The following is a 115343-nucleotide window of genomic DNA, read 5'->3' as shown; positions in this document are numbered from 1 at the left end:
GTTGGGCATTGTGATTTTAAACTTTCCATCAATGCATTCACTCAACGAGCTAGCTCTGTAATTTAACTCGTGCAAACTCTCTAACGTCTTGATAGCAAGTTCTCTAATGCTTTCGCCATGATCAGTTAAAACGAGTTTCCTTGTTGTTCTGTGGACGAGTGTTACGCCAAGTTGTTTTTCTAATGCTGCTAGCTGCCTGCTGACTTGAGCTTTAGACTTTCCAAGTTCTTTTGATGCCGATGTAAGAGAGAGGTGTTTACAAATGGCTGCAAAGCAGATCAGCTCATTGTTCATCAATTCCATGATTGTTACCTTTTTGCAACTCTGAGTCACGTTGTCTTTTAACTGGTGGGAAAGTATAACTTGCATCATCGGAGGGGGACAATGATATTTAAAAGCCGCCATGAAATAATGGTAGACTACTATCTTAATAAAACCATATTGGATATTAAGTTAAACCGATATCCTGAAGGAATTAACTCAATCGGATTAAATATAGAAAATAAAGATTTAAAAATAAAAAATTTGAGTTGAAATTGATTTTTTAAATTATAAAGTTAAACGTGTAAGGATATTGAAACATGAAGACTGCAATACAAAATTCGAAAAGATGTGTTTATCAGAAAGATACATTGTATAGAATAATAAATAATATTAGTACTTTGTATACCAAATCACTAGTAAAATTATTTGGTGAAGAGTTGAGAATCCATCATTGCAAACATAAGATTAATGTAAGAACCACTAACGAGTTGAGTGAACATATGAAGAAAGATCTAGGTATAGATTGAAAAGTAGAGAGTTTACATCTGTTAGATTCTTTGTTCCTATAAAGGTAATCTAGTACTTATACGTTTGGGTTAAGCAAATGCGTGTCCATGTTGACTCATATTGAATGAGCAAGACGCAGAACCAACGTGTACTGTGTTGAACGTAACTCAAGATACAATGAAGGAACTTAATCAGCCACACGGTTTTAAAGCAGCAACAGCCAAATACGGTGTAACTAAACTGACCTCACCAATGCTAATCTTCTAACCCTTAGGTTCGCATTATGTATATTATGTTAAATTTCGTATTGCTGTACGCTAAATGTTGTCTGAGTATGCTCCTATTCCCCTGCAGATTTTAAATTTAAGGGCCTTACTGTGAGCATTAAACATAATGGTTATTTACCATAAAATAGCTAATATCGATCTATCAATCTACGATTGCTTGCTCTTCAATTAGCAACTTATAAAAAATGGCGTCTATTTCTTTAGACGCCATTTTTGTTTACTGGAAATATTAAATTAGCCACCGGCTAACTTGACTGTCATGCCTTTCTTTTCAAGATGTGCCTTGATCTTGTCTCTAGCATCACCTTGAATCTCGATATTGCCATCTTTTACAGAGCCACCACAGCCACAGACTTTTTTGAGTTCTGCCGCTAATAACTTTAAAGGTGCATCATCCAAGTCTAAACCTGTAACAATGCATACGCCTTTACCTTTACGGCCTTTCGTTTGGCGCTGAATCCGAACAACACCATCGCCTTTAGGGCGAGATACTTTTTCTTCTTCCGGTTTAATTCGACCGGTTTCTGTTGAATATACCAGAGTCATTCTATTGTTTCTTTTGTTGTTGAGCTTGCATCGCTTTTTGCTTTGCAACCAAATAAGCTTCGATATAGCGTTGAATAGCGGCTTTACTGCCCTTAATCAGTTTACCATTAAACATACAGTACCAAGAGTTAGGTTGGCCTGTATCGTTTTGAATAGTATAGCCGTTAAAGACCTCTGATTTTGCAACACCAGTTTGCTGCACTCTTTGTCCGAGTGAAGCAAACTCTTTGGGATCAATAATCGATGCGGTGTCACACCACCAATCAATGCTTTTCTTTACCGCCGTCAAACTGCCCTGTAAAACGTGGTTCTTGATTTTAACCTTCCAAACACTGCCATCTGATCCGACTGACTGCAGGTTAAAACCTCTATAATTTGAAATCGCCATACCACTGAGTCATCTGTTTAATGCGTTGATATAATCATAATTGCTACTGAGCAATATTCAAATACGGCTTGAATAATCCTTGCTCTAGAAAACAACTTGTATCATAAAACGCGTCTCGATAACGTTAATCACTTTGCACTGTTTATACAATCTTCCAAGAACTCATGAAATTTGTGCCCGTTGTTTTGAAGCATTTTAGGGAACATTGAGATCGGAGTCATTCCTGGAAATGTGTTTACTTCGTTTAAGTAAATCTCATCATCTTCCGTTAGGAAAAAGTCGATACGAGATAAATGACGAAGATTCATTTGTTTAAATACCGTCTCTGACGCGTGTTGGATGGAATCTAATTGTATTTGAGTTAGATTCTTCGCCTCAACTTCTGTGAGCGAGTGACTTGAACTGCTGTACTTTTCATCGTACGAGTAAAAAGCACCATCAGGCGCGATGACCTCGCCTGGCTTAGTGATATGTAGTTGGCCATTCATCTCATATGCAGCAACTTCAAGTTCTCGAGGTTTTACTGCTTTCTCAACCAACACTTGGTCAGAAAACCCAAAAGCATCATTTACTGCATTAGAAAGCTTGTCTTTTCCTGTGACACTGTAACAGCCAACGGAAGAGCCTTGGCGAGCGGCTTTAACAAAAACTTTTCCCCACTTTTCAAAGGCTTTATGAGCTTGAACGTGAGCTTCTTCATCGTTTCGTGTTAAGAATAAGTATGGCGTATTGGGTATGCCAATAGCGTCGTACCAAAGCTTAGATGTGATTTTATTGAAACTATTGCTACTCGCTTCTGGCCCGCAGCCAAGATAAGGAATACCTGCGATTTCAAACAGAGATTGAATGTCGCCTGTTTCGCCAGGAAAACCATGTATACAAGGCACGATGAAATCAATGGTTTGATTAGATTCACTTGAGCACAACTGCTTGGTATTGAGATCCAAGTAAACCAACTCACCTTGGTTGGTCATCCAACCTTCGTTTTTTATTTCTACGCGTGTAACGTGAACGTCTTCAATAAGATTTAGTTGTTGTTCGACAAAGTTTGCAGACAATAATGAAATCTCGTGCTCAGAAGAGCCACCGCCGCATAGTAAAAGAATATTTTTAATCATGAATCCATCTTTCCGTGACCTACAAAAGATACTATTTATTATGATAAACCTTTGAAGTGTGACGTACAGTAATTTTAATGTGAGGAATGTTGTTCGAATAGGATTTGAGCAAATAAATAAGGGAGCTATTCGCTCCCTTATTTGATGTGTTAATTTAATTTGTTAAGCGTTGGGTAAGCTGAGTTTTTGATTGCATCAATGCTTTTAACAAATGGTCTTAACTGCTGAAATTGAGCTGGCAAAGTCGAAATCGCTTGCTTGGCTTCTGCGCTTGTTGCGTAGTCTCCGTATAAAACTGAGAACCACTTAGTACCGTTTACAACTTTGTAGTTTTCCCAAATTGGCTGACCGTTCTGTGGCAGCTTATTTGCAAACTGATCGACTTTAGCTTGGCTACCCACAGCTGCGACTTGAATGGTATAGCCGAATCGTTGAATGCCAGCTTGCTTTTTACTTGGTGGTACGATCTTAACTGGCTTCGCCTGCTCTTTTGGCGTTAGCTTGACTACTTTCTTCTCTTCAGGCTTTGCCGTCATTTTCACAACAGTTGGTTGTACGTCTTTTTCTACTACAGCGTTTTCAGACGCCATAATTGGTTTAGAGATACGATCTGATTTGTAGTCCTCTCGGTAACTTTCTGAGGTCACATCCGTGATGTAAGTTTCAGATGCACAAGCAGAAAGCAGAACTGACAAGCCGATGATTGCGATTTTTTTCATGAAGTAACAAATGCTCTGGATAAATATTACGATAAATCATGCCGATAGCAGGGCCGTTTATCAAGCATCAAATACAATAATCTGTGATTTTGATGTGATGAATAACACAAACTCCATAAGCATCGTACACATTTTCTGCAATGTCTGGCCTGAAGATGTTTTATCAGAAAATTATTCGTTTATGATTGATATGAAACCGAGAAGCCAACGTGACTTACAAACGGCCAGGAGTCAGCATGAATAAACTACATAAACTCTTTAAACCCAACTCTGTGGCCGTTATTGGGGCATCTCAAAAAGCATTGCGAGCAGGACATGTTGTGATGCGCAACCTTCTACAAAGTGGATTTGGTGGCGCGATTATGCCAGTAACGCCGCGATATAAAGCCGTATCTGGCGTGATCGCTTACCCTGATGTAGCTTCCCTGCCCTATACGCCAGATATTGCAATTTTGTGTACGAACGTTTCACGTAACGAGCAGTTGCTTAAAGAGCTAGATGAGAGAGGCACACCGTTTGCGATTGTTATCTCTGATGACCCTAAGCCTTTAGATATTTCATCATTGAACATTCGAGTTTTAGGCCCAAACAGCTTAGGTATCATCCTTCCTTGGCACAATTTTAACTGCACGTTTTCCCCTGTCGCAGCTAAACCCGGAAAAATTGCTTTCATCTCACAATCCGCGGCGGTTTGTACCACTGTTTTAGACTGGGCAAATGATAAGAACATTGGTTTTTCTTCGTTCATTTCGATTGGGCGCGGACAGGATATCGATTTTGCAGATTTGCTCGACTATTTGAGTATGGATGGAAACACAGAAGCTATTCTGCTTTATGTTGATAATATCCAAGACGCTCGCCGATTTATGTCTGCTGCGCGCGCCGCTTCACGTAACCGACGTATATTGGTGCTAAAAGCGGGCCGCTCTAAAGAGATGAATACTTTTGAGCAGCAAGACGGAGATACACTTGACGTAATTTACGATTCTGCTATTCGCAGAACTGGTATGTTACGAGTCAGCAATACGCATGAGCTTTTTGCCGCGGTTGAAACACTCACGCATTCTGTGCCACTTCGTGGAGAGCGTTTAGCGATCATCACCAATGGCGGCGGCCCTGCTGTTATGTCCGTTGATACTTTGATTGAACGTGGTGGCCAACTCGCAACGCTTGATGACGCTTCCATTGAGCAATTACAAGCAGTACTTCCATCCAACTGGCGTGCTCGAAATCCAATTGATCTGTCTGGTGACGCAACCCAAAAACGCTATATTGATACCATTAACGCACTGATGAATAACGACTGTGCAGATGCGATATTGATTATGCATAGTCCTTCTGCTGTTTCTGATCCTCTTGAAACTGCTCAAGCCGTTATTAATGCCATCAAATCTCACCCTCGGCATAAGCATTTTAATATCTTGACCAACTGGTCAGGAGAACAAACGTCGAGAGAAGCGCGACTGGCCTTTACTCAAGCAGGCATTCCAACCTATAGAACACCTGAAAGTGCGGTTGTAGCATACATGCACTTGGTCGAATACAGACGAAACCAGAAACAACTAATGGAAACGCCAACGACGGCAGAGCCATTACATTCAGGAAGTGTGAGTTCAGCAAAAGAATGGGTAAACGAACGACTACTGGATAAAAACACAGTCTCCTTAGATACGCATCAAACTAGCCCATTATTTAAGCTGTTCGGGTTTAACGTTTTGCCGACGTGGATTGCATCTGACGACATTGAAGCCGTTCATATGGCAGAAAATATTGGATATCCTGTTGCGGTTAAATTGCGTTCTCCAGACATTCCTCATAAATCTGATGTTCACGGTGTCGCTCTAAATTTAAGAAACAGTCGAGAAGTTTCCAACGCAGCGCTATCCATTTTAGATACCGTAAAGCTCAGCTACCCTTCCGCCAATGTACATGGGCTGTTGGTACAAGGGATGGCAAAGCTCGGCAGCGCTGAAGAGCTACGGATTAGTATTGCAGTAGATAAAGTCTTTGGACCAGTGATCTTGCTTGGTCAAGGCGGCTCTGAGTGGAATATCGCCCAAGATGCCGTCGCTGCACTTCCTCCTTTGAACATGACACTTGCGCGCTACCTTGTCGTTGTTGCCCTAAAGTCTGGAAAGATTCGCCTGCAGAAACACAAAGATGCGCTCGATATTACTGAGTTGTCGAAGTTCTTGGTTCGTATCTCCCAAATGGCAGTTGAGTTACCAGAAATACAAAAACTGGATATCCATCCAGTGCTAGTGTCCGGAAGCGATTTAACTATCCTTGATGCAGATGTCACACTGTGTAAGTACGAAGGAGACGCCCAAAAACGGCTAGCGATTCGCCCTTTCCCGGCAGAGTTTGTCGAAACGGTGACGCTTCGAGATGGCCAACCTATCCTGCTTCGCCCTATCTTGCCTGAGGATGAGCCGCTGCATGCTCAATTCATTAATAGCGTATCGAAAGAAGATCTCTATAAGCGTTTCTTTTCTGAAGTTGGAGAGTTCAACCATGAGGCTTTGGCAAACTTTACTCAAATAGACTACGACCGCGAAATGGCGTTTGTTGCGGTAGCGTTTAATACTGACGGACCGTCTATCATAGGGGTAGCCCGCGCATTGATTACACCAGACAATAGTGACGCTGAGTTTGCTATTTTGGTTCGTTCAGATTTGAAAGGAAAAGGTTTAGGCAAAGTGCTGATGCAGAAAATAATCAGCTATTGCAAAATTAAAGGCACAAAGCAAATGTCTGGAATGACCATGCCAACAAACAGAGGAATGTTGATGTTGGCTCAGAACTTGGGGTTTGAGATCGATGTCCAGTTTGCAGACGGTACGGCAGATATGGTGCTCCCTTTAAATTGAAAAGCGCAGCATTAGCGATGACTTTTACTTCTTACATTCGATAATCAATGGGAATCTAAGAAGTAAAAGTTACGTTGTTACTTTAGTTTCCAATTCTTTTTTAAGTACTGAATACACCAGGATTTTGCCTCACCCATAGTGTTCCGGCGCCATGCCAAAATAATATCCATCGGCTGTTCTTCAGTGCCTTCGATTCGTTTCAATACACCACTATCAATAAGAGGTTGTGCAATTTGGCTTGGTAATGTACCAATGCCTAAACCTGCAGTTAGCGCTTCTACTTTTGCCGTAAAGTTGGTGACGGTCAAGCGAGGCTGTTTTTGAATGATATTAATTGAGAGCGCTGGTTGCTCACGTGCGGTATCTGCAATAGCAATAATCCGATACTTTTCTCGCGCTGCTTCATCAAACTTACCACTACGCTTGTGAACATAGTGATCAGCGGAAGCTACCCAATACATACTCATTTTACCAATTTTTTCTGACTTAACTTCTTGAGGAAGCGTATCCAGTGATGGGCAAATCAGTAAATCAGCTCTCCCCGTATTCAACGACTCCCAGCTACCAGCCAGAATCTCCTCTTGCAGCCTGACTCGAGTTGAGCTGACCTCGGCCAGCGCATCAACCATCGGGAAAAAGTTGGATATAGGAATAATGCCATCGAAGGCAATGGTAATATCCAGTTCCCAGCCATTCGCCAATAACGTTGCATCGTTCACTAACTTTTCACTGGCTTGTAAAATGGCTCTTCCTCTTTCAAGAATAAGCTTACCTGCTTCAGTAAAATGGGCTTTGTGACCAGAGCGATCGAAGATAATAATGTCTAAGTCTTGCTCGAGTTTCTGGATTTGATAGCTCAGCGATGACGGGGCTCTGTCTAACTCATTCGCAGCAGCAGCAAAACTCCCTCTTCGATCAATAGCATCTAGAATATGGAGTGCTTCTAACGTAATTGGACTCTGCACATGGCCTCTCTTAATGTGACATTCATCACATTCGTTGTATTTGGATGAACTTATCAAGAACTAACGACAAATAATATAACATATTGATAACTAAAGACTAGGAATGCTCATAGCCTAAGAAGAAGATTCAATACAAATCAATAAATGACAATGGTAATGATAGTAATTACCATTTAGATCCATTAATATCCGCGTGTTGTTACCTATTATGGATCTAAGGTATTGAAGCCAATGTATAAAAAATCAATTTTGTCAGCCTCCATTTTAGTTGCCCTTTCCCATACTGCTTATGCGGAAGAAGCTTCTAAGTTTGAAGAAGTCGTTGTGTCGGCCACCCGTACCAACCAAACCATAAACACTGTTGCTGCTTCTGTTGCTGTTGTATCAGAGAAAGACATCGAAGAAAACATGGTAAAGGACTTGAATGATCTATTCGAGTATACGCCAGGGGTTACTGTTAATGGCACTCAACGCCAAGGCGTCCAAAGTATTAACATTCGCGGGATGGAAGGTAAACGAGTTAAAATCTTAGTAGACGGTGCATCTCAACCAGGTGTATTCAGCGGTGGACCATATTCGTTTATCAATTCTAGTGCCGTTACTGTCGACCCCGATATGCTAAAGAGTGTCGAAATTGTTAAAGGAGCAGCTTCTAGCCTACATGGTAGTGATGCAATTGGCGGTGTTGTCGCATTCGAAACAAAAGATCCGAAGGATTTCCTCAAAGATGGTAAAGACTTTGGTGGTCAAGCTAAACTCTCTTATTCATCGGAAGATAACTCTTTTAGTGAGCATGTAGCTTTAGCAAAGCGTTTCGGTAATACAGAAGCACTTATAGCCTTTACACGCCGTGATGGTGCAGAGCTACAAAATTTCTCTAAGGCGCCTTACGATAACTATTCTGTGGACAACCAAGATTATTACAAAAACGATCTATTGGTAAAACTTCAATCTCAACTGAATGACGCTCATCGCTTGGAGTTCTTGGGAGAAGTTATTTACAACGAGACTGACTCAGAGATCGCACATAAAAGTTACAAAAACTTCAACGCTGAAGACACAACCAAGCAAAATCGCATTGGGCTCAAGCACATTTGGTTTGCAGATGCAGCTATCTCGGATACGATCACGTCCAAGCTTACATGGATTGGTAAAGAAGAAAACGGCGTGTCTAATCGCTTTATCGAAGCCAGCCCAGGTTACCCACCTTACGTACCGCCTAGTGGTGACAACCAACAGAAAAAAGATTACGAATATACTGAAGACAAATTTGAATTCGAAACTCAGTTAGATAAAGAGATTCAAAATCACTATATTGTTTACGGAATATCGTACAAACATAGTGACATCAGTAATACCAATCGCGAGTTTAATTCCGATCCTGGCACGCCAGATACTGTTTACGTTTACACACCGGATGCAAAAGAAGAAAGCTTTGGTTTATTCTTGCAAGATGAAATTTCGCTTCTTAATGACAAGCTAATTCTGACTCCAGGTGTGCGTTACGATTACTTCTCTACTAATCCTTCAAATACTTCTGAAGAGTCATTCGAGAAGTTTAGCGACTCTGCATTAACTGGTCGTTTAGGAGCAACTTACTCTGTATCGCAACCTGGCACGATCTTCGCGCAAGTGAGCCAAGGGTTCCGAGCGCCATCGTTCGACGAGCTTTACTACACCTACGATAATCCGGCTCATGGCTATACCAACCGCCCTAACCCAAATTTGGGATCTGAAAAGAGTTTGTCTTATGAACTTGGTTACCGTCATAACACTGCAGCGTCTGCAACTGAAGTAGCGTTCTACTACAGTGATTACAGTGACTTTATTGAGCAAACGTCATCAAACAATGGTGGTTTAACTGAATTCACAAATATCAATATTAGTGAAGCAAACATTAAAGGGGTTGAGCTCTCTAACCGTCTTGATTGGCATGCCATTGCTGGTCTTCCATCAGGCGTGACAACTCGCTTTGTTGCAGCATACACAGAAGGTGAAGATGGTGATGGTAATCCTTTGAACAGTGTAAACCCATGGAATGCCGTAGCTGCTGTAAATTACGATTCACCAAATGCACTTTGGGGGACAAGCCTAAAAGTAAACTACACGGCTAAGAAATCGAACAGTGATATCAACTCTGATGGTGATAAAGGCGGAATCAAAGACCAAGTTGCTTTGCCGTCTGCGACAGTCGTTGACTTAACGGCGTACTACAAACCAATGAAAGATATAACCATTCGTGCTGGTGTTATGAATCTAACGAATGAAGAATACCATCTTTGGAACGATGTTCGCGGTAAGACTGAGTTAAGTCGAGACAAAACGCAAGCTGAGCGTAATTACAACATTAGTGTTAAATACGAGTTCTAAACCTTAAAAACACAAAAGCCAGCGTAATGCTGGCTTTTTTATGGCTTTCATTTCAAAAATGTAAAGAAAAGTATGAAAAATGAAAGTTTACTGTTTTGCCATCTCTTTTTTCACCATTACTGCTGCTGCAATGATGAAAGTGATGATCAGACCGAGTTCCATGAACTACCCCAATAGCTACGAGAAAATTTATAACCCAAATTAAGAGTCGGGCATAGTTTAACAGCTCTATATATACTTGCTACCTTTTAACCAGTAATTTACGATTTTTTCCGATTTGGATCAAAAAAGACGCAATTATGCGCCTTTTTGTTACTATTATGTAAATTAAAGATTAGGCATCTGGATAACCTTGAGGGTTAGTAGACTGCCAGCGCCATGTATCGCCAGTCATTTCTTCTAGAGTACGAGTTGCTTTCCAACCTAACTCATTCATCGCTTTTGATGGATCCGCCCAACACTCTGCAATATCACCTGGACGACGCTCAACAAGTTGGTATGGGACATCTTTACCACTTGCGGCTTCAAATGCTTTCACCATGTCCAGTACACTGTAGCCGTTACCAGTACCGAGGTTATAGATATGAAGGCCAGCTTTGCTACCTACTTTTTCTAATGCAGCAACGTGACCATCGGATAAGTCCATTACATGAATATAATCACGTACGCCTGTGCCATCTTTGGTCGGATAATCACTACCAAACACAGAAAGGAACTCTCTGCGCCCTACCGCAACTTGAGAAACAAACGGCATTAAGTTGTTGGGAATACCTTGAGGATCTTCACCTAGCTCGCCTGTTGGATGTGAACCTACCGGGTTAAAGTAACGAAGAAGTGTAATGCTCCAGTCAGGGTTCGCATTTTGGAAGTCGGTTAAACACTCTTCTACCATTAATTTGCTGCGCCCATATGGGTTAGTTGCGCTAGTTGGAAAGTCCTCAGTGATGGGTACAGATGCAGGATCACCGTATACAGTCGCTGATGAACTAAATACCAACGATTTAACTCCGGCTTCACGCATTGCATCAACCAATACTAACGTGCCATTAACGTTGTTGTCGTAATACTCTAGAGGTTTTGCTACAGACTCACCGACGGCCTTTAAACCTGCAAAATGGATAACAGCTTCAATATTGTGCGACTTTAGTGCTTCTACCATCGCCAATTTGTCTCTGATATCGGCTTGAATGAAGGTTGGCTTTACACCACATACCTTTTCAATTCGATCTAATACCGTAGATTTACTGTTGTACAGGTTGTCTAGAATTACTGGCGTCATGCCAGCTTCGATCATTTGAATACACGTATGACTACCGATATAACCCATACCACCCGTAACGAGTACTTTCATTTTATTATTCCTTCTGACGCGAATCGGGTTAGTTTAAAGCTTTGACGTTACGATTTAAACTGTCTCTTGTAATTCGCATCCCATTAATATTGCTTGGCCTTTCCCGGCTTTCTTTGCTTGATACATTGCCGTATCCGCACTTTTTAAAACTCGAGTAGCATCGCGCTCATTTACGCCGACTAATTTTACGCCGATACTAACGCCAACTTTGAGTAAGTGACCTTTGTACTCAATTGGAGCACATATGCTCTCGAGCAACTGTTCTGCTATTCGGGTGACCACTTTTTGATTGGCGGGATTAACCAACATGACAAATTCATCACCAGAAAGTCTTGCGATTAAATCACTATGTCTCGTCGCAGATGTTAGACGCTCGGAAACTTTTTTCAAAACTTCATCACCTGCATCATGACCGTAGGTATCGTTAACTTCTTTAAATCCATCCAGATCGAGGTACAAAACTGCAAATTCGTCACGCAAGTATCCAGAGCGTTGTACTAGTTGTTCCAACTCTAAATGGAACTTAGATCGATTGGCTAACCCCGTTAAAGCATCGTGATGAGCTAAATGCTCCAATCGTTCCATCTCTTTTGCGCCGGAAAGGTCGGTAAGAACAATAACCAGATCATAGAAACCATAGTCTTCACACTTAACGATACGATTGACTCGAGCAAACATCGGTACAAACTGACCAATATGGTTCTCCTCGATAACTTCACCTTGCCAAACGCCATAATTTTCTATCGACTCGATGATACTAGGCATCATTTCCTGTAACTTGCGCCACTTTAGCGTTTGGATGAATGACTTCCCAATAAGCTGATCCACCTCTAAGCCGACTAATTTAGTGACGGCAGGGTTTGCCATCGTAATGACACCGCGATGATTAAGAACAATGAGACCATCTTGGCTGCTTTCAAAAACGCGTCCCGCAACACGTTGCCGGTTTATGGCTTCTTCAATTTCGGTGATATCTTGAATCGAAAACAGTAAGTATTCATGTGTCGAGAGGCGACGACTGGTTAGGCTCAACTGCTGTTCGTTATCTGCATTTTTGAGGTGAATATCATCGCACTCTAGGCCTCGACTCAGGATCTGACTCAGCTCATTCGGTGTTTTAGTTTTAATTAAATCACGAATATTGGCATATTTAAGTTCATCTATTTTTTTTTGAAATATTTGCTGAGTCGCCGTATTACAATGAATAACACGTCCGGAATTGTCTGTAATAACTAATGCATGCTGAACAGATTCGATAACCTCTTCTGAAAATGCGCGCTTTTGTTCTAGTGTGTCTAGCGAATGTTGCCGCTGCTTCTCACGTACTGTTAACCTATTCATCATTTGATTGAAAGAGCTCGCGAGGTCTCCAATTTCATCCTTGGCGTAATAGCGAGCTTGATTTTCCGTGTTTCGTCCGTGTGTCACATTCTCTATTACGCGGTTGACTTCCATCACGGGCTTGAGAACAAGCCTCTCGATACTTATGTAAAAAACAGTGCCACCAGCGATCAGAAACAGAAGAAGTAAAGCGCCATCTTGAAGTAAAGATTGTATGGCTTCTACGATTGGGCGATGAGAAAGCGTGACTCTCATGCTACCAATGACATAGCCATCATGGATAATCGGCTCTAGAACATAAAGAAATTTGGTTGATAAGGCATAGCCTAGAGCGTGCAACCTACTTCTTTCGGTTTGACTTGGAACGGGTGCTAGTGCCCCACTTATCTCCATAACAGCGAATGGTTGATGATCTTGGTCATAAAGTTTGACCCGCGTTACATTTGGCTGGTTTAAAAAGTTGGCGAGAATAGTTTGAGCTTTTTGCTTGTCCTTTGTCGTGAGCGCATCTTTAATTGAGAAAGAAACGTTGTTAATCAACTTTCTTGTCTGCTCGACCAGTTCATGCTTAGACGATTGGTATACAGTATACGAGGTGTAACCTTTTGAGATAACAAAGATAGCCGTTAAAAAGACCAGAAGAGGCCAAATAAGCTTCGCTCGTAATGACATATATATTCCTGTCGCAGACAACCACAAAAATGACAGAAGAACCATTATGCAATCTATCACCCATGAAGGGCGACAAGATTAACACGATGCTAATGCAAAATAACCTTAAATTCTCAAAAATTGGATGGAAAAGAAACGAAATACCTTAAAATTCGGATCAACTCAAATAACGGCAACATCTTTATGGACTAACGTGATCTTTTTCGTCAGCTATCTGCTCAAAAAGCTTCGTTTTCATGATAGAAGAATGAAGTGAGTCACTGAACCTAGATGCATTTTCCTGCATCGTAAAACCATTGCTTGTGTAGAAATAAAACGTATGACATTGAATAAACAGCAACTTACATTGAACTGTGATATGGGCGAGAGCTTTGGCTCTTGGAGTATGGGCGCAGATGAAGACGTGATGCCCCATGTTGATATGGCGAACATCGCGTGTGGTTTTCATGCCTCCGACCCTAATGTCATGCACGACACCATCACCCTAGCGAATGACAACGATGTTGATATTGGCGCACACCCAGGTTACGCCGACCTACAAGGCTTTGGCAGACGAAGCATAAGCATGACGGGTGATGAAATTACGAACATGGTTATATATCAGGTTGGTGCTTTACAAGCATTATGCCGGGCGCAATACACAGACATCAGTTACATAAAACCTCATGGCGCTCTATACAACGACATGATGAAAAGTGATGCGATATTTAGAGCGGTAGTAAAGGCGGCAGCACTGTTCAAAGTACCGTTAATGATCCTAGCTTCACAGGAAAACGAAAAATACTTAGAAATCGCAGACGATTATGATGTTCCCTTGCTATTTGAAGCATTTGCAGATCGTTTATACCAAAATGACGGCTTACTGACTCCTAGAACACAGCCCAATGCCGTGTTAAAAAGCGAGCACGCGATACTTGAGCAAGTCCGGACCTTAGCTGACTCTGGGCGTGTCAAAACCGCTTCAGGCGGTTACATATTATTGGAAGCCGACACAATTTGTGTTCATGGTGACAATGAAGAGTCGATCGCGCTGATCCAAAAGATCCGCCAAAGCCTATACGCTGGAGGAAATTAATGCATAAAGAGAAATTTAATATCTCTTTGATCTCCGAGTGCAGTATTTTCATTAAGTTTGATGAGAGTATTTCTGAAAATGCAGTCGGAGAGCTTGCTCGCAGCATAAGAGAAACTTTCGCTTCAATTGTTATGAACGTTGTCCCCTCCTATCAAACTATTCTCATTGATTACTTACCTTTTCGAATCAACGAAAAAAACTTAGTTAATGAGCTGCAACAAATCGTGAGCCAGTTTGATACTCAATCACTTAAGCTTTCCCAGCCGAATCACATTACTATCCCTGTATATTACTCTGAAGAAACCGCGTTAGATCTATCTCGTTTTCAAAAGCGAGGTCTGTCATTAGACGATCTTATTACCCTGCATACGAAAACCGAGTACGCGGTTTCTGCAATTGGCTTTGCTCCAGGCTTTGCATTTCTCTCTGACGTTGATACTCAATTGCACATGGCAAGGCTTGCCACACCAAGAACTCAAGTGCCGGCCGGAAGTGTAGGAATCGCAGACTCTAAAACGGCCGTCTATCCATCAGATAGTCCTGGCGGATGGAACATTATTGGTAAAAGCCCGCTTGCGCTCTTCTCCGACTCTCCTCCTTTTATACCGTTTGAAGTGGGTGACAAGGTCACCTTTAATGCTATTTCAAAACAAGAGTTTATCGATTTAGGAGGCGTACTATGAGTTACGGTGGATTACTGGTGGAAAAGCCAGGACCGCTCTCTTTAGTTCAAGACTTTGGTCGTTTTGGCTTAGCGCATGTCGGTGTGACTCAAGGTGGGCCGGTCGACGACTATGCTTACAGCTGGGCCAACCATTTGCTTGGTAACGTAGTCAATTGCGTTGCGATTGAAATTACTTTGGGTAACGCTTGTTTTATTGCCTTGCATAACTGCCACCTTGCTATATGTGGCGGTGATTTAAATGCAAAAATAGATGGTGAACCTATTTCAAATTGGTCTGACTTTACGTTGAAAAAAGGACAGAAGCTTCAGTTCGGAGTCGCAAGGAATGGACTTCGCTCCTACCTAGCGGTTAAAGGTGGATTCAATGTTGCTCAGCACTTAGGAAGCGCATCGACCGTCTCGCGAGAATCTCTAGGTGGTTATGATTCAAATGGTGGCGCTTTGAAAGCTGGCGATATTCTTCCCTTTGTCCCTCATAACTTACCGAAACGTAAACCAAGGCAAATGACGTTTCGTTTTAAGCCAGATTACAACTTACCTATTAAGTTGAGAGTGATTGAAGGCTATCAGAACGAGGACTTTGATGAAGAGGCTCGCCAAGCATTTTATAACAAAGCATTCATCATCTCCCCCAATTCGAATCGCATGGGCTACCGTCTTGAGGGCAATAACATTCGTCCACCTTACGAAGGCGTCCTATCAGAGGGAATTGCATTAGGTTCAATTCAAGTACCTAGCGATGGTAACCCTATTGTGCTGCTCAACGATCACCAGACTATTGGCGGGTATCCTAAATTTGGCTGCGTAGCTCGTATTGACTTACCTAGACTGGCACAGGCGAAGCCCGGACAAAAAGTCAATTTTGTGAAAGGAGATAGGCTAGGCTTGCAAGAAGTATGGTGCCAATGGGCTCAGTTTTTTGGGTACTAATACAACCACTGAGCCCAAACACAGCCGATTATGTAGGCATACCATAACGCACTGCTAAAGCTTGTGGATAGCCTCGCTCTTGAGTGAGTTTAATCGCGTACTGCTCGACCTCTTGTTCAGACCACTTTACAGCGACCGGATGCTGTGTTTCCACATTTTGGTTAGGATCGATGTCAAACCAGAATTGAAGCATTTTTTGCGCTGCGAGTAGTGTCGATGACGCTTTTACCACCTCTATTCTCGCATAGTGGTTATCTTCAAAAGTCACATCTGCCGCTCTGAGTACTGGGTCTGTTCCGGGAATTTGCTGAGCGCCAAACAATGCTTTTCCTCCTTTTACAGCAGAGTGATAGTCGGGAATAAACTGCGCCATGTGTTTGATGGCATTGTTCGTTCGCTCTTCTAACAATTCTTCTCTCCAGCCGTTACGGATCTTCGAGAGTAAAGGCATAGGCAGTTCAGGTTGAGCAGATGAGTTCGTGCTCTCCACTAAACCATCTTCAAACAGCGTGATTCCTTTTGTCATACCATGAAGTTGAAAGTAACCATCGCCATAAGGCGTCAATTGAGCCATTCCTTTATCGGTTCCACGCGGGCCATGAAAAATAACTTCTGGCCATTGTTGTTGACAGTCTGCCCACCTCGTAACGTAAGCGGCTTTAAACTCCACCAACCTGTCACGCTTGGCACCAACTGTGTTGTCAATTGAGCCTGTTTCAAAGCCACACGCGTTAACCAAGTAGTCGCATGTCATCAGGTAATCGATACCTTCACGTTCATAGCCAAGTTGCCAGTGTTCCCCCATCCAATCGGCTTGCTTAAACGTTGCTTGTGTGAAGACCGAAGCATTAGGAAGCGTATCTAGTGTTAAGTTGGCAATTGCGGCGAGGCGAAAAACACTCCAACCATATTCTTGAACTGCGACAACAGGATACTTTAGCGCTTCAAGATCAGCATGTTGAGCAAAAGGAATGCACCACTCATCGAAGTTTGTAGGATGACTTGGTTGAGTACGTTGCGCGAGAGCTTCTAGCTCCGCTTTTGAATACAGTTTGTAGTATTCGCTTGGCTCGCCGAGCACTTTATTACTCTCATCTTTATCAACGAGCGTCTGATAAGCACTTTTCACAACCTCTAATCGCGGAACTAGTGTGGATGGGTCTCCACCATCGGAATGAGGAACCGCGATGATTGTCGGACGAATATTCAGTGAAAGCGGATACAGGCGAACAGTATCGATAGATTGTGCTAACAAGTCTAAGCATTGTTGCTCGGAAATCTCTCGATATAAATTACCACCAGCATGCAAATGACAAATGGGTGGACCATTTACTAGTGATACGCCCTTCTCTATTACGGAAACTTTAAAACCCAGCTCCGCAAAATGAATTGCTGCTGTTGCACCTGCTACACCGCCACCAACAACAGCGATATGCTTATCTTTATAACTTGGAAACTCAGACTTCATTGCTTCACTAAAAATTTTATAAGGAAAATTCTTTACTAACGGTGGATTCTACTCGTGTTTGGACTTGATTAAAATCACAAAAAGTTCATGGGTTTGCGAAATATCCAACAGCGCCTGTAAAGTGCATTAAAGTAGAAAAAATTTGCGAAAAAGTACTTGACGACATGGTTAAGAAGACACTTTTTTGTGTCTATGTGAATAAGAATTTCACTGTAAGACCCATGGCGTAAAGCCTGCAGAAACACCCCACTTTTTACCCCATTTAGTTATCCCAAAAGTTATCCACTGTTTTTGTGGATAACTAAAATAAAAGTGTCATGGAGTGTTCCAAACTTGATAACACTCGCTGCGATTAAGTGTTTACTGGCGTTAACAATCTTTTCAACAAACTCATCACTACAAGTGCCAACGTAACAAATGTTGCAAGCGGTAAAGCTATCCACAATTCGGGGTGAATTTGTGCATTGAGATCGAATCCATATGTCATGACTGCGGCCACACAAACTTCCGCAGCGAATACCGCAACACCACTAGCAATCAACGCCATAATTCCGTACTCGGCCCACAGGGTTGTGTTGATCCGTTTCTTACTTGAACCTAATGTGCGATACAAACGAATCTCTTGTTGACGTTGGGACAAGCTTAACCTCAGTAGAGTAAAGATGAGCAGCAGACCAGCAACAACGCCTAAAAGAGCAAGGATGGTGATTGCTGATACGATTTGCTGAATCAAAGCCTGAATTTTCTCGCCCATAGTTCGGATATCTAAAACAGAAACCGTTGGGTGAGCACGTGACATTGACGTCAACAACGCTTCATTTCCTTCTTCAATCCTATAACTGATGAGGTAAGAACCAGGTAAATTAGCCATCACGTCAGATGAGAAAATAAAATAAAAGTTAGGCTTCATGTCACGCCATTCGACATAACGGATGGTATCTACTACTGCATCGTAATTCTGGCTGTTTATTACAAAGCGCAGCGTATCACCGAGTTTTATGCCTAAGTCATTTGCTACATCCGCTTCTACAGATACACTCCCTTTGTTTGTCCATTCACCCGAAAGCACATCATTATATTCTGGTAGGGTATCTCCCCATGTCAGGTTTAGCTCTCGACGTATCGCGTCAGAACCTTCTCCTTCGTAATCAATCTCTTTGACGTTTTGACCGTTAATCTCTGTTAGTCGTCCACGAATTATTGGATAAGCTTGTGACCGCGTAACTCCATTTTTATCTAGGGTTTCTAGGTAGTTATCGAGCTCATAATCACCAATGTTCAAAGCGAACACATTTGGCGCGTCTGCAGGTAAGGTTCTCTCCCAATCCGCGAGAATATCGCTGCGCACAAGCCAAATGATAGACAGCAACATCAAAGATAATGCCAAAGCACCAAACTGTAGGCCGCTGGTTACTGGCGTCCGGTTGATACGACTCAACGCAAGCTTCATTGCAGGATGGGTTGACACACGTGCAAACAGCTTTGTGAGTGTGACGCTAACTGCTGCGAGTACCACAAACTGTACCGCTATACCAGTGAGCACGATCCAAACTAAGGTGTTATCTGCATACAGTAAAAGCAGTGGAACAACGGGAACTAGAACAAGTAACATTCGCTTCCAAGAACGTTGCGCTTTACCCTGCTGTAGCACTTCTAACGCGGGAGTTTTAATCAAGCCTAACAATGGTATACCGAGAGCAGGCACCGTAATCAAGACTGCTGAGATAAATGCCACCAAAAATGGTGTGACGCCGTAACTAGGGAGTGGCTCGGGTAATAAGTCTTTGAGTGGAATGCGTAATAAATATTCCAGCCCGCTCCCTAACAATAGACCGACGACACTGGCACTAATGAGAAGGATTGTGACTTGAATAAATAACCACTTTTCAATCCATCGGCGGCTCGCACCAAGACTTTTCAACATCGCGATAGTTTGTGTCCGGCTGTTCACGTAATTTTGACAAGTAAGAACCAATGTTGTCGCCGCCATAATGATGACAATTGCTACTGTCAACGACAGATACTGCGTCGTGCGTTCAAAAACCTCATTACTACGACTGGCAGTATCTTGCGTGCGCCAGCGATCGCTCGGAGAAAGCTGCGTATCATCTTGTAAGCTCTTTAGTGTTTTATCATCGGCTTGTAAAAATAGACGGTATTGAACTCGACTCCCAACTTGAATTGCTCCTGTTTTATCTACGTCACTTTGATGAATGTATGCAGAAGGCATTTGCTGAAATGGATTAAAGCTCAAGCCTGGTTCCATCAATACTGCGCCTGATACAGTAAACTCGGCATCGCCTATCGTGACACTGTCACCTGGCTTTACGCTTAGTTGAGTCATAATCCGCTCATCAAGCCAGAGTTGGTTCTCTTTAACGCGACCGGCTGGATTATTTTCAAGAACGAGCTCTCCCATTAAAGGGTAATTATCATCCACCGCCCTTACAGAAATAAGCTGCATACCATTATCGCTAAATGCCATAGTGGCAAAGCGTGTCATCGTCGAACGTTCAAGGCTTTCAGTCGAGGCTAACAACGTGTCCGGAATGGGATTAGCAGACACAAACACCGCATCTGCCGTTAATGCGTCCTTCCCCTGCTTGACGATCACCTGCTCCATTCGTTCTGCTAATGCAGAAAGCGCAAAGATACTCGCAATCACGAGAATAAGAGCAACGCTAATAGGCCAAAGATTCCCCTGCCTTATTTCGCCGAAACTCCAGCGTATCAAGCTTTTATTCGACGAGTGCTGTGTTGTACTGTTTTGCTCTGTGGATGTTGCTTCACTTGATGATACTGCAGACATTACATCTCCTCCTTAAGCTCACCCGCCTCCATACGATAAATACGGTCACATCGGCTTGCTAGATGACCATCGTGTGTTACTAAAATCAGAGTTGTCCCGTGCTGTTCATTAAGATCGAATAGCAGCTCAATCACTTTGTCTGCGGTTTGATGGTCAAGATTACCGGTAGGTTCGTCTGCGAACAACAGTTCAGGTTGTGTCATAAATGCGCGCGCTAGTGCAACTCGCTGTTGTTCACCACCAGATAACTGGCTTGGTAGATGGTCGACACGTTTTTCCAATCCAACAGAAGCTAATAATTCCGCTGCTCTTGCTTCATCTTCGGCTTCACCACGTAAAAGACAAGGAAGCGTGACATTACGTAATGCACTCAAACTCGGGATTAACAAGAAACTTTGGAAAACGAAACCTAAAGAGTCAGCCCGAACTTTCGCACGTGCTTCATCATCCAGTTTTGATAATTCATGACCTAATAAAGTAATTTCGCCTGATGTCGGAGTATCAAGACCAGCTAGCAACGTCATCAATGTTGACTTACCTGCACCGGAAGTTCCGACGATGGCGATTTTTTCTCCTTTTCGGATGTCAACATTTACGTCTTTGAGGATTGTTAATTGTTCTTGATTAGTAGAGACTTGTTTAGAAACCAAATTGGCTTGAACAATAGGTGCATTAAGTACAGGTGTTTGCATGATTCGTATACTTTCCTTAGTTCTATTTTTTTGTTTTTCCGCTACTGCACATGCGAGCGAAAAGCTACTTGTCTTGGGTGATAGCTTGAGTGCAGGCTATCAGATGCCGATCGAAGAGAGTTGGCCTAGCTTACTCCCTGATGCGTTGTCAGAACATGGTCAAGATGTAACAGTTATTAATGCCAGTATTTCTGGCGATACCACTGGCAATGGCTTAGCACGGTTACCTCAGTTGCTAACTCAGCATAGCCCTGACATGGTACTTATTGAGTTAGGTGCCAACGATGGCCTAAGAGGTTTCCCTCCTAAACTTATTACGTCGAATCTTTCAAAAATGATTACCATGATAAAAGATTCTGGTGCGGACGTTGTCATGATGCAAATTCGGGTTCCACCTAATTATGGTAAGCGCTATAGCGATATGTTTTACGATATCTACCCTAAGCTTGCACAGCATCAACAAGTTGCCTTGATGCCATTCTTCTTAGAGCATGTTGTCACCAAACCAGAATGGATGATGGATGATGGCCTTCACCCAAAACCAGATGCACAACCTTGGATCGCAGGTTTCGTTGCTCAAGAATTAATTAAACATCTCTAATTTTAATGGTCTAGCTCAATAAGTTTTACGTAACTTTACGTTAATCTATTTTCAATTCCACTCATCGAGGATAGATAACAACATGCGAATAGAACCGTTAATTCAAGGTGTTGTTGCTCGCTCTGCGCACCCCAAAGGGTGTCATGCATCTATTAAAGAGCAAATTGAATACGTAAAACGCGCCCCACAGATCAAAAAAGGCCCAAAACGGGTTTTGATTATTGGTGCCTCCTCTGGTTTCGGCCTAGCGGCCCGAATCGCCCTAACGTTCGGTGGCGCTAACGCCGATACCATTGGCGTCTCATTTGAGCGTGGCCCTTCAGAGAAAGGGGTTGGGAGTGCGGGTTGGTATAACAACGTCTTTTTTAAGCAAGAAGCAAATCAAGCCGGGCATACCGCAATAAATATTGTTGGTGATGCATTCTCTGGTTCGGTGCGCAATCAAGTGATTGAAGCCATTGAAACGTACTTTGAGGGTGAAGTTGACTTAGTCATCTATAGCTTGGCAACCGGTGTTCGACCTAAACCTAAATCTGATGAGTTTTGGCGCAGTGTCATTAAACCGATTGGTGAGCCTGTCACTGGCGCTTCTATCATGCTGGAGAACGATAAGTGGATAGAAACCACCTTAACGCCAGCAACAGAAGAGGAAGCCAATGCCACCATTAAAGTAATGGGCGGCGAAGACTGGGAAAGCTGGATTGACACACTCATCAATAACGACTCTATTGCAAACGGCTGCAAAACCATCGCCTTTTCTTACATGGGCCCTGACATTACGCACCCAATTTATCTCGATGGTACGTTAGGTCGAGCGAAAATCGATTTACACCAAACCAGTCATTCATTAAACCTCAAACTCGCCAACTTTGACGGCGGTGCTTACGCAACCGTGTGTAAGGCGTTGGTGACGAAAGCCAGTGTATTCATCCCTGCGCTAAGTCCCTACCTGTTAGCGCTTTATCGAGTGATGAAGGAAAAAGGTACTCACGAACGCTGTATTGAACAAATGCAGCGGCTGTTTACTACGAAGTTATACGATCAAGAGAAAGTGCCAGTTGACGGTGAACGCTTGATTCGAATAGATGACTTGGAACTTGAACCGCAAGTTCAACAAGAAGTCCACGCTCTTTTAGAACAAATGAATGCTGATAACTTTAAAGAGATTGGTGATTACCAAGGTTTTAAAGATGAGTTTATGAAGCTCAATGGCTTTAACTTTGAGGATGTCGACTATTCGCAAGACATTTCTATTGAATCGTTAATGTCGCTTAAGCCTTGATGCTTGTTATCTGTTTCAAGGATGAGATATGTGACAACTATTCCTAGTCCTGAACACTTTTCAGGACTTTTTTTTGTTTCGAGCCCTAGCCACCCTATACTTAATTAAAAAGCGAGAACAAAATAGAGCAGTCTGCATTTTTAATTCACAGGAAGTGAAACCACGTAAAGGATGACCTATATGGGGAGATTGCAAACATTAGACTACGAAATCCCTGAGTCTATGCGAAGAAGTTGGCAAGAAATCGTCAACTTACTGGCTCAAATAACACACGTACCCACCACATTAATTATGCGTATCCATCCGGATCGCATAGAAGTAAATACATCTAGCGAAACTCTAGGTAATCCTTATCGTACTGGCGATGCAGAGCAGCTTGGTAACGGTTTGTATTGCGAGCAAGTTATAGAACAGAAAGGCGAGCTTGTAATCCCCAATGCGCTTGAAGATGAAGAATGGCAAAATAACCCAGACATCAAACTAGGCATGATTTCTTATTGCGGCTTACCGCTATTCTGGCCAAATGGGGAGACATTTGGAACAATCTGTATGCTTGACTCTGAGAGAAACGAGTACAACGATAGTTACCGTCAGTTGCTTGAAACTTTCAAAGATTCAATCGAAGCACAGCTTTCAGTTGTGTACCAACAACATAAACTTCAGCGACTTAACACCGAGCTAAAGAGTCGAATTGAAAATCGTACCACGGATTTAGCCCAGTTAAGTTACTCCTTAACACAAGAGATTGATCGCCGTAAAGCCGCGGAAAAACAAGTGAGCTACCAAAAAACACATGATCAGGGAACTGGATTTCTAAATCGTTCTGCACTTGAGAACATTGTCCAATACACCTTACAGTCCCTTGATAGTGATCAGCAATCGCTTGTGGTCATCAACATTGGTTTTAGTAACGCTCGCAGTATTCAGACCAGGCACGGGTTCGAGGTCTTTGACAACATTTTAAAAGAATTTCACTCCAGATTAACCAGACACGGTGCTAGCGGATTTATCACTGGTAGACCAAGTTCGAATGACATGGTTTTATTGATTTGGGGAGAGGATATTGAAGCTCGGTTAAATCAACTATTAGATGATATCACTAAAATTAGCGTAGATGGATTTGTCTTCAACAAAACAGAAATACATTTGCACACGTATATCGGTATAGTTCAAGCTTACAAAGATTGCAGCAATGCTAAGCGTATCCTTCAACATGCATGTTACGCGATGCTTCTATGTAAAGAATCCGGCGAACCTTTTAGTTATTTTAGAGAAAATCATTCGGCTGATCTCAATAGTCACAATGAACTGGAAAGTTACCTTTTACAAGCAGTGCGTAACGACGATTTAGTGTTGTACTTTCAACCTCAAGTAGACTCCAAAACACGTAAATGGATTGGCGCAGAAGCCTTGCTTCGCTGGAGACATCCAATACTTGGCGACGTTTCCAACGAAGCATTGATACATATGGCCGAACAAAACGGGCTTATCTTTGAAGTTGGCTCTTTTGTTCTGCGTACCGCGATAGACAAAGCGAAACAATGGTCTGAGTTAATCGATAACTTCAAAATTGCCGTCAACGTTTCTCCCATTCAATTACAAAACGTAAATTTTGCAGAACAAGTGCAACACCTACTCGACACTTTCCATTTGCCAGCACACTTTCTCGAACTCGAAGTAACCGAGAGCGCTCTAATTGCTGATGAAATAGTAGCACGCACAACGTTAAATAAGTTGCATAAACTAGGTGTGACATTGTCACTTGATGACTTTGGTACAGGATATGCTTCGTTCAGCTATTTAAAGAAATATCCGTTTGATGCCATCAAAATTGATAAAAGCTTCGTCCAGCAAATGGAAAAGTCAGATGATGATCGCGAGATCATTTGTTCAATCATACACATTGCAAAAAAACTGGAACTCCAAGTAGTGATCGAGGGCATTGAATCCCACCAACAAGAGCAGTTTCTTATTGGTGAGGGTTGTGATATCGGACAAGGTTTTCTTTATGGTAAACCTATGCCTTGTAATGAATTTGAGCAAAGTTTGTTTAATCAGCGCCTTTCTGGCGGGCAATACGCCTACTCTTCCTAAGCATTCTCTTTACTATGAGGGCGGTGGTTTCTATAATCGCCGCCCGCTTCTATTAAAAGGCCAATATCTTCATGGATCAGTTGACTGCCACGCTTAAGAAAATTGAAAAGCAGAACTACCGAGCTTATCAGCAAATCAAAGGTCAATACGACTTCACTGATTTCACTTTGTTTGTCGATCATGTACAGGGTGACCCTTATGCATCGGCGTCACGTTTTCGTGCGACTCGCGCATGGTCTTTGACTGGTCTTGAGTGGCTAAGAGACGAGTCTCCTGCATTTCAAAGAGGTGCACGTGATTTTATTGCGCGTAGTTTTGAACAGTTTGCTAAACAAGAAAACTCAGTATCAATTTCACTGACAGGCCAAACTGTACTGGATAGCACCGCGGTGTTGTTTACTGAAGAAGGTATTGAACTGCGTTTTCGAGTTAACTTACCGGCTGAAGGTCGTTCAGTATTGGGGAAAAAAGCCAACAACATACTGACTTTCCACCTGCCTAAGTTTATCCGTCGAGCAACTTTAGAGCGTGAACTCGACAAAGCCGCTTTAATTAAGCACTGCCAAGTTGTTGAAGACCAAGATGCCCTGCGAGAACAGTTAGAGGCCAATAACTTAGTCGCGTTTGTCGCAAACGGCAGTATTCTTCCTCGAATTGCAGGTAATTGCGACCTTCCAATGAAAGAAGCCGTTGAGTTTAAAGCCCCTGAATCTCTACAAGCCACTTTACATGCGCCAAACAAGGGCCATGTCACAGGATTAGGAATTCCAAAAGGTATCACACTGATTGTAGGTGGTGGCTTCCACGGTAAATCTACCTTATTAAATGCAATAGAGCGTTCAATTTACGATCATATTCCAGGAGATGGTCGCGAATACATTGTTGCCGATAACAAGGCTATGAAGATTCGTGCCGAAGATGGCCGATGCGTACACCACTTGAACCTGTCGAACTACATCAACCATTTACCAATGGGTAAAGATACGGCGGACTTTTCTACTCAAGACGCATCAGGCTCAACGTCGCAAGCCGCTTGGCTTCAAGAGTCTATTGAAGCGGGTTCAAGCACATTATTGATTGATGAAGATACTTCTGCTACCAACTTCATGATTAGAGATGAGCGTATGCAGGCATTGGTGGCAAAAGGTGATGAGCCAATTACTCCTCTCGTCGACCGCATTGGTCAATTACGAGATGATCTTGATATCTCTACCATTATCGTTATGGGTGGGTCGGGCGACTACTTAGACGTTGCCGATACCGTCATTCAAATGCACGACTACCAAGCCGTTGATGTGACTGAAAAAGCGAAAGAAGTTATCGCTCAGCACCCTACTCAACGCCATAACGAGTCAGAAGAACGTTTACAGACCTTCCCACCTCGAGCACTGAACCGCGTTGCGTTGATGAATATTCTGACTGACGGCAAGTTCCGTGTGAATGCGAAAGGCAAAGAGTCACTTCGATTTGGTAAAGAGTTTACTGATCTTAGCGCTTTGGAACAGATAGAGTCAGCCGATGAAGTCAACACAATTGGCTGGTTATGGTTCCAAATTGCTCAACTTCCAGGTTGGTGTAATCATCCGGCGAAGGAGATTGAAGAAATGCTGTCTGGTGAGTGGCATGCCGCTCTTCCTAAACAAGGCGACTTAGCCAAACCACGCACACTAGACGTTATGGCTGCCCTCAACCGCATGCGAAAATCTCAGTTTAAGTCATCATGCTAGTTTTGATACGCTGACAGAGACAGTTCAATCAAAAGGCAGCTATAGTTAGCTGCCTTCCTTTATCTTTATTCTTAGCGAATCATTCGTTTCTCAGTACATTCCACGCTTCACAAAGAACTCTAAATCTTTCTGCATCGCCATTTTCTCGATCAGGATGCCAACGAAGCGCGAGTTTTCGCCATTGTTTTCTAATTTCCGCAGGCGTAGCGTCAGTGTTAAGTTCAAATAGTGACAGTGCCTTTGTCTTATCTACGCTGGCTACTGACGAACCACCGATGAACTTTTGATAAGTTGTCCAAAATTCATTCAACAGTCGACGCACTTCATCTTCGTCCGCTTCGTAATTGCGCCAATCTAAGTAATACTCACGCAAAGGATCATGAATATCGATCTTATGCCTCAAAGCTTCCATCGAAGACATGAGCTGAATATCCATGGCTTCGACTTGAAGCCAACTATCCGGATACAGAGTGTCTTGCAGTTGATATAATGCATTCATGATCAGGAAATTTCTTTTGAATAAATCCTTATCGGGAGAGTCGTCCAGCTTTGAAATATAACCTTGTTCACCCAACGAGCTTGCCAAGGTGTGCACTTTCCAATTAGAGGGCTGTTTTCTCAGAATTTCTAGCATTGGCCAAAGCAGCGGATTTTCTATTGCATGAGGCTCAATACTATTGACAGTACGTTGTCCTTCCATTCATCCTCTCTGACACGAGTTTAGGGCCCCATTCACGGCACAAAAAACATAGTTTCCACTTTGTAGCATAAATGCAAAAAGGCCGATAGTCATTCACCATCGGCCTTTGTAAGGAGATCACGTAAAGGTTAAATAACCCCTAGCTCACGTAAACGTTCCATAAGGTAGCTATGTGCAGTGTAGCGCTCAGATAACACCACTTCCGGCTTTGGATGCAGGAACAACGGTAATGAGATACGTGACTTTTCTTGACGGCCACCCGTAGGGTTGATTACACGGTGAGTCGTTGAAGGGAAATAACCACCTGACGCTTCTTGAAGCATATCACCAATGTTGATGATTAAGTTTCCGAAGTCACATGGTACATCGATCCAATCACCCTCTTTACTCTTTACTTGCAGTCCAGGCTCATTGGCAGCAGGCAAAACCGTTAACAGGTTAATGTCTTCATGCGCAGCAGCACGAATAGCGCCTGGCTCTTCTTCGCCTGTCATCGGTGGGTAGTGAAGCACGCGTAGTAATGTTTTGTCACTGTTATTGATCATTTCTGACAACGCGATAGAGAACTTCTCTTGAACGTCCTTAGGTGCGTACGCTTCAACCCAACCTAATAGCTCTTGAGCAAATGCATTGGCACGCTCGTAGTACTCTAAGATTTCAGCTTTAAGCTGCTCTGGGATCTGGCCCCAAGGGTAAACATGAAAGTACTCTTTGATGTCTTTCACTTTGTGCCCTTTCGCCACTTCAGACACAGAAGGTGGGAAGTAGCCATCTTGGGTGTCTACGTTAAAGTGAAAATCATTCTTTTGTTCTGAACAGAAAAACTCATGCCAGTTTTTGTAAATTGACTCTACAAGCTCTTGTGGAATCGGGTGGTTTTTCAACACACCGAACCCCGTTTCGCGTAGAGAGGTAACGAACTGTTGAGCAGCATCGTCAGCAAGATAATCGACAGTTTCCAGTTTCATGGCTTTACTTCTTTTTTATTAGACTGAATCATGGATTCTATGGATGGGCATGTTGTAAATCAAACTTTAATGAAAAGTGTACGCGCAAACGTTTTAATGTTGAGCAGTTTGCCAATAAATCAACATTTTCAGTGATCAAAAAACCCATTAAAATATCAATTGCACACCGTTCAATTAAGTGCAATCATTAACACAATCTATGGAGTCCCACTGTAAGATAAATTGAAGGATCAAGTAACTCTATGAAAAGCACCTCAATACTCTTAGGATTAACGATTTTTTATGCCATCGTGTTTTTATTTTCTGCGTTGGAACCTAACTCACGTGCAGTTTGGTTTGCGGAGATTATCCCGGCGATTGGTATTCTTGTTGCTATTTGGGCGATTTCGATTCGCTATCAGTTCAGTAATACGGCTTACTTTTTAATGTTCATCTGGCTCTGTTTGCACACTATCGGTGCGAAATATACGTTCTCCGAAGTGCCGTTTGACTGGTTTAACGACATGATTGGTTCAGAGCGAAATAATTTTGATCGCGTTGCGCACTTTTCAATTGGCCTTTACGCATATCCGATCGCTGAATACTTGATAAACAAAAAACGGTTCAACAAAGCGTTCTCTTGCTGGTTTGCTTTGTTTGCTATCATGTCACTTGCTGCTGGCTATGAGATTATCGAATGGTGGTATGCGGAGTTGGCTGGTGGCGATGAGGGAATTGCCTTTCTGGGCTCGCAAGGTGACATATGGGACGCCCAGAAAGATATGTTGTGCGATACCGTTGGTGCAGTGTTGTCGTTATTCTTAATGTCGGCTCAACGTCGATTCTCTCAACCATTCTAAATAAGGGTTAAACCCATCAACAATTGGAACCTGTACGATTTGAGCGACCTCGTATTCGTGCAGGTTTTCTATTTTCTCTTCCACCAATTCATAAAGTTCTCGACGAGTTTTGATGACTAGCAACCATTCGTTGTCAGTACAAACCTCCCCTTTCCAAACGTAGTGGCTTTCAATAGGCATTGTTTGAATACACGCGGCTAATTGGGCATCTAGCAAACCTTCAATGATCTGATCTCGATTTTTTTCATTACTGGTTGTACTTAAAACCATGCAATAGTCATGTTTCATACTCATTTTCTAGCCCTTCATTATTTCATTGTCACTTTGCCGCCAATCATTTTGTAAGCAGGCGTTCCTCTCACTAGGGTATCTCTTGCAAATTCTTGCCCGCAAGCGGGGCAAATACATGGGGTTTGTGTGAAATCGTCAACAATGCGCTCTTTGAAGCACTTGACCAGTGCGCCTTTTCCGCCTTTACGGTACTTAAATAGTTGAGTTTTACATTTTGAGCAATAGATATCGACGGTTTTCGTCGGTTGTTTTTTATTCGGTTTCGCCATGGTTACTTTCTATATCCGGTTTGACCCATACATTATTAAAATCAAACCAACCTAAGGCATTACACTTTGCATTTTGTAACGCACCGCTGTGGTCTTTATTCACACCCAGCCAGCAGTGAAACATAGGAATCACCTGACAGCTTTTTACTAACTGTCGTCCTAACTCACGCGCAGGAAAGTCTGTGTGCATGCCGGCACGCCATTGATCGACAAGTTTAGCCCATTCACTAAAATCGTAACCTGAACTGAACTTCTCAATATCACTGTAATCCAGGAGCCAGCCCGCCAACGCGTCATTTCGGTTCGTTGCAATGCCCATAGCTTTCACCCAAACATCCACTTCCTTAGGCGCGGGCGGTTGAGAATCATAACGAATAAACTCAACCTCTATACCGTGCGGTTTTAAGAGTGTCTTGATGGCCTTGGCAACTACTGGAAACATCGGATGCTTTTTCTGATACGCTACGGAAATTACCTTATTAGCCTGTGGTACGCTGCCCGCTTCCGCTGGCCTAAGATCAATCCAACCGGGCTTAAGGCCAAACGCTTGCAATACTCCCAGTTCCATCACTTTATCTTGTGGAACATGCGCGTAAATCTGGTGACTGTTGAGGGTTTGCGAGAGGAACTCTGCCCAACGTGGATCTTTTGCAATCCCAGTGTTTTTGTTTAGTAATAGGAATGTACAGCCAGGGTCCAGCTCGACTTCATCGGATGAACCTTGTTTATCCATCTTCGGCTTTGACAGGCTTGGATAAACCATTGAAGAATAGGCTTCATCGATTACCCACACCTCCACTTGGTCAAGTAAAGGGCGAAAACCAAAGTAGCCATCAAAAGCAGTCAAAATAAGACGCTTATCATCATTCATTTTAACTTGGAACGGCCCTGTCCCTATCGGTTGTCTATCGAAGCTTTCAGAACGCAAAGCACTCGGTAGCAAAATTTTTGCTTGCGACTCACTCAGAGCCAGAGGCAGGTAGCGATCAGGACGGATGAGCTCAATATCAACGGTCCACTCTTGTGGCGAAGACACCCGCTTTATGTGAGAAAACAAGTTCAAGCTATTTAACGCAAGCACACTTTCAAGAACACAACTGGTTGTTAACGGTTCACCGTTATGAAAGCGTACTCCACGACGAAGATAAAAACGCCAATGTGTATCAGAAATTGCTTCCCACGTGTGGGCTAAATCTGGTTGAAGTTGTTCATTTTCATCAAGGCGAGTGAGTCCGCTAAAAATTTGTCTGGCGATGTGCTGTTCAGAGCGCCGCATCGGTTTCTGCGGGTTTAACATCGACAATGGTCGATAATAAGGCAAACGCACGACCTGCTCGCCCTGTCGATGCTGAAGCCCTAAATAACCTTGGATAACCTGCGTCAATCGCGCCGCATCGTTATCAAGCGCATCTAGAGCCTGACCGATTTTCCCTTCATCGAGATAACGCCTGGCGAGGTTTTCGCTGACGTCGCTTCGATTACGTTTAAAAACGAGTTTCGAAAGTTTTCCTCGACCCGCTGCCGGATGCCACTCAATCCAGCCCTCTTCTTCAAGTTTATTTAGAACAATACGAGCATTACGACGTGTACAAAACAACGCTTCGGTGATGTCTTCGAGCTGAACGTCCGTATCGTGACCGGAAAATTTTTCAAACAGTGTTTCGAACTGAACACGTAAACGAGGGCTACTCATAAAGAGGAAATTCTTATCTTGTTGTCGATAAGCTAAGTTTCCTCATTTTTTCCAAAAAGTGCAAACATCACACTATAAATTATTGAATATCGATACCAATTTCTCGCGAAAGTTCAGCCAGTTGCTCCTCGTTGTCCAGCTTGATAGACCATTTGCACTCTGCTCCATGAGATAAAACAACGTTCGCTCCTCTACCCAGCAACTGAATTGCATCGGTTTGCGCTTGCAAGGTTACCATTGCACTACCGGAGAGCTTAATCACTATTTCACGCTGGGTTGCAATGATTTTTCCTAATGAAAACTCAATCACCATCTTAGTTTATACCGACTTTGTTTTGTGTTGTTTCACAGCGATGGTCAAGCGACTGGTACACACTAAACGGCCTCGCTCATCAGTGATATCGATTTGCCACACTTGCGTTGAAATACCCAGATGAAGCGGTTTTGCCGTACCAATCACATGACCACTTCGCATGGCTCGCACATGGTTCGCGTTAATATCTAAACCGACGCAGTAGCTGCCCTCATCGACAGAGAAGTTTGCAGCCAATGAGCCTAATGTTTCTGCGAGCACGACTGATGCACCACCGTGAAGCATTCCTAAAGGTTGATGAGTAAAGCTGCATACGGGCATGGTTGCTGTAAGGGAGTCGTCAGTGAAATCTGTATATTTAATTTGTAGGTGCTCGATCAGGGTATTTTTTGACGTGGCATTCAGAATCTCTATGCTTACGGGCTTTTTCCATATACTCATTGTTTTACTCTTAGTTTTACAAACTGGTTTGTTAGGTTGTAACGATGTGCTAGGAAGCTAGCATAGACGCTACTTGGGCATAACTTCAAGACGTAACATCTCACCTTCTTTATCAATCAGATGAATAACTTGATCCATGCATCATGTTACTATTTGGGTATATACTATTGCTTCAAAACAAAAAATTAAATGGAGCCTGTTATGAAGGTATGGATGAAAGCCTCTGCTCTTTTAACTATCGCGGGTTTAACAGCGTGTAGCGCATCACCGACGGGTCGCAACCAGATCCTGATGTTTTCAGATCAGGAAATGTCATCGCTTGGCGCTAAATCTTTCGAACAAATGAAGAAAGATATCCCAATCAGCAAAGACCGCAAAACGAATGCCTACGTTCAATGCGTTGCCAAACACATCACTGACAGCATTCCCGCTCAATCTGGATTTAAAGACTGGGAAGTCGTTGTTTTTGATAGTGAACAAGTCAATGCGTTTGCTCTACCAGGTGGGAAGATCGGCGTGTATACCGGGCTTTTAGATGTCGCGAAAAACCAAGATCAGTTGGCAACAGTCATTGGTCACGAAGTCGCTCACGTCCTCGCTGACCACAGTAATGAACGTCTCTCACAAAGTCAGTTAGCAAATGCAGGGTTGTCTCTAGCAAACGTTGCCATTGGCGCTTCCGAGTACAAACAGTATCAACAAATGACGATGGCGGCACTTGGTGTCGGTGTTCAATACGGTGTTATTTTGCCATACGGTCGTACTCAGGAATCTGAGGCTGATATTGTCGGGCTGGAATTCATGGCAAAAGCAGGTTTCGACCCACGTCAAAGTGTCGATTTATGGAAAAATATGAGTGCTGCATCAGGTGGTTCTCAACCACCTGAATTCTTCTCAACCCACCCATCGCACAGTACACGTATTAAAGATTTACAAGCAACCATAAATAAGCTGCCTGCGTATAACGCGAAAGCACCAAGATGCGGCTAATTGATTGCTACTATCGTCTACCTACTTACTTGCCAAATAACAAAAAGCTCCCTAGGGAGCTTTTTAATGATTCTAATCAAGTGCCCAATATCTGTAGCGGCAAACTTAACAAACTATCTCCGAGAGTGGCAAAATACCAGATGATAGAAACAAAACCTCCGACAGAGACCAAGTACCAAGCCAGTGAGAATAGCTGCCCATAACGGGTTAATGGCAATAAATGGCTTTGATGTCGAGCTCTCCATTCCATCACCACTTCCAACATTCCCATTAACAATAAAAACCCTAGCAATGTCAGACCGAAATAGTAACTGATAAAAATGCCGAATAAAGCGGTCGCAATACTGCCAACTAACCCGACCCAAGTATTCATTGAGAAGGTAATACTTTTGAGCACATGGCCACCATCTAATGGTAAAATAGGCAGCAGATTAAATAGGTTTAGCAAGGCGTTAAACACAGCAAGCCCAGCGAAGATCACCTCACCAGTCATCCAATAAAGCAAAGTAAAAACAACACTAAGTACTAAACCGAAAAATGGTCCCATGATTGAGATAACCACATCCTGCCAGCGCGTGTTTATCTTTTCGTCACTTAGCGCCAAACCACCTAGGAATGGAATCAAATAGATTCCTTTGGTCTTCATTCCAAAATACTTCATCGCTCTAATGTGACCATATTCATGAAAAACCAAACAAGCGATCAACGCTAGCGCGAACTCGATGGAAAATAGCCAAGAATATGCAGCGAGACTTGCAGACGCTAACGCCACTTTAATAACTTTCGCACTTTTAAGTGCTTTCATCCCAAGAGATACGAGGCCTATTACACTTAAACGCTTTTCGGATGGTGGCGTAACTTCTGGCACTTGGCGCTCGATGTCTTTTTCATTTCGACAACCTTCATTGATGAGCTCACCGTTAATTGTGACCTTGTAACTCAATTCAAACGGTTGCCATGTTAAAGAACACTCTAAATGACAGTTCAGGATTTCCTCACCCGCAGAGAGCCTAAACTGGTGTAGACAAGTCTCTGCGGTATTGTCACTGGCATCGATTTGAGACACCAACGTATTATCCCAATATAACTGCTGCCACCCAGCCATCGATCCTTCGAGCCTTAGCGAACGACCTAAAAATTCAACATTCAGTAATTCCAATGCGGTTCCTATTGCGTCTATTGAATAACTACATAGCGAGCGCGAATTATGCCTGTGAAGTGAAGAAACAGCAAAGCGAGCTATCTCTTGATTTGATCGTTATTTAACTATAAAGCTCGCAAAACAATTCTGGTCGTACCATTCTCTTCAAAAATATAACGATAATACATGCCCTTACAAGCCATCGTTTGACCTATGCATCATATTTAAAACGCAAAATACGCTCAAACTTTGACAAGTTATTAAACATACAATTAACATTACATTTACATCACCGTTGTATTTCGCGTATTAACAATTGGTGTAAGTACCACACAACAATTACAAGGACTTCGGTCCAGCATTATGACACCCTAGGAGGGTCAAGGATGAACAAGAAGCACTGCTCTCTGCTTACAATTTCAATATTGTTTGCGTGTAATGCCCACTCAGCGGGCTTCCAGGTAGCTGAACATTCGGCATCTGGTCTTGGTCGAGCATTTTCAGGTGAAGGGGCTGTCGCAGATAATGCCAGCGTCCTTGCTCGTAACCCTGCAGCAATGACACTTTTCAAAGAAGCTCAATTTTCGGGCGCGTTATCTATCATCGACCCTGAAGTCGATGTGTACGACACTGTAAACAATGAACACGCGAAAGATGTCGCCCCTTTACAGATCGTGCCAGCAGGTTATTACATCAGCCCTATCAATGATAACTGGGCTTGGGGTATCGGTATGTTCACAACATACGGTGTTGCTACTGACTATCCAAATGATATTTCCGCTGGTGATATGGCGGGTGACACTTCCCTACTTTCAGTAAACATCAACCCTAATGTCGCTTACCGTATCAACGAGTCTTTCAGTGTCGGTGGTGGTATCAACCTAGTATACGCTGAAGCAGAGCTGACTCGCCACAAAGGCGCACTTGCCGGAATTTTAGGTGGTAATAAGTCCGATAACCTTGTCGGCATGGAAGGCGAAACTTTTGCTTGGGGTTGGAATATTGGCGCTTTGTACGAGCTAAATGAAAACAACCGTTTTGGCTTTGGTTACCGTTCTAAAGTTGATCTAGATTTTGACGACGGTGAGTTTAGTAGTTACGACTCAGGCCGAGCTCCATCACCAAAAGTGGATGGCCGTTTAAAAATCTCTCTCCCTTCAATTATCGAATTATCGGCTTTCCATCAACTGAATGAACAATGGGCAGTACATTACGGCTGGCAACAGACCGATTGGAGCACATTTAAAGAACTGAAAGCGACGAGTCCTCAATGTAATGATGGAACTGCTGGTCAATGTTTCTACAAACCAGAGAAATACGAAGACAACAACCGTTATTCTATTGGTGCAACTTACACCCTCAATGCGGATTGGACATTCCGTGCAGGTTTTGCGTACGACGAACAAGCAGGTGAAGCGACATTGAGTATCCCTGACAGTGACCGTTTTTGGTACAGCGCGGGCCTAACTTACGCAATGAATGAGAATTTAACTTTCGATGCAGGCTTTGCACTTGTTAAGAGTAAATCAGGCTCTTTCACTGAGACGAATGCTCTGGGTGAAGAGATTAAGTTTGACTCAGAAGGTACTGCTTACATCAGCGCGGTACAGATGAACTACACCTTCAAATAATGGGATTACGGAGTAAACCAATGAAACACACGTTTAAGTTATCAATGCTTTGTTCTGCAATCCTTCTTGCTGGTTGTGGTGATGATACCTCCAGTTCTGGTACTTCCGACAAAGTTCAATTTGAAGATGAAGTCCAAGCATTGCTTGATCGCGAAACATCCATCAGTTTTACGCTTCAAGGAGCGAACGCAGATGTACCGGCACCGTCTTACTTATTAATGGACACAAGCGATGGTACGCTTGGTCTGCCAACTGATGGCGATGATGCTTTAACCAACCCTAGAGCCTCGATGAATACGATGGATGGATGGTCAACGTCTATGCCAATCGTTCTTAACTTCAACGGCGATGGTTTTGCAACGGGCATGTTGCCGTCTGGTGTTAAAGTCATCAAGATTAACCAACGCTTAACCGAGTGGGACGGTAAATCTAACCCAATCGAAGAGGTACTCGTTCAGAATCAGGACTACGTAGTTCAAGCAAAAGGTAACTCTCTATACATCCAGTTCTTGGCTTCACTTGATGAGTCAAGCGAGTACATTTTTGCGGTTACACAAGATGTTACTGACGTGAATGGTGAGCCAATCGGTACATCAGCCAGTTACGCGACAGGTAAATCGAAAGAAATCGTTTATGAAACTGGTGCTCTTGCTTCTGTTCAAGCGGTGACACAAGCGGTTGAAGGCATTTTTGGTTTAGCTCAAGTTGACCCTAACGACATCGTTTACTCCTCATGGTTCAGTACCCAGTCTGTAGGTGATACGTTAGCGGCAGTCAAAGGAGTAACCGCTACTGGTTTTTCTACCGGCGCAAACACACTAAATACCGTTTACAAAAATGACTCAAACGAAGGTTCAGTAGACTTATCAACGGCCTACACAATAACGCTCGGTGAAACCCAAGACTTTAGCACTGCGCTAGACTCTGACGATGACTTTAGTAAATACATTAGCGATCTAGACGCAGCTAAAACGGCAATTAAAGGCCTTTACATGCAATCAGGTGCCGATGTAAGCGTGACACAAGGTGTGGTAAGACTGCCTCATTACTTGGAAAAAGGCGCAAGCTGGAACATGCAACCAATGGTATCTGCGATGCCAAGCCTAGCGAAGCTAAGCGCAGCATTAGCGGATCCGAACGAGCAAGCAAACATGGTTCAGCAGCTATCAACAGGCGTTTTTGCAAATGATCCTGTTGATGTGACAAAGCTTGCTACAGATCCTACAGAGCAGCTAAAACTTGTTGGAGCTAAGCTTACTCTTACCGATGGTACCCAGCTTGATAGTGAGCGTATTATTACTCGCTACTCGCCTGTTCCCGTAGTGAAATCGGTTGAAGATGTCGAAGTACTGGTCTTCACACCTAAATCTGGCGTCGCGACAGACGTTGTGATTTATCAACACGGCATCACCTCTGCGAAAGAGAATGCGTACGCGTTCGCGTTCAATATGGTAAAAGCAGGTGTGGCAGTTATCGCTATTGACTTACCTATTCATGGTACGCGCAGCTTAGATGAACAACGTTCCGCAAATGCGAATGTACTGGCTTATCTAAATCTTTCCAACTTAGCCGTTGCGCGTGACAACCTACGTCAAAGTGTTCTGGATGTGTTAGGTTTGCGCGCTAGCTTGGTAGTATCTGCTCAAGGCGGTCTTTTAGCTGGAGGTCCTCTGCAAGGCTTCAACCCAATGACGGGTTCAAAAGTCAAAATGCTAGGTCATTCACTTGGCGGTATTGTCGCTACATCTGCCGTCGCAGCAGCAAACAATACATTGGGCAGCCCTACTGCGGATGCACTGTACACCTTTAGTTCTGCATCAGTACAGAACTCTGGTGGACAAATTGGTAATTTGTTACTGGGTTCAGACAATTACGGCCCTCAGATCAAACATAACCTCGCTTATGCAGCATCAAAAGACTATGCGAATTACGCTGATGCATCATGTGCGGATCTAGAAGATAAAACATGTTACGAAGCATTTGAGGCTGCGGCAACGGAAGCTCAAGTAGCAGCGCTAGAAGCAGGTTTTTCACAATTTATCTATGCAGCACAGACTACACTAGACACTGTCGATCCGTTCACAAACGCTTCAGATTTAGTGGCATCTGGTTCGCTAACGACACCATTCTTTATGACAGAAGTGGATGGCGATAGCACAGTACCAAACAGCGTTCCAAATGCACCATTCGCGGGTACTGAACCGCTCGCTAATAAGCTAGGGTTGAAGACTGTGAACAGTACGGACACTACTGTGAATGCAACTGCGAGCTTTGTACAGTTTAATGCTACTGCATCGCACAGTACTTTTGCTTCGCCAAATGGCACTCTGTCTGATATTGATCATCATGTAGAGATGCAGATGGAAAACACTGACTTCTTGATGGATGAAACACTAACAGGTGTCACTAACACTTCTGTTTTGAAGTAATCGTAACGCCCTTCCTACCAAAGCCCAGTTTCTACTGGGCTTTTTCATTTCAATTGTATTCAAACCCACTCATATTTCCTCTGCTATAGTTAAAACGATGTCTTTGCCTAACTCACTTGTTTAAAAGGAAAACTCTATGCGCGTATTGACTGTTATTGCCACTGTATTACTTCTTGCTGCATGCGGAAGTAGCCAATATCTGATGTCGACAAATGAAGGGAAAATTATTACCTCTTACGGTAAACCAGACCTGAACGAGGAAACGGGTATGTACGAGTATGAAGACATGGATGGTAAAGAAATGAGTATTTCAAAAGAGCAAATTGTCCAGATTGTCGAACGTTAACGACAGGCCCTCTGTAAATTAGAGGGCTATGTTCTAGCCACCCTCTCTCTACATTTACCTCTTTTAGGTTTGTAATCGTTGTAGAAATTGACACAACCAATTCATAAACCAAAACAATTAATAGTGTCTTTTATACTTCCGTATTATTTATTTAGCGAATATTTTACATCTTCACCTTAATCAGGTTGGAGTATTGTAAAATCTAATCTTTAATTCGCTAACACCCTTTTATTTCTCAGGATAAAGTGGATAATACCGCCACAAAATAACATTACTAAGGTGAGTCCTTATGTCTATTGAAGCTACTCTGCTTGCGCGCTGCGAGTCAAAATGTGAACTGTGTTCTTCTGAATCTCAACTAACTGCATACGCTGTCCCACCTCACGGTAATGTGACGGTTGATACTGCCATTATGGTTTGTGATAAGTGTCTGGGTGAGATCGATGAGCCAAAAGACATTAACCACTGGCGTTGTCTAAACGAAAGCATGTGGAGCCAGGTTCCTGCTGTACAAGTGACTGCATGGCGCCAACTCACTCGCCTAAACACAGAAAGCTGGGCTCAAGATGCTCTTGACATGATGTACATGGAAGAAGAGCAAATGAACTGGGCAATGAAAGGGATGTCTGCTGACGATAAAACGGTTGACTGTAACGGCACTGAACTTAAGAAAGGTGACGATGTAACAGTAATTAAAGACCTACCAGTAAAAGGCACTAACCAAGTAATCAAACAAGGTACAGTGATTCGTGGTATTAGCCTTGGCGATGATCCAAAGCTAGTTTCGGGTAAGGCAAATGGTGGTCAGTCGATGTACGTGATCGCAGAATACTGCCGCAAGAAGTAATATCGCACTTCAGTCATGTCAAAACGGGGCACCAATGGTGCCCCGTTTTTCTATACAACACTTAATCTACTATCATGTCTACCTCCTCTAGAGTGTTTCTTTTCTAGGGCGTAGGTTGAGTAGGCATGTTTTACAAATAAAAAAATACCGGCTCATAGGCCGGTATTTCTTACACTATTTCAATATTAACGGTACATACCGATGTCTTTTTGAATATGTGCTGACAAGTCTTCTGCGTAGTAACTGCGTGGCGCAGTGTTATCTACAAATAGAATGTCCAGTAAGTGAGCAATCAGTCCTTTGAAGTTAACCGCGTAGGTTTTCTTATCCATAGAGGTTGGTAAAGCTACATTTGTCATTTGCATTGCTTGTGCCATGATTGCCTCTCTTTAAAAGCAGTAGTCTGTTTAGTTGGTTGTATATTAGTCAGTTTCTTATTGTTTAAGAAATGACAAATTTTACCCATTCAAATTAGAATTTCTAATAAAACAAACTCATTACAAAACTCAAAAATACAAATGAATAATAACGGCATAAATAATCACAATTGCTGTAATTACATTGAATAACTGAACATTACCTGCATAATCGCCCCTTAAGCAACAACATATATTTAACAATATTTTTCGTTATTTCTTTTGATTTTAGTGCTTACTTTATATTTTTTGATTAGTAATATTAACGCTAGTTTGACGCTTCGCTTTATTTTTTAGGAGTGATGCCACCACTGCCGATGTCATCACAACAACTAAAAATGTGAGAGACCATGTTGTCGGAATCTCATATTCTGTTCCAACCAATAGCATTTTTACCCCGATAAACATCATGATTACTGATAATGCTGGTTTTAAGTATACAAACTTGTCTAACATTGCTTGAAGAACAAAGTACAGCGATCGCAAACCCAGTAATGCAAATACGTTCGCGGCTAAGACTAAAAATGGCTCTCGCGTTACCGCGAATATAGCTGGTATAGAATCCAACGCAAACATAACGTCCATTACTGCAATGACACCAACAACGATCAGCATCGGTGTTGCCACCCACTTACCAGCTTGCTTTAAGATTAAGCGATTTCCTTGGTAGTCATCTGTAACTGGCAATACCTTTCGAATCAACTGCTCCGGATATGGATTAACCTCTTCTGCTTCGCCTTTGTCGCGAGCTAGCTTAACACCCGTCCAAATAAGAAAAGCAGCAAATAAGTACAATACCCAGTGATACTGTGAAAGTAACTGAGCACCAACCGCAATCATGACAGCGCGTAAAACTAGCGCACCTATCACCCCCCAAAGCAATGCTCTCGGACGCAAGTGCTCCGGCACACTGTATTGTGCAAAGATGATGGCAAACACAAACAAGTTATCCACGCTTAGCGACTTCTCTAGTAAGTAACCAGTTAAGAATGAAATCGTTGCTTTGTCGTTCGTATAAGCGCTATGTGGCGCGTAAAAGTCCCAGAATAAATAAATAGAACCTGCAAAAACAAAGGCAAGCAAGAACCAAAAAACACTCCAAACGATGGCTTTTTTCATCGTGATAGCGCCACCACGTGTTTGATAGATATCAAGCGTAACAAGAACAAGGGTAAATAAACCAAAAGCACCATACATCGCTAATGATTCTTGAAGAGGCACCGATTGGCTCAATTGGGTGGTATTTTCGATAAGAGACATATTTCCTCCCATGGCGGAAGGACTTCGTTTGGTGACCTTCCGCAGACAATAACAACCAACAGCCACATAACGATTATGTGCTGCTAGTCAATGAATGCGTTGGTCTCGTTGAAGTGTTGACGTGAATGAACCACGTAACACCTTTACTTACCGGATAAGCTGATGCTTAACGAGATGACGATAAGTAAACTTGCGCTAACTACTCCCCAAACGCCGACATAATAACGCCGAGCGTCAGGCTTTCCAACAAAAAAACCTTGTCTTATCGAAATAAAATTCTTATCAAAAATCAGGAAGCACTATAAAAAGAAAGAAATGGATTCAACCACCTGAACTATAGTAAACAGACAAAAAGCAGCAAATGGCTCAAGACAAACTCTTCATTAGTTAGGGCCCTAACGGGGAAGATAGATACAAAAAAGGAGCATTACTGCTCCCTTTTGTAACATCCACATTCTTAGCAATTCAAAAGCCGCTTAGAGGCACAAAGTAGACCAGTGTTGACCAAATTGCGATCCAGGCAACCACGACTGCCGTATCTGCCCAATCTTTATTCCACATACTGCCATCCTCATCAACCCATGTAGTAAGTGGAGAGCAGCAAAATCAATACCAGTATCTATTATCGACGTCGCTTTGTGTAAAGTTTGTGACTTTGATTCAAACAGTTTGGCTCATCGGTCAGGAGTTCAATAAAACAATCAGCCATGGACAAACTGGTCACACGCCCTTCTCCTTTCATCTCCTGCAATGCGTCGTACCCCTCTTTCCCTTTCATCGTATAGGCAGAAGAAGTCCCTCGATACCAAACATCATCTTGAACACCTACCCATTGTTTACCATCAAAAATCACTAATGATTGAACTCTTTCACCTTTTGGGGCATCTGCGTGGTACTCGAAGTTTAAATTGTAAGTGTACGGATAACTGCCAGATCCAGTGCCTTCTACGCCATTGTTGAGTGCATTATTTATCGCGCCTTCAAGTGCACGGCGAATAGCGCTGCCTTTTACATCGTAAAAGCCGATAGGAACGGCAAAAGGCAACAGCCGTCCGGCAATGTCTGCCACTGTAATGTTGCCAGGGTTCAAAGAGGTTCGCACGCCACCCGCATTATGAATTGCAAATTGAACGTCATATCCACGTTTGTTTAAACAGTGCAGAAATGATCGGGCAACGGAGGAAGCCAACTCACTCTCACCAAATTCATCGGGAATTCTCACATGACGCTTTTTGGTGTCAACACTAGCAATGACTTGTGACTGTAACTGCCTGACCTGAGGAATATATTTATCGCTCAGGATCGCTTGAGTTTCCGGGTGTTTCTTACAAACCACGACATTCGGTTGACCATGGATGAAGTCGCACGCGGTTTCGAATACACCTTGGTCGAGCTGTTGGTTTAGCGTCGAGTCCCAAAAAATACGTCGGCCAAGCAACAGTTCATTTTGTCCACTCAACATCATTGCTTTGCCGTGTTCATCAAACTCAATGACGCAGTGCCCCATTGTCAAAGCATGGAAACCCGCTTGCACCACATAGGTATCATTAATTTTGATACCGTAGGGATCGTCTTGTCCTAACCCTATTGATGAAAAATCACCTTGCAACCGGTGGCTGTGTCCACCAACAATTATACCAATACCTGCGACTTGCTCAGCTAACTCTAAATCACCTTCATAACCTAAGTGGCTCAGAAGAATAATATTTTTTATACCTGATGAATGAATTTGTTTTACGGTCGCCTTGGCGGTTTCAATTGCTGAGTGAAAAGGCGTGTCTGCATCAGGGTTTGCGATGTCGCTCATTTTATCTATGGATAATCCGAAAATCGCGACCCGCTCACCATGGAATTCTTTAACAATGTATTGAGCGCTCTGTGTATCCGGTTGGTAACTATATACATCCTTGCAATCACTGATACGGTGAGGTTTTTTAAGTGATTCATTGGATAAATCCCAGTTGCCAGCAAGCAATGGGAACTGAGTACGTTGGCAAAACAATGCAACTGGCTCATTCCCCATATCTAATTCATGATTGCCTAACGCCATTGCATCTATCTTTAATGCGTTCAATAAGTCGGCATTGGCTTTGCCTTTAAATAGTGAGAAATACAGCGTGCCTTGGAAGCAATCTCCGGCGTGGAGGAACAACATCCCATGACCTTGGCGCTGAGCATCATCTCTTAACTGCTCGACTCTGGTTGCGATACGAGAAAAGCCGCCGGCGCTGACATAGGGCTCTAGCGTGAGTTCATTGTTTATCTTAAGCTTTAACTGTAATGACGTTGGTTCAAAGTAGGAATGTGTGTCATTGATGTGTGCCAGTTTGATTCTCACTGGCTTATGATTGTTATTCATCTTCATCTTCTCTTTTTTCATTCCTTATAATAATAAGAAGTGAATCATGACAGAATCATGAATTTTATGAAACTGCGATTTAGGATTTCATGTTTAAGTGATCACGATGCTGTCCCCCGGCTTTGAAAGCAAGCCTCGCTTGTAACGGTCTCTATTCAGTAAGAGGCTCTCGTAATTTTGTGAACTGAGCTTAACTCAAAAATTCCGAATTCATATATGCTTAGGAGTAGCAAAATAACTCTCGATAATTCAAATAATTGCAAGGAGGATTGAGATGAGACTAGAACGCATCGAAATCTCCGGGTTTAGAGGCATCAAACGCCTTTCACTCTCTTTTGACGAACTCACCACGCTCATCGGTGAAAACACGTGGGGCAAATCATCATTGCTCGATGCCCTTTCCATCGCATTACCTGCCAATGGCTCATTGTATCAATTCAAACTGAAAGATTTTCACGTTGACTACTCAATTTCTCATCCACAAACACAACACTTACAGATCATTGTTTGTTTTAAAGCACAGGATAAAAACGAAGTAAAAGCGGGACGCTACAGACGCATAAAGCCTACATGGTGCACCAACGAAGATGGTGAGCAAGTCATTTACTATCGTATTAGTGCGTCTCGCGATGAGCACGGCATTAATACAGAGTACGCGTTTTTGGATCATAACGGCAAACCCAAAAAACTTCACCACTCAGAGAAACTCGCTATTGAGTTAATGACACTTCATCCTGTAATCCGACTACGTGACTCCCGACGCTTCCCTGATTTAAACCATGTCAACGGCGATGGTAAAAATGCTCGGATTGAAAAACGAATCAACAACACCTGTCGACGCTTATTGGCCATGCCTGGCCATGTGAATAAAGGTGAGATTCGTAGTAGCCTCGACTCAATGCAAACGCTTGTTGAACACTATTTCGCGTTCAGAAGTGTCAGTAAAGGTAACCCACGCAAACCTCGTGATGGTCTTTTCTATACAAGCCCTTCCTCTGATAAAGGTTTGAGTCAGTTCTTGAAAGAAACCAATGACAAACAAAGCCGCTTGCTCTTAATGGGGTTACTCAATGCCTATCTTCAAGCTAAGGGCCCCACTGATTTAAGGCGCTGTGCGAGACCAATACTGATCATTGAAGATCCAGAAGGTCGACTGCATCCAACTCATCTAGCGAGAGCGTGGTCCTTATTGCAATTATTGCCAATGCAAAAGATATTAACCACCAACAGTGGCACGTTACTCGGTTCTGTTCCACTGTATTCAATTCGACGTTTAATTCGGCTATCAGACAGAACCATCGCTAAGAGTTTAAACTCAACAAAGTTTGGTCGAGATGAGTTGCGCCGAATTGGTTTCCATATTCGTTTTCATCGTTCAGGAGCATTATTTGCGCGGTGCTGGTTACTTGTTGAGGGCGAAACCGAAGTTTGGCTTTTTCATGAACTGGCTCGTCAATGCGGGTATGACTTGGCTGCCGAAGGGGTTCAAATCGTTGAGTTTGCTCAATCAGGTCTAAAATCACTCATCAAAGTAGCAAAAGAGTTTGGTATTGATTGGCATGTCGTTACCGATGGCGACCCAGCAGGGAAAAAGTACGCGCATGCAGTGCGAGCACAGCTCGACCATGATCAGGAAAGGCATCGACTTACGGAGTTACCCGACCGAGACATCGAGCACTTTCTGTACAACAATGGTTTTGAACTTTTCTTTAAGGACATCATCAAAGTTCCTCATGACCACCCTATCCCTGCTAAAAAAGTCGTAAATCGTGTTTTGAAAAAACATGCAAAACCGGACTTAGCTTTGGCTATTGTTTCTCATTGTGAAGAGAAAGGCATGGAGTGTATTCCTGTTCTTCTGCGCTGGACACTTAAACGCGTTGTTACCATGGCCAACGGCAATACATGAGTTAGACGTATTTTACACTCAGCGTATTGTCTTGTAATACAAAAAAAAGCACACCAATTTGGTGTGCTTGTATCAAACATCATTAATTTTGATTAAGGGTATTGAGAGGGATAAAACTCAATACACAGTGGATACCAATAAGATCGGGGGTTCACTACTGTGCTTGCTCAGCAAGCGAAGAAGAAGTAGCGGTTGATTTCGTATGCAACCATAGCCCTGTCGCTTTCATTAGATAGCCAAACACACCACCTAGCAACAACGATGGAATGACAAGTTGCCAGTTTCCGTCAGCCGCAAATGTTGCGCATGAACCAATAAAAGTACCAGGGATGTACGCGAGCCAAGCCTGTTTAGCTTGAATACACATGAAGAATGCCACAATAGCGGTAATCACATAGCCAATAATTTCCAACCCCACGTAAGTGGAACCGTGAATAATTACCATTGCCCAGAATACGCCTGTCATATTGGTGATTAAGCTGATGCCTAGTCCTTTCAATCCGCTCGTTGGCGCTGCAAAGTAGCTCGTGCAACCTAAAAAACCAGCCCAAGAAAGCAAACCTAAAGAGATGGCGATCCAACCCCATACGCCAGATAAAATTCCAGTAGTAATAGAAATAGCTAAAAGTGTCGTCATGGTAGTCATACCTACTCGGCTATTATCGTACCTATATGGTTCAATAACTGCCTTCATACATTGAAATCAAGGACACATGTTAGATACATCAGCTCAGCTTATCGGTGATATTGATCACAATAAGATATTATTATTTTCACAATTTACATTAAAAGTTTGACGCAACCGATAAATCAACAGATTTAGGGAATAAACCAACTCATCTCGTAGGCATATTTAATCAACCTTTAAAGAACTGAAGGCTTCCCTTTCATCATTCGCAGCCCCTCTCTTTTAATGCAGTCGACTAATGGGTTTTCTGCCATATCTGAACGCCATATAAATGAAAGCGTCCTTTCCATTTTTAACTCAGGTACATTTAATGCCACAAGGTGACCTGCTTCTATATATCGCTCTACATCTAAATACGGTAAGCAAGTAAGGTACTGACCATTAGCAACTAAACTACGTAACACCGGAACGTGTTCGTACTCGCGCCACACATCCAAATCTTCAATAAGGTGGTGAATGGAACTATCAAATGTTTTTCGTGTGCCAGAGCCATGCTCTCTTAGTACCCACTTCGCTTGCTCTAACTGCGCAAGGCTAACAGACTGATTACGCGCAAAAGGATGATGAGAAGCTGCGACAACAGTAAGATGATCACGACACCATACTTCTTGGTGTAAACGGTTATCATCACAGCGCCCTTCAATAATCCCTAAGTCATACTTGTAATCTAATACCCCATCAATCACCCCTTTTGTACTTTGTACACCGAGGGAAATACGCATTTCTGGAAAGTCATTATCAATGATACTGATAAGGTCGGGAACTAAGTGCTCTGCTGGGGTTTGACTCGCTCCCATGCGAATCTCACCACTCAATAAATGTTGCTCATAGAAGCCCATTTCAATCTGCAATGCATCTTGTAGCAAGCGTTTTGCTTTTGGTCGTAACCACATCCCCCAATGGGTTAACGCCATTTGCTTGCCTTGCCTCTCAAACAACGGCCTGCCAAGCATCTTCTCTAATTGCGCAAGCGACATACTCGTCGCTGATTGTGTTAAAGCCAATTTTTCTGCGGCTTGGCTTACACTGCCGGTATCTGCAACTGCGTCGAAAACCGCTAATTGCTTAAGTGAGTAGCGCAAAGTGTCCTCCATTATTAGTGGGTATTTCCCAATTCCCACAATTGTTAAAGCATGCCCCAATAAGCAATAGAGTTCATTTTACCTAGCCCCGTAAAGTTATCAATTAATTTGATGAGGTTTCTAAATATTATCAATTTTACCTTACTAACCGTTCTCCCTATTCTGAGTACGCGGTTCGGGAACACCGCAAGCCTCAATGGTTTTGAAACCGAAGTCATTGAGGCTCTTAATAAAAACAACAATTTCATTTTTGAGTTAATAACCAAGGATTTTTTATGCGATTACAAATTAAGGAGTCAATATGGCGGTGACCAGTTCTCAAAATCACCAGTATTTTTCTCCAAAAGAGATGATGGTTGAAGCGGAAAAATTTGCGTTAAGTAAGGCAAACAAAACCAGCAGTATGACATTAAGCCTCGCCATTATGGCCGGCGCGTTCATCGGGTTAGCATTCTTGTTTTACATCACGGTGACCACCGGCAGTACGGGCGCTGGTTGGGGCTTGAGCCGCCTAGCTGGTGGACTCGCATTTAGCATGGGATTGATCCTCATCGTGATCTGCGGTGGTGAATTATTTACCAGCTCCGTCCTATCCAGTATTTCTTGGGCCAATAAGCAAATCTCGTTCGGTAAGATGCTTTCGATCTGGGGCAAAGTTTACGTTGGTAACTTTATTGGTGCGATGTTCCTACTTGCGCTGGTTACTGCTGCTGGTCTTTATCAGATGGATGGCGGTCAATGGGGATTAAATGCGCTTAACATCGCACAACACAAACTTCACCACACTCTCATTCAAGCGTTTGCACTCGGTATTCTCTGTAACCTGTTGGTCTGCCTAGCGATTTGGCTGACATTTAGTTCTGCAAATGCAATGACAAAAGCAGCAATGACAATTTTGCCTGTGGCAATGTTTGTCAGCAGCGGTTTTGAGCACTGTGTTGCGAACATGTTTATGGTTCCACTTGGTATTGTTATCGCGAATTTTGCACCTGAATCTTTTTGGGCATCTGTCGGTGTGCCCGCGTCACAATACACAGACCTAAACATTAGCCACTTTATTACCGCTAACTTAATTCCTGTCACGCTTGGCAACATCGTCGGCGGAGCGGTATTAGTTGGCCTTTCAAACTGGTGTATTTTTCGCCGACCAGAACTAAAAGCAGCGAATGTTTCTTCTATCACTACAACTACAACACTGTCGTCAGTTAAGGATTTCACCATGAAAAATGCCTCTTTTGTTAAAGACATTATGAACCCAAAACCAGTCACCGTTCGTGCAGAAACGCCAATTGCAGCCGCGCTGGATGTGTTACTTGATAACAACGTAACTAGCGCACCTGTTGTAGACGTACAAAATCGATTAGTTGGCTTCTTCTCTGCTCACGATGTGATGGTAGAACTATGGTGTGAGGACTACATTCCGGTGAAAGACCAAAAAGTCGTCGACATCATGAGCCGAGATGTGGTCGCAATTGACGCTGATGATCGCCTCGTTGATGTTGTGGAGTTCCTATGTATCGATAAAGCGCAGTTGTACCCAGCGAGCAGTATGGGTATTGCCACTCGCTTGACGTCTTTGTCTCTCGAAGAACGCGCTAAAAGTATCAAAGTAAGTAAGCCACAAGTGCTTCCTGTGCTTGAAAATGGGCAGATGGTCGGGGTCGTTACTCGTACTGAAGTATTAAAAGCACTACGCCCGATTTTTGGTGAGCGTTTAAACCTAGTGGAAAAAAGCGAGTTAGAAACAGCGTAATTCGCTAAACATTTACAACGTCTATTGGCTTTCAATCGCTATCACTGACTGGTTTATCGATGTTAGTGATGTGATTAAGATAATAAAAAAGCGCTCTTCAAGTGAAGAGCGCTTTTAGTGTATCTAAAAGGAACTAATTACTTCTTAATACCTTCGATATGAAGTTCCATATCGACGTAGCTTGAAGCACCCATTACTGGGATGTCAAAGTCAGCAAGCTCTAGGCGAGTGTTGCCAACAAAGCCAGCGCGCTCGCCGCCCCATGGGTCACTGCCAGCACCAACGAATTCAGCCTCAATAGTAATAGGCTTAGTAACACCGTGTAGCGTTAAATCACCAGTTACATCTAGTTTGCCATTGCCTTTATCAACCACTTTTGTGCTCGTAAAGGTTGCTTCACTGTATTTACCAGCATCGATGAAGTCACCACTACGAATGTGTTTGTCACGTTCAGCATGGTTTGAATCTAGGCTGGTTGTATCAACAACAACATTTACTTTTGAGTCAGCAATGTTGTTTTCATCAAAAGAAAAGTCACCAGAAAATGTATTGAAACGACCTTTGATGAAACTGTAACCCAAGTGGCTAACTTTAAAGTTGATTGAAGCGTGAGCACCTTTGGTATCGATGACATAATCTGCAGCTTGCGCACCAAATGGCAGTGCCATAGCGATAGCTAATCCTGTAGCGAAAAGTGACTTTTTCATTTTGAAGCTCCTAACATTTTTCTTAATGTGTTGTCTTTATCGATAAAGTGGTGTTTTAGTGCAGCAATAGCATGTAAACCTGCAATCAGGATGACTGCCCAAGCTGCATAGAAGTGAATCTCACCTGCAATATCTGATTGGCCTGGGAATAACTCTCCCGCTCCTGGCACGGTGAACCAATTAAACACTTCGATGCCGCGTCCATCAGACGTTGAAATGAGGTAACCTGAAACAAAGATGGTGACCAATAGTAGGTACATGACACCATGCGCTGCTTTAGCAGCAAGCACTTCGTAACGTTTGCCTTCTACCTTTGGTGACGCCGTCACATGTTTCCATACGATGCGTGCCAAAGTTAAAATAGCGAGTAAAATACCGACAGAGCGATGGTAATGCGGCGCAGTTCGATACCATTCGCTGTAATAGCTAAGGTCGACCATCCACAAACCCACTGCAAATAGACCAATAATGCACAGCGCTGATAACCAATGCATCACGCGTGCAGTAAGGTTGTAATTCTTTACCAGTGTATCCATCTCAAGTTCCTAGATATATTCCTAAGTTAATGCTGAGCAAGAAACACTACATTAACCTATTTACGTCATATGAAACAGATTATTTACCATCATTTACATCCAGCCAATGGTACCGTATCTATCAAGTTGTTCGAATTTTTTGAAGGAACTTTAAATCGTTTGTAAAACTGAAACTTACAGCTTAACTTCTTGTTCTATCTCATACAGCTCTTCGGAAACTTCTAACATTCTGCGTTCAACCAGTAACTTAGCATCTTCAACACCCTTGTTATAGTAAATTGGCCCTAGTTTTTCTGTAATAAAATCAATTAGAAACTCACTATCGAACTGGCCAATTTCAACATCTAGCTCGTCTTGCATGTAATCTTGAATAGCGGTGGCCAGCGCCTCTTTTTGTGCGCGTTCTAGCTTTATCATTTTTTCCCTTTCAAATTTTTGTTCAACTTCTGCTTCTTTCGTGTTGTTCTATTAAAGATTAGACACGGTCATTTGTGAGAAATTTGGTGTTTAGATCAAGAAGTTGCCGAAGTAAATTAGTCTATTCTCAAAAGACTATGCTAACCTTTTGCAGTTCGTTTTGTAATTATTAAGGGATATTCTTTGCTACTCGACCTAGTTATTCAAAGTGTTAATGATTTTCAAGACGACTGTCTTAAGCTGTGTGAAAAGCATTACCCTGCGGTGCATAACCAAGGCATGAGTGAGCATCATCTTGGTCTCGCGTTTTCAAGAAGGATGGAACATACTTTTCGTCACTTTGGATACAACTGCGTGATAAAGCCAATCGAAGTGTTGGATTCTCCAGACCTTCCCCATCACTATCGAATTTCATCCGACATTGGCACTGTCTGGGTTCTGAGTCACCATATGGTCAGTGCCGGAAAATCTTGCCGGGAAAACTTACTCTCATCAATTACGGAATGGCAGAGTGAATATGGCTATGCCTTACAGCCTAATGACCTACTCTTTTTGGTTTGCGATCATTGGATAAGTCGCAGCAAAACGAGCCGAGAATTACTTCATTGGTGGATGGGTGAACTACCCGATCAGATCAACGAATACACAGAACAAGGAATCACACTGTACACCAGCGAGTCGCAACTCACGCAATCTTTGGACACTCGATTCGGTATTAGCCCTTGTTACATTAAGTTTGGGCATCCTTTACGGCGTTCGAACAAACAGCAGTTAGTCAGAAAATATTTGCAGTTGTATGCCGTACTGCAATGGTAGCATCAAATTGAAGTGCTGAGATTATCAATTATTTCATCAATTTGTTTGATATCACTCGACAAAACTACCCATCCATTACCATCGTTCTTGCTTGAGTTAATGAGCACACTTAGATTCATTGCCAATGAAATAGAAAAATTAGCGCGATAACGCTGATGTTGAGACATTGATTTAGGTTGTGGTAACAATGATGAGCATCTCGCAACTACTTAGTTGCATCCGGAAACAAGCCGACGGGCAGTATATTGCGAAATACGCGAACTTCACTCTCCGCAGTGTCTTTCAACCCATATATAAGAACGATATTTCTATCGTTGGCCTTGAAGCACTGGTAAGAATTAGCAATGCCAATGGCACCATGGTTAGGCCAGATCAGTTTTTCCAATCCAAAGCGACTCCCACTCAAGATTTGCTCAATGTTGAACGCTTAAGTCGCCTAATCCATATCAAAAATTTCTCTCAGTCTCGCTTTCACACAAAACAATTGTTTCTCAATGTATTACCGGTAGCGGCAGAGATACTAGTCAAAGACATCACGTATAACCGACTGCTAAAACAAACCATTTATGAATCGCATTTGATGAATGAACAAATCGTCATGGAGTTACTTGAATTGAAGGTGGAGGATGAACTCTCTTTGTCGCAAGCAGCTCGTGAATTAAGCCAAGGCGGGTTTAAATTGGCGATCGACGATTATGGCGTCAATGCATCGACAACTGAGCGAGTGAGAAGCGTTTGCCCAGATATAATCAAGATGGATCGCTCTTTATTGCTAAGGTATGAAAACGGTGATTTTAAAGCGCTTAACGATGCATTATCACTCGCAAAAGCGTTATGCTCTAAAACCGTTATCGAAGGAATTGAAACCGAGCATCAACTTCGCTTAATGAAAAAGCTCGGTTTCGATATGTATCAAGGGTACCTACTTGCTATCCCCCAAACGTTAGACGTCTATGAAGAGGCAAAAACAGCCTGACTATGTAAGAACAAAAGTTTGCGCGGTTTAGCGAGAGCTACGTGATTTACCACGATTCTTATGAATCGCCAATTTTGCTTTTAGCTTACGCTTCTCAGATGAACGACTACGACGACGCCCACCCCCATTTTGTTCAGGCTCAACTTCTTCTACAAGACTTGGTTCGAAACCTGCCAGCCATTCTTGGGGTAAGCGTTGATCAAGCAGGTTCTCGATAGCTTGCAACAAGTACTCCTCATCTCTACTCATCAGAGAAACCGCCAAACCTGACTTTCCTGCTCTTCCAGTGCGGCCAATTCGATGGACATAATCTTCTGCTTTGAATGGCATATCAAAGTTCACGACTTGTTCTAGCTCTTGAATATCTAACCCTCGTGCTGCCACATCGGTTGCAATCAAAGCACGTACCTTACCTTGTTTAAATTCATCCAAAGCTCTTTGGCGGGCACCCTGTGATTTATCACCGTTGATAGAAACCGCTTTGATGCCATCTAACTTGAGCTCTTTCGCTAACTCATCACTGCCTTGCTTCGTTTTTGTAAATACAAGCACTTGCTGCCAATTCCGCGAGCCAATTAAGTACGCTAGCAATTCACGTTTCCGTTTTTTATCCACTGGATAAACCATTTGTGTTACCGTTTCAGCAGTCGTATTTGCTGGTGAAACTTCGACTTCAACTGGCGATTCCATGAGTTTATACGCAATAGTTTTGATTCGCTTCTCAAATGTCGCAGAGAACAATAGGATCTGTTTCTCAGCAGGCAAACGTCGGAAGATGCGCTGCAAGTCAGGCCAAAATCCCATATCTAACATACGGTCGGCTTCGTCTAACACGAGCATACCGGTTTTAGAGATGTTTACGTTACCATTAAACAGGTGATCCAAAAGGCGGCCTGGCGTGGCAATCAAAATATCAGCGCCCTCTTCTAACTTTCTCTTTTGTACGCCAATGCTTGTACCACCATAAACACACACGATGCGAAGTTCTGTTTCTGCCGAGTACTGATTCAAATTATCAAATACCTGCTGTGCAAGCTCGCGTGTTGGAACCAAAATCAATGCTCGAGGTGTGCCATTAAGTTTCTTTTGCTGAACGGTTTGTATGATAGGTAAACCAAACGCAGCCGTTTTTCCCGTACCAGTTTGTGCAGCAGCAAGTAAGTTTTTTCCTGCAAGGACGTGTGGAATTGACTTTTCTTGCACTGGTGTTGGCGTCACGATATTTAGATTGCCTAGCGTCTCGATTAGCTTTTGTTCGATGCCTAAATCAGCAAAATTAACAGACATGTGTAACCTCATTATTTTTGGAGCGCAGAGTTTACCAGAGCCCCTAAAGCCATACTACTTTTCTATCTCATTGAGTTGAGTCATTAAGCTGTTGCTGAAAATCATACGACTGGCGCAAAACATCTCGATAAAGTGACGAGAACTTCTCTTCTAATTCGGTGTAATCACTTTCAATCACTTTAAATGTTGTGGTTAAGTCTGCCATTCTAGGACTTCTTTGCGACATCCGATGTAGTGCAAATTCTATATTGTCTAGATCTTGATAGGATTGAAGCCATCGGCCATGCCACATTCTGCTGTGGAGCACCAAAAAACGTGGCGGCAAATGTTCATGAACCTCTCGGTTTACTCTCTCGTATGCCGTTTTTACAAAGTGTTCGAGAGACACGGAATGAAAGTCGTTCCAGTGTTTTGCGAGGCAATGATCCCAAAACATATCTAAAGCGATAGGTGCAAAACGTCTCGCAACACCAGTGAAATGAGGCTTACATTCGTTGACGATTGGATGATGGTCAGTAATACGGTCAACAAATCTATGTAATCTGATGCCATTTGAGATATCGCGATCATACAGCTTGCTTGGATCTCCTTTTACGAAGTCTCCAAGCAAGTTTCCCAATAAATGGCTGTTACTGTGTTCTGCGATATGCAGGTGGGCTAGAAAGTTCATTCGACGCCAGTTTTGGCCTCTAGGGCTTGGTGTGACATGAACCTAGTATAACGTCAATTACGACGAGATGAGAGTGTTCCGCTATTCGGCTTCGTTGTCTGAGCCAACGTATTCCGACAAGATAATGCCAATTTCAAGCGCATCTAGCAGCTCTAGGCTCTCATCGTTTTGGTATTGGTCGCTCATTGTGACCTCCTTTATTTTAAGCTCTCTTGCTTTTACTTGCTGACGGCCTGACTCTTGCCATATCCACATCAGCAACTCCTTTTTATAGTCTTTATATGACACATTCATGACAGCGAGAAGTAAAGATTTAAAAACCTATGAGCATAATCAAAAGTAAACGATTGCAATTAAGTTTCATATCCGCTTAACACTTTAGAGAAATGACTCTTTTATCAACATTCATGTCAATTTAAAGATATAACATACTGTTATAGGCGTCCTTAGATCTCATTTCTTAAACTAAATTTAGTATTCGTTACATATTTTGCTGATTAACTTCGCATATTTTGTTTCGATATAGCAATAGATTTGGTCAATATCTTTTATCTCTAATGGAGCTTTAAATGAGAGAAGTTGAGTTTAGAACGATAGACAGGCTGTTTATCAAGATGTCTATCAACGACAAAATGTGGGTGATATTCCTACTGTTTTTAGTAGCCCTCACTTCAGTGGCTGGAAGCCGCTACTTCAATGAAATACAACAATTTGAGCAGCAAGCCATCTCGGCGAGCGAAGCGAAGCTTTCTGGTATCGTTGATGCTCAATCAAACCGCGCTACAGAAATTGACGGCGTATCGAAATCGAACCGCGTAAGCGAGAGTTCTTTTGTCGATGGGTCTGTGACCGCTTATGCCAAGTTGCATTCTGGAGAAGTGATTAAGCTGACTCAAAATGTGTCCACACAATACGAATCGTTAAAATCATCAGCTCTATCGTCACTATTACTCAGCTTCTTATGGGGTATTCCTTTTGCCCTATTCTCTTACTGGGTGGCAACGTTTATCGGAGGAGCTCTGTGGGTTTTATATACAACAACCGAAAAAATTGGTGACGGTGACTTAACCTCTCGCCTTGGTTTCCATCCAGGTCGAGATGAATTCGGTACCATCGGCTGTGCGCTAGACAAGTCTATGGATACCTTAAGTGAACTGGTTAATAGTGTTAAAAATAATGCAACGATGTTGAGCGAGACATCTTCTGCATTCGAAAAAGATATGCAGTTGAGTGAAACCCAGATATCTCATCAATATCAAACGCTTGATTCAGTCGCGACGGCAATGGAAGAAATGACAGCCTCTGCAAAGGAGGTATCAAGTATTTCTCAACAAGCAACGACGCAGTCAGACCAAGATGCCCAGAAGATCGAACTAAGCAGAAGCCGTGTACAAAACGTGATTGGCGAGATAGAGACGTTATCTAGCTATATTGAACAAGCCTCTACGTCAGTAACCAATTTAAACGAGAATACGACGCAGATTAATGACGTGATCACAACGATTAACGCCATTTCAGAACAAACTAACCTGTTGGCACTAAACGCAGCAATCGAAGCAGCCCGTGCTGGTGAACAAGGTCGTGGATTTGCAGTGGTTGCCGATGAAGTACGTACATTAGCAAGCAGAACTCAACAGGCAACAGTAGAGATCCAAGCCATGATTGAGAAGCTTCAAATAGAGAGTCAGAACATTGCTTCAATCACCAACCGAACCGTTCAGCAAGCTCAAACCAGCAGCCAGCTTATTGATGAAATCGGCCATGATGTTACCTCTATTGCCGAGTCAGCACGCTCATTAATGGACATGAGCATTCAGATTTCCACATCTGCTGAAGAACAAAGCGCAGTTGCTAACGATATTGCATCGGAACTTTCAGAAATTCGTAGTCAATCAAGCACAATCAGAGAAGTGGCGGAGCAATCTACCGCTGGCGTCGCTAATCTCACGCAAGCCTCCGTTTCTCTTGGTGAGATATTACAACGCTACCGCACCGCATAACGTTGTGGAACTTATGATCAACAAGGGCTCCTTAGGGAGCCCTTTTCTTTAAACCGTGTTCAACTATTACCTTCGATATTTTCTACGACATCCAAGTGGATATTTGAAGTGAATCTCAAGTTCTCGCTGTACCCGATGAAATAATGTTCTTAAACAGAGCGTTCCGCTATGCTTGATCTTGCCAATTCCAATTTGCTGCTGGAAAACAATATGAATAATTACAAAGACACAAAAGACACAAAAGACATAGAGAACCTGAATTGCCCACTCTGCCAAGGAGATGAATATCTCATTTCATCGGATGGCGAGAAATTCACATGCGCTGCTTGCGGATTTCATACAAAAAACTTCTCATCTATCCAATGTCTACATCAAACGCCTTACCTACAGTCTAAACTTAAGCACATCCACAGCTTAAGTCCGGTTTGCCATTAATAGGTCAAACAGAGCAGCCACACAGCTGCTCTTTTAATTCATCTAAATGATGGATGCGAATTACACGCTCGTCATCAACACGATTGATAGCTTCACCATTAAATAACTGCACCGTTTTGATACCGGCGTTTAGTCCCGCCTCGACTCCTTTAGGCGTGTCATCAATATAAAGACAGTCACTTGGTAAAAAGCCCATGCTCATAGCACTGTACATGATTAAATCGGGCTCAGGCTTCCAACTATTCGCATCGAATGCCGAGAACACTTTGCCTCGGAAAGCATCGAGTAAACCGGTTAACTCCAAAGCGTATTCAATTTTATCTTTAGGTCCATTAGACGCCACACAATATTCGATATTATGCGAATCCAAAAACTGAATTAATCGTTTTGCGCCATCCATTGGCTGTAAGTGACGCACAAAAAGAGACTGGACTTCTTCTCGGTATTGCGGCTCTAAAACATCAATTGGAACTTTGATATCTTTCAATTCTTTAGTATCTAAAAGGATGTCAGCGAGCTTTCCTCCTTTAAAGTGAGAAACGCACTCTTCCATCGTTAACTCAGCCCCATGCTGGTTAAATACATTGACGAGCGCTTGGCAACACAGTCTTTCGCTGTCGACCAACGTACCATCACAGTCAAATATCACGCACTTAATATTGGTAATTGCCATAGCCATCTCCAGACGTCTTAAAGGCTCAAGCCCAAGCTGATTTTAAGAATGTTTGGATTAATCTTATTTGAGTTTGGGATTGTTGAAACGACGAGCTTGGCATTTCATGGAAATAGAAGGGAGCAATTACAGTTTTTCTAAGCAAGATCACCCAACGTCATCTTGCTTTACTTTTTATGCACATTGATGTGTAAGTTAGTTTTCGATAACCACTGAGTCTAACAGTTTTTGCTCGGTGCTTAGTCTTTTAGCCAGATCAGCCACAAACGAGCTTTTGTATTTTGATTCAGAAACAGCAACATCAGAGATGAGTGTATTTCCTTCGAGATGGCTAACAATAGCAGCACCAATTGGGACTCCAGATTTAAAACCAACATATAATTCAAAATCTGGCGTGAGGATAATCTGTGTCAGATATTCAATGATCATATCTTTATCATACTGCTGTTCCCAGCGCTGAGATTGCAAGATAGAGAACATAATGGTCAGTCGATGAAAATCGACCAGAAAAATATCGTCGAGGTTAAATTCAGAGTCACTTTCCAGTAGTGTGTCTTTGTCGACTACTTGATACGTTGCTTTTTCTAGCGTTTTGAAATAGACATCGCGCCCTTTCAAACTCTCTGGTGTCGGAAATTCAACTTCGACCAGATCATACAGCCATGTATTTTTACGCTCGATACTGGCTAACTGTTGTTCATTCATCTTGATACCTTCGTTTAGAGCAGTACATTAGCATGAAGCCCGCAACAAACCTAGCGCACATAGACCTTTCCGTGGCTAAATTTTGTTTTAGGTGCAAACCTCTGATAGATTTCATCAATATCTTTCCTAGTTAAGGACAAAAATAATGAAAAAGATGCTGTTAAGTGCATTGCTTGCTACTACTCTAGTTGGTTGTTCAGATAACGATGTTGCTGACGTGGGGCTCGGTTGGTTTACTTTGAAAGACATCAAAGTCGGTGAGTTGAAAGACGAGGTGGTAACAGGTGTCACATGTCACATCGCCTCTATCGAAGCGGATTTCAGCTTAGCAGATCCAAGTGATAGCTCAATATCATGTCGTCAGACTGGCGAAATCACACCGGAAATGATTGCAAAAATAGATAAGAGTAAGTCCGGTGAAATTGTATTTAAGAAGTCAAAAAGCATTTTCTTCAAAACAATGAAGGTTCGCCGTATTTATGATGCCGATAACCAAACCTTACTCTACTTGTCTTATACAACAAAAGAGACCGATGGTAGTTTTAAGCATAGCCTTTCGACAGTCCCACTTTGGGGTACCAAGGCTTACGTTGAGCCAACTGAAGTGAAAAAGTAACGCGGGTAAATTTAGTTAGCGCGGAGCAGGCTCTTTCCGGGCGCTGCTGAGCAACAAGTTTAAAAACAACCCATTGCAATACGACAAGCGTCATAAATTGCAGCTGCTTTGGTTGCTATTTACTCAGCTCGCTGATTTTTTCAGCGAGCTGACTTCTTTGTAATAAATCGCCACGATTTTCATTTTTTTGTGATACAATCCCGCCTCTTTTTTTTTCTCACTCAAGAACAAGCATGAAGTTTCCTGGTCAGCGTAAATCTAAACACTACTTCCCAACTCACGCTCGAGATCCATTAGTAAACCAAATCCGACAGGCACCTAAGCTATATCGCCCAACTATTGTTGGTGTCGGTCAAACCATTGTAGATATCGAAGCACGTGTAGATGACGCGTTTTTAGAGAAATACAACCTGAGTAAAGGACATTCGCTCGTTCTTGAAGAAAGCAAAGCAGATGCACTTTACGAAGAACTGGTTGAGCAAGGCCTGATCACACACCAATACCCAGGTGACACTATTGGCAATACTCTTCACAACTACTCAGTTTTAGCCGACAGCAAATCCGTTTTGCTCGGTGTGATGTCTAAGAACATTCAAGTCGGTTCTTTTGCTTATCGCTACCTTTGTCGTACGTCTTCACGCATGAACCTTAACCATTTACAAACGGTAGATGGCCCTATTGGTCGCTGCTACACCCTAATTTCTCAAGACGGTGAGCGTACATTTGCTATCAACGAAGGTCATATGAATCAACTACTTCCGGAAAGCATTCCTGAAGAGATCTTTGAGAAAGCATCAGCCCTGGTTGTTTCTTCTTACCTAATGCGTGGTAAAGAAGAAGATCCAATGCCTAAAGCGGTACAAAGAGCGATCGACTTTGCTAAGAAGCACGATGTCCCTGTTGTACTTACGTTAGGGACGAAGTACGTTATCGAAGGTAACGCACAGTGGTGGCAAGAATACATTCGCGAAAACATTTCTGTTGTCGCTATGAATGAAGAAGAAGGTGCGGCGCTAACAGGTGAAACAGAGCCGCTAGCAGCTGCTGATAAAGCACTTGAATGGGTTGATCTCGTACTTTGTACGGCAGGACCAAATGGTCTGTACATGGCTGGTTACACCGACGAGAAAGTAAAACGAGAAACCACACACGACATCCTTGAAAGCTCCCTCGAAGCCTTTAACCAGTACGAGTTTAGTCGTGCGATGCGTAAAGAAGACTGTCAAAACCCAATGAAGGTCTACTCTCACATCGGCCCTTACCTTGGTGGACCATTAGAGATTAAGAACACTAATGGTGCAGGTGATGCAGCCCTTTCAGCCTTACTGCATGACATGGCAGCAAACTCTTTCCACCAAAAAGAAGTGCCTAACTCAGAAAAGCACGAAGTACGATGCTTAACCTACTCCTCTCTTTCTCAGATTTGTAAATACGCAAACCGAGTAAGCTATGAAGTGTTGACGCAGCACTCTCCTCGCCTATCGCGAGCGCTTCCTGAACGAGAAGATAGCTTAGAAGAGACTTATTGGGATCGTTAAAACGACAGCTTTAAAGCTGAAAATATATCAAGGTCACCATTTGGTGGCCTTTTTGTTTTTGTCTAGCACTGTAACGAGTAGATTTTGTTAGTATGTCGCACAATACGAAGCAGTAAACTCTTTACAAGCCTAACCGAAACAGTACCATCACCAAGCAGACCTTTGCCTCACAATAATACTCGTTATAACTCAGGTAGTTTTTCAACGCTACCTGAGTACCACTTTGGGGATTCTCCATGCAGTCAGATATCGAAATTTGCCGAAAAACACCACTTTCTTCTATTGATGTTATCGCGGAAAAAGTAGGACTATCACCCGAAGAGTATGACACTCACGGGAAGCACAAAGCCAAAGTCCACCCAAAATGTTTGGAACGACTCAAAGCAAATGATGACGGTAAACTTGTACTCGTCACTGCGATCACGCCGACTCCTCTTGGCGAAGGAAAAACCGTTACGACGATAGGCCTGGCGCAAGGTTTAGCAAAGCTTAATCAATCTGTTATTGCATGTATAAGGCAACCTTCGATGGGACCCGTCTTCGGTATTAAAGGTGGCGCAGCGGGCGGCGGTTATTCTCAAGTAGCTCCAATGGAAGAGTTAAACTTACACCTTACTGGTGACATTCACGCAGTGACAGCGGCGCACAACCTTGCTTCAGCCGCTCTTGACGCTCGCTTGTTCCATGAGCAACGCGAGGGTTATGATGCCTTTGAATCACGCACCGGGTTAAGAGCACTTAAAATCGACACGGCAAGTATTACTTGGAAACGAGTGATGGACCATAATGATCGTGCACTACGTAAAGTCAAAATTGGCCTCAATGATGCAGGAAAAACCATCAATGGTTTCGAGCGTGACGAAGGGTTCGATATTTCAGCTGCTTCCGAGTTAATGGCTATAATTGCACTAGCCAAAGATTTAAAAGATTTACGTCAACGTATTGGGAAAATTGTCGTAGCGTACGATTTGAACGGAAACCCCGTCACTACGGAAGATCTACAAGTTGCAGGAGCAATGGCAGTAACACTAAAAGAGGCGATTGCACCAACACTGATGCAAACTCTAGAAGGTGTTCCTACGTTGATCCATGCAGGTCCATTTGCAAACATCGCCCATGGAAATTCATCCATTATCGCGGACGATATTGCGCTAAAACTGTCAGGTTACACGGTAACTGAAGCCGGTTTTGGTTCGGATATGGGATTTGAGAAAGCGTGTAACATTAAAGCTGCTGCCGCCAACAAAGCCCCGGACTGTGTAGTGATCGTAGCAACATTACGCGGCCTCAAAGCGAATTCTGGACACTACGATTTACGCCCAGGTATGGCTATTCCAGATTCCATTTTTAATCCGGACCAAGCAGCATTGGAGGCTGGGTTTGAAAATTTAAAATGGCACATAAATAACGTTCATAAATACGGTTTACCTGCTGTCGTTGCCATTAACCAGTTTCCACAAGATTGTGTGAAAGAGCTTAAAGCTCTTGAAGAGCTGATTCACCAATTTAATCCCGAAGTTAAAGTAGCCATCAGCACCGCTTTTTCGCAAGGCGGACAAGGCGCAACGGAACTAGCTCAACATGTTATTGATGCGTGTACCACGCCTGTAGAGTTTTGTCCGTTATACAACAAAGAGCAATCATTACTCGAAAAGCTCATGGCAGTATGTGAAGCGGGCTATGGAGCAACCAATATAGAAATGACTCCTATCGCGACTGAACAGCTCAAACATTTTGAGCAATTAGGCTTTAACAACTTAGCGGTTTGCATCGCGAAGACACCACTATCGATAACCACAGACTCCGCAGTCAAAGGCGCACCAACTGGTTTTACCGTCCCAATCCGCGAGCTGCGCTTGTGTGCGGGCGCAGGATTCGTTTATGCATTATCTGGTACCGTGATGACGATGCCAGGCTTACCTGATAAACCCGCATTTATGAACTTAGATCTTGATGATGAAGGAAATATCGTCGGTCTCTCTTAGTGCAGTGATAACGTATCGCTATCAGTGAAGTGAGCATATTCATTGAGTGAGTGGTCTACTTACCTATCCACTCACTCACTCTCAACAACTGTGAAAAGAGTTGTCTCAGGCCTTCTACTCTTGAATTGTTGATACAAAGCTCTCCTGCCTTACATCAACGCGCCTGTTTTAGACCTTTAGAGTTAAGACGCTAACCCTAAGCCTTGTTTAGCCATAGTTATTAAGCTAGAAAAACCTATTTATCTTCTTGTTTTGTCGCCACTTTACATTGTAAATCCATACTTGTTGACTTCTCCTTTCTACAATTTTGCGCCAATTTGATGCACGGGCTATTTAGCGCTTCACTAATATGGTGCAGTTGTCTTACAGTGAAATTTTAACCTCCTTGATTTTTAAGGAGATATTCTATGGCTCGATTCTTGTAGTAGACTTTTCACTAATAAGCACATTAGCACATGCTTTTCAAAACCTCTGCGTTGCATACCACCTCCTTCAGGTTAGCACCGTTTTGATGCATGTCAGAAAAGGGAAAGGGAATACTATGGAAGACGCACTCGCCGTAATTTTAGCAGGAGGGATGGGGTCTAGACTCAGCCCACTCACCGATGACAGAACCAAGCCAGCCGTACCTTTTGGCGGAAAATATAGAATTATAGATTTCACACTAACCAATTGTTTACATTCGGGTTTACGCAAGATCCTTGTTTTAACCCAATATAAATCTCATTCACTTCAAAAACACTTACGAGACGGCTGGTCGATATTCAATCCAGAGCTAGGCGAGTACATTACTGCTGTTCCACCACAAATGCGCAAAGGTGGTGCATGGTATGAAGGAACCGCCGATGCGATTTATCACAACATGTGGTTGCTATCGCGAAATGATGCAAAGTATGTGGTTGTGTTATCCGGCGATCATATCTATCGAATGGACTACGCCGCAATGCTTGAAGAGCATAAAGAGAAAGGTGCTAAGCTCACCGTTGCCTGTATGGATGTTCCCGTAGAGGATGCTTCAGCATTCGGTGTAATGGGCACCGCAGAAAACGGGCTAGTTACTTCATTTATAGAAAAACCAGAATGCCCACCTACCCTTCCAGGAAGCAAAACCAGAAGCCTCGTTTCCATGGGAATCTATATCTTTGATATGGATGTTTTAAAAGAAGCACTCGAAGACGACTCAAAACTCGATTCATCAAGCCATGACTTCGGAAAAGACATCATACCTAAGCTAATTGATACCGAATCCGTTTACGCTTATCAATTCTGTGGAAGTAAAGGGCGCGTCGATAAAGATTGCTATTGGCGCGACGTGGGTACCATTGATTCCTTCTATGAAGCGAATATGGATCTACTAGAACCTGTGCCGCCAATGAACCTTTATCAGTCTAATTGGGCGATTCGTACTTACGAGCCGCAGTTTCCACCAGCTCGTACTGTATCGTCGGCCACGGGTAATGAAGGCATTTTTATTAACTCCATCATTGCTACCGGTGTCATCAATTCCGGAGGCTCGGTACAGCACTCCATTATTTCCTCTAATGTACGCATTCAAGATAGTGCAACGGTAGTCGATTCCATCATTTTTGATGACGTAGAAGTTGGTGAAGGAAGTCAGTTGGTCAACTGCATAGTTGATAAACATGTTCGTATTCCGCCACATACTCAAATTGGCATCAACAAACTTGAAGATGCGAAGCGATTTAAAATCTCAGACAAAGGTATTGTCGTCATACCCGAAAGTTACCAATTCGATTAAACGACAAACTATCACAACAAAAAAGCGCACGATAGTCATCGTGCGCTTTTGTTTAAGTGCCTGTAAACATTAGGCTATAACAAATAATCCATAATAATTAGATGTTACATACCGTTGACCAGCTACCATCTGTACCCGGTTCAGCCGCTGTCCACCAGTTCGCTTGGTAAACCACACCGTTGTGGATGATCTTATCACCTTGGTTAGCGTGGCTTGGATTACCTGCCCAATCCGTTTGTGGCAGAGCTGGGTATGTCACTAAACCTGTCGTATCACACGTACCTGGTTCAGTGGTACCACCACCCGTGCCCGCATTTAGGTCACCAATTGGTAGATCTGGCTGTTCAAACTTAAACGCAAACTCTTTACCACCAGAAATCACTGAGTAGTTAGCCGGACCAGAGATTGGTAGGTAGTAAACCATATCAAGCTCGTAAGTGCCGCCCGCTGGCAAGTCTTTCCATGCTGGTAGAGAGAACGACACACGGTGCATTACGCCATCTAAGCCACCAATGTTGTTTGCTCGAGTATGTCCAGAAGCAATCACTTTCAAACCACCACCTGATTGGTCTTTCGCGTTGTCCGGTGCAGATACTGGGATATCGAATTGGAATTCAGTACCGCCAGGGATCGCTTGACCAGTGTTGTTCGTAAACGTGATTTTCGGGTTAATTGGGTAGTTTTGGTCGCCAACTTTGAAGCCGCCAACACTAACAGTAATGTCTACTGCTTCAGTTGGTGTTGGGCCAGTCGCTACTTTGTTGCCGTAAGGCGTCGCAGACTTAAACTTGTCGTAGATAGCTTTGGTCATAGTGTTACCCATGTGGTATTCACCATTACCCGCCGCACAAGCTTGTTCAGTTGCATCTACTGCCGTACGATTACCATTTGCATCCAGTACGTAACAGTTGTAATCACCGGCTAGTTCCCAGAACATGATACCGCCGATCTCTTTATCGATAACGTAATCGGCTTTCACCTCGATAGAAGCTTTATCTTCCGTAGATAGGAATACGCTCTTCTCTGCGTTCCACAACCAAGGTGCCACAGCAACGCTATCGTAATGACGGGTATAAGTACCAACAAACTTATCTGAAGGATCGTTGACAGGGTCGAGACCGTAAGCAGCTGCGTAAGAGCCCCAAATACCGTTTTCTAGGTTCTTAGCATGCCACATTGGGTTAGAACCAGCGCCCATTTCGTTTCCTTTAGGGTCGGTATCATGCCACATGTTGTCGATACCAATAGCGCCGTGACCACAGTTGTTCTTCTCACCTTCACCTGTGCCCGGTTGGCACTCTGCTTGGTTTGGTAGTGCCGCTCGGCCCCATAGGCCATTTTCGCCACCAGTAACACCTTGCCAACCACGGGTGTAGTAAGGAACACCAATGTTGATACGACCTGCTGGCATAGAACCACGGAAGTAATGGTAAGCCCAGTCTGTGTTCAAGTAACCGATACCACCGTATGCAGCAGTGCCGTATACGTTCCACTGCGCTAACTCAGAGTCTTTACCTGTATCGAATAAAGCCGCGTTATGACCAACGTGATCATTCCAAGCCCCATGCAAGTCGTAAGACATGATGTTTACGTAGTCTAGGTACTTAGTTACATCGAAGGTTTCCATCCCACGTAGCAAGTAACCTGAAGATGGTGCTGCGATAGTCAGCATATAATGAATACCATCTTGCGCGGATGCCGCATCAAGTTTCTCACGCAATACTTTCATCAGCTCTTGGTAAGACGCCCATAAATACTGACGACGTGGTTCCATGAAGTCTTTGTCGTAAGGGTTACCAGCACCAGCCATTGACGTCGGGTATTCATAGTCAATATCCAGGCCATCGAACTTGTACTGACGCATCATTTCAACGGCAGAAGTTGCGAACTTCTCAATACCAGCATGATTAATAGAACCGTCCGCATTCGTCGTCATGGTGTAGAAGCCACCATCAGCTACACGATCGCCGTTCGTATCGAAGTGACCGCCCGTTTCAGCCCAACCACCAATCGAGATTAGCGTTTTAACATCATGTTTTTGCTTGTAAGTTGCTAGTGCACCAAAATGACCTTTAAAACCAAGAGCAGGATCTACCTCAACGCCTGGCCAAGTTTTACCTGTAGCAGGGTTGTTAGGATCATTAACGTCGCCAACGTTTACTTTGCCGTCAGAACCAATGCTCACAAACGCGTAGTTAATGTGAGTAAGTTGTTCCCAAGGAATGTCTTTAACAAGGTAAGTCGCTTGTGGGTCGTCACCTGATCGCCAACTGGTGAAGTAGCCGATTACACGACGTGGGTGATCAGCCCCCATTTTCTCACGACCTTCTTCATCATAAATAGAACAGTAAGGAACATCTACACCCGTTGTTTGATAAAGACCATCAGGACGACAATTAGATGTCACTGCGCCGCCGTTTACTGTTAACGTCGCAATTGCAGAATCTGCTGTTGCTCCAGCATCATCGGTTGCTCTCGCATAAACACTTAATGAGCCAGCTTGTGAAGGGGTTACATCCAGCGTGTATGGCGCTGTTGTAGCAGTGCCAGCAAGCACACCTGCAACATAAAAATCAACTTTAGCAACGGTACCATCCGCATCCGTAGCATTTGCAGTCAGTGTTACGGAACCACCCAGGTCAATAGAGCTCGCAGAAAGCGCGACATCCACTGTCGGCGCTTCGTTACCAGGTTGCGCTGATGCCACAGTTAACGTCACAACACTTGCCGTACTAACGGCACCTGCATCGTCATAGGCCTTGGTAGAGAACTCGTGCTGTCCTTCAGTTGCTGTCCACGATGCAGCATACGGCGCAGACGTTGCCTGACCAACTAATACACCATCAACAAAGAACTCTACTTTGCTAACAGTCCCATCAGTATCTGCCGCATCTGCAGCTAGGTTAACAACATCACCCGCAGTCACAGAAGCCGACGCAGAAGGCGATGTCAGAGTAACCGTCGGGACTTCATTCTGAGGTGGATCAACCGGTCCAGTGCCATCACAAGCGCCAAGTGTTTCCCACTCGCCCCACTCACCAGATTGCGCTGGATTATTGTTTTGCGTCCAGTAACGCGCTTTATAAGCATTACCTTCATGCTGAACTTGGTCGCCACCGTTATAAACTTTTGATGATTGCCAAGTTTCTAGAGGGGCACAGTCAACTGCTGCGTAGCTATTGAAGGCCATAAGACAAGAAGCGGTGAGTGTGCTTAGTGTGAACACGTTTTTCACTGCGTTGCCGTTGTTAAGGTGCATAATCGCTCTTCCTTAAGTTATTGTTAAAACAATACTAAATGCGCTAAACGAAACGCATCTATACTTTTATTTCGACGTAAAATAACTTAAGTACAAGTTGGTAATTTCACACTATCTATTTACGAGTTTTCCACACCGCCTCGCAACAATCCACTAAATGATTGCAACAACGTACCTATTATTTGGCACCAGTAACTAATTTTATAACTCAAATAAATATGTCACTCGCAAATTAATAAAAAAGGTAAAAAAAGTCGCCATTTTGAAATAAAGATCACTAAGCCTTTGTTGACCTTGGCGTTTCATTAAAATGCCGCTTGTACTCGCGACTAAACTGTGATGGGCTCGTGTACCCGACCATTCTCGCTGCATCATTAACACGTCGCCCCTCTAACTGGATCAATTCGCGCGCTTTGTTAAGTCGAACTTTCTTAATATATTGCAGCGGAGATTCAAGCGTGACATTGCGAAATGCTTGATGGAAAGCAGACACACTCATGTTGGCTTCTTCAGCCAATGCTTGTACGTTCAACTGTTCGTGATACGCTTGATGCACGCGATTTAGTGCTTTAGCGACCCTCGCGTAAGAACCTTCTTGATGTGCTAGGTCAAATAAAACATACCCCTCTTTGCTCACCAAAGTACGATACACAATTTCCTCAAGAAGCAGCTCGCCAAGCATGATAACATCAAGCTCGTCACACATTGCTTTCATTAACCGCTTGCACGCATCCAACATACCTTCATTCATACGTACCGACTTAAGGCCGCAACGGGTCGCATCCAGACACTTATTACTGAATTTCTCAGCCTCTAATTTTTTAACGAGTTTATGAAGAAGCGTTGGCGAAATATCTATCGAAATGCCAAGTAAAGGCTCATTGTTTGTCGCAAACGCTTCGCACTCTAGTGGCATGGGAACCCCGACAACAAGGTAATCATCGGGCCCATATTGCACTGGTGTATCACCAATATGAATGTTCTTATGCCCTTGACCCAAGACGATGATGCCGGACTGATAGACAAACGGCTGGCGATGATTCCCTTTGCTACTGCGATAAAACCATACGCCATCTATCGCTGTTTTCTTCATACCTTCTAGGTCATGCAGCCCCTGCTTTTCAACATATTGCTGCATGATATCTGCGAGAGTGTGCATTAGAGCGCTCCATCAATGACCAACGAGTTTGGTCTCTATTATCGTTTCGAGCACTATACTTCCTCTCGACTTTAACTTTCTAGCTCAAAAGCATTAATTTTGTAGAAATAGGCAAATTATTTGCAGAAATCGACCTGTTAACCATCGTTAATCAGGACTAATATGCATGTATTCAATCTCCTTCACTGGAAGCAAGAGGGCTAATAATGAACTTTTCTTATGTAAACCCAACCAAGATTTTCTTTGGTCAAAAACAAATCGCAGCAATCAAAGAAGCTATCCCATCCGACCAAAAAGTTTTAGTGGTATACGGTGGTGGCTCCATCAAAAAAAATGGCGTGTACGACCAAGTAGCAGAAGCTCTTGAGGGACATGAATGGCTAGAGTTTTCAGGTGTTGAACCAAACCCAACCAAAGAAACACTCGATAAAGCAGTCGCAATGGTAAAAGAGCATGGCGTTGACTTTATTTTAGCGGTAGGTGGTGGTTCAGTCATCGATGGCTCCAAATACGTAGCAGCGGCATCAAAGTATGATGGTGATGGTTGGGATATCATGATTGGTAAGCACCAAGTCACTGAAGCGACGCCTCTAGCTGCAATTTTGACATTGCCAGCAACAGGCTCAGAGTCAAACATGGGCGCAGTTATCACTAAAAAAGAAACTCAAGACAAACTTCCGTTCATGTCTCCAGCAGTGCAGCCAAAATTTGCCGTGTTAGACCCAGATGTAATGAAAACACTGCCAGAACGCCAGCTTATCAACGGCATTGTTGACGCATGGGTGCACGTATGTGAGCAATACTTGACGCTTCCTACCGGTGCAATGGTTCAAGATGGTTACGCAGAAACACTGCTGAAAACTTTAAAAACACTCGGAGAACAGTTTGCGGAACGAGACGACGATATGTGGCGCGCAAACTTAATGTGGTCTGCTAACCAAGCATTGAATGGGTTAATTGGTAGTGGCGTTCCACAAGACTGGGCAACACATATGATCGGCCATGAATTAACGGCTCTATGGGGCGTTGATCATGCGCGTTCTCTTGCAATTGTCCAACCGTCGTTACTTCGTAACCAAATGCAGTTTAAGCGCCCTAAGTTAGAACAAATGGGTCGCAACGTATTTGGTCTTGAAGCAGGTGAGGATTTAGCAGAGCGCACAATCGAATCTATCGAAGCGTTTTATCATCAACTTGATGTCGCAACTAAGCTCGAAAACTATGGTGAGAGCCGTGAACAAGCTATCGATGCCATCATTGATCAACTAAACAAACACGGCATGACTGTTTTAGGTGAAAACCAGGCGATCACACTTGAACGTAGCCGAGAAATCTTAGAGTTAGCTGTCTCATAACTGCAACAATTCTTCACTGCCCTTCCTAGGGTTTAACGGTATTGTGACTTAACAGTCACAATACCGTTTTTTTATGCTATTTTGTAAGCCACATCACGTTCAAAACGAGGAGGCTTCTAAAAACAACGATTCCCTCCAGACAAAAAATCGGCCGTGTTGGTTAGTAAAGAGACAACTGTCCAGCTTTACACAAATAAAAATAATTGAGATCAAAGAACGAGTTAACTCGTTAATTAAGTTTTGATTTGTTGTAGTGATGTACTACATAATTTTGTCTGTTCGAGAAAACACTTTATGTGGCTAGTTGTTGTCGTATTAGCATTCATACATATCATCAGTATCCGTAAAGGCTCTAAATGGCTCTTTTACGTTTCTAAACCATTACCAGTGCTCTGTATGCTTGGTATTTTAATTCAGTCCCCGGCTTACCCAATGCCATATGCGCATTGGATTTTGATTGGCTTATCGCTCTCGTTGCTTGGTGACGTGTTATTAATGCTCCCTAGAGACAAGTTCATTACAGGATTAGTGCTCTTTTGCTCTGCCCATCTCTCCTATAGTTATGGTTTTGCCATCATGTCAGCGTGGCATTTTACACCTTGGCTCCCAATTGCCTTGTTCGGACTCGGTATATGCGTCTACTGGTTGTTCCGACCGGATCTCGGTAAAGAGAAACGGCCAGTTGCCAGTTATATATTGGTACTGATGACTATGTGCTGGGCTTCGATCGAGTATTATTTGAGTGGGAAAACACAATCCTCCTCCTTTGCAGTGCTCGGAAGCTTTATCTTTATTATCTCTGGCATCGTATTGGCTTTCGAACGCTTTGGAGGACGGTCAATATTTTCACGACAAGTTGTCATGGTGACCTACTATTCTGCACAGACACTAATGGTTATGTCTGTTGTTGCGATTGTTGTTCGTTATCCGTATCTCGTTGAACTGAGTTAGTCATACTCTAGACTGCACCAACATTAAAGAAACATGGATGTCTCTTGTAAGCGATCTGAATAGAGTCTTAAAATCATCGCCTAAACATTAGCTTATTCTTAATGAAATTACGCGCACAACTTGCTATTGTAAAAGGATATTTTTCCGTTATAGCGTGCCCCTTTGAAAGAGAATACTCCCGTCGTTGAGTTTAGCGACGTAAATAAGTGGTATGGCGATTACCACGCTCTAAAAGACATCAACTTCTCCGTGCATTCTGGCGAGATCATCGTGGTGTGTGGCCCTTCAGGTTCCGGAAAATCAACGCTCATTCGTTGCATCAACCATCTTGAATCGATTCAAGAAGGCCAGCTTCATGTGTTCGACCAGCCTTCTCACGCAAAATCTCTCAAGCCCGGTAAAATCGGCATGGTGTTCCAACACTTTCACCTTTTTCCTCACTTGACTGTACTGGAAAACCTCACCTTAGCGCCGATTCGCACACTCAAATTATCAAAACAAGAAGCTGAAAAACGCGCAAAACATTACCTAAAGCGAGTCAATATTGAAGAGCAAGCGAGTAAGTATCCTATCCAGCTTTCTGGCGGTCAGCAGCAACGCGTCGCGATTGCCCGCTCCTTGTGTATGGAACCGGATTTACTCCTGTTTGACGAGCCAACTTCAGCGCTTGATCCGGAAATGATCAACGAAGTGTTGGATGTCATGGTTGAGCTGGCTCAAAGCGGAATGACGATGATTTGCGTCACGCATGAAATGGGATTTGCCAAAAAAGTAGCGAACCGCGTGGTATTTATGGATGAAGGCCAAATCTTGGAAATGAACTCTCCAGTCGCCTTATTTGAGACACCACAGCATCCACGCACCCAAGCATTTTTGAACCAAATTTTAAGTTACTGATGATAGTTCGCGTAATCAAACCTGTCCTTCAAGCTTTACTGCAAATGACGCTCCTCTTCATAGCGATTGTGTGGGTGTTGGACTCTGGTGCCGACGCTATGGGCTATCAATGGCAATGGGAGCGCGTACCTGATTACATCGCTTTTTATGAAGATGGCGAATGGTGGCCGGCAGAACTTATTGATGGGCTATTGGTCACGCTTAACATCTCTGCTATTAGTCTATTTTTTACCTTAGTGTTGGGGTTGGTCACCGCGTTACTAAGGCTTAGCGATTCGAAAGTCGGCAATGTTATTGGTACCACTTATGTCGAAGTAATACGTAACACGCCGTTGTTGGTGCAAATCTATTTACTCTACTTCGTGTTTGGCCCCGTGATTGGTTTGGACCGATTCAGCACCGCCGTTTTGGCATTATCCCTTTTCCAAGGTGCCTACACCGCGGAAATATTCCGTGCAGGTTTAAACAGTATTCCTAAAGGGCAATTCGAAGCAGCACAAACTCTCGGACTATCACCGTTTTACACCTACAAAGACGTAATTTTGCCTCAGGTTTTACAGCGCACATTACCGCCATTAACCAATGAAGTGGTTTCTTTGATCAAAAACTCTTCCATTGTAAGCGTGATGGCGATTTTTGATCTAACAACACAGGCACGCAACATCGTCTCAGAGACGGCGATGCCGTTTGAAATTTGGTTTACCGTGGCAGCAATTTATCTTGCTCTCACTCTGTCACTTTCTGGCTTGTCTGCATGGCTAGAACACAAACTCGGAGCCAGTTGGCGCAAATTATAAGGAGATAACATGAAGTTATTCAAAGCGACCATTACTGCATTATTAGGGCTAGCCATCGCTATGCCTACAATCGCGAAAGAAGATGTTGCCACACCCAATGTAGATCAAATCAAAGAACGAGGCACTTTGCGAGTTGGTATGTCAACATTTGTACCTTGGGCAATGCGTAACAAGCAAGGTGAGTTAATCGGTTTTGAAATCGATGTTGCCAAACGCTTAGCACAAGATTCAGGTTTGAAAGTGGAATTCGTACCAACTGCGTGGGATGGCATTATTCCCGCACTACTGGCGAAAAAGTTCGACGTGATCATTGGTGGCATGTCTGTTACGCCTGAACGCTCCAAAAGCGTCTTGTTTACTGAGCCCTACTCGCACTCAGGCGTTCAAGTAGCAGCAAACAAAGAACTCGCCTCTGGTTTTAGCGAATTTTCGGATTTTGATTCACGACGCGTAAAAATTGCGGCTCGTCGCGGCGCATTCACCGTTCAAGTAGCCAGAGAAACCTTCCCGAAAGCGAAGATCCTGCAATTCGATGACGACGCACAAGCGTTCCAAGAGGTGCTGAATGGTAACGCCCACGCGGTCATTGCTTCTAGCCCAAAACCAGAACATGAGACAGTGAAACACAGCGACAAACTATTCCTTCCATTCTCTGAGCGACTATCACAAGGTAACGAAGCCTTTGCAGTTCGTTTGGGGGAAGAAGATAAAAAGGCCTTTTTCAATAAATGGATTGAAGCAAGAACCCAAGATGGATGGTTAAAACAACGTTATGAATACTGGTTCTCGACATTAGATTGGCAAGATCAAGTCGCGCAAGGCCAGTAATCTTAATGGCTCGTGGACGCCGCGAGCCTATACTCTCCAATCATTCATTTTACTTTTCCATAACTTATCGGAGTCAAATTTTTGGGCGAACACACTACCACTCGCACAGCACCCGCGAAATCCAGCACAGGCTACCTTTTACCGCAATTAAACACACTAGACTGGGTACTACTTGTTATGTGCGGTATCGGTGGTGTTTGGCTGTACCATCGGTCCGCTGTTGGTGTGCATTATTTGTGGCAGTGGAAAGAGGCGCTTGAATTACTTTTCACGCCTAGAGCAGATGGTAGTTTGCCCTACTTCTTCCAAGGTTTGATTTCGACGTTAAGGCTCAGTATTTGGGGCATCAGCTTCGCATTAGTGTTTGGCACTTTGTTAGGCTTAGGACGCTTCTCTCGTTCCGTTTGGTTGCGCACACCTGCCAATGCGTTTATCCAGTTAGTGAGAAACATCCCTCCGTTGGTATTTGTTTTTATTTTCTACTTTTTCATTTCTAACCAATTGATCCCGTTACTTGGTTTGGAAGATCTTCTACGAAACTACAACGGCGAACCAAATGCGCTACAGCACTTTCTGTTTGGGCCTTCGAACCTTTGGGAAAACCTTGCCTCTGGCGTGTTATGTGTCGGCTTACTCTCTTCTGCCTACATTGCAGAAGTTGTGCGCGGTGGTTTACAAAGTATCGACCAAGGTCAGTGGGAAGCGGCTGACTCATTGGGCTTGTCTCGATGGGTGAAATACCGATTTGTTATCGCGCCACAGGTGCTTAAATCAATCACACCTGCACTTGCCGGTCAAACCATCTCTTTGGTGAAAGACACCTCTATTGTTTCACTGATTTCGATACAAGAAATGACGTTTGTTGGGACAGAGATGGCAAATTCATCAGGGTATATATTTGAAATTTGGTTGATTGTCGGCCTTGCTTACTTCTTAATTTGTTTTGGTCTGTCACTTATTTTTCGCCATATTGAAGCAAAATCGGAAGCCATTTCAAATTAACTCAACCGCATATGTAATTAGGCACATTTGATTCTTCAAATCAGAATTGCACCCTGTTACATTGACAAGATGCTAAATTTTCGGCGTTTTTCATGGAGTTAAAGAATCAATCCGACTACGAGCGATACATAAAACAAGATAATCTTGGTGAATATTACGTAGTTCTCAATCAATTCACTTTTCACAGTGTTTATCAGCCAATTTTTGATAGACGTCAACGTATTATTGGTATGGAAGCCTTACTGCGTATTCGTGGCATTGATGGTTCCCTAATTCGTCCTGACGTGTTTCTGGCCAATAATGGCCTTGATCCCTACTTTCGCTTATGTGTAGAGTTTTTGTCCAGAGCAATGCACATTCGAAATTTTGCACGCGATTTCGCGGGGACGCCGATCAAACTGTTTCTTAACGTCATGCCTCAAACGCTACTCACACTAACCAAAGACATGGGCTTTAAAGATAACGGCCTGCTTTACAAACGCCTTTCCGAACTTGGTATGAGCCCAACAGACGTAGTTTTTGAAGTAGTCGAAGAGTCATGCGGAGATACGGATTTATTAATCAAAGCAGTACAGTTAATGAAAGCGAATGGTTTTATCTTTGCTATCGATGATTTTGGCGCCCAACATTCTGATATCGCACGTGTTCAGCAGCTCTGCCCTGACATCATCAAAATCGATCGTTCCTATTTGCTAGACTACTGCGCCGGAGAAACCTTTTCCATACATAGCGCCGTTGATCTAGCGTATCATATGGGAGCAAAAGTCATTATAGAAGGGGTTGAAGAAGACGTGCAGCTACAAGCTATGTATCAACTTAATTTGGATTATTACCAAGGCTTTTACTTAGGAAAGCCTTGCGCCATTCATCACTGGACAGATAGCCTAAACATCGAGACGACAGTGCATTAACACTGCCCACTTACAGCACAGTGAAACCAAAAAAGCGCCGATATAATATGCTCGGCGCTTTTTAGTTTTACTCAGATGTCACTTATTTAGTTAAGCGTTCATTTCCCTAGAAAAAATCAATAGAATTACGTCCGCTCTTCGGATCACGAGTGGCTTGCGGTTTGTCTTCTTTTTTGCCTTTCTTAGCAGACTGAGACAACGCTTCTTTCTGCGCTTTACGCTCTTTATGTGCCGCTTTACGGCCTGTTGATTTAGGCCCAGAGGCTTTAGGTGACTTACTTTGACGAGACTTATCTTTACGAGAAGACTGTGCTTCTTTTTTCGCTTTCTTTTCTGCTTTTTGCTCTGCCGTTTCAGGTTCGGTTACTGGCGCATCGCAAACCACAACATAATATTCCTGGTTAAACTCAAAAAAGTCACCATCATACATCTTGCGGCGCTTACGTGTTTCTAGTTCACCATTCACCGCAACGTAGCCTTCCTCGATGATATGTTTTGCTTCGCCGCCACCGCTGACCAAGTTTGCGATTTTAAAAAGCTTGTACAGTTCGATTGGATGCGCATCAACATCGATGCCAATCGCTTCGATCTCAATCTCTTCGCCTTCTAAATACTCTTCGTGGTCGTAATCTTGGGTCATGTTACTTACTCTTACTATTTGATGCCCTGAAGTTTAAACGCAATGCTTAAAAATAGAAACCTCTGCCGATGTTCAATCACCGATTCGCCTTGGCGTTTGAGCACCTCTTAACCCATTTAACTTGTCGCTTGTTAGCTTGTATACCGATGCGTAGCTCAAACGAAGATGCAATTACGCAACCTGAAGGTATATACTCTCTAAGTTATTGTTGAAAAGAGCGAATACTTTGTCTCAACCAAGTATAATTACCTTTGTCACTGCGAACTTGTTTAATTTTGTCGCACCGCCTAACGCCTACTATGATTTCGAGAACATATACTCGTTAGAGCAATGGCGAGACAAACTTTCGTGGACGCAACGTCAAGTTGAAAAACTGGAAGGCGACGTGATTGGCTTACAAGAAGTATTCAGTATCGAGAAGACCCAGGCATTCTTTTCAACCATCGGCTACCCCTACTTTGCGACCGTTGACACTCCACATGTTGAGGATGAGTACATTTACTCAAGCCCTGTTGTGGCAATCGCATCTCGGTTTCCAATAGAAAAAGTACAAGCGGTAGAGTTTGACTTAGCAACGCTTGAACCTTTTGGAGTAAGTGTTGCTCCAGAGTTCAGTCGCAAACCCATCTATGCCCAAGTAATACATCCTGTACTTGGTCATATCGCCGTTTACGTAACGCACCTGAAATCTCAACGCCCGGCCGACTCAGAACAACCAGAAACGTCTAGCACGATTATTGGGCGCTGGTTATCCACCCAGCAAAGAGGCTGGGAAGCAGCGATGTTAAGAGACGCGATGCAAAAGAGGTATCGAAAAGAACCAATGCCGACAGTGTTAATGGGCGATATGAATCAGCCTATCACTCCTATCAGCGTTAACAGCACATTGGTATCCAATACTGGTGACAGCGTCACTGAATTACAACTCAAAGATGGTTGGTTATTGCAAAGTGACACCCTGAAGGATGAACGCCCAGCCACGCACTATCATTTTTCCACTGGGAATGTACTCGACTATATCTTGCTCTCACAAGAGTTTGACACCTTATCAGATATATCGGTTGCCGAGGTTGTTGACTATCAGGTGTCTAACCAACATCTGATCAACCCGATTTATGACAGAGATAAAAACGCCAGCGACCACGCATTTGTGGCACTGACGGCTGAAGTAAAGCTTTGAGCAACCTATTTAGTTACTTAGTGACGTTTCACAATTTTACGCGGGATAAGTTCTACGCCAGGCTTGTAACGCTTGGCGGAAGCATTGAGTGCTAACTCCATTGCGCTGTCCGCGATCAACTCAAACTGTTGAGGCAAAGAGTTGATTTTCACAGGCAAAAAGTCCAGCAGTCGATTATCACCAAATGTCGCTAAACGCACCTTTCCCATCAGTTCTGGTTTTTCTAGCATTACATCCAACACACCTTCTAACAGTGTGTATGACGTTGTAACAATGGCATCTGGCAATGCGTTCTCTGTTAACCATCTCTCTAAGACTTTCTTGCCTTCTTCCCGGGAGAAGTGTTGTCCATAACCCACTGTTGCCGTTTTACCACCTTGTTGAGAAGCAGATAGAAAACCAAGCTCACGCTCTTTTGAGACTTGAAGATCTTGCAATGCACCGATTAAGCCAATGGACTTAATATCCTCTGACAGTACTGACTGAGTGAGTTCAAGTGCGGCATCAAAATCTTCGCTGATGACACAACAAAAGTGCTCATCATCCATTGGACGGTCTAGCGCGATAACTGGCGTACCAGAATTTTGCAACTTAAGATAATACTCGTTTGCAGTGGGCATACCACTTGCCACAAACAACGCATCAATACGACGACTGACTAATGCTTCCGCCACCTTTTGCTCTGTATCAGGATCATCATCAGAGCAGCCAATCAAAATTTGGTACCCCGCTTTCCGAGAGTTTTGCTCTATCAGCTTTGCAAGACGCGCATAACTGGTGTTCTCTAAGTCTGGGATGATAAGCCCAAATGAGCGTGAATTACCTGCCCGCAAGGAAGACGCCGCATGATCTGGCTTATAATTGTACTCTTCTACAACGGCCATCACCTTTTTCTGAGTCTTCTCGCTGATGCGGTATTTCTGCGCTTTTCCGTTAATCACATAGCTTGCAGTTGTCTTAGAAACACCCGCTAATTTGGCTATTTCATCCAGTGTCATATTCTAAACCTTATTCTGTGCGCGCGATCATATTAATACATCAACGATCTTTCGATAAGTTGAATTATAAGCTGAACCGATTCAGTATAAAAGCTGAAAGGATTCAGCAAAACTTAAAAATTGACGTAAATCACCCGAACACGCAACAAACCAATTTGTGAGCTAGGCTATAGGACAGCGGCAAAGGCTCGTTTGTTAACGTCAGTTTTTAAAACAGTTTTTCTGAGTCTTTTAAAAAATTTACCAACAAGCTGAATCGATTTAGCTTGAAATATAAAAGGTTTGAGGAGTGATAAGCGCTCAGAAGAAGCGGCGTTCAACTTCTCACACAGAATACATTTTTAAATTGATACCTTAAGGCTGGAGAAGCACCATGCTTAAGCTAAATAAGAACGACATTACCCTCTCGCAATCAGCGACAGATAAGTTTGAAGCAATAAAGAGTATTGCTCATAGCCTGACTGATAAAGGCCTAGTTGAGCAAGGTTACGTTGAAGGCATGCTAAACCGTGAAAACCAAAACTCTACGTTTTTGGGGAACGGTATTGCCATACCGCACGGTACAACCGACACTCGTGCAATGGTGAAAACAACGGGTGTTGCTGTGCACCACTTCCCACAAGGTGTCGACTGGGGTGATGGCAATACTGTGTTCGTCGCTATCGGTATCGCAGCTAAATCTGATGAGCACCTTGGCATTCTTAAACAGCTCACCAAAGTGCTAGGCGCAGATGGCGTAGAAGAGCGTCTGCGTAATGCAAAAAATGAAGACGAAATCATCGCCCTACTGCACGGTGATGTTCAGCTTGAAGCAGACTTTGACGCTTCTTTAATTCAACTGATGTTCCCTGCGAGCGACATGCTACAGATGAGTGCTGTTGCTGGTGGTCTGTTGAAAAATACGGGATGTGCTGATAACGAATTCGTTGCAGATCTCGTTACCAAACAACCAACTCACTTAGGTAATGGCCTGTGGTTAATTGGCAGTGACAAACATGTCACTCGCACAGGTGTGTCATTTGTCTCGACGGCAAACGACTGCGAATATGAAGGTCAAAAAGTGCGTGCACTTGTCGCGTTCGCGGCATGTAACAATGCTCACCAACCTATCCTAAAAACGCTTTCTAATATTGTGTTTAACAATGAACACGGCAAGCTTTTAGATGCATCAGTAGAACAGATTCTTGCTTTGTTCAAAGGTGAAGAAGTCACAGCTGCATCTTCAGAAGAAGGCAATACCGCTGTATTTAAAATCAAAAACTCTCACGGCCTACATGCTCGTCCGGGGGCAATGTTAGTCGCAGAAGCGAAAAAGTTTGAATCCACTATACGTGTTTCCAACCTAGACGGAGATGGAAAAGCAGTAAACGCGAAGAGCCTAATGAAAGTCATCGCGCTGGGCGTTAAGCACGGTCACCAACTTCAATTTACAGCAGAAGGCCCTGATGCCCCGCAAGCCTTGGAGTCTATCGGAAATGCAATCGCGTCTGGCCTTGGTGAAGGTTAAGGACCCGATATGACAAACAAAACAAATAAGGTTGTCACTATTACGCTCAACCCAGCATTGGATTTAACAGGTTCAGTAAATGAACTAAACGTTGGTTCCGTGAGCTTAGTACAGCAAAGCAATCTCCACGCTGCTGGTAAAGGTGTCAACGTAGCAAAAGTATTGAGCGATTTAGGCGCAGACGTCACGGTTACCGGCTTTCTCGGTAAAGATAACCCTGAGCTATTTCATCAGCTTTTCAATGACATCAACGTTAAGAATGAATTTGTGGAAGTAAAGGGTGCCACTCGTATCAACGTTAAGCTGGTTGAGGCCAATGGCAACGTCAGTGATATCAACTTCCCTGGCGTTCAAGTAGCGGCCGACGAAATTACTCGCTTTGAGGAGACACTATTTCGTCTAGCGGAGACGCATGATTACTTTGTACTTGCAGGTAGCTTACCTGGAGGCGTAACCGCCGAACAATGCGCTGCATGGATAGAAGCACTGCATCAACAAGGCAAAAAGGTGTTGTTCGACAGTAGCAAAGCCGCATTGAAGTCAGGTATTGAGGCTCACCCATGGTTGATTAAGCCTAACAATGAAGAACTTGGTGATTTTGTTGGCGAACACCTAGAAACGCCTGAACAATGCCAAGCTGCTGCGCAAACACTGAGCGACAAGGGCATAGAAAACATCGTGGTTTCTATGGGACCTGACGGTGTTATGTGGCTCAACCAAGGCGAATGGCTTAGTGCAAAACCGCCTCGAATGAATGTCGTGAGCACCGTTGGCGCAGGAGATACGCTGGTCGCTGGCTTGTGTTGGGGCCACATGCAACTGATGCCTAAAAACGATTTATTGCGCTTCGCTACGGCACTTTCTGCTTTGGCAGTTAGTCAAGTTGGCGTAGGGCTAACCAGTCAGGAAGAACTGGAAAATATCAAGCGACAAACTGAAGTTAGCGCGCTTTACCCTATTACAAACTTAGAACAAAACTAAGGAACAGAAGGTTATCGTATGAATATTGCCATTATTACTGCCTGTCCGAGCGGTGTAGCAAATAGCATCCTTGCGGCAGGATTACTAGAACAAGCCGCCGCAAAATTAAACTGGAATGCCAAAATAGAATGTCAATCAAGTGTGGTTGAACCAACACTATTGACGGAAGCTGACGTTGAACAAGCCGAAGTCATTGTCATTGCGGCAAATACTAGCGTCGACACTTCTCGTTTTGTAGGAAAAAAGGTTTACCAAGCGGAAATTAGCGAAATAGCAAAAGACGCAACTGCGTTTCTCCAGCAAGCGGTTGAAAACGCCACTTTACTTGAAAAAGCAACCACACTTGCAGCCCCTATCACTGCAGATACAACATCAGCAGCGAAGAAAATTGTTGCAATCACCGCTTGCCCTACTGGCGTTGCGCATACCTTTATGGCGGCAGAAGCTTTAGAAGAAGAAGGCAAGCGTCGTGGCCATCAAATCAAGGTGGAAACTCGTGGTTCAGTTGGCGCTAAAAACCAACTGACTGAGCAAGAAATTGCAGACGCCGATCTGGTGATCATTGCTGCGGATATTGAAGTGCCACTTGATCGCTTTAACGGCAAAAAGATGTACCGCACGAAAACAGGTCCAGCTCTGAAGAAAACAGCCGAAGAGATGGACAAAGCATTCGAGCAAGCCACTGTGTATCAGCATTCTGGTTCAGCTAACTCTTCATCTTCCACCGAAGAGAAAAAAGGCGCTTACAAACACCTGATGACCGGTGTGTCTCATATGCTTCCTGTTGTCGTTGCAGGTGGTTTGATCATCGCACTATCTTTCGTGTTCGGTATTGAAGCATTTAAAGAAGAAGGCACACTAGCAGCAGCCTTGATGAACATTGGTGGTGGCTCTGCATTCGCATTGATGATTCCTGTACTTGCTGGCTATATTGCGTTTTCAATCGCTGACCGTCCTGGTCTGGCTCCTGGTCTTGTTGGTGGTATGCTAGCAAGTTCAACGGGTGCTGGTTTCCTAGGTGGTATCGCAGGTGGCTTCATCGCCGGTTACGCAGCGAAACTCCTCGCAGATAAGGTGAAACTGCCACAATCGATGGAGGCGCTTAAACCGATTCTGATCATTCCATTTGTAGCAACATTGTTCACTGGTCTTGTCATGATCTACATCGTAGGCGGCCCAGTTTCAGGCATCATGAACGGCCTGACTGACTTCCTAAACAACATGGGATCTGACAGTGCAGTACTACTGGGTATTATCCTTGGCGCAATGATGTGTTTCGACCTAGGAGGCCCGGTAAACAAAGCCGCTTACGCATTTGGTGTTGGCCTTCTGGCTTCACAAACTTACGCACCAATGGCGGCAATCATGGCCGCAGGTATGGTTCCTGCGCTAGGTATGGGTTTAGCGACCTTCATTGCGAAGAACAAATTTGAACAAAATGAACGTGAGGCTGGTAAAGCATCATTTGTCTTGGGCCTGTGTTTCATCTCTGAAGGCGCAATTCCATTTGCTGCGAAAGATCCAATGCGCGTGATTCCATCTTGTATGGCAGGTGGCGCGCTTACTGGTGCCCTATCGATGCTATTCGGTGCGAAATTAATGGCACCACACGGCGGTCTATTCGTGCTGCTAATTCCTAACGCAATTTCACCAGTATTAATGTATTTAGTGGCTATTGCAGCGGGTACAGCGGTAACTGGCTTTACTTACGCATTCTTAAAAAGCAAAGCAGAAGCGAAGCAAGAAGTCGCAGCTTAATTAGAGCGACTCCGGTTAACAATGCCACCCTCGAATTTGGCATTTAGCACCTCCCTTTAATTCCGGTTAAGGGAGGTGTTTTTTATTCCGCAGCCGGAACGGCTACAATGTCTACTTCCCCACTGCTCATATCCACCGTTGCTTGATAAGCGCTATGCGGGTCACCGTAGTGCTTGAAGGTAAAGTGGTAAACGTTAGCTGGCGTCCACAAGGTTTTTGACTCTGCGGGCAGAATGTCATAGCCGTCTTGCTGATAAAGCTCTGTCGCCATTACATTTGCGATTGCCGCCTGCTGGTTAGCGTCTCGATCCACCTTTGGCTCTAGTGACGGGTTACTTGGATAAGACTCACCGTTGTAACTCATGAGTCGATATGAGCCATTACTCCAAACGATAAAGTCCTGCCAACCATTACTGTAACTGTCGGCTAGTACAATAGGCGTGCGAGTTACCGACATTCGATTAATAACGTTTCCCTCATTATCAAACATATATGCAGAGCAGCCACCACTACCACAGAAATAGCGATCTTGAAGCAACACTATGTGTTCTGCCTTGCCGTCGCTGTTTAGGTCGGCGCTACCCGATAGATAACGTAGATTGTCTTGCTCGAGCGACAGCCCTTCAGGGGCTAAAACCTTACTATCAATCCAACTGGAAATGACTTCAGCACTAACACTGTTGACTTTAGGGGCAGGTTGTTTGGTTTCTGTCGGCATGCTATCCGTCGCGGTGCAGCCAACCAAGGTGAAAGAACCAACGAAGAAGAGTCCGTTTAATATGCGCTTATTCATGTAATCTCAATCTTTGATGTGTCGTTACATCAGTATACGCATGATTTGCATTGTAATCGTAAGAAAATCATTAAAATCAAACAAATGAATGGTTTGCTATGTATTAGTAAGATCAAAAAAGCCCTGAAGAAAACCTTCAGGGCTAGGCAGGAAGCTGGCAAATAGCCAGGAGTCCCTATGCAGTGGTCGGTTTTACCCTAAACAGAATTGCAAACATCACTGGCACCACTATCAGTGTCAGTACAGTAGCAAAACCAAGACCTGCCATAATCGTTATTGCCATCGAGCCAAAGAAGGCGTCGAAGACCAGTGGAATCATCCCCAAGATAGTTGTTAGCGCAGCCATACTTACCGGACGAACGCGGCTTATCGCACTATCGACAATCGCGAGGTAAGGATCTTTACCTGACTCCAACTCAAGGTTAATTTGGTCAAGCAACACAATACCGTTTTTCAAAATCATGCCACTTAGGCTTAACAAACCAAGGAATGCTGTAAAACTGAACGGCATGTTCGTGGTAAGCAAACCAAAAGCAACGCCAATGATCGCTAACGGAACGGTGAACCAAATGACCAACGGCTTTTTGATTGAGTTAAACAGTAAAATAGTAATAATGAACATCAACAAGTAACCCATCGGCAATGAACCGAATAGGCCTTCTTGTGCATCTTTGGATGATTCGTACTCACCACCCCATGTGATTTCGTATCCTTCTGGAACATGCAATGCCATCACTTTAGGCTGTACACGAGCAAATAAGCTTGCTGCCGTGTCGTCACTCAACACATCATGGTCCGCGAGAACGGTTAACGTACGCTTACGGTCACGACGCTGAATTAGCGGCTCACTCCAATCCAGTTGAACGCCATCAATCACTTGATCAACCGGAATATACGTTTGCAACGAAGGACTCCAAATGGTCACGTTTTGTAGTGATTCAAAATCTACGCGTTCTTCTTCAGGAAGGCGTGTCATAATTGGCAACGTATGTGTACCATCACGCAAGTAACCTAAGGTGCTACCACCAAACGCCATTTGCAGAGTGCTTGAAAGATCTTCTTTCGAAATACCTAAGCGACGAGCTTTAGACTCATTGAAAACGGGTACAAGTTCCTTGGTGCGCTCTCGCCAATCGTGACGAATGTTTCGGGCACCAGGATCGGTATGAAGGATGTCTTCAACTTGCACCGCCAAGTCACGTAAAACTTGTGGATCAGGGCCAGTAATACGCGCTTCGATCTTAGACGCTGGTGATGGACCAAATTCCATCAATTTAAACTGGAACGTAGGCGCATCAAATGTTTTCGCCAGATTCTCATCTAACTTATGCAGTAAACCAAACATTTTCTCACGATCAGTCGCGCGAACTTGGAACTGCGCGTACGCTTCGTAACTTTTTTCTGGTTGATAGGTTAAAGCAAAACGCTGTAGGCCCTGCCCAATCGAAGCAGAAACAAAGTCAATATCATCTTGCTGACGAATGTAGCTTTCGACCTCTTCAGCTTTTTTAATCGTTTCACGGATGTCAGTACCCTCTGGCATCCACATATCCACGTAGAACATCGGCGTATTCGATGGTGGGAAGAACTGCTGTTTTACATTACCAAATGCCACGACAGCACCCACTAATAGCGCCACCATGCCAACAACGGTAAGCCAGCGGAATCGTAATGCAAATTTCAGCGATGCCCCAAATACGACAAACAACCAGCCTTTATAAGGATCATCTTCGCTAGTACCCTGCTCTTTGTTTTCCTCTTTCAACAAAAGATCGGCAAGGAAAGGCGTCAGTGTAATGGCGGTAATCCAGCTTAAAAATAGTGAGAAACACAGCACCCAGAATAGAGAGCCCATGAACTCACCTGTCGCATCTTGCGACAAGCCGATAGGTGCAAAAGCCGTAATTGCAATAACAGTTGCGCCCAGCAAAGGCCATTGTGTTTGCTTTACAATATCGACAGCCGCTTGAACTTTGGTACGCCCTTTCTTTAAGCCAACCAATATGCCTTCCACGACAACAATCGCGTTATCAACCAGCATACCCAAGGCAATAATTAACGCGCCAAGAGAAATACGATGCAGTTCGATGTTGTTGTAATTCATCAAAATGAAGGTACCAAATACCGTCAATAACAACACAACTCCAATGATGACACCACTGCGTAAACCCATAGTAAACAGCAACACAATGATTACGATCGCCACTGCCTCCGCTAGACTAATTACAAACGCTTTAACAGATTCATCCACCTCATTGGCTTGGTTGTAAAAGTAGTTCATATCGATGCCAGCAGGCTTGATAGACTCAAGGCTCGCGAGCTCCGCATCCAAACGTTCACCAACCTCAACCACGTTCACACCTGACGCAAACGAGATACCGATATTAATCGCTTTTTGACCGTTAAAGAGTACGACGTTGCCTGGCTTCTCTTGAATACCGCGAGAAATCGTTGCTACGTCTTTTAGACGAATTAGATTTCCAGTGTCACGCCCATGAATGATCAGATTTTCTAGTGCTTCTACAGTGTTTAAGGTGCCGCTTGGGCGAATAACAAGGCTTTCGCCATTAACCATCACTTCACCTGCTGAAACCACATTGTTTTGCTGGTTCAACAAGCTCGAAACCACATTCATGTCTAAATTCAGTGCAGCAAGGCGATCAAGTGAGATCTCAACGAATAGCATTTCTTGCTGATCGCCCGTAATGTCTACCTTACCAACACCATCAACAAGCTCGATTTCACGGGTCAGGTAATCCGCATAACGTTTCAGCTCTACATAGTCGTAATCGTCACCAGTGAGCATTAACATCACGCCATAAACGTCACCGAAATCATCAATGATCTGTAAAGACTGAACACCTTGAGGCAATGATGGTCGTAAATCATTAATTTTACGGCGCATTTCATCCCAAATTTGCGGCAGTTCATCAGGACCATAGTCCATTTCCATGCTCACCGTTATTTGAGACATACCATTAGAAGACGTAGAGGTAATTTTGTCGATATAAGGGAGTTTTCGAATCTCTTTTTCTAGAGGATACGTCAGCTCTTCTTCAACTTCTTTTGATGTCGCGCCAGGGTATGTTGAGATGATCATGGCATCTTTGATCGTAAATGCCGGGTCTTCTAATCGTCCCAGCTCCAAAAATGACGTTAAACCACCAACAGCAAGGATAATAATGAACAACCAGCTGATGACTTTGTTTTTTATTGAATACTCAGCAATGTTCATTATTGGTTATTCTCCACAACATCCACATGTTTACCTTCGCGTAATTTACGCAGATTTGAATTAATCAGAATATCGCCCTGGCTAACACCTGACGACACAATGGCTCCATTGCCATTCACTTGAGAAATCATGACAGGCACTCGTGTGACAATGTCACCTTCTTTTTTCCACACAAAGAACTCATTCCCTTCACTGCCTGCTTGAAGCGCCGTGACAGGAACACTGTAACCATCAATAGAGGTAATGCCCGCCTTCACCATATCGACCAAAACGCTTACGCTGGTTCCCGGTAATATCTCTGTTTTTGGCTGTGGCATCGTCAAGTACATTTCGTAGGTTTGAGTTTCAGCGTTGGGTTCACTTGTGTGCTCTAAATAGTCCAAAGCAAATCTGCCATCGATGCCGGAAAAGGTTGCTCTAGGCTTGTAGCTCATGCTGTCTGAGTTTGGGTCTACCATCGCTAAAACATTGTCGGAAAGCTCAATACGCACGTAAACCAAATCGTTTTGGTATAGGTTTAACACGGGTTCACCAATTGCCACACGCTCAAAACGTTCTTTGAAAACATCAGATACTTTACCGGCGAACGGGGCGAATAAACGGGTGTAATTCAATTGATTGGTCGCGTTATAGAAAGTAGCCTCAGCTAGCTCTTTATTGGCTGTTAGCTCATCAAGTTCCGCTTTTGAAATCATTTGACGTGCATGCAAGTCTTCACCGCGTTTAAGCTGACGAATTGCAAGTGTGTATTGTGCTTCTGCGTCATTCACGGCTTGCTTCTCTTTGCTATCATCTAGCTTTGCGATCATTTGCCCCTGCTTCACAACGTCACCCGCTTTAACCAATACGTGCTGAACTTCCCCAGCGCGGCGAAATGCCATTGGCGTTTGTTCTGCAGGCACTACTATGCCTTTGAACGCGCGATGTTGACTTTGTACTGGTGCATCCACCGAGATAGTCGACACAAAAAGTGGCTGCTCGACGATAGCTTGGTTTTCATTTTTGCACCCTGTTAAAACTGCAAGTGCAATCGCAGAGATCGTAAGTAGAGAACGTTTCATTAAATGCCTCCCTCACGAACCCAAGCTTTCACCACTTGTCCTTCAACCAGTCTCTCAACACCAGCAATAACAACGTAATCATTGTTATCAAGCCCGGCTTTCACACCACCTGCTGCGTCAAGTGAGACAGTGACTTTATTGACCTGCTGCGTGCTTCTGTCCATGACCCAAACTTCACCTTGCGTCCCATTTTTGTTGACCCAAGCAGACTGAGGTAACGTCATCGCGTCCGATGCATGTTGTTTAGCCATGTGTACCTGCCCTGTCATACCTGTCAGCAAATTGCGATCTTCTGGCCGAGTGATGGTCACGATCGCCTCATAACTATTGGTATCGATGTTTGGCTGCGTCGAAATTTCTTTAAATTGCCCAGGAATACGTTTTCCTGGCTCGCTATCCATCGTCACCCACATATCGAAGTTTTGCAGTGACTCAAGTGATACAGATTCCGCATAACTTACAGGCAAGGTGAACGACACATCCAACGTCGTGTTATCAATGAGATTCAAGATCTCCTGCTTCTCTGCTACTACTTGAAACGGGTTGACATAGGTATATGACACAATGCCATCAAACGGTGCATGAATTTTGGTATAGCTCAAATCGGTTTTAGCTTGTTCGTAGTTCGCCAATGCCGCTTTATATTGAGTTTCTTTCTGATCGTACTCATCAGTACTAATGAGTTTTTTTCCGTAAAGGTTTTTCGAGCGGTCCCATTGTGTTTTCGCTAACGCGTACTGCGCTTGAGCGGCATCTAACGCAAGCTGAAGATCTTTAGGGTCTAACGTTGCGAGCACTTCACCTTTTTGGACCTTTTGACCCATGCGTACACGTAATTCATCTACCTCTCCACCAACCTGAAAAGAAAGCTGCGCGCGATGTGTTGCATCAATACGCGCTAAAAAGGCGTGCGAGTCTTCAAGTTCTAGGTCTTTCACCGCCAGTAATTTTACAGGTTTGATTAAAGGTTCAGACGGCTCAGAAATGGCTTTATTACACCCAGTTAGCATTCCAGAAAGACTTAATGTCACCACTGCGCCAACTAAAGTGCGCTTTAAATATTGTTTTCGCACCCGCTTTCTCCGTAGGTTTTATATATTACACAGCCGTGCAGTATAAGCAGAATTTGAAATTGATCAACATATTTTCCAGGTGGATAGCAAATTAATTAGTCAAAGCGTTCGGTTTCTGGTAAAAGTAAGCGCGTGATTAATATTCGGGAAAATTCGAACTATGAATGAAAGAAAGCAGGGGCGTAGAAGTGCTGAAGCAGCAGAACAAACTAAGTGTCTGATCCTTAAAGTGGCAGCAGATATGTTTTGTGAACTTGGTTACGAGCGTGTCTCGCTGCGCAATATCAGTGAAAAGGCTGGTGTTTCACATAGTTTGATCCGTCACCACTTCGGCAGCAAAGAGAAAATCTGGCAAGCGGTTAGCGATGCAATGGACGAGTTCATGCAGTGCTATATGGCTGAACTCATCAATGAAATGCCGGAGAACACACCTTCGAATAGAAAAATTTATCTGTTTATGGTTCGCATGCTAGCATTTGCTCTCGTCAATCCTCATCCAGTACAGATGATCGCCGATGCCATTCGACAAGGCGATGACGGTGCTCTGCTGCAGTATTTCTTAAAGTCAAAAGATGAGTTCGCTGCAATATTTACCGGAATTTTCGAGCAGTACAACAGCGAAAACCCTACTGCACAATTTGATCGGTGGGAATCAAAGTGGCAAATGTTGATCTTCGCACATGGTGCTGTCAGTCTCGCGCCAATGATGCAAGAAACATGGCCGGATATTGCAGATAATCGCGAAAAACTGCTGATCAAGCATTGGGAATTGTTTAATACCATTATGGCCTCTCAATTTGGGATCGCAAAAGAAGAGATGATTCATCCGGAAAAGCTTGAAGATATCGTTATTGATATGTGCTGTACTATTGATGAAGCAGTAAACTAAAAGCAAACAAGCGAAAAGAAGACCTAAAAATGCCGAGCTACAAAGCTCGGCATTTTTGTTTCAATTCGTTTTAACCACGGTAGTAGCGTTGTGGTACGAACGGCATTTTTTCAACTGTCATTGGTAGCATTTTGCCACGCACTTCAGCGAACACTTCAGTACCAATCGTCGCCAAATCCGCACGAACATACCCCATTGAGACTGGCTTACCTGCATTCGGGCCCGCCGTACCGCTGGTTACAACGCCAATTTTAACGCCGTCAGCATCAAACAGTTCAACACCTTCACGCACTGGCGCTTTGGTTTGACCTACTAGACCCACACGCTTACGCGCCACATCTTTAGTCTCAATCTGTTTAAGAATAATGTCTGCACCAGGGAAACCACCTTCACGTTCACCACCAATACGACGAACTTTTTGGATACCCCATAGCAAGCTCGCTTCAACGGGTGTTGTTGTTGTGTCTAGGTCATGACCGTATAGACAAAGGCCACACTCAAGACGAAGTGAATCACGAGCACCAAGGCCAATCCATTCAACTTCATTTTCCGCAGTCAGTTTACGTGCTAGCTCTTCCGCTTTGTCAGCAGGAACCGAGATTTCGTAACCGTCTTCGCCTGTATAACCACTACGAGAAACAATGCACTCGGCGCCTAAAATATCGACTTTACGAATATCCATGAACAGCATTTCAGAAACTTCTGGTGCAAAACGCGCCAATACAGCCGCCGCTTTAGGGCCTTGGATTGCAAGTAGAGCTCGGTCTTCGATAATTTCTAGCTCAACACCAGATGGTAAATGTGCTTGTAGGTGTGCGATATCTTGCGCTTTACATGCTGCGTTCACAACCACAAACAGATGATCGCCTAGGTTAGCCACCATCAAGTCGTCCATGATGCCGCCCTCTTCATTAGTGAAAAAAGCGTAACGCTGTTTACCAGACTCAAGATCCACAATATCCACTGGGACTAATGTTTCTAGGAACGCAGCTGCACCGTCACCAATTAGGCGAAGCTGTCCCATGTGAGAAACATCAAACAGACCTGCCGCATCACGAGTATGTAAGTGTTCCTTCTTTACGCCTAGAGGATACTGAACAGGCATATCGTAACCCGCGAACGGGACCATTTTGGCACCAACTTCAACGTGAAGTGCGTGTAGTGGTGTTTTCAGTAGTTCTTGAGTCATTTTCGTCTCCATTTAGATAGACCCGAGAATGCTATCGGCATTCGATGTGTTTCCAATAATAAACATGGCTCATTCTATTTTGCACGAACAAGACGTAGATCGACTTGCAAAAGTGTGACTCTTAACATTTTAATCACAACAAATCGTACAAAAAAAGCGCTTTAATGAGCAAGTTCTCATCAAAAAAGCGCCTTTTCATCATAACGACCACCAACAGCAATCGTTTGCTTTCACTATAGGAAATTTACAAGTATTTATCACTATTTGGCTGTCACCCACAAAATGAGCGCATCTTCTTCGCTAACACTGGTCAACATATGTCCCATATTTGCATCGTAATAAACGCTGTCTCCCTCGCTTAAAACAACAGGTTCGTAAAACTCAGAATAGAACATGACCTCACCAGATAAGATAAGCAGAAATTCTTCGCCATCATGACGAACCCAATCTTTATATTCATCAAAACTACGAGCTCGAATTTGGCTCTTAAACGGCATCATTTTCTTATTGGAAAGTTGTGTCGCGAGCAGTTCATGTTCATAGGTTTGTGTTGGGTGTGGCTTACCTTCATTCTTCTTGGTAACATCCCTGCGCCCTGTCGCTACCTTTTTTCTAGGTGGCTCAAAGAGTTGTGGCATGTCAATTTGTAAGCCTAGTGCCAATTTTTGCATCGCTTGAAACGTCGGGGAGATCTGCTCATTTTCTATTTTGCTCAGTGTGGATCGAGCAAGTCCGGTTCGCTGACTCGCTTCTTCTAATGTGATACCGAGTTTCGAGCGGATATCCTTAATACGCTGGCCCAGTTTTAACGGCTCGATATTTTGGTCATGTTGCTCTTTTGCCAACGTCATCGATGGGTATTCATCGTAAATACTTTCTGCCATAAATCCCTCTATAGATATCCATATTTTTTGTCTTACTCGCATTGTGCATGAAGCACATAGTGGATAGAAGTCCACCAAGTGAATTAAAGCGTGCTCTTGTTAACAAATTTTGAAATCTTGTTTCCTATAGGAAATTTTTGGTTGATTGTTCCCGTCACAGGCGCTATGTTACCAACTTGTTAGATGTAGAGATGCATATTTCCGTAAGAGATTGGTAAAGGAAACACGCAATCCAACGGAGTTTTTGCCCAAATTTAGGGCCGGATGTTCACTCTGTTCTGCTACGCAGTTCAGCTGTTTTTGAGGACAAATGAACCACAACCGCAAATCATAACTCATCTATTGCGGGTTCATTTTCAGATTTGGAAGGTCAACTACCATGAATAAGAGTTACCCTAACCACAGCTTGGAAAACTTTTTCTCTACCAACCTCTCTGCGACAGATGATGCTGTCTTTGCTGGAATTCAAGCGGAATCCGCTCGCCAAAACGAACAAATCGAACTTATCGCTTCTGAGAACATTGTTTCTAAAGCGGTAATGCAAGCTCAAGGCACATGCCTAACAAACAAATACGCTGAAGGTTACCCAGGTCGTCGTTACTATGGTGGTTGTGAGCACGTAGATACTGTGGAAGCCATTGCTATCGAACGCGCAAAAAAACTTTTCAATTGTGAATACGCAAACGTTCAACCACACTCAGGCGCACAAGCAAACGGCGCAGTAAAGCTGGCACTGCTTCAACCTGGTGACACCATTCTTGGTATGTCTTTAGACGCAGGTGGTCACCTGACGCACGGCGCACGCCCTGCACTTTCTGGTAAATGGTTTAATGCAGTTCAATACGGTGTTGATCGCGAAACACTAGAAATTAACTACGAAGATGTTCGTGAGCTAGCACTTGAGCACCAACCTAAAATGATCATCGCAGGTGGTAGCGCTATTCCACGTACTATCGACTTTGCAAAATTCCGTGAAATCGCAGACGAAGTAAATGCAATTCTTATGGTCGACATGGCGCACATCGCTGGTCTTATCGCAACAGGCGCACACCCTAGCCCACTGCCACACGCACACGTTGTTACGACTACAACACACAAAACATTGCGTGGCCCTCGCGGCGGTATGATTCTTACTAACCACGAAGACATCATTAAGAAAATCAACTCAGCCGTATTCCCTGGCCTACAAGGTGGCCCACTGATGCACGTTATCGCAGCCAAAGCGGTCGCATTTGGTGAAGCGCTTGGCCCTGAATTTAAAACTTATATTGATTCGGTGATCAATAACGCAAAAGTCCTAGCGGAAGTATTGCAAACTCGCGGTTGCGACATCGTAACTGGTGGCACAGACACGCACCTAATGCTGGTTGACCTTCGTCCGAAAGGGTTGAAAGGCAATAAAGCAGAAGAAGCTCTAGAGCGTGCTGGGATCACATGTAACAAAAATGGCATCCCATTCGATACAGAGAAGCCTATGATTACATCGGGCATCCGTTTAGGAACGCCTGCGGGTACAAGCCGCGGCTTTGGCGCTGAAGAATTCAAACTCATCGGTAATTGGATTGGTGACGTACTGGACGGTTTAGTGAACAACCCTGAAGGTGACGCAGAAGTTGAAAAACGCGTTCGCAAAGAAGTAAAAGAACTTTGCAGTCGCTTTCCTCTATACCAGTAAACGATTTTTTTGAAATCATAATAATTCCTGACAAGTTATGCGGAGATTAAGCAATGGACAAAACACTGAAGTTTGCAGATAGCCACGAGTGGGTACGTGACAACGGTGACGGCACAGTAACAATTGGTATTTCTGAGCATGCACAAGAAATGCTAGGTGACGTGGTATTCGTTGACCTACCAGACGTAGAAGACGAAGTTGAAGAAGGTGAAAGCTTCTCTCTCGTTGAATCTGTAAAAGCAGCGTCAGACATCTACGCACCAATCACTGGTGAAATCGTAGAAATCAATGAAGAACTAGAAGACAGCCCAGAGCTAATTAACGAAGAGCCGTACGAAGGTGGCTGGATCGTAAAAGTGAAGATGTCTGATGTATCTGAACTAGATAACCTGAAAGACGCAGACGAATACCTAAACTCTATCGAAGAAGAGTAATTAGGATGTGACGAAAGCTGTTCCCTAGCCTGTTTAGAGAACAGCTTTTTTTCTAGGTTCGGACGTATAATTTAATTTATCAGTAACGCAAATCCGTTACCCGAACCAAGGAGTAGGTAAAGGACAATGACTGAATTACTTCAAAGCCTCAGCACACAAAACGAGTTCGTTGCTCGCCACAATGGACCAAACAAATCTGACCAACAGAAAATGTTGGAAGCGATCAACGCAGTTAGCCTAGATTCGCTTATCGACGAAACCGTACCAGCACAAATTCGCCTAGAGCAACCAATGAGCTTGGCAGAAGCGAAAAGCGAAGCAGACATGCTGGCAGCAATGCGTAAGTTCGCCGATCAGAACCAAGTTAAACGTACATTCATTGGTCAGGGTTACTACAACACCTTCACGCCGAACGTGATTCTACGCAACGTGATGGAAAACCCGGGCTGGTACACTGCTTACACCCCTTACCAACCAGAAATCTCACAAGGTCGTTTAGAAGCACTTCTAAACTACCAACAAATGGTGATGGATCTTACTGGTATGGAAATCGCGAACGCGTCATTGCTCGATGAAGCAACGGCAGCAGCAGAAGCGATGACACTTTGTAAGCGTGCGGGTAAAAGCAAGAGCAACGTATTCTTCGTTGCTGACGACGTTCACCCACAAACCATCGAAGTGGTAAAAACTCGTGCGAAATTCATCGGCTTTGAAGTCTTGGTTGGTTCTTTAGAATCACTACCAGAGCAAGACGTGTTCGGTGCACTAGTTCAATACCCAAGTACAACAGGTGAAGTTCGTGACCTAACGGACATCATCGCTAAAGCGCAAGCAAACAAAACACTAGTGACTGTAGCAACGGACCTTCTTGCTTCTACCCTACTTAAACCTGCAGGTGAAATGGGCGCAGACGTAGCAATCGGTTCAGCACAACGTTTTGGCGTGCCGATGGGTTACGGCGGTCCACACGCTGCTTTCATGGCAACTCGTGATAAGCACAAGCGTACAATGCCTGGGCGTGTTATCGGTGTTTCTATCGATACCAACGGTAACCAAGCACTGCGTATGGCAATGCAAACGCGTGAACAGCACATCCGTCGTGAAAAAGCGACTTCAAACATCTGTACTGCTCAAGCACTGCTAGCGAACATGGCGTCTTTCTACACGGTTTACCACGGCGCAGAAGGTCTACGCACGATTGCTCGTCGTACGCACCACATGACAGCCATCCTAGCCGCTGGCCTAACTAAAGGCGGCTTCGAGCTTGCTCACAACAGCTTCTTCGACACCATCACTATCAACACAGGTGCACAAACTGAAGACCTATACGCGAAAGCACTAGCCGCAGACATCAACCTACGTAAGTTGGGTACTCAGCTAGGTGTGAGCTTCGACGAAACCACAACCGTGGCAGATGTAGAAGCCCTATTCGCAGTATTCGGTGTGAAAGAAGAAGTCGCAGCACTATCAACTGAAATCGCAGGCAACGAGTTTGCAGCCATTCCAGAAGCATTGCGCCGCACAACAGAATATCTAACACACCCTGTGTTTAACACGCACCACAGCGAAACACAGATGATGCGTTACCTAAAACAGCTAGAGAACAAAGACTTCTCACTCACGCACGGCATGATCCCACTGGGCAGCTGTACGATGAAGCTGAACGCAGCAGCAGAGATGATTCCAGTAACTTGGCCTGAGTTTGGTTCGATCCACCCGTTCGCACCAGCAGAACAAGCAGCTGGTTACGCAGCACTCGCAAAAGATCTTAAAGAAAAGCTATGTGAAATCACTGGCTATGACGCATTCTCACTACAACCAAACTCTGGTGCATCGGGTGAGTACGCAGGTCTTATCGCGATTCAACGCTACCACGAAAGCCGTGGCGAAGGTCACCGCAACGTATGTTTGATCCCAAGCTCTGCGCACGGTACTAACCCTGCGACAGCATCTATGGTGTCAATGAAAGTGGTTGTGGTTAAGTGTGATGAAGAAGGCAACATCGACATCGACGACCTAGCAGCGAAAATCGAGAAACACAAAGACAACCTATCAAGCATTATGATCACTTACCCTTCTACGCACGGCGTTTACGAAGAGAAAGTGAAAGAAGTGTGTGAAATGGTTCATGCCGCTGGCGGTCAGGTTTACCTAGACGGCGCTAACATGAACGCGCAGGTTGGTCTAACATCACCAGGCTTCATCGGTTCAGACGTTTCTCACCTAAACCTACACAAAACCTTCTGCATCCCGCACGGTGGTGGCGGTCCGGGTATGGGTCCTATCGGTGTGAAATCTCACCTAGCTCCTTTCTTACCAGGGCATATTGAAGACGGTGTAGAAGGCGCAGATTTCGCAGTATCAGCAGCAGATATGGGTAGCGCTTCTATCCTACCTATCTCTTGGGCTTACATCGCAATGATGGGCGAACCTGGCCTAACAGATGCAACAAAAGTAGCAATTCTGAACGCAAACTACGTGATGGAAACACTTCGCCAACACTACCCTGTTCTTTACCGTGGCAAAAATGGCCGCGTAGCGCACGAATGTATTATCGACATTCGTCCGCTGAAAGAAGAAACAGGTATCAGCGAAGAAGACATCGCGAAGCGTCTAATGGACTACGGTTTCCACGCGCCAACTATGTCGTTCCCTGTAGCGGGCACGCTAATGGTTGAGCCAACGGAATCGGAAGATCTAGAAGAGCTGGACCGCTTCTGTGATGCGATGATCGCTATCCGCGAAGAAATGGAGAAAGTGAAAAACGGTGAATGGCCACTGGATAACAACCCACTTGTTAACGCGCCACACACACAAGTTGATCTTTCAGCTGAAGATTGGGACCGCCCTTACTCTCGCGAGATTGGCTGCTTCCCGTCTAAAGCGACCAAATCTTGGAAGTACTGGCCAACGGTAAACCGCGTAGATAACGTATACGGCGACCGTAACCTAATCTGTTCATGCCCAAGCATCGATAACTACGAAGATTAATTTTTGTAGCCTCTAAATCGACAAAGGCGAACCGTTTGGTTCGCCTTTTTGTTTTTGGTGTGCCGCCCTAACACTTGTTGATACATCGAGAAGGAATGATGGCTAGTTATTGTTTGCACAAAAGTGATTTAGAAATACAGTAACTTCTGAGAACCTTTGAATTAGCACTAATATCTCAGAGCCTTAAAGGCTTGTTGGAAACTCCTCATGAACACTATGCTATGCAGGTGCTATGTAGTTTCTAGTTCAGTTGCAGTAAGTCCCATTTATTACCATAGAGATCTTGGAACACCACCACTGTCCCGTATTCTTCCACACGAGGCTCTTCATTAAATACAACACCATTTTTCTTCATCAACTCGTAGTCACGCCAAAAATCATTAGTTTGCAGAAACAGGAAAACACGACCACCTGTTTGATTTCCTACTGCATGCGTTTGCTCCGGTGTACTCGCTTGAGCTAAAAGTAGGTTTGTACCATTGGAGTTTGGAGGAGAAACTTGAACCCAGCGTTTACCACCACCTAGGTTGGTATCTTCAACCAGAGTGAATTGAAGTTTTTGAGTATAGAATTCGATAGCATCGTCGTAATTTTCAACGACTAGAGCAATGTTTCCGATTTGCTGCTGAACAGTTTTGGCCATGATGATTTCCGCTGTGTCAAAACGCTAATTGTACGCTATTTTGAGACTTTTCTAGAAAGCACATAACGCCTTGCAAATGTGTAAGGCACACAATACGAATGTTTACGCACAGCGCCTTTGTCACTAGAACCTACAAATAATATAGCTACCACAAGTGTCGAATCTTGATTGAGCAACTTATTAAAGCCTTAGCTATAACTCAAGAGCAAATCTCTAACCTAATAAAGAAGGCTGCTTGTATACCACGGTATTATAGTTCTTCTAGTTTTCCCTTAGCTAAATCTTCTTGTTGCTTAAGGAACATGAAGAAGTTTGCCTCACTGATAAACGGGTTACCGCTTGTGCCGAGCTTCTTCCTATTTTCAAAAAGGAAATTTTTATGTGGATGGTTCGAAAGGTTAACGTTCACAATAGGTGCCTGTAGTGAAATTTTTCTAATTTTCTCCATGCTAGTCAGGAACTGGCCAATAACTTCTGGATCATTGCTACTTACGCTATGCCCACCAACGATAAAAGCACGATATTGTTCGCCATTATCTTCAACAGTGAAGTCTAAGGAATAATCACCTTCCGTGTGGCCAGGTGTGAGATAGAACTTAAACTCATGTCCACCAATAACCATAGAGCTATCGCTTTTTATCTCTATGTCTAAATTTGGAGGAAGGAACTTGTTCTCACCTTCGCTTTTGTTTGATTGCTGTATAGATAGTTCATGAGCGCTTTTGGTCATCACGACTTTGGAACCATACTTCTCTTGAAGTAACTGGGCGCCTCCAACGTGGTCAGAATGCCCATGAGTTACCAATATGTGCGTTATTGGCTTATCTTTTAGCCCTAGCTTCTCTAGGTTGATAGGTATCCACTCAGAGTAAGGGAAGTCAAGCGTATCAATGATAACGAGTCCGTCGTCTGTAGCAATGGCATATGATGAGACCCACTTGTCTCCTACATAATAGACATTATCAAACATTTGAAATGGTTCTACATAACCGTTCTTATCATTCATTGCTGGAACATATTGACTTAAGGAAACAAAAGACGAAGCACTTAAAAGTAAACCTACAATAATTTTTTTCACGAAATCACACACAAATATATCCTTAATAATTTCTTATAGAACCTCGCGGATGAGAAAGCTCTAAACGATTTTCAGAGGCAAATACAACTGCAAATACTTTCTACTTAGCTTGAGTTTTAGCTGACCGAATCACTGGTAAACTCGAATCCCATTAACTGCCTATGTATTCATGATTCTTTTAGAGGTTAAATAAATGAACTCAATTGAAGCAGAGTCATGAAGCTTCAATTGAGGTTACCGGCACAGCACAATGTGATAAACCTCTTTCAAGCAAACATTTGAATGCGATTTTTCCAATTTAAGACATGTTCAATAAATGCATCAACTCTTGCAGGCCTTTTATCGCGGTCTCGATACATAATGAATACTTCTTTACCCGAGCATTGCCATTCTGGCAACAAAGGCAGCAGGTTATGTTGATCAAGATTTAGCTCATGCAAGTAATAGGTTGGAATCCACGCAATTCCTAAACCATGGATGACAGCGTCTCTAACTAGTAGTACATCATTTGAAGTGAATTGAAACTTTAGCGGATGATCAAATGTTTCATTGGTGATTTGATTAACTAATTTCCATTGGCTGTCGTTGTTTACCGTAATTAGGCGATGATGCACAAGTTGTTCAGGATGGGTAATCGGTTGGTGTTGTTCTAAATAGCTTCGTGATGCACAAAGCGCAAATGGAATCGACCATAATTTCTGAGCAATCCAGTCTTGTTCAATAAGATCACCAAGACGAAAACTAACATCGACACGGTTAGATACAAGATTGATTTTTTCATTCTGTACATCTAAATCGATACATATCTTCGGATGTTGCTCTGCAAATTCATAAACGCACCGCTTTAACCACATCTGTGTCATGTTAATTGGCGCTGATATTTTGATCGTTCCGCTTAAAGACTGACGCTCAGTCGCAATTCTCGATGTCACATTATTTAAGCTAAGAAGTAACGGCTCACAGAGTTGATAATATTTTTCGCCATCAGTTGTTAACGCAAAGTGGTGTGCACTGCGGTTAAATAGTCTGCAATTTAAGTTTATTTCCAGCCTTTTTAACTTCCGGCTTAGCGTGGCTAACGGGACATTAAGACGCTCAGATGCTTGTGTTAGGCTTTGATAGCGAGCAACAGAAACGAATAACAAAAGGTCATCCAAAGAGTGACGTTCCATATTTGGGATTAACCCTCTTAAATTTGGCTATTAAAAATCAAATATGAAATATATAGCATTATCGCGTCAAGTTAATTTTTATCAGGAAGATCTATGTCTAAGCATTTATCAATTTGGTGCGGTGTTGTTGTCGCTATCTTTTTTTGGTCTAGTAACTTTAACGTAATAAAAGCTATTAATAGCGATGTCTCTCCTTTGGATTCAGCGACGTTACGATTTTCCGTTGCAGCTTTAATACTCTTACTGATAAGAGGAACTAAACGCTCTCCATATGGAGCTAAGCTCACACGAAAAAGTATGTTGTCGTTGTTTGTTATAGCAACCGTGGGTGTAACTATCCAAAACTTCTCTATTTTCTCTGCAATGAGCTTTACTACCCCAGTTAACGCAGCGGTTGTTCAGGCAAACCTACCACTTGTCACTATCTTGTTGTCGGGCGTTATTCTCAAGACTTCCATTTCGGTTAAAACTATTTTAGGTGCACTAATCAGTTTTTGTGGAGTGGTAATCGTCATTACAGGGGGAAATATTCATTCTATTAGCAGCAATAGTAATATTGGTGATCTATACATGTTATTTGCTTTAATTAGTGGGTGTTTATACACAATTCTAGCGAAGCGTTTAACATCTCATATCCCAGTAACTCAGCAGTTACGTTGGGTGTTAAGTATTGGTGCCATTCAAATGGTCGCTATAGCGATGTACCACGGCGACTTTAGCCGTAGCTTAAATGCCATAACATTTAAAGACCTAGCATTAATAGCTTACATGAGCCTGTTTGGAACTTTGATTGCTTATTACTTTTGGATGAAAGGCGCTATCGTTCTTGGTCCAGATAAGATGTCTCCATTATTTAATATTATGCCGGTATTCACTCTACTGATTTCGTTCATTTCTGGTGAGCAGGCTCAATGGGAAAATGTTTTAGGCGTCTTTATCGTTGCGGCTGGTGTGTATATAGGTAACTCAGCACCTTTTGCTCGTTTACGGAAGGTGGTGGAGTAAAAATAGACGCCAACCTTAAGTCGCATTATTTATGCGCAATACTTTGTTAATTGGCATGAGTTTTCTTGGTTTCCAATAGGTACACTTTTTCGCTTTCGTCGTTCACTCTTTTATCTAACTTTATTGAGTGCATGTCGAAAATCTTCAATCTTTTGCTAAGAGCGTTTTTTACTATGTAAAAAACAAAGGAGAATGACCATGAAAAAACGACTCAACTATATTGAAGTAGCGCCAAAGGCAATAGAAATCCTGTACGCTCAGGAAGCTTACTTCCATGAACAATTTAGCCAATCAGAAACCATGAACATGATCATATGGGAACTGGTTAAGTTACGCATATCGCAAATCAATCAATGTGCATTTTGTATCGACATGCATAGTAAAGATGCGCTTAAGTTAGGTGAAAAGCCGGAACGCATATGGGGGCTTAGTGCATGGAGAGATATGCCATTCTACAGCGATGCAGAACACGTTGCACTAGGCTGGGCTGAATTACTAACTGCTGGCCTACCAGTAGATGATGATACCTATCAGCTGACCTTGAATACCTTCGGAGAAGAAGCTATGGTCAACCTAACAATTGCGATCAACGCGATCAATAGTTGGAACCGAATAGTTAAGGCATTTAAGCCAAAGGTTGGAGACTATAAGCCTAGATAATTCTATCTGACAGTTTTTACTTATAAGTCACTGCTTATACCTCAACTTAATATGATGAAAAGTACATGTGTATCACTATCTCATTTTAAGTTGAGGTTAAATAGGATGATTCATTTGAACTTAGAATTTGATATTTTAAAACCTCAAAAGGCTTTAGCTGGCTATGTTCAAGCCATTTGGTCAGCATCCGTCAAACCTGATACGACGCAAGCCGTACGTAAACAATTACTCAGTGATGCTGGTACAGGTGTGGTATTCATTTTACAGAATGAAGTACAAATGGATGGTGAGTGGCAAACACCAGGGGTTGTCCTACTGCCTATAAGCATTCTGGCACATCAGGTCTGCCTACCGCCAGGCGCGGTGATGACTGGCGTACGCTTTCATCCTGCTGTTGGTTATCAACTATTTGGTAAACGTCTAGAACAGCTATTGCGGATTCAAGACGACCACCCTTTGGCTTCTTCTGCACTAGCAACATTTGAGTCTCTGCAAACAGCGCGTTCGCCATATGCAAGGATTTCTACGTTATATCGCTGGGTTCAAACACTGATTGAGGAATATGAACCGCAGTATGTCGGCCACATTATTGACCAACCGACAGGGACCATCAGTCAGCGCCAGAGAGAGCGCAATTTTCAGAAATGGTTGGGGATTACTCCTAAACATTACCAACGCATTAAACGAGTGAAGCACACTTTAGAGCAACTCCGAGCGCAACCCGATCTTACTTTATCGGAGTTGGCGCTGGAGCAAGGTTTTTCCGATCAAGCACACATGACTAGAGAGTGTAAGCAGATTGCGCGCATGACACCGAAGCAGTATGTCCGAAAGAGAAACCTCTAAACCTTATTAGCTTTCTACATCAAACCCCATTGATTCAGAATCGACCATATACTTGTTACAATGTTCGATCATATATCACCTACTTTTTCGATCGCTCATTCCAGCTTGATGTGAGTTGGTTAGCTCGCTTTTGATGCCGCGTGCCGCTCTACCATAAACGCGATCACTTCTTCGCTTAAGCAAGATTTGCTGATGTATTGGCGTTGTTTACCAAGGTGAAGGATAAAGCCCAAATCAGTTTGTTCGAGTTGGTCGATTTCATTGATAGCTAGGTAGAGTTGGTAATCATGCTGTTCAACACGGCCACAGTATTCAGTGCCTCGGTCAGTCAAAATTCTCAGTATTAGCATAGGTCGAGCTCCAACGTCGAAGTATTCTCTCTGAGTGCTTTTCTAAGGTTGTTAGGACTTTTCTTACTGGCTCTAGTCAACTAAAGCTTGTACTTGCCTATCTGTCATCGGACTCTCAGCATCCTTTAACACCGCCCAACGAAGAGCTTTTTGCATGTCATTGTTTTTCGAGCGTCATCAACAGCTCGTGTAAATAAATACACTACATGGAACCAGTCGAGAGTAACATCCGCTTTCGGAAGCTCATCTTTGACACCACTCCAACCTGCCCAGGCACATAGATGAGCTTTATAGTGAACTCGAGGTATTTTCGCTGTGATATAGCAATGGTGCTGAAAAAAGTTGAGATGGCGCCATGTTTTATCGGTTATAAAAAAACAACCATTTTCGCGGTGGCTATTGTTAACTGATCTTCATGATAAGAATTCAGAACGAGACAATGAGTATGCAAGCTTACGAAATGGACGTGGATAAGTACTTTAACGAATAGCTCGGTATTTTTTGCCAGAGGGAGTCTACTTATGTTTAACCCATGAAAGTAATAGACATGTCATTTACATTATTTTTTAAAGTATGCCTAGATATAAGCTTTGACATGACTTATTTTTGAGAATTGGGGCGGTTCTAGGCTAGCACTTGAGAGCATTAGGACATAGTATCGTCTCACGCGTGGATATGGGTTGACCTATGTACAATATTGGCAAACAAATGACTAAAATACTGGTTTCCCTTATGAGTGCCACAATATTATTGCTCTCAACAGGTTGTAACGCAGATATGTTTAATTTCTTCAAATCAAAAAAGTTTCAATACATACTTAGCTCAGAGATCACTGGTCGCTTATACTTAGACGGGAAAGCGTTTACTAGCGAGGTAGTTTATCTACACACGGCTTTTTCTAAAAACCGTTATATTACCGAGACAATTACGTCAGAAAATGGTTATTTTCATTTCGAACCTACATACCACTATCAGACGTTTAAAGAACCTGCCCTTCATGAATCCTCTAGCTACATTGGTATTTACATTTTTGTAGATGGCAAAAAATACTACTTACTAGAGGCTCGCTTTTCTGACGTGAAACCCTATGAATTTATTTCAGATAATCTTCTTGATTTAAGTTGTGAGATTAATTCGGACGAATATCGTTACTTTTTTAAAAATAAATTTGTTGAGAATGGCCTCGATCTTGAAATTATTAGTAGGTGTGATTTGAAAGGATTTTCTGAAAAAATATTACTAAATAAGGACACGTAATGGCAAAGTTAACACCAAAAATGGCTTCAGAAATAGCGGATATTCCTTACAAAGCTTATGAAAATAATGGCCGTTTTATCATGCCGGGCAAAAACAGTTTTTCAAATCACTTTTCTTTTTCTGAAAACGATGTATTTGATGGTTTTACAGGCGGTGTAGCGGGTTTATCCAATGTACCGGTATTGCGTAAAGTTATCCCTGGCTTGATGAGAACTTCAGAGGCGTTTGCAGTGGTTGGCACTGGTAAAGGTTCTACATTTGAGAATGAAATTGTCATTTCAATTCGAGGAACACAAAATGCTAATGATTGGATCACAAATGCGAATATAGGGGTGAAAGGATCACCAAACGGTTCGCCCGCTCATGCTGGTTTCAACAATTGTTTTCAAAGTCTTAGCCCCAAGTTGAAGCAGTATATTATGCAGATGAATCCTAAACCAAAACGTATACATTGCGTTGGGCACAGCTTAGGTGGAGCGCTCGCATCACTTTGCGCTGATTGGGTGCGTAGTGAGATGAAGGTCAGAACCACCTTATACACCTTTGGCGCTCCTAGAGTTGGTCTGGAAGCATACGCACGCTCATCGGAAAAGCTAAACGATGGTGTTTATCGATGTACGCATGGTGCTGATCCTGTACCAAAAATACCGCTTTGGCCATTTATTCATGCTCCAATCTCAACAGGCGAGTACCGCTTGGACTCTGGCACTGGATTAAGCATATCAGCCCATTTGATGGCAAGAAACAAAAATCCGGGTTACTTAAACACTGCTTCCTCGGATTCTTGGGGAGCGTTGAAGAGGAAATCGAATGACCACTTATTTACCCCTATCCGTCTAAAGTATGAGCAACGAAATCAAGCTTCTTTTTCGGAGTATTGGGCAGATAGAATACAGGGCGCACTTATCACCTATTTGAAAGATGTGGCTCTTTTGTCAACGGTAACGATTCAAGCAGGCGTGATTGCTGGCTTGACCTTTTATGATTGGCTTTCAAGAAAGCTAGAAGCCGTTGCTAAATCATCTAAGCGCAATGAAGAGCAACTAAAAGGCTTATTAGGCCATATGCTTGTTTTTGCCGGTCACTATGGGACCATCATTGAGGATCTATCCGCCCGATTCATTAGATGGGTTTTCGAAAGAACCATTGGACGACTAGTCAGAGTATCTAAACAAGCGATATCGTTGCTAAGTTAACCTAACCATTGCAATGGCATAGTAACGTGATTGCTTAGTTAGAGGTGAACTCATCACCTCATAAGTTAACTGGTGACATTGACATAACGCCGCTAAATGGGATTCTTATTAAGCACTTTTTAGATGAAACTTTCTAACCAAATCGGGGCGCGATTTATCAAAACGAATTTGAAAATAATGAATTTTTCACTATTTTCAAATTCGTGATTAGGATCCAAAATGTAGGTTTACAGTTTCAACTGTTTTTGGATTTCTGTTGGAAAAGTAACTTAAACAATTGACATTAAATAGATTTAATGGGAAATAGCTCTTACAAAACCCGAACTGCGCCCCCTTCCAAGCTGATGATGATGTAGGTTCGATTCTCGCTGTACACTCCATTCTCATAGGCTACTTTCCCTAAAACTTCGAACGCCTCCCATGGGGCTCGAATCGCAATTCCATGGATAGCCCCCTCAAATCGAATAAGTTTCTTCCGCATAGAAGTTACCTTTAGACGCATAAGTCCAACACTGGCCACATGAACTTTATTAGGGAAAATCCAACAAACTAACGAATGTCAAACCTTTGCCGAACATAGTAATCGAGCAAAAATGCTTTAGAAGTTGGCGTCATCACTGTAGGCTCACAATAAACTATCTCATTGTCACTTTTTTGGTTCAGTTTACACACTAACTCCGCAGCACACTTAAGGAGTCCATATACTGGAAAGACGCAACCAGAAACACCGAGTGTAGTGGTTCAGATTTTGAGTCTGAATCAGAGCTACCCCATAAGCATCAAACCCTAAGATCAAAAAAGCAAACCCACGGACTCGCTTTTTTTGTTAGCTCTCTTTTGATGCCGCGTGCTGCTCTACCATAAACGTGATCGCTTCTTCATTTAAGCAAGATTTGCTGATGTATTGGCGTTGTTTACCAAGGTGAAGGATAAAGCCCAAATCAGTTTGTTCGAGTTGGTCGATTTCATTCCAAGCGAGGCTGCGGTCAACTTTACCGCTTTTGTAGCGCACGCCATCTGCATTCACTTCAAACACCACTTTACTGCCGCGGCTTGAGCTGATGGTTTGACGCCACAGCCACCAAGTTCTTTTGAAGTAAACGCTGCACGCTTCAATCACACTCAATACGATAAAGAACCAACCGACGTAACCGTTAGGTAGCAGTTCAAACTCCAATAAAACCACACCAAAAATTAGAAAGAGGATCCCTTTCAAATACGCTTGCGGGAACTTAACTGGCTGGCTAGTTTGATCATAACACTCAGCAAAAAATGGCTTGTCGAGTGTGTATTCTGTAGTGAATTCGAAATCTTTAGACATGTATGGTTACTTCAAGGCTTCTGTAAATGAGTATTCTTGGTTGCACTCTTGCAACGCGAGCATTGTAGCGCTTCTCTGGCTTTATCTTTAGCCCTTTTGATGCTGTTTTGTAAATCAATGATAACGAAACATTAGAAGGCCTCGGTGCACTTGCCAAGATCAGACAAGGCGAACCACCTGGCTCGCCTTGTGAATTAATGACCTATGTAACTTCTTGAGGTTTTTACTTTAGAGGGTCGTTGTCTGGCAACGCACTGTGTATCCATACTGCCAGCCGGTGTTTGATGCTTGCGCCGTCTAGCTTGCTTTCCGGTAGTGGCGTGATCTGTTTGGCGTCGACCAAGAATAGGTAAATCGCTTTTACTCTCAGAGGTTGTGGTGACTGAGGAAGGTCAAAGCCTTGTAGCTTCGCCATCTTCCCACCAATCTCTAGTGCCTTCTTAACCAGTTTGTCTTCATTGTGAAGCTTGGAGCTTTTTGACATTTATAAATCCTCTTCTTCGCTTCAATTAAGAATACATGAAGTGTCGCGTATGGCGTGTTAGTAAGCTCGCATATTGATAAGTTTATGCCTTCTTACCGAGTAACTGATTGAAAAACGACCTTAATTCGTCATCACCAAGATTGAGCAGGTAGTCACCAATATACCATTCAACAATCGATTGATTTGGATGTGCCGTGACTTGCGGGTTACCAAACCAAATGCCCTTTTCCGTGGCAAACGTGTGTTGGAGTTCTTTCAACTCTTCGCAGCTAAATGGCAGGATAAGGTGCAACATATTTGCTTGAGGCTGGGTTGGTCTTACCGCCAAAGATGGGAACTCATCAATGATCTTGTAGATTTGTTTTGTTCGCTCAAACAGAGCCCGCAGCTGCGCCAACCTTTCATCGAACGGCATTGCCGCAGACACTACATAAGGTGTTCTACTAATGATTTATTTAGAACAGAGATCATGCTCACCGTAAACGAGCCACTTTGGCAAATATGCGGTTTCTGGAATTGTCCAGCCATACTTATCGTATGCCAATGCAGCAAGACCAATCAGTTTCAAAGAAACATTCCCTTTTGGCGAATAACGAACATCTTCATTCATGTAGAACTGGTAATGCGCCTCTAACGCATCTCTCAGTGCTTGTTGATAATGCGCCTCATCGCCATCGATAATGGCAACAAACACATTCACAAATGGAATAAACAAAGAGTGTACATATGGCACTCTGGTTGATTCTAAGTATTGCGGAGAAGATTTCTCCATCACAGTTTGCAATAACTCAGGTAATGCTGATGAATTGCTAAATACACCGTTAACGAACTCGACCAACGCAACATCGAAAGGATCTTTTAAACGCACTAACGACACATCCATGATGGTCATCAGCTCTACGCAGTGCCAATCTCTCGCTGCCATCGCTAAATAGATTTCATCCAACCATGCATCCATTGTTCCTCCTGCAACAGAACGGTTACCTACTTCCGAAAAATGTCGGTGCCCAACGGAGAATTCAACAACTTGGTCTGAATGATTGGCCAGCAAGTAGACGTTATTCAGTAACTCAAGTGCTCTTTTTATATAAGCTGGCGAGGCCTGATGTTGTCCATATTTTGAAGCAGTGAAGAATGAGTGGAGCGAATGCCAAGCATCGCCTTTCATTCTTTTGAGAGGTTGCTGATAAAAAGATTGTTTTTCATCAAGCATTTTTTCCCAAAAACTATAGAAACGTTCGTCTTCTTCACGAAAAATACGCAATTTTCTTTCTTCAGGTATCTCTAAATAGTGATTTTTCATTGGTTCCATCGTTCCCTAGCCTCGCATTATAAGTTGTTCTAATTTTTTGCCGTGATGATAATCATCCTCAAAATCAAGCAGTGAATGATGCCGAAGTTGTTTTATGAAATCAATTTATAATCAGCACCTTACATCGAAAAGCAATACTTAGTTGAAATGAACCGAAAAGCCGAAAAACATTTGAAATATAAGGCTACCGCACAAGCCGCGATGGGTAAGCCAGAACGTACCTGTCCATAAACAGTGGACGACGAACACTGACTTTGTGGAGTAAAGATAGACAGATATTCACCATTGTGTTCGCCTTTCTTTTTCTGTCGCTTTCGATAATACTCTTGCGCAATATTACTCAGCTGGAAAATTTTATGCCTCAAGCAAACTCTGTGGTCGTACTCGACTTTGAAACCACAGGTCTCTCTCCTACTTTAGGTGATCGCGCAATAGAAATTGGTGCAGTAAAGTTAGTCAATGGCGAGGTTGTCGATAGTTTTCAGCAACTCATGAATCCCGGTTTCAGAGTGAGTTCTTTCATTGAGAACTACACCGGCATTACCAACAATATGTTGCGATCGGCACCAAGCTGCGAAGAGGTAATGGCGTCATTTAGTGAGTTCATTGCTGGCGAGAACCTTGTCGCTCACAACGCGTCCTTCGATAAACGATTTTTAGATGCAGAGCTTGAACGAATCAACTGTGGTTATTCGGGTGAGTTTGCTTGCTCCTTACTGGTAGCAAGACGGCTCATTCAAGAAGCCCCATCACATAAGCTAGGTGAACTTGTTCGCTATAAAAATATCGACAACGACGGTGTTTTCCACCGTGCACTAGCCGATGCGCAAATGACAGCCAAGCTTTGGCTCTTAATGGTCGAAGGGATAGAAAACTCAGGCGTCGAAAAACCAAGTTTTCAGTTGATGCAAACGGTCAGTAAAACAGCCAAAGGAAAAGTCGACCTGCTACTCGCCAAAAGCCGTGCGTAACACCCTCCGAACTAAAAGCTGATTCTAGTCTCTTCGACGTTTAAGTGATTTTCGATATACATGCGATATTGGTTATCCCAGTTAATTTCCTGATCCGAAAGCGGTAGTTCGCTGGTCTCACCAACCAAACTGGCTTACTATGCCAGGTACCTAAAACGCTTTGTGAGTCACTCATGAGCAGAAAAAATAACAAAAATCTCAGCATTCTTCTTAAACTCAACACCTTTGTTTCACCTTATAAATGGCGTGTTGCTGCTGCCTTAGTTGCCCTAATCGCAACAGCCAGCCTAACGCTATCCGTCGGCTACGGCGTGCGCATTCTTATCGATCAAGGCTTTGCTCAGCAATCACTGCAAGAGCTTACCAATGCGATTCAGTTTATTGTCGGTGTCACATTGTGTATTGCCATTGGGACTTTCTTTCGCTTTTACCTTGTCTCTTCCGTAGGTGAGCGCGTTAGTGCGGATATTCGCCTTGCGGTGTTTAACCATGTGATTACGCTGCATCCGAGCTATTTTGAGACCAACAGTAGTGGCGACATTATGTCGCGCTTGACTACCGATACCACATTGCTGCAAAGCATTATTGGTTCATCGTTCTCGATGGCGATGCGTAGCGCTTTGATGTGCTTTGGGGCCATCATAATGTTGTTTGCCACTAACGTTAAGCTCACGCTGATTGTGCTTGCTTCTGTGCCTTTGGTTCTGGTTCCGATTTTGTTTTATGGACGACGCGTGCGTGCGCTCTCTCGCCAAAGTCAGGACTCAATGGCCGATGTCGGAAGCTACGCTGGAGAAGCGATAGAGCATATTAAAACCGTGCAAAGTTTTAGCTCAGAGTCGCATGAACGAGCGGCTTTCGCTGTCGAGGTGGAAAAAGCTTATGAAGTAGGTAGACAGAGAGTAAAGCAGCGAGCGATCCTGATATCAGGCGTTATTGTGATTGTGTTCAGCGCGATTGCAGGCATGCTTTGGGTAGGCGGCAGCGATGTGATTCACGGAAAAATGTCTGCGGGTGACCTAGCCGCATTTGTGTTTTATGCCATTATGGTTGCCTCATCGACTGCAACCATTTCCGAAGTCATGGGTGAATTGCAAAGAGCCGCAGGTGCTACCGAACGGCTGATTGAGATCCTTCAAGTAGCCAGTGATATTAAAGCGCCAAGCAACCATTTGCCTGTCCGTGCCGACATGCCTGCTGAGGTTAACTTTAATTCAGTGAGTTTCAACTACCCTTCTCGCCCAAATCAACCAGCTATCAAAGAGTTAAATCTAACCGCTGATCAAGGAAAAGTGTTGGCGTTGGTCGGCCCTTCTGGTGCAGGTAAAACAACACTATTCGAACTGCTGCAACGCTTTTATGATCCGCAAAAAGGGCAAGTGTTGTTTGGTGGTGAAGATATTCGACAGTTCGATCCAAACGAGCTTCGACGTCAAATGGCGCTCGTACCACAACAACCAGCGCTGTTTAGCCATGATGTTTTCCATAATATTCGCTACGGTAATCCTGAAGCGACGGATGAACAAGTTATCGAAGCCGCGAAAAAAGCCCATGCCCATGAGTTTATTGAGAAGCTTCCCGAAGGCTATCACAGCTTTTTAGGGGAGCGCGGCGTTAGGCTATCAGGCGGACAAAAGCAGCGCATTGCGATTGCTCGCGCGATTCTAAAAGATCCAAAAATCTTACTGCTAGACGAAGCTACCAGCGCCCTTGATAGTGAAAGTGAACATCACGTTCAGCAAGCACTTGAAGCTCTAATGAAAGGACGCACAACGCTGATTATTGCTCATCGTCTTTCGACTATCCAACATGCGGATAAAATTGCGGTGCTCGACAATGGCGAGTTAGTCGATGTTGGTAACCACCAATCATTAATGCAAAGCTGTGAGTTGTATCAGCGACTTGTGGCATTGCAATTTAAGCACTTGGAGTAACGCCTAGTTAAGCGTTCAAAAGTAAGCAAAGGCGGACCAAATAATTTAATAACAGGAGTTTAACGATGTTTTTGTGTCAGTCCAGCGAGCCTTGGCGAGACTAAGAATCTAGCTCTGAGTGGTTAATGAGATAATTTAGACCATGAAGAGCTAGGATAGAAGATCCCACATCATGTCCCATCGTCGCTGTACAAGGTGACGAAATACAAAAGATGCCACTCGCAGTTAAACGAGCGGCATTAAACCAAGCAGCTCGCCTTTTAACAAAGGAATTCCAGTAAGAATCCAGTAACCAGCGTATTCTCCCTTCAACTAGAAACACTCGTTCACAACTACCATATAAAACCCAATCAACTTCATTTGTAACAATTAAGGTTTCAAAAATAGGAAATCATTACTGAAAAAGTTTACCGCGTTTTGTGTTGCTATCTATGGTTACAATGTTTGAGACATCAATGCCTTCAAACCAAGCAACACAAAAGCGGCACCGATATGAACAGCGAAGCGAAACAACTATTTTCTTATCTATGTCAGCGATACGATGCGCTTTCTCAAGAGCTTGAGTCTCGCCCTTTTCCTGAATTTTCTGAGACTATTACTCATCCTCTTGGGCACTGTTTAGTCCGTTGCCCAGCAGGTAGCCAACGCTTTTCTATTGTAGCAGTCAACTTTGCACCCTCCGTTCGCGGGCAAGGCGTGCTTACTGCATTTATCGACTACATCAAAAGCAATCCTTACCACTACCAAGGTGTTGAGGTTGCAATCATTGAAAACAAGAACTTAGCTAAACGGCTTTTGTCTCTTGGCTGGAAGTACAAGTCCCTGTTTGGCAAGATTTTCTTCGCTAGCAAGCCAACCCTAGTAAAGGACTTTCAGTCTGCGTAATAGTTATTACGAAACCGCATCGACATCCAAAGTAAAACCATCACTCAAAATCCGTAAGCATGTTGAAAAAAACTTGGCGATCTTCTGCAGTACTTCCTCGATGAGCAGTGTATTCAACGTGCGCGTCTGCGCTGGCTTTTGGGGATAGATTGATGCCCCATAACGCATTAATTTGGTTTGGTACGATGGAATAACGCATATCAACAATTCGCATTTCATTATTCGGATCCGTCGCTACAAAACCGTTTGAAAACCAACGGAAACGTTCGATGTCTCTTGCTTGTTGCGATTGCGGGTTTAGCCACGGAAATTGCTCTTTTATATTTAACTTTGGAGTTGATTCGCCAGGGTAAATTTTTATTGAACGCCCCACCCTTACGGCATCTACATAGTAGCTCTCTTCCGTTTCATAAATTAGTTTCCAAACCAAAAGATTGCTAAAGCTTGGTTTGGCTTTTAATTGTATAGCGTTGTGTTGTCGCTCTTTGACGATTTCCCAACCAGCTGCTTCTGCTCTATCTCGTTGGATCATTCCAAGGCTTAGGTAAGCCAGACACCATAAAAATGCAATGCGGGCATAGTTTGGGCTTCGCTTCAGTGCAGCAAACAAAAGCAATATTAAAATAGGGAGTGTGAACGCGGGGTCGATTACCGAAATAGTGTTCCAAGCATAACGCGTGTTGCTTATCGGCCATAGAAGCTGTGTTCCATAACTGGTGCATGCGTCTAATAACGCATGGGTACTATAACCAAGCGCGCAGTAAAACCAACTCTGCCGGAAGCTTAGTCCTCGCTTTTTTGCGAACAATGGATACAACACCAAAGCACAAATGAAACTACCAAACGGGATAAACAAGAGCGAGTGAGTAAATTGGCGATGGTATTCCAAATACAGCAAAGGATCAGTTGAAGAACGGATGAGCACATCTAAATCCGGAGCCATCCCAGAGACCACGCCCAACACGCCAACAACTGCAAGGTTTCGCTTGTTGCTCACCGCCAGTGGCAAAGCTGCTCCCAATAAACCTTGCGTTAACGGATCCATCGTTCACTTCCTTTAGATAGATGAAGCTCAGCTGGAAAGCGTACACGCTCAATAGTCGGTTCCAATTTAAAAACCAGAAGGTTCTTCGACATAAATTATCCGCATTTAAGTGGAAAATAATACACGACTTAGTCATGCATTTGCTTGTTTAGCAACAAACACCTTGATTTAGTGTAAGAAGGAATCACGCCGTTCGCTAGTGAACGAACAAATCTGAGTCTAGGCTTGTTTGGTATTTCAAACCCGAAGGTTTATCTGACGCGAAAAAACAAGGCGAACCCAATGGCTCGCCTTGTTTCTAATTTACTGAACGATAAACGACAGGCGTTTAGTCTTGAGGATTCTCTTTCGCGTTGATTTCAGCGTAAGTGTGTAGCAGCTCCGTCAATGTTTTTACCCACGCAAAAACATCCGAAGGTACATTTTCGATTAGTTTTTCCACTAGAGCACAGTGTGTTTCTAGCGTGATGGCCTCTTCCAAACGGAATGAGATCGCGTAGAAATGCCAAAGCACCAATCGCGTCATTCGCTCGCTATTTTGCTTTGCGTTATCTGAGTCATCAAACGCTTGTTGAATTTCACTCAGTGCGATTGCTGTCATGCGTAGCATTGCATCAAGACGTGCAGACAACATGCGGTCTTCACTATCCACTTCTTCTTGATCAAAAGTGAACAGCTCATTCATCACGTCTTCTGGCACCATTTTACTGATCATACGAGCACTAAACTCTTCCAGCTCATGGCGAGGCATAGTTACAAGACAATCGAAGGTGTAATCACGAAGCATAAAATCACTCTAGGTTAGAAATCAATTTCAGCCTCGCATTCTAAATATTGAAATTTCAATTGCCAGTGTTAATTTCTATCCATCTACGAAAAACTACAAAACACCGTTGATTGCAATACCAACACCAATCCGCTGCTGATTATGATCATAGTCGATCAAGCTCTTACCATAACCCGCTGAGTATTGTGCGTACCCCTGAACTTTGCCCCAAATCGGAAATGACACACCCAGTTCTGCAAAACCCTTATGTGTTTGAAAGTTCTGGCGACCTAAAAAGGTAAACTCGTAACCATTCCACTTGTAAGCACTCGATAGCTCAAAGTGTCCCATATAGTCTTCGATATCCGGGTTATCATCACCTTTGGGATCATTAGGCGATGTCTTTTCATCTTCAGGTATACGCCACCAAGGCTGGATAGAAACCGCAAAATTGTCTTTTGCAAAGGTTACGTTGGCATAGACACGGTTCCAACTGCGCGATAGCTCCTGTCTCTGACCGTTAGACTCATGTTCAATACCAAAACCTAACCAAGTCGAACCATCAAGTGGTTTCCAGTCAGTTGGGGTGTAGTAAAAAAGCTCTGGACGATAATTGGTTTCACGGAATGGACGAGATGCTGCACCCGTATATACCTGCCAAAATGATTTAAGAGTCATTCCAAAAAACAGACCATCGCCATCAAACAACAAGTCATCATAGTTCATTGGTACTTTAAAACTGATTTGGAACTCCGCCTCTTCCTTACGCAGTTCATCGCCGTATTTGGTGTCGGCATACGCGCGTTTATTTACACGATCACTGTATGTAAACGGAAGAATATAGTTAACGCGATGCGCGACTAGGCTAAACGGTTCAAACGCGTTTTCTCGTTCTGATTCCAAACGCTTGTCGACCAAGCTTTCCTGAAGTTCTTCTGGCTCTTCAATTTCTGGATCAGCGGGCACTGTACTGGTTACTGTGTCAAGCTCACACTGCCCGCGAATGCTCTTTATGGTTTCCTCACCTTTGCTTTGCTTTATTTTGTCTAGCAAACATAAATCATAAGCACTGGCTGTTTCTCCCATCGCAACTGGCGCTGCCAATAAACTCAGTATTGATATCCCTGCCACTTTTGAAGCCATCTGAAACCCCTAATATTCTTTATGTCAAACCAAATAATTTTAGTTTTTCTTGGTAAACCGCTTGCCATTCTGACGTTAAGACAATGTTAAATGTCTGCCGACTTTACATCTTGGATAAATGCAACAGACTTCGAACATATCGGCCAACTATGAGCAAAGCGCAAAAAACAACCAAGAGTTGAGCATCATAGATAAAAACCACTCGTTTGCATGATGCTCATGTTCTCTATGCAAAATACTGGCTCGTAACTTTGATTGCAAACCCGGCTATGAATAAACCCAAACCATAACCCAAATGCGCCAATGTGCTAAGAAAACGCGCTTTCCAAGGTGTTGGGGTTTTACTCGCAGCAAAACCAAATCCTAGACAAGGTTGAATGACCAAAAATGGGAAGATCAACGTTACCACGCCTGTAATTAAGCTGGGCATTAGACTGGGCTCTACCAACCAATGATGACCAAAAACAGTAACGTGAGCCAAAGCGAAAGTAACGCCGATGGCATAATGAAAAAACCAGCCCAGTGACTTTTCTCCCGGCATCGCCTCTGACGCCATAATTGGCGCATGCATAAGCTTTCCTT

General features: G+C 43.4%; 101 protein-coding genes and 2 pseudogenes (2 of these 103 cut by a window edge). 48 read left to right on the top strand and 55 right to left on the bottom strand.

Annotated elements, in window-relative coordinates:
- From R7Q39_RS05425 to R7Q39_RS05405, 5 genes are all read right to left on the bottom strand, one after another.
- Positions 1–303, bottom strand: partial view of a LysR family transcriptional regulator gene (locus tag R7Q39_RS05425; RefSeq protein WP_318075860.1) — the start only. The gene continues 537 nt to the left of window position 1, outside the view; the window shows 303 of its 840 coding nt (coding positions 1–303); it begins with the start codon at positions 301–303; the stop codon falls past the left edge of the window.
- 989 nt (positions 304–1292) lie between these two features.
- Positions 1293–1604: a stress response translation initiation inhibitor YciH gene (gene yciH / locus R7Q39_RS05420; protein ID WP_005376292.1), complete on the bottom strand. Its 312-nt coding sequence runs from the start codon at positions 1602–1604 to the stop codon at positions 1293–1295.
- Position 1605: 1 nt separating this feature from the next.
- Positions 1606–1992 (bottom strand): DUF3319 domain-containing protein, encoded by a 387-nt coding sequence (locus tag R7Q39_RS05415; RefSeq protein WP_318075859.1) that lies wholly within the window; start codon positions 1990–1992, stop codon positions 1606–1608.
- Between the two features lie 128 nt (positions 1993–2120).
- Positions 2121–3110, bottom strand: coding sequence for a D-alanine--D-alanine ligase (locus tag R7Q39_RS05410; RefSeq protein WP_005376296.1), 990 nt, complete (start codon positions 3108–3110; stop codon positions 2121–2123).
- Between the two features lie 149 nt (positions 3111–3259).
- On the bottom strand, positions 3260–3829 hold the full coding sequence (locus R7Q39_RS05405) for an SPOR domain-containing protein (RefSeq protein WP_005390018.1): 570 nt from the start codon (positions 3827–3829) through the stop codon (positions 3260–3262).
- 236 nt (positions 3830–4065) lie between these two features.
- Between R7Q39_RS05405 and R7Q39_RS05400 the strand changes: the two genes are divergently transcribed.
- A complete protein-coding gene (locus R7Q39_RS05400) occupies positions 4066–6699 on the top strand; it encodes a bifunctional acetate--CoA ligase family protein/GNAT family N-acetyltransferase (RefSeq protein WP_318075858.1) in 2634 nt (877 codons plus the stop codon).
- 77 nt (positions 6700–6776) lie between these two features.
- Here R7Q39_RS05400 and R7Q39_RS05395 read toward each other — a convergent pair whose 3' ends face one another.
- The gene (locus R7Q39_RS05395; protein WP_017634152.1) at positions 6777–7664 is read right to left on the bottom strand and encodes a LysR family transcriptional regulator; all 888 of its coding nucleotides are present in this window, start codon (positions 7662–7664) and stop codon (positions 6777–6779) included.
- A 231-nt stretch (positions 7665–7895) separates the two neighbouring features.
- Here R7Q39_RS05395 and R7Q39_RS05390 point away from each other — a divergent pair, with 231 nt between their 5' ends.
- Positions 7896–10034: a TonB-dependent hemoglobin/transferrin/lactoferrin family receptor gene (locus tag R7Q39_RS05390; protein ID WP_053303617.1), complete on the top strand. Its 2139-nt coding sequence runs from the start codon at positions 7896–7898 to the stop codon at positions 10032–10034.
- A 334-nt stretch (positions 10035–10368) separates the two neighbouring features.
- On the opposite strand, the gene galE is transcribed toward R7Q39_RS05390, so the two are convergent.
- A complete protein-coding gene (gene galE / locus R7Q39_RS05385; protein ID WP_005386320.1) occupies positions 10369–11385 on the bottom strand; it encodes a UDP-glucose 4-epimerase GalE in 1017 nt (338 codons plus the stop codon).
- Positions 11386–11439: 54 nt separating this feature from the next.
- Positions 11440–13398, bottom strand: a complete 1959-nt coding sequence (locus R7Q39_RS05380) for a diguanylate cyclase domain-containing protein (RefSeq protein WP_318075857.1) — start codon at positions 13396–13398, stop codon at positions 11440–11442.
- 319 nt (positions 13399–13717) lie between these two features.
- On the opposite strand from R7Q39_RS05380, the gene R7Q39_RS05375 reads away from it, so the two are divergent.
- From R7Q39_RS05375 to R7Q39_RS05365, 3 genes are read left to right on the top strand one after another with little or no spacing between them, the layout of a single operon-like run.
- Positions 13718–14473, top strand: coding sequence for a 5-oxoprolinase subunit PxpA (locus R7Q39_RS05375; RefSeq protein ID WP_238852998.1), 756 nt, complete (start codon positions 13718–13720; stop codon positions 14471–14473).
- On the top strand, positions 14473–15156 hold the full coding sequence (locus R7Q39_RS05370; RefSeq protein WP_005386313.1) for a 5-oxoprolinase subunit B family protein: 684 nt from the start codon (positions 14473–14475) through the stop codon (positions 15154–15156). The genes R7Q39_RS05375 and R7Q39_RS05370 overlap by 1 nt, the downstream gene beginning before the upstream one ends.
- Positions 15153–16088 carry a biotin-dependent carboxyltransferase family protein gene (locus R7Q39_RS05365; RefSeq protein ID WP_170893224.1) on the top strand — a complete coding sequence of 312 codons (936 nt, stop codon included), beginning with the start codon at positions 15153–15155 and terminating at the stop codon, positions 16086–16088. The genes R7Q39_RS05370 and R7Q39_RS05365 overlap by 4 nt, the downstream gene beginning before the upstream one ends.
- Before the next feature lie 28 nt (positions 16089–16116).
- Here the strand turns inward: R7Q39_RS05365 and R7Q39_RS05360 are convergent, their stop codons facing one another.
- The 3 genes from R7Q39_RS05360 to R7Q39_RS05350 form a co-directional block, all read right to left on the bottom strand.
- Positions 16117–17556: an FAD-dependent oxidoreductase gene (locus R7Q39_RS05360; protein WP_318075856.1), complete on the bottom strand. Its 1440-nt coding sequence runs from the start codon at positions 17554–17556 to the stop codon at positions 16117–16119.
- 352 nt (positions 17557–17908) lie between these two features.
- Positions 17909–20365 (bottom strand): ABC transporter permease, encoded by a 2457-nt coding sequence (locus tag R7Q39_RS05355; RefSeq protein ID WP_318075855.1) that lies wholly within the window; start codon positions 20363–20365, stop codon positions 17909–17911.
- A complete protein-coding gene (locus R7Q39_RS05350; protein ID WP_033907076.1) occupies positions 20365–21057 on the bottom strand; it encodes an ABC transporter ATP-binding protein in 693 nt (230 codons plus the stop codon). The genes R7Q39_RS05355 and R7Q39_RS05350 overlap by 1 nt, the downstream gene beginning before the upstream one ends.
- On the opposite strand from R7Q39_RS05350, the gene R7Q39_RS05345 reads away from it, so the two are divergent.
- From R7Q39_RS05345 to R7Q39_RS05330, 4 genes are all read left to right on the top strand, one after another.
- Positions 21056–21658: an arylesterase gene (locus R7Q39_RS05345; protein WP_033907077.1), complete on the top strand. Its 603-nt coding sequence runs from the start codon at positions 21056–21058 to the stop codon at positions 21656–21658. The two genes, R7Q39_RS05350 and R7Q39_RS05345, sit on opposite strands and share 2 nt — an antisense overlap.
- Before the next feature lie 82 nt (positions 21659–21740).
- Positions 21741–22940, top strand: a complete 1200-nt coding sequence (fabV, locus tag R7Q39_RS05340; RefSeq protein ID WP_033907078.1) for an enoyl-ACP reductase FabV — start codon at positions 21741–21743, stop codon at positions 22938–22940.
- Between the two features lie 180 nt (positions 22941–23120).
- Entirely contained in the window at positions 23121–25034 is a 1914-nt protein-coding gene (locus tag R7Q39_RS05335; RefSeq protein ID WP_047101140.1) for a sensor domain-containing phosphodiesterase, read from the top strand.
- A gap of 71 nt (positions 25035–25105) precedes the next feature.
- Positions 25106–26761, top strand: a complete 1656-nt coding sequence (locus R7Q39_RS05330) for an ABC-ATPase domain-containing protein (RefSeq protein ID WP_318075854.1) — start codon at positions 25106–25108, stop codon at positions 26759–26761.
- Between the two features lie 79 nt (positions 26762–26840).
- Here R7Q39_RS05330 and R7Q39_RS05325 read toward each other — a convergent pair whose 3' ends face one another.
- On the bottom strand, positions 26841–27461 hold the full coding sequence (locus tag R7Q39_RS05325; protein WP_005376328.1) for a DNA-J related domain-containing protein: 621 nt from the start codon (positions 27459–27461) through the stop codon (positions 26841–26843).
- A gap of 128 nt (positions 27462–27589) precedes the next feature.
- The gene (locus R7Q39_RS05320) at positions 27590–28429 is read right to left on the bottom strand and encodes an isopenicillin N synthase family dioxygenase (protein ID WP_005386285.1); all 840 of its coding nucleotides are present in this window, start codon (positions 28427–28429) and stop codon (positions 27590–27592) included.
- A 242-nt stretch (positions 28430–28671) separates the two neighbouring features.
- Here R7Q39_RS05320 and R7Q39_RS05315 point away from each other — a divergent pair, with 242 nt between their 5' ends.
- Positions 28672–29268 (top strand): DUF2238 domain-containing protein, encoded by a 597-nt coding sequence (locus tag R7Q39_RS05315; protein ID WP_318075853.1) that lies wholly within the window; start codon positions 28672–28674, stop codon positions 29266–29268.
- Here the strand turns inward: R7Q39_RS05315 and cutA are convergent.
- The 5 genes from cutA to R7Q39_RS05290 form a co-directional block, all read right to left on the bottom strand.
- Positions 29230–29562: a divalent-cation tolerance protein CutA gene (gene cutA / locus R7Q39_RS05310; protein WP_318075852.1), complete on the bottom strand. Its 333-nt coding sequence runs from the start codon at positions 29560–29562 to the stop codon at positions 29230–29232. The genes R7Q39_RS05315 and cutA overlap by 39 nt on opposite strands.
- Positions 29563–29576: 14 nt before the next feature.
- Entirely contained in the window at positions 29577–29828 is a 252-nt protein-coding gene (locus R7Q39_RS05305; RefSeq protein WP_017634167.1) for a hypothetical protein, read from the bottom strand.
- Positions 29812–31521 (bottom strand): SgrR family transcriptional regulator, encoded by a 1710-nt coding sequence (locus tag R7Q39_RS05300; RefSeq protein WP_318075851.1) that lies wholly within the window; start codon positions 31519–31521, stop codon positions 29812–29814. Before R7Q39_RS05300 ends, R7Q39_RS05305 begins: the two co-directional genes overlap by 17 nt.
- Before the next feature lie 79 nt (positions 31522–31600).
- Positions 31601–31834, bottom strand: coding sequence for a DUF3389 domain-containing protein (locus tag R7Q39_RS05295; RefSeq protein ID WP_005376338.1), 234 nt, complete (start codon positions 31832–31834; stop codon positions 31601–31603).
- A gap of 6 nt (positions 31835–31840) precedes the next feature.
- Entirely contained in the window at positions 31841–32275 is a 435-nt protein-coding gene (locus R7Q39_RS05290) for a hotdog fold thioesterase (RefSeq protein WP_005376340.1), read from the bottom strand.
- 201 nt (positions 32276–32476) lie between these two features.
- Here R7Q39_RS05290 and R7Q39_RS05285 point away from each other — a divergent pair, with 201 nt between their 5' ends.
- Positions 32477–33265, top strand: a complete 789-nt coding sequence (locus R7Q39_RS05285; protein ID WP_155487280.1) for a M48 family metallopeptidase — start codon at positions 32477–32479, stop codon at positions 33263–33265.
- 76 nt (positions 33266–33341) lie between these two features.
- Here R7Q39_RS05285 and R7Q39_RS05280 read toward each other — a convergent pair whose 3' ends face one another.
- A complete protein-coding gene (locus R7Q39_RS05280) occupies positions 33342–34370 on the bottom strand; it encodes a site-2 protease family protein (protein ID WP_318075920.1) in 1029 nt (342 codons plus the stop codon).
- Between the two features lie 422 nt (positions 34371–34792).
- On the opposite strand from R7Q39_RS05280, the gene R7Q39_RS05275 reads away from it, so the two are divergent.
- The 4 genes from R7Q39_RS05275 to R7Q39_RS05260 all read left to right on the top strand — a co-directional run bounded on the left by R7Q39_RS05275 (position 34793) and on the right by R7Q39_RS05260 (position 39659).
- Positions 34793–36037, top strand: a complete 1245-nt coding sequence (locus tag R7Q39_RS05275) for an outer membrane protein transport protein (RefSeq protein ID WP_318075850.1) — start codon at positions 34793–34795, stop codon at positions 36035–36037.
- Positions 36038–36057: 20 nt separating this feature from the next.
- Positions 36058–38466, top strand: coding sequence for a VolA/Pla-1 family phospholipase (locus R7Q39_RS05270; protein ID WP_318075849.1), 2409 nt, complete (start codon positions 36058–36060; stop codon positions 38464–38466).
- Between the two features lie 136 nt (positions 38467–38602).
- The gene (locus R7Q39_RS05265; protein WP_005376349.1) at positions 38603–38812 is read left to right on the top strand and encodes a YgdI/YgdR family lipoprotein; all 210 of its coding nucleotides are present in this window, start codon (positions 38603–38605) and stop codon (positions 38810–38812) included.
- Between the two features lie 289 nt (positions 38813–39101).
- Positions 39102–39659, top strand: coding sequence for a PhnA domain-containing protein (locus R7Q39_RS05260; RefSeq protein WP_005376350.1), 558 nt, complete (start codon positions 39102–39104; stop codon positions 39657–39659).
- Between the two features lie 185 nt (positions 39660–39844).
- On the opposite strand, the gene R7Q39_RS05255 is transcribed toward R7Q39_RS05260, so the two are convergent.
- The 3 genes from R7Q39_RS05255 to R7Q39_RS05245 form a co-directional block, all read right to left on the bottom strand.
- Positions 39845–40036, bottom strand: a complete 192-nt coding sequence (locus R7Q39_RS05255; RefSeq protein WP_005376351.1) for a hypothetical protein — start codon at positions 40034–40036, stop codon at positions 39845–39847.
- A 279-nt stretch (positions 40037–40315) separates the two neighbouring features.
- Positions 40316–41335, bottom strand: a complete 1020-nt coding sequence (locus R7Q39_RS05250) for a TerC family protein (protein ID WP_318075848.1) — start codon at positions 41333–41335, stop codon at positions 40316–40318.
- A 622-nt stretch (positions 41336–41957) separates the two neighbouring features.
- A complete protein-coding gene (locus R7Q39_RS05245) occupies positions 41958–43700 on the bottom strand; it encodes a bifunctional metallophosphatase/5'-nucleotidase (protein ID WP_258659307.1) in 1743 nt (580 codons plus the stop codon).
- Positions 43701–43968: 268 nt separating this feature from the next.
- Here R7Q39_RS05245 and R7Q39_RS05240 point away from each other — a divergent pair, with 268 nt between their 5' ends.
- The gene (locus tag R7Q39_RS05240; protein WP_047103581.1) at positions 43969–45603 is read left to right on the top strand and encodes an ATP-dependent endonuclease; all 1635 of its coding nucleotides are present in this window, start codon (positions 43969–43971) and stop codon (positions 45601–45603) included.
- A 154-nt stretch (positions 45604–45757) separates the two neighbouring features.
- Here R7Q39_RS05240 and R7Q39_RS05235 read toward each other — a convergent pair whose 3' ends face one another.
- Together R7Q39_RS05235 and R7Q39_RS05230 are read right to left on the bottom strand one after the other, a co-directional pair.
- The gene (locus R7Q39_RS05235) at positions 45758–46240 is read right to left on the bottom strand and encodes a DUF1097 domain-containing protein (RefSeq protein ID WP_017634175.1); all 483 of its coding nucleotides are present in this window, start codon (positions 46238–46240) and stop codon (positions 45758–45760) included.
- A 227-nt stretch (positions 46241–46467) separates the two neighbouring features.
- Positions 46468–47373, bottom strand: a complete 906-nt coding sequence (locus R7Q39_RS05230) for a LysR substrate-binding domain-containing protein (RefSeq protein ID WP_005376369.1) — start codon at positions 47371–47373, stop codon at positions 46468–46470.
- Between the two features lie 301 nt (positions 47374–47674).
- Between R7Q39_RS05230 and focA the strand changes: the two genes are divergently transcribed.
- Positions 47675–49126, top strand: coding sequence for a formate transporter FocA (gene focA / locus R7Q39_RS05225; protein ID WP_064369261.1), 1452 nt, complete (start codon positions 47675–47677; stop codon positions 49124–49126).
- A gap of 137 nt (positions 49127–49263) precedes the next feature.
- Here the strand turns inward: focA and R7Q39_RS05220 are convergent, their stop codons facing one another.
- From R7Q39_RS05220 to R7Q39_RS05210, 3 genes are all read right to left on the bottom strand, one after another.
- Entirely contained in the window at positions 49264–49833 is a 570-nt protein-coding gene (locus R7Q39_RS05220) for a YceI family protein (RefSeq protein ID WP_017634178.1), read from the bottom strand.
- Positions 49830–50369, bottom strand: coding sequence for a cytochrome b (locus R7Q39_RS05215; RefSeq protein WP_005390157.1), 540 nt, complete (start codon positions 50367–50369; stop codon positions 49830–49832). The genes R7Q39_RS05220 and R7Q39_RS05215 overlap by 4 nt, the downstream gene beginning before the upstream one ends.
- A 174-nt stretch (positions 50370–50543) precedes the next feature.
- Positions 50544–50786, bottom strand: coding sequence for a DUF2164 domain-containing protein (locus R7Q39_RS05210; protein ID WP_005390155.1), 243 nt, complete (start codon positions 50784–50786; stop codon positions 50544–50546).
- A 183-nt stretch (positions 50787–50969) separates the two neighbouring features.
- On the opposite strand from R7Q39_RS05210, the gene R7Q39_RS05205 reads away from it, so the two are divergent.
- Both R7Q39_RS05205 and R7Q39_RS05200 read left to right on the top strand, forming a co-directional pair.
- Positions 50970–51602, top strand: a complete 633-nt coding sequence (locus R7Q39_RS05205; protein WP_005376385.1) for a hypothetical protein — start codon at positions 50970–50972, stop codon at positions 51600–51602.
- Positions 51603–51789: 187 nt separating this feature from the next.
- Positions 51790–52578: an EAL domain-containing protein gene (locus R7Q39_RS05200; RefSeq protein ID WP_017820946.1), complete on the top strand. Its 789-nt coding sequence runs from the start codon at positions 51790–51792 to the stop codon at positions 52576–52578.
- A gap of 27 nt (positions 52579–52605) precedes the next feature.
- Here R7Q39_RS05200 and R7Q39_RS05195 read toward each other — a convergent pair whose 3' ends face one another.
- The 3 genes from R7Q39_RS05195 to R7Q39_RS05185 all read right to left on the bottom strand — a co-directional run bounded on the left by R7Q39_RS05195 (position 52606) and on the right by R7Q39_RS05185 (position 54790).
- Positions 52606–53865, bottom strand: a complete 1260-nt coding sequence (locus tag R7Q39_RS05195; RefSeq protein ID WP_318075847.1) for a DEAD/DEAH box helicase — start codon at positions 53863–53865, stop codon at positions 52606–52608.
- 67 nt (positions 53866–53932) lie between these two features.
- Complete coding sequence (locus R7Q39_RS05190) at positions 53933–54535, bottom strand: ACP phosphodiesterase (RefSeq protein ID WP_053303599.1); 603 nt, start codon at positions 54533–54535, stop codon at positions 53933–53935.
- Positions 54536–54616: 81 nt separating this feature from the next.
- The gene (locus R7Q39_RS05185) at positions 54617–54790 is read right to left on the bottom strand and encodes a hypothetical protein (protein WP_005376381.1); all 174 of its coding nucleotides are present in this window, start codon (positions 54788–54790) and stop codon (positions 54617–54619) included.
- 314 nt (positions 54791–55104) lie between these two features.
- Here R7Q39_RS05185 and R7Q39_RS05180 point away from each other — a divergent pair, with 314 nt between their 5' ends.
- On the top strand, positions 55105–56535 hold the full coding sequence (locus R7Q39_RS05180) for a methyl-accepting chemotaxis protein (protein ID WP_213967991.1): 1431 nt from the start codon (positions 55105–55107) through the stop codon (positions 56533–56535).
- A gap of 210 nt (positions 56536–56745) precedes the next feature.
- A complete protein-coding gene (locus R7Q39_RS05175; protein WP_318075846.1) occupies positions 56746–56970 on the top strand; it encodes a hypothetical protein in 225 nt (74 codons plus the stop codon).
- A gap of 4 nt (positions 56971–56974) precedes the next feature.
- Here the strand turns inward: R7Q39_RS05175 and R7Q39_RS05170 are convergent, their stop codons facing one another.
- Both R7Q39_RS05170 and R7Q39_RS05165 read right to left on the bottom strand, forming a co-directional pair.
- A complete protein-coding gene (locus R7Q39_RS05170; RefSeq protein ID WP_047103569.1) occupies positions 56975–57643 on the bottom strand; it encodes an HAD-IA family hydrolase in 669 nt (222 codons plus the stop codon).
- A 195-nt stretch (positions 57644–57838) separates the two neighbouring features.
- On the bottom strand, positions 57839–58348 hold the full coding sequence (locus R7Q39_RS05165; RefSeq protein WP_213965241.1) for a flavodoxin: 510 nt from the start codon (positions 58346–58348) through the stop codon (positions 57839–57841).
- Positions 58349–58493: 145 nt separating this feature from the next.
- Between R7Q39_RS05165 and R7Q39_RS05160 the strand changes: the two genes are divergently transcribed.
- The 4 genes from R7Q39_RS05160 to glgC all read left to right on the top strand — a co-directional run bounded on the left by R7Q39_RS05160 (position 58494) and on the right by glgC (position 64246).
- A complete protein-coding gene (locus R7Q39_RS05160) occupies positions 58494–58964 on the top strand; it encodes a CreA family protein (RefSeq protein WP_005397614.1) in 471 nt (156 codons plus the stop codon).
- Between the two features lie 233 nt (positions 58965–59197).
- Entirely contained in the window at positions 59198–60502 is a 1305-nt protein-coding gene (locus R7Q39_RS05155; protein ID WP_005376376.1) for an inosine/guanosine kinase, read from the top strand.
- 236 nt (positions 60503–60738) lie between these two features.
- Positions 60739–62487 (top strand): formate--tetrahydrofolate ligase, encoded by a 1749-nt coding sequence (locus R7Q39_RS05150; protein WP_054730044.1) that lies wholly within the window; start codon positions 60739–60741, stop codon positions 62485–62487.
- Between the two features lie 541 nt (positions 62488–63028).
- Entirely contained in the window at positions 63029–64246 is a 1218-nt protein-coding gene (glgC, locus tag R7Q39_RS05145; protein WP_006742254.1) for a glucose-1-phosphate adenylyltransferase, read from the top strand.
- 97 nt (positions 64247–64343) lie between these two features.
- Here glgC and R7Q39_RS05140 read toward each other — a convergent pair whose 3' ends face one another.
- Both R7Q39_RS05140 and R7Q39_RS05135 read right to left on the bottom strand, forming a co-directional pair.
- Positions 64344–67505, bottom strand: a complete 3162-nt coding sequence (locus tag R7Q39_RS05140; RefSeq protein WP_318075845.1) for a chitinase C-terminal domain-containing protein — start codon at positions 67503–67505, stop codon at positions 64344–64346.
- A 277-nt stretch (positions 67506–67782) separates the two neighbouring features.
- Complete coding sequence (locus tag R7Q39_RS05135; protein WP_033906538.1) at positions 67783–68664, bottom strand: AraC family transcriptional regulator; 882 nt, start codon at positions 68662–68664, stop codon at positions 67783–67785.
- A 206-nt stretch (positions 68665–68870) separates the two neighbouring features.
- Here R7Q39_RS05135 and R7Q39_RS05130 point away from each other — a divergent pair, with 206 nt between their 5' ends.
- The 7 genes from R7Q39_RS05130 to R7Q39_RS05100 all read left to right on the top strand — a co-directional run bounded on the left by R7Q39_RS05130 (position 68871) and on the right by R7Q39_RS05100 (position 75405).
- On the top strand, positions 68871–70019 hold the full coding sequence (locus R7Q39_RS05130) for an iron-containing alcohol dehydrogenase (RefSeq protein ID WP_005386076.1): 1149 nt from the start codon (positions 68871–68873) through the stop codon (positions 70017–70019).
- A gap of 294 nt (positions 70020–70313) precedes the next feature.
- Positions 70314–70970 carry a lysoplasmalogenase gene (locus R7Q39_RS05125; protein ID WP_005376394.1) on the top strand — a complete coding sequence of 219 codons (657 nt, stop codon included), beginning with the start codon at positions 70314–70316 and terminating at the stop codon, positions 70968–70970.
- A gap of 162 nt (positions 70971–71132) precedes the next feature.
- Positions 71133–71867 (top strand): amino acid ABC transporter ATP-binding protein, encoded by a 735-nt coding sequence (locus R7Q39_RS05120; RefSeq protein WP_213967989.1) that lies wholly within the window; start codon positions 71133–71135, stop codon positions 71865–71867.
- Positions 71867–72664 carry an amino acid ABC transporter permease gene (locus R7Q39_RS05115; protein ID WP_005376396.1) on the top strand — a complete coding sequence of 266 codons (798 nt, stop codon included), beginning with the start codon at positions 71867–71869 and terminating at the stop codon, positions 72662–72664. Before R7Q39_RS05120 ends, R7Q39_RS05115 begins: the two co-directional genes overlap by 1 nt.
- Positions 72665–72673: 9 nt before the next feature.
- Entirely contained in the window at positions 72674–73492 is an 819-nt protein-coding gene (locus R7Q39_RS05110; protein WP_086047417.1) for a transporter substrate-binding domain-containing protein, read from the top strand.
- Positions 73493–73573: 81 nt separating this feature from the next.
- Entirely contained in the window at positions 73574–74494 is a 921-nt protein-coding gene (locus tag R7Q39_RS05105) for an amino acid ABC transporter permease (RefSeq protein WP_318075844.1), read from the top strand.
- 92 nt (positions 74495–74586) lie between these two features.
- The gene (locus R7Q39_RS05100) at positions 74587–75405 is read left to right on the top strand and encodes an EAL domain-containing protein (protein ID WP_318075843.1); all 819 of its coding nucleotides are present in this window, start codon (positions 74587–74589) and stop codon (positions 75403–75405) included.
- Between the two features lie 106 nt (positions 75406–75511).
- On the opposite strand, the gene R7Q39_RS05095 is transcribed toward R7Q39_RS05100, so the two are convergent.
- Entirely contained in the window at positions 75512–76045 is a 534-nt protein-coding gene (locus R7Q39_RS05095) for an RNA-binding S4 domain-containing protein (protein WP_005376400.1), read from the bottom strand.
- A gap of 226 nt (positions 76046–76271) precedes the next feature.
- Between R7Q39_RS05095 and R7Q39_RS05090 the strand changes: the two genes are divergently transcribed.
- Positions 76272–77225 carry an endonuclease/exonuclease/phosphatase family protein gene (locus R7Q39_RS05090; RefSeq protein ID WP_318075841.1) on the top strand — a complete coding sequence of 318 codons (954 nt, stop codon included), beginning with the start codon at positions 76272–76274 and terminating at the stop codon, positions 77223–77225.
- Positions 77226–77242: 17 nt separating this feature from the next.
- Here R7Q39_RS05090 and cra read toward each other — a convergent pair whose 3' ends face one another.
- On the bottom strand, positions 77243–78223 hold the full coding sequence (gene cra, locus R7Q39_RS05085; RefSeq protein WP_062730994.1) for a catabolite repressor/activator: 981 nt from the start codon (positions 78221–78223) through the stop codon (positions 77243–77245).
- Between the two features lie 373 nt (positions 78224–78596).
- Between cra and fruB the strand changes: the two genes are divergently transcribed.
- Genes fruB through fruA form a run of 3 tightly spaced genes read left to right on the top strand, consistent with a single transcriptional unit; the run spans position 78597 to position 82469 of the window.
- Positions 78597–79730 carry a fused PTS fructose transporter subunit IIA/HPr protein gene (gene fruB / locus R7Q39_RS05080; protein ID WP_005386065.1) on the top strand — a complete coding sequence of 378 codons (1134 nt, stop codon included), beginning with the start codon at positions 78597–78599 and terminating at the stop codon, positions 79728–79730.
- Between the two features lie 9 nt (positions 79731–79739).
- Positions 79740–80711: a 1-phosphofructokinase gene (pfkB, locus tag R7Q39_RS05075; protein WP_318075840.1), complete on the top strand. Its 972-nt coding sequence runs from the start codon at positions 79740–79742 to the stop codon at positions 80709–80711.
- Positions 80712–80729: 18 nt separating this feature from the next.
- Positions 80730–82469 carry a PTS fructose transporter subunit IIBC gene (gene fruA / locus R7Q39_RS05070; protein ID WP_318075839.1) on the top strand — a complete coding sequence of 580 codons (1740 nt, stop codon included), beginning with the start codon at positions 80730–80732 and terminating at the stop codon, positions 82467–82469.
- 82 nt (positions 82470–82551) lie between these two features.
- On the opposite strand, the gene R7Q39_RS05065 is transcribed toward fruA, so the two are convergent.
- The 4 genes from R7Q39_RS05065 to R7Q39_RS05050 all read right to left on the bottom strand — a co-directional run bounded on the left by R7Q39_RS05065 (position 82552) and on the right by R7Q39_RS05050 (position 88631).
- The gene (locus tag R7Q39_RS05065) at positions 82552–83262 is read right to left on the bottom strand and encodes a hypothetical protein (RefSeq protein ID WP_005376411.1); all 711 of its coding nucleotides are present in this window, start codon (positions 83260–83262) and stop codon (positions 82552–82554) included.
- Between the two features lie 175 nt (positions 83263–83437).
- Positions 83438–86497, bottom strand: a complete 3060-nt coding sequence (locus R7Q39_RS05060) for an efflux RND transporter permease subunit (RefSeq protein ID WP_318075838.1) — start codon at positions 86495–86497, stop codon at positions 83438–83440.
- Entirely contained in the window at positions 86497–87558 is a 1062-nt protein-coding gene (locus R7Q39_RS05055) for an efflux RND transporter periplasmic adaptor subunit (protein WP_005376420.1), read from the bottom strand. The genes R7Q39_RS05060 and R7Q39_RS05055 overlap by 1 nt, the downstream gene beginning before the upstream one ends.
- Complete coding sequence (locus R7Q39_RS05050; protein ID WP_318075837.1) at positions 87558–88631, bottom strand: efflux RND transporter periplasmic adaptor subunit; 1074 nt, start codon at positions 88629–88631, stop codon at positions 87558–87560. Before R7Q39_RS05050 ends, R7Q39_RS05055 begins: the two co-directional genes overlap by 1 nt.
- 160 nt (positions 88632–88791) lie before the next feature.
- Here R7Q39_RS05050 and vdeR point away from each other — a divergent pair, with 160 nt between their 5' ends.
- Positions 88792–89520, top strand: coding sequence for an efflux transporter transcriptional repressor VdeR (gene vdeR, locus R7Q39_RS05045; protein ID WP_318075836.1), 729 nt, complete (start codon positions 88792–88794; stop codon positions 89518–89520).
- Between the two features lie 70 nt (positions 89521–89590).
- Here vdeR and gcvT read toward each other — a convergent pair whose 3' ends face one another.
- Together gcvT and R7Q39_RS05035 are read right to left on the bottom strand one after the other, a co-directional pair.
- The gene (gcvT, locus tag R7Q39_RS05040; protein WP_258454374.1) at positions 89591–90709 is read right to left on the bottom strand and encodes a glycine cleavage system aminomethyltransferase GcvT; all 1119 of its coding nucleotides are present in this window, start codon (positions 90707–90709) and stop codon (positions 89591–89593) included.
- Between the two features lie 260 nt (positions 90710–90969).
- Positions 90970–91593, bottom strand: a complete 624-nt coding sequence (locus tag R7Q39_RS05035) for a helix-turn-helix domain-containing protein (RefSeq protein ID WP_005376429.1) — start codon at positions 91591–91593, stop codon at positions 90970–90972.
- A 379-nt stretch (positions 91594–91972) separates the two neighbouring features.
- On the opposite strand from R7Q39_RS05035, the gene R7Q39_RS05030 reads away from it, so the two are divergent.
- From R7Q39_RS05030 to gcvP, 3 genes are all read left to right on the top strand, one after another.
- A complete protein-coding gene (locus R7Q39_RS05030; protein ID WP_005376430.1) occupies positions 91973–93268 on the top strand; it encodes a serine hydroxymethyltransferase in 1296 nt (431 codons plus the stop codon).
- Positions 93269–93321: 53 nt separating this feature from the next.
- Entirely contained in the window at positions 93322–93702 is a 381-nt protein-coding gene (gcvH, locus tag R7Q39_RS05025; protein ID WP_318075834.1) for a glycine cleavage system protein GcvH, read from the top strand.
- A gap of 126 nt (positions 93703–93828) precedes the next feature.
- On the top strand, positions 93829–96693 hold the full coding sequence (gcvP, locus tag R7Q39_RS05020) for an aminomethyl-transferring glycine dehydrogenase (protein WP_318075833.1): 2865 nt from the start codon (positions 93829–93831) through the stop codon (positions 96691–96693).
- A 241-nt stretch (positions 96694–96934) separates the two neighbouring features.
- Here gcvP and R7Q39_RS05015 read toward each other — a convergent pair whose 3' ends face one another.
- The 3 genes from R7Q39_RS05015 to R7Q39_RS05005 all read right to left on the bottom strand — a co-directional run bounded on the left by R7Q39_RS05015 (position 96935) and on the right by R7Q39_RS05005 (position 99571).
- A complete protein-coding gene (locus R7Q39_RS05015) occupies positions 96935–97336 on the bottom strand; it encodes a VOC family protein (RefSeq protein ID WP_005388788.1) in 402 nt (133 codons plus the stop codon).
- A 250-nt stretch (positions 97337–97586) separates the two neighbouring features.
- Positions 97587–98414 (bottom strand): MBL fold metallo-hydrolase, encoded by an 828-nt coding sequence (locus R7Q39_RS05010; protein WP_170890114.1) that lies wholly within the window; start codon positions 98412–98414, stop codon positions 97587–97589.
- 266 nt (positions 98415–98680) lie between these two features.
- Positions 98681–99571, bottom strand: coding sequence for a LysR family transcriptional regulator (locus tag R7Q39_RS05005; RefSeq protein ID WP_318075832.1), 891 nt, complete (start codon positions 99569–99571; stop codon positions 98681–98683).
- 108 nt (positions 99572–99679) lie between these two features.
- Between R7Q39_RS05005 and R7Q39_RS05000 the strand changes: the two genes are divergently transcribed.
- From R7Q39_RS05000 to R7Q39_RS04990, 3 genes are all read left to right on the top strand, one after another.
- The gene (locus R7Q39_RS05000; protein WP_315957130.1) at positions 99680–100591 is read left to right on the top strand and encodes a DMT family transporter; all 912 of its coding nucleotides are present in this window, start codon (positions 99680–99682) and stop codon (positions 100589–100591) included.
- Between the two features lie 198 nt (positions 100592–100789).
- Positions 100790–101251: a carboxymuconolactone decarboxylase family protein gene (locus R7Q39_RS04995; RefSeq protein WP_025767811.1), complete on the top strand. Its 462-nt coding sequence runs from the start codon at positions 100790–100792 to the stop codon at positions 101249–101251.
- A 105-nt stretch (positions 101252–101356) separates the two neighbouring features.
- Positions 101357–102097: a helix-turn-helix domain-containing protein gene (locus tag R7Q39_RS04990; protein ID WP_025767812.1), complete on the top strand. Its 741-nt coding sequence runs from the start codon at positions 101357–101359 to the stop codon at positions 102095–102097.
- A gap of 119 nt (positions 102098–102216) precedes the next feature.
- Here R7Q39_RS04990 and R7Q39_RS04985 read toward each other — a convergent pair.
- Both R7Q39_RS04985 and R7Q39_RS29280 read right to left on the bottom strand, forming a co-directional pair.
- Positions 102217–102369 (bottom strand): annotated as a pseudogene (locus R7Q39_RS04985) (YcxB family protein); the annotation flags it as partial.
- 203 nt (positions 102370–102572) lie between these two features.
- Positions 102573–102755 (bottom strand): transposase, encoded by a 183-nt coding sequence (locus R7Q39_RS29280; RefSeq protein WP_372082027.1) that lies wholly within the window; start codon positions 102753–102755, stop codon positions 102573–102575.
- Positions 102756–103155: 400 nt separating this feature from the next.
- Between R7Q39_RS29280 and R7Q39_RS04980 the strand changes: the two genes are divergently transcribed.
- Both R7Q39_RS04980 and R7Q39_RS04975 read left to right on the top strand, forming a co-directional pair.
- Entirely contained in the window at positions 103156–103704 is a 549-nt protein-coding gene (locus tag R7Q39_RS04980; protein ID WP_242013371.1) for a DUF6795 domain-containing protein, read from the top strand.
- The gene (locus R7Q39_RS04975) at positions 103704–104900 is read left to right on the top strand and encodes a lipase family protein (protein ID WP_104980635.1); all 1197 of its coding nucleotides are present in this window, start codon (positions 103704–103706) and stop codon (positions 104898–104900) included. The genes R7Q39_RS04980 and R7Q39_RS04975 overlap by 1 nt, the downstream gene beginning before the upstream one ends.
- Before the next feature lie 826 nt (positions 104901–105726).
- On the opposite strand, the gene R7Q39_RS04970 is transcribed toward R7Q39_RS04975, so the two are convergent.
- The 4 genes and pseudogenes from R7Q39_RS04970 to R7Q39_RS04955 all read right to left on the bottom strand — a co-directional run bounded on the left by R7Q39_RS04970 (position 105727) and on the right by R7Q39_RS04955 (position 108017).
- Positions 105727–106221, bottom strand: coding sequence for a YcxB family protein (locus R7Q39_RS04970; RefSeq protein ID WP_213886079.1), 495 nt, complete (start codon positions 106219–106221; stop codon positions 105727–105729).
- A 223-nt stretch (positions 106222–106444) separates the two neighbouring features.
- Positions 106445–106705 (bottom strand): DUF5062 family protein, encoded by a 261-nt coding sequence (locus tag R7Q39_RS04965; protein WP_005376453.1) that lies wholly within the window; start codon positions 106703–106705, stop codon positions 106445–106447.
- Positions 106706–106787: 82 nt separating this feature from the next.
- Positions 106788–107156 (bottom strand): annotated as a pseudogene (locus R7Q39_RS04960) (threonine aldolase); the annotation flags it as partial.
- Positions 107157–108017, bottom strand: a complete 861-nt coding sequence (locus R7Q39_RS04955) for an immunity 49 family protein (RefSeq protein WP_318075831.1) — start codon at positions 108015–108017, stop codon at positions 107157–107159.
- Between the two features lie 356 nt (positions 108018–108373).
- Here R7Q39_RS04955 and R7Q39_RS04950 point away from each other — a divergent pair, with 356 nt between their 5' ends.
- The 3 genes from R7Q39_RS04950 (at position 108374) to R7Q39_RS04940 (ending at position 111807) form a co-directional block, all read left to right on the top strand.
- Positions 108374–108988, top strand: coding sequence for a PolC-type DNA polymerase III (locus R7Q39_RS04950; RefSeq protein ID WP_169644072.1), 615 nt, complete (start codon positions 108374–108376; stop codon positions 108986–108988).
- Between the two features lie 173 nt (positions 108989–109161).
- Positions 109162–110922, top strand: coding sequence for an ABC transporter ATP-binding protein/permease (locus R7Q39_RS04945; RefSeq protein WP_262658310.1), 1761 nt, complete (start codon positions 109162–109164; stop codon positions 110920–110922).
- A gap of 492 nt (positions 110923–111414) precedes the next feature.
- Positions 111415–111807, top strand: a complete 393-nt coding sequence (locus R7Q39_RS04940; RefSeq protein WP_005376463.1) for a hypothetical protein — start codon at positions 111415–111417, stop codon at positions 111805–111807.
- Between the two features lie 40 nt (positions 111808–111847).
- Here R7Q39_RS04940 and R7Q39_RS04935 read toward each other — a convergent pair whose 3' ends face one another.
- The 4 genes from R7Q39_RS04935 to R7Q39_RS04920 all read right to left on the bottom strand — a co-directional run.
- Entirely contained in the window at positions 111848–112852 is a 1005-nt protein-coding gene (locus tag R7Q39_RS04935; RefSeq protein ID WP_206969559.1) for a metal-dependent hydrolase, read from the bottom strand.
- Between the two features lie 328 nt (positions 112853–113180).
- Positions 113181–113639 carry a hypothetical protein gene (locus tag R7Q39_RS04930; protein WP_054577846.1) on the bottom strand — a complete coding sequence of 153 codons (459 nt, stop codon included), beginning with the start codon at positions 113637–113639 and terminating at the stop codon, positions 113181–113183.
- 93 nt (positions 113640–113732) lie between these two features.
- Positions 113733–114761 carry a phospholipase A gene (locus R7Q39_RS04925; RefSeq protein ID WP_053349142.1) on the bottom strand — a complete coding sequence of 343 codons (1029 nt, stop codon included), beginning with the start codon at positions 114759–114761 and terminating at the stop codon, positions 113733–113735.
- Positions 114762–114987: 226 nt separating this feature from the next.
- Positions 114988–115343: the 3' portion of a DUF2938 domain-containing protein gene (locus R7Q39_RS04920; protein ID WP_318075830.1), read on the bottom strand. The gene runs 148 nt beyond the window's last position; only the last 356 of its 504 coding nucleotides appear in the window; its start codon lies off the right edge, out of view — the gene reads right to left on this strand; its stop codon occupies positions 114988–114990.

The organism is Vibrio sp. 947 (genome assembly GCF_033339115.1).
GTDB lineage: Bacteria > Pseudomonadota > Gammaproteobacteria > Enterobacterales > Vibrionaceae > Vibrio > Vibrio alginolyticus.
Note: the sequence above shows the minus strand (reverse complement) of the source record. Positions and strands in the feature narration are given on the sequence as shown.

Bases quoted from the DNA above. Each gene is read 5' to 3' on its own strand.
- R7Q39_RS05095 (WP_005376400.1), bottom strand. From the start codon at position 76,045: ATGACCCAAGATTACGACCACGAAGAGTATTTAGAAGGCGAAGAGATT.
- R7Q39_RS05355 (WP_318075855.1), bottom strand. From the start codon at position 20,365: ATGTCTGCAGTATCATCAAGTGAAGCAACATCCACAGAGCAAAACAGT.
- glgC (WP_006742254.1), top strand. From the start codon at position 63,029: ATGGAAGACGCACTCGCCGTAATTTTAGCAGGAGGGATGGGGTCTAGA.
- R7Q39_RS05175 (WP_318075846.1), top strand. From the start codon at position 56,746: ATGAATAATTACAAAGACACAAAAGACACAAAAGACATAGAGAACCTG.
- R7Q39_RS04970 (WP_213886079.1), bottom strand. From the start codon at position 106,221: ATGTCTAAAGATTTCGAATTCACTACAGAATACACACTCGACAAGCCA.
- R7Q39_RS05060 (WP_318075838.1), bottom strand. From the start codon at position 86,497: ATGAACATTGCTGAGTATTCAATAAAAAACAAAGTCATCAGCTGGTTG.
- gcvT (WP_258454374.1), bottom strand. From the start codon at position 90,709: ATGACTCAAGAACTACTGAAAACACCACTACACGCACTTCACGTTGAA.
- R7Q39_RS05280 (WP_318075920.1), bottom strand. From the start codon at position 34,370: ATGGCTGGGTGGCAGCAGTTATATTGGGATAATACGTTGGTGTCTCAA.
- R7Q39_RS05405 (WP_005390018.1), bottom strand. From the start codon at position 3,829: ATGAAAAAAATCGCAATCATCGGCTTGTCAGTTCTGCTTTCTGCTTGT.
- R7Q39_RS05150 (WP_054730044.1), top strand. From the start codon at position 60,739: ATGCAGTCAGATATCGAAATTTGCCGAAAAACACCACTTTCTTCTATT.
- R7Q39_RS05315 (WP_318075853.1), top strand. From the start codon at position 28,672: ATGAAAAGCACCTCAATACTCTTAGGATTAACGATTTTTTATGCCATC.
- R7Q39_RS05220 (WP_017634178.1), bottom strand. From the start codon at position 49,833: ATGAAAAAGTCACTTTTCGCTACAGGATTAGCTATCGCTATGGCACTG.
- R7Q39_RS05185 (WP_005376381.1), bottom strand. From the start codon at position 54,790: ATGTGGATATGGCAAGAGTCAGGCCGTCAGCAAGTAAAAGCAAGAGAG.
- R7Q39_RS05390 (WP_053303617.1), top strand. From the start codon at position 7,896: ATGTATAAAAAATCAATTTTGTCAGCCTCCATTTTAGTTGCCCTTTCC.
- R7Q39_RS05255 (WP_005376351.1), bottom strand. From the start codon at position 40,036: ATGGCACAAGCAATGCAAATGACAAATGTAGCTTTACCAACCTCTATG.
- R7Q39_RS05335 (WP_047101140.1), top strand. From the start codon at position 23,121: ATGGGGAGATTGCAAACATTAGACTACGAAATCCCTGAGTCTATGCGA.
- vdeR (WP_318075836.1), top strand. From the start codon at position 88,792: ATGAATGAAAGAAAGCAGGGGCGTAGAAGTGCTGAAGCAGCAGAACAA.
- R7Q39_RS05275 (WP_318075850.1), top strand. From the start codon at position 34,793: ATGAACAAGAAGCACTGCTCTCTGCTTACAATTTCAATATTGTTTGCG.
- R7Q39_RS05160 (WP_005397614.1), top strand. From the start codon at position 58,494: ATGAAAAAGATGCTGTTAAGTGCATTGCTTGCTACTACTCTAGTTGGT.
- yciH (WP_005376292.1), bottom strand. From the start codon at position 1,604: ATGACTCTGGTATATTCAACAGAAACCGGTCGAATTAAACCGGAAGAA.
- R7Q39_RS04995 (WP_025767811.1), top strand. From the start codon at position 100,790: ATGAAAAAACGACTCAACTATATTGAAGTAGCGCCAAAGGCAATAGAA.
- galE (WP_005386320.1), bottom strand. From the start codon at position 11,385: ATGAAAGTACTCGTTACGGGTGGTATGGGTTATATCGGTAGTCATACG.
- R7Q39_RS05190 (WP_053303599.1), bottom strand. From the start codon at position 54,535: ATGAACTTTCTAGCCCACCTGCATATCGCAGAACACAGTAACAGCCAT.
- R7Q39_RS05350 (WP_033907076.1), bottom strand. From the start codon at position 21,057: ATGCAAACACCTGTACTTAATGCACCTATTGTTCAAGCCAATTTGGTT.
- R7Q39_RS05155 (WP_005376376.1), top strand. From the start codon at position 59,198: ATGAAGTTTCCTGGTCAGCGTAAATCTAAACACTACTTCCCAACTCAC.
- R7Q39_RS05360 (WP_318075856.1), bottom strand. From the start codon at position 17,556: ATGAAGTCTGAGTTTCCAAGTTATAAAGATAAGCATATCGCTGTTGTT.
- R7Q39_RS04980 (WP_242013371.1), top strand. From the start codon at position 103,156: ATGACTAAAATACTGGTTTCCCTTATGAGTGCCACAATATTATTGCTC.
- R7Q39_RS04935 (WP_206969559.1), bottom strand. From the start codon at position 112,852: ATGGATCCGTTAACGCAAGGTTTATTGGGAGCAGCTTTGCCACTGGCG.
- R7Q39_RS05215 (WP_005390157.1), bottom strand. From the start codon at position 50,369: ATGGATACACTGGTAAAGAATTACAACCTTACTGCACGCGTGATGCAT.
- R7Q39_RS05400 (WP_318075858.1), top strand. From the start codon at position 4,066: ATGAATAAACTACATAAACTCTTTAAACCCAACTCTGTGGCCGTTATT.
- R7Q39_RS05210 (WP_005390155.1), bottom strand. From the start codon at position 50,786: ATGATAAAGCTAGAACGCGCACAAAAAGAGGCGCTGGCCACCGCTATT.
- R7Q39_RS05235 (WP_017634175.1), bottom strand. From the start codon at position 46,240: ATGACGACACTTTTAGCTATTTCTATTACTACTGGAATTTTATCTGGC.
- R7Q39_RS04975 (WP_104980635.1), top strand. From the start codon at position 103,704: ATGGCAAAGTTAACACCAAAAATGGCTTCAGAAATAGCGGATATTCCT.
- R7Q39_RS05265 (WP_005376349.1), top strand. From the start codon at position 38,603: ATGCGCGTATTGACTGTTATTGCCACTGTATTACTTCTTGCTGCATGC.
- R7Q39_RS05125 (WP_005376394.1), top strand. From the start codon at position 70,314: ATGTGGCTAGTTGTTGTCGTATTAGCATTCATACATATCATCAGTATC.
- R7Q39_RS05200 (WP_017820946.1), top strand. From the start codon at position 51,790: ATGATGAGCATCTCGCAACTACTTAGTTGCATCCGGAAACAAGCCGAC.
- R7Q39_RS05415 (WP_318075859.1), bottom strand. From the start codon at position 1,992: ATGGCGATTTCAAATTATAGAGGTTTTAACCTGCAGTCAGTCGGATCA.
- gcvP (WP_318075833.1), top strand. From the start codon at position 93,829: ATGACTGAATTACTTCAAAGCCTCAGCACACAAAACGAGTTCGTTGCT.
- R7Q39_RS05365 (WP_170893224.1), top strand. From the start codon at position 15,153: ATGAGTTACGGTGGATTACTGGTGGAAAAGCCAGGACCGCTCTCTTTA.
- R7Q39_RS04930 (WP_054577846.1), bottom strand. From the start codon at position 113,639: ATGCTTCGTGATTACACCTTCGATTGTCTTGTAACTATGCCTCGCCAT.
- R7Q39_RS05115 (WP_005376396.1), top strand. From the start codon at position 71,867: ATGATAGTTCGCGTAATCAAACCTGTCCTTCAAGCTTTACTGCAAATG.
- R7Q39_RS05130 (WP_005386076.1), top strand. From the start codon at position 68,871: ATGAACTTTTCTTATGTAAACCCAACCAAGATTTTCTTTGGTCAAAAA.
- R7Q39_RS05285 (WP_155487280.1), top strand. From the start codon at position 32,477: ATGAAGGTATGGATGAAAGCCTCTGCTCTTTTAACTATCGCGGGTTTA.
- R7Q39_RS05100 (WP_318075843.1), top strand. From the start codon at position 74,587: ATGGAGTTAAAGAATCAATCCGACTACGAGCGATACATAAAACAAGAT.
- R7Q39_RS04955 (WP_318075831.1), bottom strand. From the start codon at position 108,017: ATGGAACCAATGAAAAATCACTATTTAGAGATACCTGAAGAAAGAAAA.
- R7Q39_RS05245 (WP_258659307.1), bottom strand. From the start codon at position 43,700: ATGAAGATGAATAACAATCATAAGCCAGTGAGAATCAAACTGGCACAC.
- R7Q39_RS05030 (WP_005376430.1), top strand. From the start codon at position 91,973: ATGAATAAGAGTTACCCTAACCACAGCTTGGAAAACTTTTTCTCTACC.
- R7Q39_RS05000 (WP_315957130.1), top strand. From the start codon at position 99,680: ATGTCTAAGCATTTATCAATTTGGTGCGGTGTTGTTGTCGCTATCTTT.
- R7Q39_RS05375 (WP_238852998.1), top strand. From the start codon at position 13,718: ATGACATTGAATAAACAGCAACTTACATTGAACTGTGATATGGGCGAG.
- gcvH (WP_318075834.1), top strand. From the start codon at position 93,322: ATGGACAAAACACTGAAGTTTGCAGATAGCCACGAGTGGGTACGTGAC.
- R7Q39_RS04940 (WP_005376463.1), top strand. From the start codon at position 111,415: ATGAACAGCGAAGCGAAACAACTATTTTCTTATCTATGTCAGCGATAC.
- R7Q39_RS05325 (WP_005376328.1), bottom strand. From the start codon at position 27,461: ATGGAAGGACAACGTACTGTCAATAGTATTGAGCCTCATGCAATAGAA.
- R7Q39_RS05250 (WP_318075848.1), bottom strand. From the start codon at position 41,335: ATGTCTCTTATCGAAAATACCACCCAATTGAGCCAATCGGTGCCTCTT.
- R7Q39_RS05370 (WP_005386313.1), top strand. From the start codon at position 14,473: ATGCATAAAGAGAAATTTAATATCTCTTTGATCTCCGAGTGCAGTATT.
- pfkB (WP_318075840.1), top strand. From the start codon at position 79,740: ATGACAAACAAAACAAATAAGGTTGTCACTATTACGCTCAACCCAGCA.
- R7Q39_RS05410 (WP_005376296.1), bottom strand. From the start codon at position 3,110: ATGATTAAAAATATTCTTTTACTATGCGGCGGTGGCTCTTCTGAGCAC.
- R7Q39_RS05165 (WP_213965241.1), bottom strand. From the start codon at position 58,348: ATGAATGAACAACAGTTAGCCAGTATCGAGCGTAAAAATACATGGCTG.
- R7Q39_RS05260 (WP_005376350.1), top strand. From the start codon at position 39,102: ATGTCTATTGAAGCTACTCTGCTTGCGCGCTGCGAGTCAAAATGTGAA.
- R7Q39_RS05110 (WP_086047417.1), top strand. From the start codon at position 72,674: ATGAAGTTATTCAAAGCGACCATTACTGCATTATTAGGGCTAGCCATC.
- fabV (WP_033907078.1), top strand. From the start codon at position 21,741: ATGCGAATAGAACCGTTAATTCAAGGTGTTGTTGCTCGCTCTGCGCAC.
- R7Q39_RS05055 (WP_005376420.1), bottom strand. From the start codon at position 87,558: ATGAAACGTTCTCTACTTACGATCTCTGCGATTGCACTTGCAGTTTTA.
- R7Q39_RS04950 (WP_169644072.1), top strand. From the start codon at position 108,374: ATGCCTCAAGCAAACTCTGTGGTCGTACTCGACTTTGAAACCACAGGT.
- R7Q39_RS04965 (WP_005376453.1), bottom strand. From the start codon at position 106,705: ATGTCAAAAAGCTCCAAGCTTCACAATGAAGACAAACTGGTTAAGAAG.
- R7Q39_RS05300 (WP_318075851.1), bottom strand. From the start codon at position 31,521: ATGAGTAGCCCTCGTTTACGTGTTCAGTTCGAAACACTGTTTGAAAAA.
- R7Q39_RS05135 (WP_033906538.1), bottom strand. From the start codon at position 68,664: ATGCACACTCTCGCAGATATCATGCAGCAATATGTTGAAAAGCAGGGG.
- R7Q39_RS05015 (WP_005388788.1), bottom strand. From the start codon at position 97,336: ATGGCCAAAACTGTTCAGCAGCAAATCGGAAACATTGCTCTAGTCGTT.
- R7Q39_RS05330 (WP_318075854.1), top strand. From the start codon at position 25,106: ATGGATCAGTTGACTGCCACGCTTAAGAAAATTGAAAAGCAGAACTAC.
- R7Q39_RS05140 (WP_318075845.1), bottom strand. From the start codon at position 67,505: ATGCACCTTAACAACGGCAACGCAGTGAAAAACGTGTTCACACTAAGC.
- fruB (WP_005386065.1), top strand. From the start codon at position 78,597: ATGCTTAAGCTAAATAAGAACGACATTACCCTCTCGCAATCAGCGACA.
- fruA (WP_318075839.1), top strand. From the start codon at position 80,730: ATGAATATTGCCATTATTACTGCCTGTCCGAGCGGTGTAGCAAATAGC.
- focA (WP_064369261.1), top strand. From the start codon at position 47,675: ATGGCGGTGACCAGTTCTCAAAATCACCAGTATTTTTCTCCAAAAGAG.
- R7Q39_RS05380 (WP_318075857.1), bottom strand. From the start codon at position 13,398: ATGTCATTACGAGCGAAGCTTATTTGGCCTCTTCTGGTCTTTTTAACG.
- R7Q39_RS05270 (WP_318075849.1), top strand. From the start codon at position 36,058: ATGAAACACACGTTTAAGTTATCAATGCTTTGTTCTGCAATCCTTCTT.
- R7Q39_RS04990 (WP_025767812.1), top strand. From the start codon at position 101,357: ATGATTCATTTGAACTTAGAATTTGATATTTTAAAACCTCAAAAGGCT.
- R7Q39_RS05170 (WP_047103569.1), bottom strand. From the start codon at position 57,643: ATGGCAATTACCAATATTAAGTGCGTGATATTTGACTGTGATGGTACG.
- R7Q39_RS05195 (WP_318075847.1), bottom strand. From the start codon at position 53,865: ATGTCTGTTAATTTTGCTGATTTAGGCATCGAACAAAAGCTAATCGAG.
- R7Q39_RS05180 (WP_213967991.1), top strand. From the start codon at position 55,105: ATGAGAGAAGTTGAGTTTAGAACGATAGACAGGCTGTTTATCAAGATG.
- R7Q39_RS05065 (WP_005376411.1), bottom strand. From the start codon at position 83,262: ATGAATAAGCGCATATTAAACGGACTCTTCTTCGTTGGTTCTTTCACC.
- R7Q39_RS05035 (WP_005376429.1), bottom strand. From the start codon at position 91,593: ATGGCAGAAAGTATTTACGATGAATACCCATCGATGACGTTGGCAAAA.
- R7Q39_RS04945 (WP_262658310.1), top strand. From the start codon at position 109,162: ATGAGCAGAAAAAATAACAAAAATCTCAGCATTCTTCTTAAACTCAAC.
- R7Q39_RS04925 (WP_053349142.1), bottom strand. From the start codon at position 114,761: ATGGCTTCAAAAGTGGCAGGGATATCAATACTGAGTTTATTGGCAGCG.
- R7Q39_RS05320 (WP_005386285.1), bottom strand. From the start codon at position 28,429: ATGAAACTGGAAACTGTCGATTATCTTGCTGACGATGCTGCTCAACAG.
- cutA (WP_318075852.1), bottom strand. From the start codon at position 29,562: ATGAGTATGAAACATGACTATTGCATGGTTTTAAGTACAACCAGTAAT.
- R7Q39_RS05290 (WP_005376340.1), bottom strand. From the start codon at position 32,275: ATGAGTATATGGAAAAAGCCCGTAAGCATAGAGATTCTGAATGCCACG.
- R7Q39_RS05295 (WP_005376338.1), bottom strand. From the start codon at position 31,834: ATGGTGATTGAGTTTTCATTAGGAAAAATCATTGCAACCCAGCGTGAA.
- cra (WP_062730994.1), bottom strand. From the start codon at position 78,223: ATGACACTGGATGAAATAGCCAAATTAGCGGGTGTTTCTAAGACAACT.
- R7Q39_RS05240 (WP_047103581.1), top strand. From the start codon at position 43,969: ATGAGACTAGAACGCATCGAAATCTCCGGGTTTAGAGGCATCAAACGC.
- R7Q39_RS05305 (WP_017634167.1), bottom strand. From the start codon at position 29,828: ATGGCGAAACCGAATAAAAAACAACCGACGAAAACCGTCGATATCTAT.
- R7Q39_RS05345 (WP_033907077.1), top strand. From the start codon at position 21,056: ATGATTCGTATACTTTCCTTAGTTCTATTTTTTTGTTTTTCCGCTACT.